This window comes from Candidatus Merdisoma sp. JLR.KK006, assembly GCF_036941035.1.
GTDB lineage: Bacteria > Bacillota > Clostridia > Lachnospirales > Lachnospiraceae > Laedolimicola.
This window is the reverse complement of record NZ_JAYMNS010000006.1, coordinates 1-115,343: the sequence shown is the minus strand read 5'-3', so window position 1 is coordinate 115,343 and position 115,343 is coordinate 1. Positions and strand designations below refer to the sequence as shown.

Annotated in this window: 100 protein-coding genes, 13 tRNA genes and 1 pseudogene (1 of these 114 running past the window's edge); 19 read left to right on the top strand and 95 right to left on the bottom strand. The window is 40.2% G+C overall.

The annotated features are described in order from the left end of the window. The 29 genes from VSQ61_RS07215 to VSQ61_RS07075 form a co-directional block, all read right to left on the bottom strand. A protein-coding gene (locus VSQ61_RS07215; protein ID WP_334343768.1) for an oligosaccharide flippase family protein crosses the window boundary here: on the bottom strand, positions 1 to 1,370 show its 5' portion. Its footprint begins 97 nt before the window's first position; only the first 1,370 of its 1,467 coding nucleotides appear in the window; its start codon is at positions 1,368 to 1,370; its stop codon lies beyond the left edge, outside the window. Positions 1,371 to 1,381: 11 nt separating this feature from the next. Further along, on the bottom strand, positions 1,382 to 2,719 hold the full coding sequence (locus VSQ61_RS07210; protein ID WP_334343767.1) for a surface carbohydrate biosynthesis protein: 1,338 nt from the start codon (positions 2,717 to 2,719) through the stop codon (positions 1,382 to 1,384). 19 nt (positions 2,720 to 2,738) lie between these two features. Next, positions 2,739 to 3,884: an EpsG family protein gene (locus VSQ61_RS07205; RefSeq protein ID WP_334343766.1), complete on the bottom strand. Its 1,146-nt coding sequence runs from the start codon at positions 3,882 to 3,884 to the stop codon at positions 2,739 to 2,741. Positions 3,885 to 3,913: 29 nt separating this feature from the next. Further along, positions 3,914 to 4,852: an ATP-grasp fold amidoligase family protein gene (locus VSQ61_RS07200; RefSeq protein ID WP_334343765.1), complete on the bottom strand. Its 939-nt coding sequence runs from the start codon at positions 4,850 to 4,852 to the stop codon at positions 3,914 to 3,916. 42 nt (positions 4,853 to 4,894) lie between these two features. Next, entirely contained in the window at positions 4,895 to 6,085 is a 1,191-nt protein-coding gene (locus VSQ61_RS07195) for a polysaccharide deacetylase family protein (RefSeq protein WP_334343764.1), read from the bottom strand. A 36-nt stretch (positions 6,086 to 6,121) separates the two neighbouring features. Beyond that, on the bottom strand, positions 6,122 to 7,204 hold the full coding sequence (locus tag VSQ61_RS07190; RefSeq protein WP_334343763.1) for a glycosyltransferase family 4 protein: 1,083 nt from the start codon (positions 7,202 to 7,204) through the stop codon (positions 6,122 to 6,124). Further along, a complete protein-coding gene (locus tag VSQ61_RS07185; protein WP_334343762.1) occupies positions 7,201 to 8,715 on the bottom strand; it encodes a BCCT family transporter in 1,515 nt (504 codons plus the stop codon). The genes VSQ61_RS07190 and VSQ61_RS07185 overlap by 4 nt, the downstream gene beginning before the upstream one ends. Positions 8,716 to 8,737: 22 nt before the next feature. Then, positions 8,738 to 9,919 (bottom strand): hypothetical protein, encoded by a 1,182-nt coding sequence (locus VSQ61_RS07180; protein WP_334343761.1) that lies wholly within the window; start codon positions 9,917 to 9,919, stop codon positions 8,738 to 8,740. 86 nt (positions 9,920 to 10,005) lie between these two features. Continuing rightward, positions 10,006 to 11,079: a glycosyltransferase family 4 protein gene (locus VSQ61_RS07175; protein WP_334343760.1), complete on the bottom strand. Its 1,074-nt coding sequence runs from the start codon at positions 11,077 to 11,079 to the stop codon at positions 10,006 to 10,008. 38 nt (positions 11,080 to 11,117) lie between these two features. Further along, entirely contained in the window at positions 11,118 to 12,455 is a 1,338-nt protein-coding gene (locus tag VSQ61_RS07170; protein WP_334343759.1) for a phenylacetate--CoA ligase family protein, read from the bottom strand. After that, positions 12,433 to 14,577, bottom strand: coding sequence for a bi-domain-containing oxidoreductase (locus VSQ61_RS07165; protein ID WP_334343757.1), 2,145 nt, complete (start codon positions 14,575 to 14,577; stop codon positions 12,433 to 12,435). Before VSQ61_RS07165 ends, VSQ61_RS07170 begins: the two co-directional genes overlap by 23 nt. A 39-nt stretch (positions 14,578 to 14,616) precedes the next feature. Then, positions 14,617 to 15,837 (bottom strand): nucleotide sugar dehydrogenase, encoded by a 1,221-nt coding sequence (locus VSQ61_RS07160; protein WP_334343756.1) that lies wholly within the window; start codon positions 15,835 to 15,837, stop codon positions 14,617 to 14,619. A gap of 128 nt (positions 15,838 to 15,965) precedes the next feature. Further along, entirely contained in the window at positions 15,966 to 17,687 is a 1,722-nt protein-coding gene (locus VSQ61_RS07155) for a heparinase II/III domain-containing protein (RefSeq protein ID WP_334343755.1), read from the bottom strand. After that, entirely contained in the window at positions 17,684 to 18,934 is a 1,251-nt protein-coding gene (locus VSQ61_RS07150; protein WP_334343754.1) for a glycosyltransferase family 4 protein, read from the bottom strand. Before VSQ61_RS07150 ends, VSQ61_RS07155 begins: the two co-directional genes overlap by 4 nt. Positions 18,935 to 18,963: 29 nt before the next feature. Beyond that, complete coding sequence (locus VSQ61_RS07145) at positions 18,964 to 20,649, bottom strand: sugar transferase (RefSeq protein ID WP_334343753.1); 1,686 nt, start codon at positions 20,647 to 20,649, stop codon at positions 18,964 to 18,966. Between the two features lie 197 nt (positions 20,650 to 20,846). Beyond that, complete coding sequence (loaP, locus tag VSQ61_RS07140) at positions 20,847 to 21,353, bottom strand: antiterminator LoaP (RefSeq protein WP_334343752.1); 507 nt, start codon at positions 21,351 to 21,353, stop codon at positions 20,847 to 20,849. Between the two features lie 419 nt (positions 21,354 to 21,772). Beyond that, the gene (locus VSQ61_RS07135) at positions 21,773 to 22,909 is read right to left on the bottom strand and encodes a hypothetical protein (RefSeq protein ID WP_334343751.1); all 1,137 of its coding nucleotides are present in this window, start codon (positions 22,907 to 22,909) and stop codon (positions 21,773 to 21,775) included. Between the two features lie 678 nt (positions 22,910 to 23,587). Further along, a complete protein-coding gene (locus VSQ61_RS07130) occupies positions 23,588 to 24,391 on the bottom strand; it encodes an SH3 domain-containing protein (protein WP_334343750.1) in 804 nt (267 codons plus the stop codon). Positions 24,392 to 24,397: 6 nt separating this feature from the next. Further along, positions 24,398 to 25,291: a hypothetical protein gene (locus VSQ61_RS07125; protein WP_334343749.1), complete on the bottom strand. Its 894-nt coding sequence runs from the start codon at positions 25,289 to 25,291 to the stop codon at positions 24,398 to 24,400. Then, a complete protein-coding gene (locus VSQ61_RS07120) occupies positions 25,288 to 26,730 on the bottom strand; it encodes a hypothetical protein (protein ID WP_334343748.1) in 1,443 nt (480 codons plus the stop codon). The genes VSQ61_RS07125 and VSQ61_RS07120 overlap by 4 nt, the downstream gene beginning before the upstream one ends. Then, the gene (locus VSQ61_RS07115) at positions 26,727 to 27,263 is read right to left on the bottom strand and encodes a TIR domain-containing protein (protein WP_334343747.1); all 537 of its coding nucleotides are present in this window, start codon (positions 27,261 to 27,263) and stop codon (positions 26,727 to 26,729) included. The genes VSQ61_RS07120 and VSQ61_RS07115 overlap by 4 nt, the downstream gene beginning before the upstream one ends. A gap of 359 nt (positions 27,264 to 27,622) precedes the next feature. After that, on the bottom strand, positions 27,623 to 30,598 hold the full coding sequence (lanM, locus tag VSQ61_RS07110; protein WP_334343746.1) for a type 2 lanthipeptide synthetase LanM: 2,976 nt from the start codon (positions 30,596 to 30,598) through the stop codon (positions 27,623 to 27,625). 221 nt (positions 30,599 to 30,819) lie between these two features. Then, the gene (locus tag VSQ61_RS07105) at positions 30,820 to 30,963 is read right to left on the bottom strand and encodes a hypothetical protein (protein ID WP_334343745.1); all 144 of its coding nucleotides are present in this window, start codon (positions 30,961 to 30,963) and stop codon (positions 30,820 to 30,822) included. A 13-nt stretch (positions 30,964 to 30,976) separates the two neighbouring features. Beyond that, the gene (locus VSQ61_RS07100; RefSeq protein WP_334343744.1) at positions 30,977 to 32,266 is read right to left on the bottom strand and encodes an ATP-binding protein; all 1,290 of its coding nucleotides are present in this window, start codon (positions 32,264 to 32,266) and stop codon (positions 30,977 to 30,979) included. A 6-nt stretch (positions 32,267 to 32,272) separates the two neighbouring features. Beyond that, positions 32,273 to 32,983: a LytR/AlgR family response regulator transcription factor gene (locus VSQ61_RS07095; protein WP_334343743.1), complete on the bottom strand. Its 711-nt coding sequence runs from the start codon at positions 32,981 to 32,983 to the stop codon at positions 32,273 to 32,275. 223 nt (positions 32,984 to 33,206) lie between these two features. Next, a complete protein-coding gene (locus VSQ61_RS07090) occupies positions 33,207 to 34,907 on the bottom strand; it encodes an AbiH family protein (RefSeq protein WP_334343742.1) in 1,701 nt (566 codons plus the stop codon). Continuing rightward, positions 34,891 to 35,658 carry an NTP transferase domain-containing protein gene (locus VSQ61_RS07085; RefSeq protein WP_334343741.1) on the bottom strand — a complete coding sequence of 256 codons (768 nt, stop codon included), beginning with the start codon at positions 35,656 to 35,658 and terminating at the stop codon, positions 34,891 to 34,893. Before VSQ61_RS07085 ends, VSQ61_RS07090 begins: the two co-directional genes overlap by 17 nt. A gap of 537 nt (positions 35,659 to 36,195) precedes the next feature. Beyond that, the gene (locus VSQ61_RS07080) at positions 36,196 to 36,405 is read right to left on the bottom strand and encodes a hypothetical protein (protein ID WP_334343740.1); all 210 of its coding nucleotides are present in this window, start codon (positions 36,403 to 36,405) and stop codon (positions 36,196 to 36,198) included. A 252-nt stretch (positions 36,406 to 36,657) separates the two neighbouring features. After that, complete coding sequence (locus VSQ61_RS07075) at positions 36,658 to 36,984, bottom strand: hypothetical protein (protein ID WP_334343739.1); 327 nt, start codon at positions 36,982 to 36,984, stop codon at positions 36,658 to 36,660. A 92-nt stretch (positions 36,985 to 37,076) separates the two neighbouring features. Between VSQ61_RS07075 and VSQ61_RS07070 the strand changes: the two genes are divergently transcribed. From VSQ61_RS07070 to VSQ61_RS07060, 3 genes are read left to right on the top strand one after another with little or no spacing between them, the layout of a single operon-like run. Beyond that, positions 37,077 to 37,529: a hypothetical protein gene (locus VSQ61_RS07070; protein ID WP_334343738.1), complete on the top strand. Its 453-nt coding sequence runs from the start codon at positions 37,077 to 37,079 to the stop codon at positions 37,527 to 37,529. Further along, positions 37,530 to 37,988, top strand: a complete 459-nt coding sequence (locus tag VSQ61_RS07065) for a hypothetical protein (protein ID WP_334343737.1) — start codon at positions 37,530 to 37,532, stop codon at positions 37,986 to 37,988. Beyond that, the gene (locus VSQ61_RS07060; protein WP_334343736.1) at positions 37,975 to 39,507 is read left to right on the top strand and encodes a hypothetical protein; all 1,533 of its coding nucleotides are present in this window, start codon (positions 37,975 to 37,977) and stop codon (positions 39,505 to 39,507) included. Before VSQ61_RS07065 ends, VSQ61_RS07060 begins: the two co-directional genes overlap by 14 nt. Positions 39,508 to 39,813: 306 nt before the next feature. Here the strand turns inward: VSQ61_RS07060 and wecB are convergent, their stop codons facing one another. The 21 genes from wecB to VSQ61_RS06955 form a co-directional block, all read right to left on the bottom strand. Next, the gene (wecB, locus tag VSQ61_RS07055; protein WP_334343735.1) at positions 39,814 to 40,926 is read right to left on the bottom strand and encodes a non-hydrolyzing UDP-N-acetylglucosamine 2-epimerase; all 1,113 of its coding nucleotides are present in this window, start codon (positions 40,924 to 40,926) and stop codon (positions 39,814 to 39,816) included. 56 nt (positions 40,927 to 40,982) lie between these two features. Then, positions 40,983 to 42,350, bottom strand: coding sequence for a nucleotide sugar dehydrogenase (locus VSQ61_RS07050; RefSeq protein WP_334343734.1), 1,368 nt, complete (start codon positions 42,348 to 42,350; stop codon positions 40,983 to 40,985). Positions 42,351 to 42,450: 100 nt separating this feature from the next. Next, entirely contained in the window at positions 42,451 to 43,902 is a 1,452-nt protein-coding gene (locus VSQ61_RS07045) for a phenylacetate--CoA ligase family protein (RefSeq protein ID WP_334343733.1), read from the bottom strand. 107 nt (positions 43,903 to 44,009) lie between these two features. Beyond that, a complete protein-coding gene (locus VSQ61_RS07040; RefSeq protein WP_334343732.1) occupies positions 44,010 to 45,203 on the bottom strand; it encodes a CapA family protein in 1,194 nt (397 codons plus the stop codon). Positions 45,204 to 45,207: 4 nt separating this feature from the next. Continuing rightward, the gene (gene murJ / locus VSQ61_RS07035) at positions 45,208 to 46,713 is read right to left on the bottom strand and encodes a murein biosynthesis integral membrane protein MurJ (RefSeq protein ID WP_334343731.1); all 1,506 of its coding nucleotides are present in this window, start codon (positions 46,711 to 46,713) and stop codon (positions 45,208 to 45,210) included. Between the two features lie 30 nt (positions 46,714 to 46,743). Further along, complete coding sequence (locus VSQ61_RS07030) at positions 46,744 to 48,738, bottom strand: heparinase II/III domain-containing protein (protein WP_334343730.1); 1,995 nt, start codon at positions 48,736 to 48,738, stop codon at positions 46,744 to 46,746. A gap of 27 nt (positions 48,739 to 48,765) precedes the next feature. Then, the gene (locus VSQ61_RS07025; RefSeq protein WP_334343729.1) at positions 48,766 to 49,893 is read right to left on the bottom strand and encodes a glycosyltransferase family 4 protein; all 1,128 of its coding nucleotides are present in this window, start codon (positions 49,891 to 49,893) and stop codon (positions 48,766 to 48,768) included. A gap of 2 nt (positions 49,894 to 49,895) precedes the next feature. Beyond that, entirely contained in the window at positions 49,896 to 51,104 is a 1,209-nt protein-coding gene (locus VSQ61_RS07020) for an O-antigen ligase family protein (RefSeq protein WP_334343728.1), read from the bottom strand. A gap of 2 nt (positions 51,105 to 51,106) precedes the next feature. After that, positions 51,107 to 52,060 carry a GNAT family N-acetyltransferase gene (locus VSQ61_RS07015; RefSeq protein WP_334343727.1) on the bottom strand — a complete coding sequence of 318 codons (954 nt, stop codon included), beginning with the start codon at positions 52,058 to 52,060 and terminating at the stop codon, positions 51,107 to 51,109. Between the two features lie 35 nt (positions 52,061 to 52,095). Then, positions 52,096 to 53,190, bottom strand: coding sequence for a DegT/DnrJ/EryC1/StrS family aminotransferase (locus VSQ61_RS07010; protein ID WP_334343726.1), 1,095 nt, complete (start codon positions 53,188 to 53,190; stop codon positions 52,096 to 52,098). A 62-nt stretch (positions 53,191 to 53,252) separates the two neighbouring features. After that, complete coding sequence (locus tag VSQ61_RS07005; protein WP_334343725.1) at positions 53,253 to 54,485, bottom strand: nucleotide sugar dehydrogenase; 1,233 nt, start codon at positions 54,483 to 54,485, stop codon at positions 53,253 to 53,255. Positions 54,486 to 54,524: 39 nt separating this feature from the next. Further along, positions 54,525 to 55,751: a glycosyltransferase family 4 protein gene (locus tag VSQ61_RS07000; RefSeq protein WP_334343724.1), complete on the bottom strand. Its 1,227-nt coding sequence runs from the start codon at positions 55,749 to 55,751 to the stop codon at positions 54,525 to 54,527. Beyond that, the gene (locus tag VSQ61_RS06995; protein ID WP_334343723.1) at positions 55,748 to 56,989 is read right to left on the bottom strand and encodes a glycosyltransferase family 4 protein; all 1,242 of its coding nucleotides are present in this window, start codon (positions 56,987 to 56,989) and stop codon (positions 55,748 to 55,750) included. Before VSQ61_RS06995 ends, VSQ61_RS07000 begins: the two co-directional genes overlap by 4 nt. Before the next feature lie 46 nt (positions 56,990 to 57,035). Beyond that, complete coding sequence (locus VSQ61_RS06990) at positions 57,036 to 58,085, bottom strand: lipid II:glycine glycyltransferase FemX (protein ID WP_334343722.1); 1,050 nt, start codon at positions 58,083 to 58,085, stop codon at positions 57,036 to 57,038. A 57-nt stretch (positions 58,086 to 58,142) separates the two neighbouring features. Continuing rightward, on the bottom strand, positions 58,143 to 59,417 hold the full coding sequence (locus tag VSQ61_RS06985; RefSeq protein WP_334343838.1) for an ATP-grasp domain-containing protein: 1,275 nt from the start codon (positions 59,415 to 59,417) through the stop codon (positions 58,143 to 58,145). 18 nt (positions 59,418 to 59,435) lie between these two features. Then, entirely contained in the window at positions 59,436 to 60,116 is a 681-nt protein-coding gene (locus tag VSQ61_RS06980; RefSeq protein ID WP_334343721.1) for a sugar transferase, read from the bottom strand. 30 nt (positions 60,117 to 60,146) lie between these two features. After that, positions 60,147 to 61,658, bottom strand: coding sequence for a BCCT family transporter (locus VSQ61_RS06975; RefSeq protein WP_334343720.1), 1,512 nt, complete (start codon positions 61,656 to 61,658; stop codon positions 60,147 to 60,149). 72 nt (positions 61,659 to 61,730) lie between these two features. Continuing rightward, complete coding sequence (locus VSQ61_RS06970) at positions 61,731 to 63,023, bottom strand: DegT/DnrJ/EryC1/StrS family aminotransferase (RefSeq protein ID WP_334343719.1); 1,293 nt, start codon at positions 63,021 to 63,023, stop codon at positions 61,731 to 61,733. A 62-nt stretch (positions 63,024 to 63,085) separates the two neighbouring features. Further along, positions 63,086 to 63,592 (bottom strand): antiterminator LoaP, encoded by a 507-nt coding sequence (gene loaP / locus VSQ61_RS06965; RefSeq protein ID WP_334343718.1) that lies wholly within the window; start codon positions 63,590 to 63,592, stop codon positions 63,086 to 63,088. Positions 63,593 to 63,900: 308 nt separating this feature from the next. Beyond that, a complete protein-coding gene (locus tag VSQ61_RS06960) occupies positions 63,901 to 65,400 on the bottom strand; it encodes a hypothetical protein (RefSeq protein ID WP_334343717.1) in 1,500 nt (499 codons plus the stop codon). 48 nt (positions 65,401 to 65,448) lie between these two features. After that, positions 65,449 to 67,317, bottom strand: a complete 1,869-nt coding sequence (locus tag VSQ61_RS06955) for a polysaccharide biosynthesis protein (protein WP_334343716.1) — start codon at positions 67,315 to 67,317, stop codon at positions 65,449 to 65,451. Positions 67,318 to 67,518: 201 nt separating this feature from the next. On the opposite strand from VSQ61_RS06955, the gene VSQ61_RS06950 reads away from it, so the two are divergent. Continuing rightward, positions 67,519 to 67,863: a sporulation initiation factor Spo0A C-terminal domain-containing protein gene (locus tag VSQ61_RS06950; protein WP_334343715.1), complete on the top strand. Its 345-nt coding sequence runs from the start codon at positions 67,519 to 67,521 to the stop codon at positions 67,861 to 67,863. Positions 67,864 to 67,879: 16 nt separating this feature from the next. Here VSQ61_RS06950 and VSQ61_RS06945 read toward each other — a convergent pair whose 3' ends face one another. Further along, a complete protein-coding gene (locus tag VSQ61_RS06945; protein WP_334343714.1) occupies positions 67,880 to 68,941 on the bottom strand; it encodes a hypothetical protein in 1,062 nt (353 codons plus the stop codon). Between the two features lie 20 nt (positions 68,942 to 68,961). Next, the gene (locus VSQ61_RS06940) at positions 68,962 to 70,071 is read right to left on the bottom strand and encodes an MBOAT family O-acyltransferase (RefSeq protein WP_334343713.1); all 1,110 of its coding nucleotides are present in this window, start codon (positions 70,069 to 70,071) and stop codon (positions 68,962 to 68,964) included. Between the two features lie 457 nt (positions 70,072 to 70,528). Here VSQ61_RS06940 and mnmL point away from each other — a divergent pair, with 457 nt between their 5' ends. Beyond that, positions 70,529 to 71,443 carry a tRNA modification radical SAM protein MnmL/YtqA gene (gene mnmL / locus VSQ61_RS06935; RefSeq protein ID WP_334343712.1) on the top strand — a complete coding sequence of 305 codons (915 nt, stop codon included), beginning with the start codon at positions 70,529 to 70,531 and terminating at the stop codon, positions 71,441 to 71,443. Positions 71,444 to 71,507: 64 nt separating this feature from the next. Continuing rightward, on the top strand, positions 71,508 to 72,020 hold the full coding sequence (locus VSQ61_RS06930) for a DUF4364 family protein (protein WP_334343711.1): 513 nt from the start codon (positions 71,508 to 71,510) through the stop codon (positions 72,018 to 72,020). On the opposite strand, the gene VSQ61_RS06925 is transcribed toward VSQ61_RS06930, so the two are convergent. The 9 genes from VSQ61_RS06925 to VSQ61_RS06885 all read right to left on the bottom strand — a co-directional run bounded on the left by VSQ61_RS06925 (position 71,995) and on the right by VSQ61_RS06885 (position 81,929). Next, complete coding sequence (locus tag VSQ61_RS06925) at positions 71,995 to 73,380, bottom strand: MATE family efflux transporter (RefSeq protein WP_334343710.1); 1,386 nt, start codon at positions 73,378 to 73,380, stop codon at positions 71,995 to 71,997. The genes VSQ61_RS06930 and VSQ61_RS06925 overlap by 26 nt on opposite strands. After that, positions 73,380 to 74,498, bottom strand: a complete 1,119-nt coding sequence (gene ytvI, locus VSQ61_RS06920) for a sporulation integral membrane protein YtvI (RefSeq protein WP_334343709.1) — start codon at positions 74,496 to 74,498, stop codon at positions 73,380 to 73,382. Before ytvI ends, VSQ61_RS06925 begins: the two co-directional genes overlap by 1 nt. Then, positions 74,499 to 75,107: a ribosome biogenesis GTP-binding protein YihA/YsxC gene (gene yihA / locus VSQ61_RS06915; RefSeq protein WP_334343708.1), complete on the bottom strand. Its 609-nt coding sequence runs from the start codon at positions 75,105 to 75,107 to the stop codon at positions 74,499 to 74,501. Further along, positions 75,097 to 77,418, bottom strand: a complete 2,322-nt coding sequence (lon, locus tag VSQ61_RS06910; protein WP_334343707.1) for an endopeptidase La — start codon at positions 77,416 to 77,418, stop codon at positions 75,097 to 75,099. The genes yihA and lon overlap by 11 nt, the downstream gene beginning before the upstream one ends. 145 nt (positions 77,419 to 77,563) lie before the next feature. After that, positions 77,564 to 78,823, bottom strand: a complete 1,260-nt coding sequence (gene clpX / locus VSQ61_RS06905; RefSeq protein WP_334343706.1) for an ATP-dependent Clp protease ATP-binding subunit ClpX — start codon at positions 78,821 to 78,823, stop codon at positions 77,564 to 77,566. 16 nt (positions 78,824 to 78,839) lie between these two features. Continuing rightward, positions 78,840 to 79,430 (bottom strand): ATP-dependent Clp endopeptidase proteolytic subunit ClpP, encoded by a 591-nt coding sequence (gene clpP, locus VSQ61_RS06900; RefSeq protein WP_334343837.1) that lies wholly within the window; start codon positions 79,428 to 79,430, stop codon positions 78,840 to 78,842. A gap of 37 nt (positions 79,431 to 79,467) precedes the next feature. Beyond that, the gene (gene tig / locus VSQ61_RS06895) at positions 79,468 to 80,754 is read right to left on the bottom strand and encodes a trigger factor (protein ID WP_334343705.1); all 1,287 of its coding nucleotides are present in this window, start codon (positions 80,752 to 80,754) and stop codon (positions 79,468 to 79,470) included. Positions 80,755 to 81,088: 334 nt separating this feature from the next. After that, positions 81,089 to 81,298: an alpha/beta-type small acid-soluble spore protein gene (locus VSQ61_RS06890; protein WP_334343704.1), complete on the bottom strand. Its 210-nt coding sequence runs from the start codon at positions 81,296 to 81,298 to the stop codon at positions 81,089 to 81,091. A 79-nt stretch (positions 81,299 to 81,377) separates the two neighbouring features. Further along, positions 81,378 to 81,929 carry a DJ-1 family glyoxalase III gene (locus tag VSQ61_RS06885; protein WP_334343703.1) on the bottom strand — a complete coding sequence of 184 codons (552 nt, stop codon included), beginning with the start codon at positions 81,927 to 81,929 and terminating at the stop codon, positions 81,378 to 81,380. A 187-nt stretch (positions 81,930 to 82,116) separates the two neighbouring features. Between VSQ61_RS06885 and VSQ61_RS06880 the strand changes: the two genes are divergently transcribed. Next, the gene (locus tag VSQ61_RS06880) at positions 82,117 to 82,569 is read left to right on the top strand and encodes a CYTH domain-containing protein (RefSeq protein ID WP_334343702.1); all 453 of its coding nucleotides are present in this window, start codon (positions 82,117 to 82,119) and stop codon (positions 82,567 to 82,569) included. 156 nt (positions 82,570 to 82,725) lie between these two features. Then, the gene (locus VSQ61_RS06875) at positions 82,726 to 83,139 is read left to right on the top strand and encodes a helix-turn-helix transcriptional regulator (RefSeq protein ID WP_334343701.1); all 414 of its coding nucleotides are present in this window, start codon (positions 82,726 to 82,728) and stop codon (positions 83,137 to 83,139) included. Positions 83,140 to 83,184: 45 nt separating this feature from the next. On the opposite strand, the gene VSQ61_RS06870 is transcribed toward VSQ61_RS06875, so the two are convergent. Further along, positions 83,185 to 84,450, bottom strand: a complete 1,266-nt coding sequence (locus VSQ61_RS06870) for a dihydroorotase (protein ID WP_334343700.1) — start codon at positions 84,448 to 84,450, stop codon at positions 83,185 to 83,187. Continuing rightward, positions 84,447 to 85,850, bottom strand: a complete 1,404-nt coding sequence (locus VSQ61_RS06865) for an ABC transporter substrate-binding protein (RefSeq protein WP_334343699.1) — start codon at positions 85,848 to 85,850, stop codon at positions 84,447 to 84,449. Before VSQ61_RS06865 ends, VSQ61_RS06870 begins: the two co-directional genes overlap by 4 nt. 229 nt (positions 85,851 to 86,079) lie before the next feature. On the opposite strand from VSQ61_RS06865, the gene VSQ61_RS06860 reads away from it, so the two are divergent. Continuing rightward, positions 86,080 to 86,994 (top strand): 2-oxo acid dehydrogenase subunit E2, encoded by a 915-nt coding sequence (locus tag VSQ61_RS06860; protein ID WP_334343698.1) that lies wholly within the window; start codon positions 86,080 to 86,082, stop codon positions 86,992 to 86,994. Between the two features lie 54 nt (positions 86,995 to 87,048). On the opposite strand, the gene VSQ61_RS06855 is transcribed toward VSQ61_RS06860, so the two are convergent. Then, positions 87,049 to 87,984, bottom strand: a complete 936-nt coding sequence (locus tag VSQ61_RS06855) for a glycosyltransferase (RefSeq protein WP_334343697.1) — start codon at positions 87,982 to 87,984, stop codon at positions 87,049 to 87,051. After that, positions 87,971 to 89,113 carry an FAD-dependent oxidoreductase gene (locus VSQ61_RS06850; RefSeq protein WP_334343696.1) on the bottom strand — a complete coding sequence of 381 codons (1,143 nt, stop codon included), beginning with the start codon at positions 89,111 to 89,113 and terminating at the stop codon, positions 87,971 to 87,973. Before VSQ61_RS06850 ends, VSQ61_RS06855 begins: the two co-directional genes overlap by 14 nt. A 206-nt stretch (positions 89,114 to 89,319) precedes the next feature. On the opposite strand from VSQ61_RS06850, the gene VSQ61_RS06845 reads away from it, so the two are divergent. Both VSQ61_RS06845 and VSQ61_RS06840 read left to right on the top strand, forming a co-directional pair. Beyond that, positions 89,320 to 90,147, top strand: coding sequence for a sugar phosphate isomerase/epimerase family protein (locus VSQ61_RS06845; protein WP_334343695.1), 828 nt, complete (start codon positions 89,320 to 89,322; stop codon positions 90,145 to 90,147). Positions 90,148 to 90,227: 80 nt separating this feature from the next. After that, entirely contained in the window at positions 90,228 to 91,019 is a 792-nt protein-coding gene (locus tag VSQ61_RS06840) for a glycosyltransferase family 2 protein (RefSeq protein ID WP_334343694.1), read from the top strand. 57 nt (positions 91,020 to 91,076) lie between these two features. Here the strand turns inward: VSQ61_RS06840 and VSQ61_RS06835 are convergent, their stop codons facing one another. From VSQ61_RS06835 to VSQ61_RS06795, 9 genes are all read right to left on the bottom strand, one after another. Beyond that, positions 91,077 to 91,994 carry a sugar nucleotide-binding protein gene (locus tag VSQ61_RS06835; protein WP_334343693.1) on the bottom strand — a complete coding sequence of 306 codons (918 nt, stop codon included), beginning with the start codon at positions 91,992 to 91,994 and terminating at the stop codon, positions 91,077 to 91,079. Between the two features lie 15 nt (positions 91,995 to 92,009). Further along, positions 92,010 to 93,974, bottom strand: a complete 1,965-nt coding sequence (locus VSQ61_RS06830; RefSeq protein WP_334343692.1) for a DUF6311 domain-containing protein — start codon at positions 93,972 to 93,974, stop codon at positions 92,010 to 92,012. Beyond that, a complete protein-coding gene (locus tag VSQ61_RS06825) occupies positions 93,955 to 95,127 on the bottom strand; it encodes a hypothetical protein (protein WP_334343691.1) in 1,173 nt (390 codons plus the stop codon). The genes VSQ61_RS06830 and VSQ61_RS06825 overlap by 20 nt, the downstream gene beginning before the upstream one ends. 208 nt (positions 95,128 to 95,335) lie before the next feature. Further along, positions 95,336 to 95,415 (bottom strand) — tRNA-Leu (locus VSQ61_RS06820). 54 nt (positions 95,416 to 95,469) lie between these two features. Further along, positions 95,470 to 95,542, bottom strand: a tRNA-Lys gene (locus tag VSQ61_RS06815). A gap of 37 nt (positions 95,543 to 95,579) precedes the next feature. Then, positions 95,580 to 95,651: transfer RNA gene (locus VSQ61_RS06810), tRNA-Gln, on the bottom strand. 16 nt (positions 95,652 to 95,667) lie between these two features. After that, positions 95,668 to 95,741 (bottom strand) — tRNA-His (locus VSQ61_RS06805). A gap of 22 nt (positions 95,742 to 95,763) precedes the next feature. Then, positions 95,764 to 95,837: transfer RNA gene (locus VSQ61_RS06800), tRNA-Arg, on the bottom strand. A gap of 700 nt (positions 95,838 to 96,537) precedes the next feature. After that, positions 96,538 to 96,741, bottom strand: a complete 204-nt coding sequence (locus VSQ61_RS06795) for a helix-turn-helix domain-containing protein (protein WP_334343690.1) — start codon at positions 96,739 to 96,741, stop codon at positions 96,538 to 96,540. Positions 96,742 to 96,883: 142 nt separating this feature from the next. On the opposite strand from VSQ61_RS06795, the gene VSQ61_RS06790 reads away from it, so the two are divergent. The 6 genes from VSQ61_RS06790 to VSQ61_RS06765 all read left to right on the top strand — a co-directional run bounded on the left by VSQ61_RS06790 (position 96,884) and on the right by VSQ61_RS06765 (position 100,958). Continuing rightward, complete coding sequence (locus tag VSQ61_RS06790; protein ID WP_334343689.1) at positions 96,884 to 97,549, top strand: SH3 domain-containing protein; 666 nt, start codon at positions 96,884 to 96,886, stop codon at positions 97,547 to 97,549. A 346-nt stretch (positions 97,550 to 97,895) separates the two neighbouring features. Then, on the top strand, positions 97,896 to 98,339 hold the full coding sequence (locus VSQ61_RS06785; protein ID WP_334343688.1) for a hypothetical protein: 444 nt from the start codon (positions 97,896 to 97,898) through the stop codon (positions 98,337 to 98,339). Between the two features lie 586 nt (positions 98,340 to 98,925). Further along, entirely contained in the window at positions 98,926 to 99,417 is a 492-nt protein-coding gene (locus tag VSQ61_RS06780) for a hypothetical protein (RefSeq protein ID WP_334343687.1), read from the top strand. A gap of 111 nt (positions 99,418 to 99,528) precedes the next feature. After that, entirely contained in the window at positions 99,529 to 99,912 is a 384-nt protein-coding gene (locus VSQ61_RS06775; RefSeq protein WP_334343686.1) for a hypothetical protein, read from the top strand. Between the two features lie 72 nt (positions 99,913 to 99,984). Further along, positions 99,985 to 100,437: a hypothetical protein gene (locus VSQ61_RS06770; RefSeq protein ID WP_334343685.1), complete on the top strand. Its 453-nt coding sequence runs from the start codon at positions 99,985 to 99,987 to the stop codon at positions 100,435 to 100,437. After that, positions 100,434 to 100,958, top strand: coding sequence for a hypothetical protein (locus VSQ61_RS06765; protein ID WP_334343684.1), 525 nt, complete (start codon positions 100,434 to 100,436; stop codon positions 100,956 to 100,958). Before VSQ61_RS06770 ends, VSQ61_RS06765 begins: the two co-directional genes overlap by 4 nt. Before the next feature lie 35 nt (positions 100,959 to 100,993). Here the strand turns inward: VSQ61_RS06765 and VSQ61_RS06760 are convergent, their stop codons facing one another. Continuing rightward, positions 100,994 to 102,049, bottom strand: coding sequence for a replication protein (locus VSQ61_RS06760; protein WP_334343683.1), 1,056 nt, complete (start codon positions 102,047 to 102,049; stop codon positions 100,994 to 100,996). 151 nt (positions 102,050 to 102,200) lie between these two features. On the opposite strand from VSQ61_RS06760, the gene VSQ61_RS06755 reads away from it, so the two are divergent. Together VSQ61_RS06755 and VSQ61_RS06750 are read left to right on the top strand one after the other, a co-directional pair. Continuing rightward, entirely contained in the window at positions 102,201 to 102,554 is a 354-nt protein-coding gene (locus tag VSQ61_RS06755) for a hypothetical protein (RefSeq protein WP_334343682.1), read from the top strand. A gap of 88 nt (positions 102,555 to 102,642) precedes the next feature. Then, positions 102,643 to 103,911: a tyrosine-type recombinase/integrase gene (locus tag VSQ61_RS06750; protein ID WP_334343681.1), complete on the top strand. Its 1,269-nt coding sequence runs from the start codon at positions 102,643 to 102,645 to the stop codon at positions 103,909 to 103,911. 93 nt (positions 103,912 to 104,004) lie between these two features. On the opposite strand, the gene VSQ61_RS06745 is transcribed toward VSQ61_RS06750, so the two are convergent. From VSQ61_RS06745 to VSQ61_RS06650, 20 genes and pseudogenes are all read right to left on the bottom strand, one after another. Continuing rightward, positions 104,005 to 104,075: transfer RNA gene (locus VSQ61_RS06745), tRNA-Gly, on the bottom strand. A gap of 5 nt (positions 104,076 to 104,080) precedes the next feature. Beyond that, positions 104,081 to 104,155, bottom strand: a tRNA-Pro gene (locus VSQ61_RS06740). A gap of 68 nt (positions 104,156 to 104,223) precedes the next feature. Beyond that, positions 104,224 to 104,709: a metallophosphoesterase family protein gene (locus tag VSQ61_RS06735; protein ID WP_334343680.1), complete on the bottom strand. Its 486-nt coding sequence runs from the start codon at positions 104,707 to 104,709 to the stop codon at positions 104,224 to 104,226. Beyond that, positions 104,706 to 105,308, bottom strand: coding sequence for an XTP/dITP diphosphatase (locus VSQ61_RS06730; protein ID WP_334343679.1), 603 nt, complete (start codon positions 105,306 to 105,308; stop codon positions 104,706 to 104,708). The genes VSQ61_RS06735 and VSQ61_RS06730 overlap by 4 nt, the downstream gene beginning before the upstream one ends. Beyond that, positions 105,305 to 106,687, bottom strand: coding sequence for a lectin like domain-containing protein (locus tag VSQ61_RS06725; RefSeq protein WP_334343678.1), 1,383 nt, complete (start codon positions 106,685 to 106,687; stop codon positions 105,305 to 105,307). Before VSQ61_RS06725 ends, VSQ61_RS06730 begins: the two co-directional genes overlap by 4 nt. Beyond that, positions 106,684 to 107,838: a THUMP domain-containing class I SAM-dependent RNA methyltransferase gene (locus tag VSQ61_RS06720; protein WP_334343677.1), complete on the bottom strand. Its 1,155-nt coding sequence runs from the start codon at positions 107,836 to 107,838 to the stop codon at positions 106,684 to 106,686. Before VSQ61_RS06720 ends, VSQ61_RS06725 begins: the two co-directional genes overlap by 4 nt. Before the next feature lie 144 nt (positions 107,839 to 107,982). Continuing rightward, positions 107,983 to 108,300: a rhodanese-like domain-containing protein gene (locus tag VSQ61_RS06715; protein ID WP_334343676.1), complete on the bottom strand. Its 318-nt coding sequence runs from the start codon at positions 108,298 to 108,300 to the stop codon at positions 107,983 to 107,985. Between the two features lie 131 nt (positions 108,301 to 108,431). Then, positions 108,432 to 108,584, bottom strand: a complete 153-nt coding sequence (locus tag VSQ61_RS06710; RefSeq protein WP_334343675.1) for a hypothetical protein — start codon at positions 108,582 to 108,584, stop codon at positions 108,432 to 108,434. Between the two features lie 151 nt (positions 108,585 to 108,735). Next, positions 108,736 to 109,212, bottom strand: coding sequence for a DUF1700 domain-containing protein (locus VSQ61_RS06705; protein WP_334343674.1), 477 nt, complete (start codon positions 109,210 to 109,212; stop codon positions 108,736 to 108,738). A 133-nt stretch (positions 109,213 to 109,345) separates the two neighbouring features. Next, positions 109,346 to 109,419 (bottom strand) — tRNA-Arg (locus VSQ61_RS06700). A gap of 163 nt (positions 109,420 to 109,582) precedes the next feature. Beyond that, positions 109,583 to 109,668 (bottom strand) — tRNA-Leu (locus tag VSQ61_RS06695). A 24-nt stretch (positions 109,669 to 109,692) separates the two neighbouring features. Further along, a tRNA-Val gene (locus VSQ61_RS06690) sits at positions 109,693 to 109,765 on the bottom strand. Positions 109,766 to 109,772: 7 nt separating this feature from the next. Further along, positions 109,773 to 109,846, bottom strand: a tRNA-Asp gene (locus VSQ61_RS06685). A 66-nt stretch (positions 109,847 to 109,912) separates the two neighbouring features. Continuing rightward, positions 109,913 to 109,986: transfer RNA gene (locus tag VSQ61_RS06680), tRNA-Ile, on the bottom strand. A gap of 14 nt (positions 109,987 to 110,000) precedes the next feature. Then, positions 110,001 to 110,072, bottom strand: a tRNA-Glu gene (locus VSQ61_RS06675). Between the two features lie 203 nt (positions 110,073 to 110,275). After that, positions 110,276 to 110,635 carry a PilZ domain-containing protein gene (locus tag VSQ61_RS06670; protein WP_334343673.1) on the bottom strand — a complete coding sequence of 120 codons (360 nt, stop codon included), beginning with the start codon at positions 110,633 to 110,635 and terminating at the stop codon, positions 110,276 to 110,278. Positions 110,636 to 110,745: 110 nt separating this feature from the next. After that, entirely contained in the window at positions 110,746 to 111,423 is a 678-nt protein-coding gene (locus VSQ61_RS06665; protein WP_334343672.1) for a GntR family transcriptional regulator, read from the bottom strand. 127 nt (positions 111,424 to 111,550) lie between these two features. Then, the gene (locus VSQ61_RS06660) at positions 111,551 to 112,864 is read right to left on the bottom strand and encodes a M18 family aminopeptidase (RefSeq protein WP_334343671.1); all 1,314 of its coding nucleotides are present in this window, start codon (positions 112,862 to 112,864) and stop codon (positions 111,551 to 111,553) included. A 260-nt stretch (positions 112,865 to 113,124) separates the two neighbouring features. After that, positions 113,125 to 114,561 (bottom strand): amino acid permease, encoded by a 1,437-nt coding sequence (locus tag VSQ61_RS06655; protein ID WP_334343670.1) that lies wholly within the window; start codon positions 114,559 to 114,561, stop codon positions 113,125 to 113,127. Positions 114,562 to 114,829: 268 nt separating this feature from the next. After that, a pseudogene (locus VSQ61_RS06650) lies at positions 114,830 to 115,276 on the bottom strand (family 1 glycosylhydrolase); the annotation flags it as partial. Positions 115,277 to 115,343: the final 67 nt, after the last annotated feature.

Below are 115,343 nucleotides of genomic sequence, written 5' to 3'. Positions count from 1 at the left end.
AATACAAATGTTAATCCAATAATGATTGCTATTTCACTTAAAAATGATGGAATGAGCATTAACAAAATAATTAATCCTGTTGCAATCACACTTTTTATAGGATTATTAATCGTTCTATAATACCTCTGACCAAATATGGTATTTGCAGCATAAAGGATAATTGCAGATAGAGCATTTGCATATGCAGCTCCTATAATTCCGAATAAAGGAATTAGTACCATACATCCCAAAATGTTAGATGCTGCCGATACAACATGTGTAAAAAGGACAATTTCATTTTTTTTAGCCAGAGCTATTCCTTTATCTGTTGTTTCCAGTACAAAGCTCAATACTGGCATTAATAATAATAAAGAAAAAAACTGCTTACTTTCATGATATTCTTTGCCAATCGCGATAAATACAATATCCCGCATTATAACCAAAACAGATGAAAACAAAATTGCAAATAATAAAACATAGTTATGCATGTCTGCAATTCTTTTCTTTTCAGATGCATGATTTTTATATACATATGCAGACCAATATGTTGCAAATCCACCTTTCAATGCCGTAAAGATAGAGCTAAACATTCCGCATGAAGAAAATACCCCCAGTTTATATGCCCCAAGAGCCTCTCTGATTATCTGCTGTCCGGCAAAAGAATTGAAATATGTCACAAAATATGTCGGAGCACTGAAAAGTGCAAAACGAAAGAAATCACCATAATGCTTTAGACTTAATGAAAAGCAAACTCTCCCTGATTCAGAAAAGGGAATCATTTCCTTTCTCTGAATAAATAAGTAAAAACACAGTACAACTGCTGTTCCTATACTAACAGCAGAAATTATAAATGTTGCTTCATTCATCAAAAGTGCCGCTACAATGATCAATACCCTTGATAAGCAGCTAATCATTATATTTTGAATATTATATTGTCTGACTTTGAATCCCATTCGAAAGTTAATATTCAAATATCTGAGCACAGCCTGGGAAAAGACATATATCGAAACCATACACATCAAAAGTCTGCTCTTAATTCCGAATATATACATTGAAATATCTTCATAATATATTCCAACGCATACTACTCCAAAAATAATGCAAATGCAGGTAGAAATGATTATTACTTTATAAAGTATCTGATTTTTTGTATTTTCCTTTGGTGGTTCATTATAAAAACGAATATATGCACCATCCATACCAAAGGTAACCAGATACATTAAAAAATTAGTTGCTGATAAAAAAATTGAAATCATGCCGTATACATCCGGCAGCAAAATTCTTGTTGTAATAATAACAGATAAAAAACCAATGATTAAATTTGCCCAGGTAGATATTGAATATTTTAAAATTCCGGCAAATAAGCTTTCTTGTTTTTCGTTATTCTCCATAATAACTATCTTTATCCTTCTTTATGCAGACTTTTGATAATAGAATAAAACCTCTTTTTATATTCTTTTATTTCTTTTGTGGAATGATATCCTTCATGTAAATAATATACAATTTCTTTAAATCCTTTCTTTCTTTGAAGCCAGACTGGAACGGGAATTTTAATGTGTTTGCATATATCAAAAAGCAGAAAATGTATATAATCTTTCAATATCATAACTGCACTTCCATAATTATGCATATCTATTCTGGATGTTCCATAATCAAACTTATGCTGCAGCTTTTTATTTTGAAGCACCTCTTCGCACAAATCTGCTACCCTCATAAATGCAAAAGTCCCTAAGGTATTTCTATCATCTCCATAAAAGTATTTCATTACATCATCTGAAATAGGAAAACTATTATTCTTATTTGAAAGAGATGCATTGAAAGAATCAAAATCCGTAATCGTTTTAGCATTGCACATAATTTCAACATCTTGATCGTTCGGAACTGCTTCCGGTCTCAAAATATAGCACATCCTATTTCCAAAATACGCATCAGCAATTGAAGTACTATACCAAGTATAAAAGCTGTCAGCACTCCTTATCCATTGTCTCATGCTATACTTATCAATACATCTAAAATTTGGAATCTGTTTTTCTAACTCCAGTAAATCCGGATCTTCACGCTCGGAAGGATGCCTTCTATATATAAAGATCATATCTTTATGTTTTTTTGCCGCCTGCATCAGCCAGTCAATTATGATGCCCTGGGCCTGAACTGACATGGATATTATCAAAGCAGATCCGGGTGAATTTATCTCATAGGCCTTGAGTTCTTCTTTTGTTTTCATCTTATAAGCAAATGTGGAAATAAATAATACCCACTTTTTTGACTCGTCCAGATTAAACTCTTTGGCTATATCACTTCTCTCAATAAAGCACGTATCAAACTCCCGCCGCAGTAAATCCATTGCAATATGTCCAACTACATGAACATTCTCTTCTGGAATACCATGAGATAGATATACATCCTTTTGCGCCTGTCCCCATGCTGTATGTTGTGCAAAAACAGCCTGTCCTTTTGGATTATGAATCCCGTTTCTTCCACTTTTCCGCAATACCTGCTCATATTGCATATCTATAATAGCATGATTATTACGCCAAAAATTCTTTCCAAAGCTGATTAACTGTTCATCATTATATAAATGCGGAACAATCACAAGCTTTGTTTGCGTAAAATATTTTTTTAATGAATAAATACATTGAATACTCACCGTATATCCCCTGTATTCCAATTCAGAAGCTAATAAACTGGCATTTTCCAGTTCCCTATTCCTATGTTCATACAAAATAAGTACATCTTTCATTGATTACATTTACCTCATATTAAATATTTAAGATATATGGGAAAACCTTTGATCCCTCCAAGAGCCCATGTATAGATTGAACAAAAAGTGCTGCAATATAGAGATTAATGAGCATCTTAATTAACGTTTTTTCTTTAAAGCCTTTTGGAATTTCAATATAAAACCGGGATAACATATACATTCGAATTGGTGCAAAATAATCATGTATTCTCCATCCACGTAAAAAAACCGTAAAATATAATAATGACAAGTCCACAGCAAGAATAATAACCGCCGTAGAACTGAATCCGCCTAAGCGCTTAAATCTAGGATACATAAGTACAGCAACAAAACATATTATATAAGTAGGAATATAACCTATAATAGAAACAGGCATATTAAACATCTCTGCATAAGATGAATACTTCGTTGACATAATAGTAGCAATAGCCAAATTCTTCCCTACAAAAAAAGACAGATTTACCAATGCTGCACACAAGAAAAGCTTCTGTCTGGTAAAAAATCGGGGATATTTATCCTCTATTCGGCATACTCCCCATACTAAAATAAATATAATAGATATTGTATGAAAGAAAACCGCTATTATAATAGAAACAAGAGACTTCGCCCAGCGTTTTTCTTTTATATCTATCAATGCAAACATACATATAGCGATACTCATCCATCCACGCATAACATTATAACTATGCAGGTATGAACAAAACAGCAGTATCAATGTTAAAAAGTTGGACTTCTTATCATAAGTATTGTATACAAAGGAAAATAACCCTACCACAATAAGTCCATAAGTAAATAAAAAATATAAATGATAATCTGCTGAAATCCTACGGAAAATAAGAGTGATTATATTAAAAAGACTTTCACTATAATTCCAAAATTTCAAAAAACGTTCTATTTTAAAATAGTCAAAAACAGAACCGTTAATTTCCTGAAAGAATGTCACATATGAATATGCATCTGTTCCGCCATATCCATTGTAGACATATCGAAAAACTGCAAAGAAAATAAATATACTTGCCAGAAAAAAATATCCTATATTAAATGAAGCAATGCTTTTTGATTTTGAATCAATTTTCAAGAAATAGTTTTTATTTATTGAGATCTTTACTCCAAAAACCAACACAAATGACAATACAATGTAAAATGCCAGTGTTACAAAATCCATACCTAATCTCCTGTTAATAAATAACATTTCTATTTTAAACTTTTAGGAAGCGTAATCCATGAACCAAATGTATAGTCCCAGCTTTCAGGTTCAAATGGCATTAAGCCGCTCCAATGTGAAAATGTAAATTCTCCGAAATAAACCTTTCCATTTACTTCATAAAAGTCTATCCTTACATGTGGAAATCCTTTTGATAGCTTTTCTGCCAGCCGCTTCATTTCTTCAAACGTCTTCGGACATGAAGGTGTAATTTCAGCATTCGGATGTCCATTAATTAAATCCAAGTGCTGAAATTCAGCATCAAAAAAATCAAACTTTGTTTCTTCATTTGCACTTTGTCGCTCAGTTGCTATGAAAAGAGCTTTTACAACACCGTCAAAAGCAAAAAATTTATAGTCTTTCAAATCATGTGTGGTGTTATCCTCCATATATTTTTCTGCAAGAATCCGACGTTTCACATTTTTATACGGCCACTCTCTTCCAAGTAAATATTTATCTTCTTTCAATCCAATATTTAAGCCTCTTTTTACTCTATCTATATCAAGTTTTGATTTGTCCTTGCATATATACATTCCAATACCAGAATTGTGATTGCACTTAAGGACAAACTGATTTGGCAGTAAAGTAAAATCTATTTCCTCCGGATCGTTCCATACTCCAAGCAGTGGAATAACATATTCATCACCTATTTTATCCGCAACATATTTTTTAACTTCAATTTTATCAACCAGCTCTGTATATAAAGGTTTTCGATCATAGAGCTTGAGCCACTGAATTTTTTCATTATATGTTTGAGGACTTTCTAAATTTAGTTCTCTTCCTATGGTTGCTTTAAATCTTCGTCTTAGATATTGCTCATCTGGCATGCGGCTATATCGCCCCATCTTATCCGCCATAAATAAAAAGCGATAATCCGGATCTATCAGAAGTTTTTTTCCGGCCTTTAAGTATTTATCCATTTTACGCATAATTTGTTCTTTCCTTATTGTTTACTATTAGTAAATCAAGTCTTACTCTTTGATAATTTCAAACTTTCCTTTTATTACAGGTAAATTCGTTATATGAAAATCATCTTTTTGAGATAACAGAAACTTTTCATCTCCTCGTCTTAAATACCATTTAAACTCAGGATCTAGATCGTAAATCTTTATCCAAATTTCCCTATCAAGTACATTTTTCAAAAGTTTTTCATCTATTTCCAATTGAATTGCGTCTCCTTGCACTTGTAGATCAACTGCAGAATATATCCGAAAGTAATCATTTATTTCTTTGCATGTTGCATACCATATATCATACTTTTTTACATAATCTAATATATATTGTATATTTTTAATATCATCTATAATATTCGGGGACTGCCTTTCTTTATCTTCCCGAATCGGAGATGTATGTGATTGAATTGATAATATCTGTCCTCTGGATACAAGCAAATCAATGATAGATTCCAGTGTTATTTGATATTTAACGCAATAATACAAAGCTTTCATATACTTTCTTGTTAAAAGATACCGTATCTTTTTAAGTGAAAATAAGCTTCCATCAATTGTGGATGGAATGTCCACTGTCTCACCAAAAAAGCCTAGCTCTAAAGATTCCTCTCCTCTATCTAAACCTTTTATTATATCTGCATCCCAATGTCTGCACCAATAATCAAAATGACTTTTTATAATAGATTCGTCAGAAAATCTGTTTCGTGCATAGCCACAGTATTTTCCTCCCCAAAATTTCTGTCCTGTTACTTTTTGATATAATTTCTGTCCTTTTTGTATTGTCTGCACTGCTTCTGATATATCAGAAAAAGTATCCCACTCTTGAATAAATCCATTTTCTGTGATTTCCCCATGAGTGAAGCCATGGTATGACAATTCAAATCTTTCATCATTTGCTACTTCATTAACAAATTTTATAAATTCGTCATTGGCATCTACTGGTAAGGTTATGTTTTTTTTACCGTTACGAATAAAATCTTCCCTTCTCCCTACTACGAGAAAGCATGTCATCTTAGCATAAGGATATTTTTCAAAAATATTTCTTTGAACAAAATCATACCAGGAATTCTTTTTTTTACATCTCCCTCCCCAATCAGCTCCTATATAAGCACCATCTTTCTTATCTATCATATACTTATTAGCAAGATCATCCATCATAATAACTAATGGTGCCTGTTTTCCATACTTCCATTTACATTTATCGATTTTCATCTGTGCAGTTCCTTATATATTTTATTTTTTCTTCTCTTAAATGCTTTCCAAAAAATTCTGCCATTCTGAATATATTTTTTGAGGGTTAAATATTTTCGCACGATCTTTCATTTTTACACTGATTTCTTTACGTCTATCTTGAGAAAGCTTTAATATCTTAAGCATCCCTTCTGCCAATGCTTTTTCATCAGAACAGGGGACCAAAAATTCGGAAAGCTGCTGTGAAAATAACATTTCCGGTCCTCCTATGGGACAATTCGTTGATATAGATGGAATTCCTACTGCCATGGCTTCCATCAAAGCATTTGGCATGCCTTCAAAATCAGATGGGAGAACAAATAAAGAGGCTCTGGTAAGTATGTCCTCTACATTTGTCACCTCTCCTGCAAAGATTACTCTATTTTCTATTCCTAATTCGACACTCATCTGCTTCAATGTATCTCTCAATGCCCCGTCTCCATACAGTATCAAATTATATTCCGCAATACTGCTGCATATTTCAGCAAACGCCTTTAATAATAACGCATGATTTTTTTGCTTTTCCAGCCTCCCCACACAGATTATTGTTTTTTCGTTTCCCTGCCACCTGGCCTTGAAAAAACTTTCATTTACAGGATTATTTATAACCTTTGAATGTAGATTAATTTTTCTGGTAAAATAAGCGCCTACCTTATCTGTTTGAAATACATATCCATCAGCAAGAGAATATATACCATTCATAAGGCATCGCCATACTCCCTTGCCATATTCCTTATAAGGATCATTGCGCACAGATACTACCTTTTTACACGGCAATCCTATCGTACTTAAAAGCATTCGAATGTTCGGAAGTCCCATAAAAGAAAGCACAATATCCGGATTATGCTCTATCATACATTTTCGCAGTTTTTTTATCCTGCGCCAATTTTTAACTATGGCATTCCCATACTCTTCCCCTATTACAATACGATTTATCTCTTTGTCTATTGGATATTCGGCATTATTCTCCCGGTTTATCACATCTGTCACTAGAAGAACCTCATATTTTTCCTCAAAAAAGTAATTGACAAGGTTTGCCATAACCCTTTCTGCTCCGCCAGGCCGCAAAACACTCCCTATATAAAACACAATTTTTTTCATTGCTTATTCCAATATTCTTCTTCCTTTTTAAGCATTTTTATGGTTGATGCAATTACAATAAACATAACAACAGCCAGCGGAAGTCCCACTAGAATTGCTAATACCTGTACAGCATTAAATCCTCCTACCTGTAACAATACAAATGTAATCAAACATGCCATACCAGCCCCAAAAATTCTTACCCATCTTGGTGCCCTGTCTTCTGCTGATATGTGTATTGTTGTTGTTTCTGCCGCAACAAAGGAACTGGAATCTACAGTCGTTGCCATAAATACAAATACCAAAATTGCCACAAGAATCATCATCATTTTAGAGGCAGGCATATTCTCCAAAATATAAAGAATAGCTGCCGGTTGTCCCTCTTGATTCAAAACTGTTGCAATATCTATACCGCTCTGCTGAAGTTTAATCGCATAGTTTCCCAATGTAGACATAGCCACCCAACATCCCAGACTACAAAACACCATCTGCCCAATAGCAACCTCTCGTAACGTTCTGCCCTTGGAAATCCTGGCATTAAATACTCCCATAAGCGGCATATACACAATCAGCCATGCCCAATACCATACAGTCCAGCTTCCAACAAAAACACCATCTCCATAAGGATCTGTATAAGTTGCCATACGTACAAAATTCTGAATATAAAGGCCAAGCGTATTAATTTCTGCTTGGAATAGTTTTAATATTCCTCCCAAAAATCCCACAAATATCATAAATGCAAATGCCAATGAAACATTGATATTACTAAGATTTTTAATGCCTTTTGAAAGACCAAGATATGTGCTTGTTCCAAAAATCAATACCCATATAAGCAAAATTATTGCTTGAATATTTGTTACATACTGATCTGATATTCCAAAAATATTTTGAAAAAGAAGGGTCAGCAACGGCATTCCAAGTCCCATAGAGGTAACAGGTGCAACAACTGCGCCAAAAATACCCAAAATATCAACAGCAATACCTGCCAAACCTTTGCTGTGCCTGCCAAGCACTGATTCACAGGCATTTCCAAGCGAAAGGCTATTCCTTCCTTTATTGTAAAGCATATATCCAATTGCTACAGATGCAGGAACATAAAGTGTCCATGCATTAAATCCCCAATGATAATGAGAATACATTTCCGCATATTCATATGCTTGTACAGAAAAAGGCGATATTTGAAATGGAGGTGCAGATGAATAATAAATTGTTTCTATAAATCCAAATACAATTAATCCAGCACTGCAACTTGTAGTAAACATCATTGCAATCCAAGAAATTCTCCCAAACTCTGGTTTGCAATCATGGCCGCCAAGCCTAATCTTACCTTTTGGACTCGCAATTAGCCATATAGAAAAAACAAAAGCAACCAAATTTGCCAGGACAAAAAACCACCCAAATTTTTTGGACATAAACGAATAAACTGAGTCAACTGTATTTTGAACACCTGTAATATTTATACTGACACTCAATAGAACTGCAAAAATAATTATTACAGTTGCTCCAAATCTTACTTTATCTATCTTTTTCATAGAACTCTTAACTCCCACATATTCATCTCACCATACCTGGAATACCCAGCTTTGCAAATAGCGGCTTTGCATCGCCTTTCGCATAATATTGATAGCTGGAGGACGATATAATTTCAGTTATGGCTTGACGCAATGACATTTTTTTGTTTAGAACTAACCGAATATTTGCAAACGTCAATACAGAATAGAAGCTACTCTTCCCTGCTTTTATATATAGTTCCGGCTTTTCTCCTGTCAGCTCTGCAGCATATTCTGGTGCAATATAACGTCCTGAGGGTGTTTCATTATAGCTTAAATCGCAGGTTCTATAGTTCATCTCATTTAAATAAAATTTTCCGTTGTTTAAATAAAATGCCTCGCCGACAAAGCATCCCTGGAACTTTATACTCTTTATAAATTCGCATACTTTGTGTACAAATTCTTTTTCAATACAGTCTTCAAGTTTTAAATATTGAATATACATATAATCATTTGTGCCAATACTGCTTTTATGCAAATATCTGCATATTCCCGGAACTACAGTCTTTGTGCCTGCCGCATATCCATGTATTGAAAACTCGTATTGATAATCCAGGTATTCCTGTAATAAAATATCTTTGTAATCGAGTGCCTTAAATTTATTTAATGCATTTAAGAGTTCGTTTTTTGTATGGCATATTTCAATGTCTGACTTTTTTCCATGCGCACTTTCTCTTGGCTTCAGTATACAAGGCAAGGGATATTTTGATATGTCTATAGGTTGAGTTGAACTTGAAATATCAATAATAAATGTTTCCGCAACATCAAGCTGTCCCATTTCTTTTATTTTCTTATATGTGTTATATTTATCCAGATAATAATGTATACCTTCGTCACTGCCATTGATATTGGAAACAAAAAATTTATCTGAAAGTTCCTCTGTATGTCTGTCAAGCATCTCACATGCAACGTCGCTTGTTGTTATAATAATAGGTTTACACTTTTCATTCCCAAGGTATTTTAATAAGAACTGTATGACTTCTGTTTCAATGGAATCAGAAGGCGGAAACACTTTATATCTTTTCGTATATTTACTTGCAAGAACTACTCTTGTATTAGATTTCTGCTCTTTACTATCTCTTTCTATCAACAATACAAAAGGAATTTGGCCGCATTCTCCAAATTCCCTTACAATTCCCAGACCATTGCGGCCTCCATCTCCAACAATAATTACATCATTAATCAAATTTAACCTCTTTCCTTACAATAAAACGGCTTTCATATTTCCTACTGCATTTAAATGATATTATCTTATCTCCAGCCTTATTGTTTTTATAGTATATTCTGATATATAGTGTAAATTCTCTTCATTACACTGCTTCTTGAATAAAATTTTTTTACTTTTTGAATATTCCATTCTCCCATAATAGCTCTGGTCTGAAAAGATTCCATATGTTTAATTGCATTTATAATCCCCAAACTATCTTCTTTTTGTATAATGCATCCTCCCTTTTCTTCAATCATATCTCGATTTGCCCCTACATCTGTCGTTATTATGGGGATCCCTCGAGCCATAGCTTCTAATAGTGCCCGAGAAAATCCTTCCGTATAGGATGGAAGTATAAAAATATCAGCTTTATCTAATAATTCTTTTACTTTATCTAATGATACAGCTCCCAGTAACAATACATTTTCTTTACTTTTTTTTAAAATTTCTTCTTTTGAATAGTCTTCTGTAACAGGGCCAGCTAAAAGAAACTTTATATTTGGATAATTGTATGCTGTTTGCAACAACTCATCAATTCCTTTTGTCTTTCTTACATGCCCAATATATATTATAGTATTGATTTTTTCATTGTAAGTTCTCTGCCCGACTATAAAGTCATCTTTAATAAAATTAGGAACAACTTCATAATCACCTTTTTGTAAATGTTCTAAATAATTTAAGGAACTTGAGTTCAAAACTAATACTGTAGATGAAAGTTTCACCATATTCTTAAAAAATAACTTTTTCACCCTTCCAGTTCTCATTTGATCTGGTATATTACAATGACAATGAAGTACACATGGTTTTTTATGCAGTTTTATGAAAAAAATGCTAATCAAATCACGAATAACTCCAGTCTGAGAACATGCCGTATTTAAGTGAACAATATCCGGAGAAAATGTCTTAAGCTCTTTATTAATTTTATGCCATATATCAAAACATCTTTTAGCTTCATCGTATATGTTCCATGAATCACTCGCAGTTAATGCTCTTTTTCCTACCATCGATTCATTAACTATTTTCGTTTTATATCCCTTTTTTCTACAATACTGTAAATATTCCTCTGTCCAAGTTGCAATCCCGCCAACCGGAGGCGGAACTGCTGAAATAAGAAGCACTTTTATATCGTCTTTCTCCATAGGCCTCTCCTAGTATATTTAACATAACTTTATCTGTTTTACGTAACAATCAACCGAAACTTCCCATTCTTCCCTTTCTCCAAACTTTCAGGATAAACAAACTTATATTTCATACTTTCCCCTACAACATCCTTCAGCCTTCGCAAAAGCACCTGTTCATCTGCCTGTGTATACCCTTCCAGCCTTATCACCCTTATCTCCAGCTCATCCTTCGACCTTTGAACGACCTGTGCCTCCGCCATGTGACTCACCTTCGCAAATATCTCCTCATCAAACTCAACAGCAGTCACTTTTGTTCCCTGGTTTGTTGTGACAAACTCACTGTCTCTTCCATGCAGTGATTTTACGATTCTAAACTTACCGTCCTGCTTATCCGAAAGTTCCGCATAATCTCCTGTGCCGTATCTGATCAGAGGCATACGATAATAATGAAGCGGAGTCCCTACAATCGAACAATCCGTTTCATTTTCTATAAATTCCACATAACAAAAATCCTCATCTACACGAATTGTTCCATCCAGGCCTTGTGAAAAATTAGCCGATCCTTCTGTCAAACCGTAATGCTGATAAACCTTAGTTCCGAAAGCTTCCTCCAGTAATTTCTTCTGCGTATCATACATATTTTCCGCACCGATTGTTACATATTTCATCGGAATCTTAATCCCGCTTTTCACAAGCCAATAAGCCATATCCGCCAGCTTTGAAGTGTAACCATGAAGCCATTTAACCTTCATCAGCCCCTCTGCATAATCCCTCACCGTTTTTTCATTCAGATGATAAGGACTAAAAAAAAGTCTGTGCTCTGCATGATCATACCTCCAATAAGGCGGCTTCTTCTGGCTAATAGGCACAACAAGCTTACTGGCAAATTCCCCACACCATTCGCCTCTTGCTATTCCAAGATTGTTGCGATATCTCCACCATACCGCCCATTGCTCTGACTGCTCATTTAGTGTGGTGTAGTAAGTCAGCGATTTGCCTGTCGTACCCCCTGTAAGGTGTATAAATGTTTTCGACGGCAACTTCGCCGTTGAAATAAACTCTTGAATATGATCCTTTAATACATCTTTTGTGATAATCGGCAAAACCGCCAGTTCATCTGCATGCTGGAATTTGTAGGGATTAAAGCCACATTCGTCAAATTCCTTTTTGTAATAAGGAACTGTCTCATAAGCATGTACAACCAGCTTCCGCAAACGCTTATCCTGATATACTTTTACCTGCTCCAGACTATATCTTCCTGTCTTTTTATACTGCTCCAGCTTCTTCTCAAAATAAGCGCTATAGCGCTTTCTTCTGGTTAATTCTCCCTGTACTGTACAGGCAAGATTCTGTCCTGCTATCGGAAATTTGTTATATACTTTCATTGCATCCATTTTTATATTTCTCCAATTCTTTGATTAACAACTTGTGACTTACAAATACATCTCTGATGATCCTGTTCTTCCTCTTCCCGTTCACCACATCAAAGATATACCGATACTCATCCCCAATTCCCTTATCTTGCTTAAGCTTCGTTTCCTTCTTCTTACTGCTCCCATACTTTGAAAGCCCCACATAATTATCCATCACATACACAGAGCCATTGCTAAACACCCGCAGTTGCTCCTTTGGGTACTTCTTACTGCCCATGGAAGTATAAAGAACCGTCCCCACAGCGCCGGAAGCAAAGCGGAGGCTGATAATCGCATTATCCTTTTTGGGATAAGCCGGATTTGCCGCAAAAGACAAATTCACTTCCACCAGTTCACTCCCATCCAGACTCTGAATGGTATCTATAAAATGCACAGCCTCCCCGATAATTCGCCCGCCTCCTTTGCTCTCATCCTGAGTCCAGTGCTCTGGCGGAATATACCCGGCATTGGCAATATAGTCATACACTGCCGGGATTTTATCGGTCTGGAGCTCTTTTTTAATCTCTTTGATCAAAGGTGCATGCCTCCGGTTCAACCCACAGAACAATTCTCCGGTGCTCTTCCTATAAGCCCCCTCAATCCGTTCCAGTTCCTCCAAAGTCAGACACAGCGGCTTTTCTACATAGACATTCTTACCGGCTGACAACGCCTCTACAATAAATTTTGCATGACTGTTATGCTGGGTAGAAATAGCAATTAAATCAATATCTGCATCCTCCAGCAGCTTCCGATAATCATTGGTGGTATAATCAAAAGGAAATACCTCATTTGCCTGTGCAGAAGCAATTCCTCCAGTAGTAGCCAGCCCCTTAAAATGATACAGACCGCCTGCCCGCATCACCGGAAGCATGGTAGTCCTGGCAAACAATCCTGCACCTATTAAGCCAAGGTTAAGCTGTTTCTTATCTGCAATCCTTTTATTTACAGCTTCCTCATTCTTTACCACACTGTCCCATTTTGCCGCATTTTCCTCATATTTTAAAACAACGCCAATATACTTTTCCTGCCTCGGATTTTTCGTAATCATTTCATAGGCCGTTGCCGCATCCGAAAACGGAAGTGTATGAGTAATCAAATCAGTTATAGTCAGCCGCTTTGTGGCAAGCAGACGCAGAAATTCTTCTACATTCCGCCCCTCTGTAAACCTCACATATCCAATAGGATAATCAACTCCGTCCTCCTCATAGCTGCTGTCGTACCGCCCCGGTCCATAGGATCTGGCTATCTTAAAGCTAAGCTCTTTTTGATAAAACGGCCTGCGGTCAAGCTCCATCCTGGTCACGCCAATCATACAGATCGTCCCGCGGTCCCTGGTGATTTCTTCTGCCAGATCAATTGGTGCATTGGAATCCGCTGCCGCTGTGATAATCACTTTATCCACGCCTCTGCCCTGTGTCAGAGAACGTGCCAGCTCTGCTGCATGATCATCTGTAGAATTGACAAATGCCTTCAATCTGGTATCCGGCAATGTCTTATCTGCCACATCAAATCCAATCACATCACATCCATACGCATCCAGAATTCTCGCCGTGATATGTCCAAGCAGGCCTAATCCCACAACCGCAACACTCTCACCCGGAACAACTTCTGCCTGGTGGATGCCCTCTAAAGCAATGCCGCCCAATGCGGAAAATGCCGCCTGTCTCAGATCCTCTACTTCATCCGGGACCTTAACCACCAGATTTTTCCCAACTCGGTTCACTTCGCTGTGATAGGCCTGTCCTACAGCCGCAACCGTATCTCCTACGGCAACCTCTGTCACACCTTTTCCAATCTCCACAATCCTGCCTACAGCCGTATAGCCCATAGGCATCGGATCCTTTAATCTTCCAAAGGCTGCTTCTACTGTTGTGAGAATGCCGTCCGTAGACATTTTCTCCGTAACCTTTTTCACCTGATCCGGCCGTTCCATGGCTTTCTGAATCAGATTCTTTCCGCCGAAGGATGTAAGGGAGCGCTCGGTTCCTGCGCTGACCACCGAATATAATGTTTCAATAATAACCGTATTTTCTTTTACTGTAGGCGCCGGTGTTTCTGCAACATTCACGGAGCCGTCGCTGACCGATAAAAATAGCTGTTTCAAAGTTCTAATCCTCTCCATAAAAGCTTCGTAAAATACAATTTATAACTGATAAACCTTATCAAGCCCACAGATATGCCGCGTATCCAACACAACCTTCCCTCTAAGCTTATCCATATTCTCCTTAATCTCCTTGTGCCCCACCATAACAACCACCATATCCACCCCATCCAGAAATTCTTCCAGACTGTGATACTGGTTCGGCACCATATCTTCCGAAATCAACGGGTCATAAACCTTAAGCCCCGAAGCCAGATGCCGTTCCTGAGATTCCAGAAGCTGCAACGTCGGAGATTCCCGCATATCATCCACATCCTCCTTATAAGTCAGCCCATACAGTCCAACCCGTGCTGCATCTGTGATTCCATTTTCCTTCATAATCTCATAGATACGGTTCAGCACAAAATCCGGCATCCCGTCATTGGTCTTCATGGATTCGTCAATAACCTTTGCCAGGCTTGGGTAATCTCCCACCAGAAACCACGGATCCACGGAGATACAATGACCTCCCACACCCGGCCCCGGCTGTAAAATATTCACTCTGGGGTGCATATTGCAGATGCGGATAATCTCATACACATCCATGTTGTCATGCCGGCATATTTTTGCCAGCTCATTTGCAAATGCAATGTTGACCGCACGGTATGTATTTTCCACCACCTTTGTCATCTCCGCTGTCCGGATATCTGTTACCACAATTTCACCCTGACAGAAGGAAGCGTAGATGGATTTTATTTTCTCTCCTATTACCTTGTCATCTGCTCCGATGGTACGGTTATTATGAATCAATTCATAAACCATATTTCCCGGAATAATCCGCTCCGGCGCATGGACAAGATGTACATCCGCACCCATCACCTTCCCGGCCTCTTCCATTGCCGGCCTCACAAATTTGTCCAGTGTCCCGGGGGAAACAGTGGATTCAATGACGATAACAGCCCCTTTCGGAGCTTTCTTTAATACATCCTTCACCGCCACCGCTACATAGCAGGCATCAACCTTTTTGGAAAACTTATCATAAGGCGTGGGAACCGAAACAATATAGGTGTCCGTCACCTGGTACTCTGTTGTAAATCGAATACCAGACTCCACAGCATTTTTAAACAGCTCGTCCAAACCGTCCTCTTTAAAGGTGGTGTGCCCTGCATTCAGCGTTTCCACCAGCCTTTCGTTGTAATCCGTGCCGATAACCTCTATTCCATGGGATGCCAGCATCAAGGCCGTAGGCAGTCCAATATATCCCAATCCGATTACATTAACCATTTGTTTCTCACTCTCCTGTCACTTTCTTAAAACCGCCCCCTGCGGACAAGGGAATACTCACCTTGTTCACGGAGAACAACCACCGCATGAAATCCTGCCCTGGAATTTCGGATGCATCTGGTGGATGCTTATCTATCAGCAAACGTATGAAGGCTTATTTCTATTTCAAGCTTCAGCTGAACCCTGCCTTCAAATTGCGCCCGGATCTCCAGAACCTCTTTTTTTTGATATTCCCCGAAATCCTCCGCATAATTTGTCATCGTTCCTTCTTTGTGAATCAGATAGTCGCACTTCGCAGGAAGCTTAATAACAGCCCGAACCGCTTCCCCCTCCAGAACCGCTATCTTCTTCCCATCCCGTTTATAGCAATATCCCGGCGCAAGATGAAGAAAAACTCTGGCCATATGCCTTTCCTTATCACAGGCTCCGATATCATCCCTTATCACAAGAACATTTTCATTTTCCTTCTTCCACCTCAGGCTTCTTCGGAAGAAATCTCCCCGGAAGCTTTGGAACCGGCCTGTCAGCATGCCGCCTCCTGCCTCCCCCTTCACCTTTCTTATCCGTCTCGCCGCCCTGTGCTCTCCCCACAGCTCCGACTGCTCCCGGTCATCAATCATGACCGTATTGTGAGCCGCCGTACTGCGGAAAAAGGAGCGAAGCCCTCCCTGGTACTGTCCCGTACCGGAGTTGACAAATAAGGGCTTTCCACAGACACTTAATTCAAAGCTAAGACAGTCATTATGGGCATGTCCGCCCATGTAAGATGGGCCGATCTCACCGCAGTCAAAAAGAAGTGTCGTATCTCCGTGGACAAGTTTATAGTAACCGGAGACCTCAAAGCCTTCGTATGGGCAGACTGCTGCGCTGTTTGTACAATATCTCGTTACAGCCTGAAGCAAGGCATCCCTGTTCTTGCTCACATTATTTCCGGCATCATTAAAAAGAGGCGTTCTCTCAAACCCCTCTTCCAGCTTCCTCATTGCTGATGCCATCATCAAAATTGCAGGAACAAGCTTTTCTGCATCCGCCCTGTGCCCTGTGCTGTTTAATGCCGCATGCACACGCAGAATATCTTCCAGAATTATTTTGTGATACATAAGGCTTCTTTCAAAATGAAGCCCGTCGCTTAGAATCTGTTCCTCTATCTCCTTTAGTAACAGGTCAAAATATTTATGATAGATATCTGTCTCTTGAAACAGGAGACTGGATATCACGACAGCTTTTAAATTTTCAAAATAGTGATTTGCAAGAAGCGCCTTCTCCTGCATCCCTATGAGATATTTGTATTGCTGATAAAGAGACGTCATCATTTCTGACTCTAGCTTTGTATTTCGAAGCTTTTCTCTCAACAACTCCATACAAATCAACAGATTGGGAATCCGCATGGATATGGTATAGGGCTCAAAGCTGTCATTGGAGGATTGCTTTAACCATCCCTCCATGAACTCCTTCCATTTTAAAAAATAGGCCTCTTCTCCTGTATCACTGTATTTCACTGCCAATGGAATCAAAAATTCCAGGTAATGAAGATTGTAGTTCCATAAATGAGAAGCATTCAGAACCCTCCATTCCTTTTCTATCCTGTGAGACTCGTGAAGAAGTTCAACCTCATTGCACAGCAGCTTGTCCTTAGGAAATCTCTGCAAATAATCGGGATCACAGTCTAGTTCCGGAATAAGAAGATTCATCTCACTCCAATTCTTCGGCCTCTGCAGTGCTTTTACGCTGTCCAGATATTTCCTTCTCCTGCCCCTGCATATCCGATTTTCTATCTGATGTCTTATCTGGACCGGTTTCAGATTTTTTACCGTATTCCAGTACAGCCATGTCTTTTCTATCCCGTTCATCCGAACAATACCTCAAGCATTCGATCTGTCAGAACCTCCACACTATGATTCGCCTTGATATATTCCCGGCCTCTGATGCCGTACTGCTGCCGCTCCGTTTCCGGCAAATGATACAGATACGCAATCTTCCGAGCCAAATCCTCTGCGTCATAGGGCTCGAACATCATTCCGCCTCCGCTCACGGCTACCTCGTCATCCTTATACAGAAAGCCATATAGGGTACATGCGCCCGAATACAGATATTCATTTACCTTATTCTTTGAAACGCCGTATTTGTAAACCTCTTTGTGCCCCTCCACCTCCAAATGCGCCATGCAGATATGAGAGTGGGAAATCAGCGCCGGCACGGCTTCCTTGGGGATCCTGCCATATACCAGGGCATTGTGAAGATGATTTTCTCTGATATATTTCTCCATTCCTTCCTTCTCCTGACCGGATCCTACAAAGACCATTTTGACAGGCAGCCCCTTTGACTCCAATATTTTAAGCGCCTCCAGCATCACATAGACGCCCTCGTAAGTCATGTAATAGCCTGCAAAGGAACACACAAAGGAATCTCTGATAAATTCCTGCACCTCCTTCGGCAGCAATTCTGTCTTTTCACGGTTTTCATCAAACCTTAAGCAATCCATAGGCTGCCCTATTAAGTACACCATGCTACGCGGAATCCCTAATTCTCCACAAATGTATTTATCTCCATGAAACATGGAATAAATAATGCGATCCGCATGCTTAAATGCCCATTTCTGAATCATGCCAAAAAATATCACCATGGGATCCATAGCCTTTTTGTCGCCGCTGACTACCCAGATTCTCGGCCAGAAGTCCCGAACCTCCGCAACAAAACGGGCCTTGTATTTCCTGGCTGCCCGGTATGCCGCAATCCAGGCCAGAGGATGCACAGAACAGCCGGTCACAACGTCCGGCTTTCCATAGCGTCTTGCAATAATGCCTTCATATTTCATAACTTTATTCATAAAATCAAGCATATTTTTGGCGCGTCCAAGTCCGCCGTTGGATTCATAACTGCTTGTTTTTAAATAAATATAGTGAACATGCTCTGCCAGCTCGCTGACCTTTACCGGTTTTTCCGAAATATAACTGTGTGTAAAATGGCAGAAGCCTGATGCAATGACAACTACATGGTATCCCCGCCGTCCCAACTCCTTTGCAAAATCGTATTGGCGGGAAATTCCTCCGTATATTGGTTCCGATGAATAATGATCAATAATCCATATGGTCTGCAATTTTTGTTATGCTCCTTTTTTACCAACTACTATGCTTCCGTCTCCACTATGGATGTCCGCAAATCCTTGACACAATAATCCATTCCTTTATAGACAGACAGTTTCCGGGCATAGGTACTGTTTCCAAACGCCTTATTCACCAGTCCGCCCGCTTTTCCCGGGATACGAGAAGCAACTGCTACTGCCGGATTGAACAGCCTTGTCACCCGGATCGGATGCCACACAGCATCTGCAATATGCTCCGCCATTTCGGATGTACTTGTGTACTCTTCATTCTGTGGAAAATAAATTCCTCCCTCTCCGCTCAGCATAAGCAGACACAGGAATTCACAGAGATTGTCTATATAAAGCATGGAACGCTGATTTTTAACAGCCGGGAACACCGGAAGGTTCTTGGCCAGCTTTGCCAGAGTGGGATAGTTCCCCTTACTTCCCGGTCCGTAGATCATGGGAGGACGCAGCACTGCCACGCAGAAATTCTCATCCTGCAGCTGCCTTACACCCCGGTCCGCCTGCCATTTGCTGTCCCCGTAAAAATTCGCAGGAGCCGGAACCGTATGCTCATCGATCATTTTCTCTTTGCCGAAAGGCAACGCCTCACCATAAACAATCATGGAGCTCATAAATACAAACTGCCTTACACCTGCGTCCCTGGCACGTCTTGCCGCCTCTATTGCCAGATCCGTATTCACCGCATAATATTTCTGCTTTGTAGCCTCATCCACATTTCCCACATCCGCATGTGCGATTCCGGCAACATGGAATACAGTGTCATAGGAACCAAAATCGGCCTCCCTCCAACTGTTGTCCATGGTATCTACTGTATCTATCAGGAAATTCCCGCCATAATATTTTCTGGCATAGGACTCAAAGGATTCCCCTATATAGCTGTTTGCTCCGATAATTAAGATGCGTTTGCATAGCGTTCTGTCTATACAAAATTCTTTTTTATAGCCATAATCTTCAAATTCCCGGATTACTCCATCTTTTACTCCTGCACTTTTATGCAGCTTTCCTGTCCCTCCTTCTACAATGCCATCGCTGTCAAGAACAGATTTTATTGTGCCCAGGAAACACCTCACATCAAAAAACAGGGCCTTTATTCCGCCCTGCTTTAAATGTCTCACATATTCTCCATCCAGTTTTGCCTTCTGGAATATCTCCAGCTCATCCCGGCCATTAATCTGCGCCCAGCCGGTTAAGCCGGGAAGTACTCCGTTGGCCCCGTACTTATCTCGCTCTGTCACAAGATCTTCCTGATTCCACAGAGCAGGCCGTGGGCCTATGATGCTCATTTTCCCTCTGAAAATGTCCCAGATCTGCGGAAGCTCATCCAGGCTGGTTTTTCTCAGCACCCTTCCCACTCTCGTAATATACTGCTCCGGATCGCTCAGCTGGTGCGTTGGTACATCATGGGGGGTGGACATCTTCATACTCCGGAACTTGTGGAGGCAGAAGAACCTTTTGTCCTTGCCTACACGCTTCTGAGTAAAAAATACTGCCCCGGGATCATCTATAAAAATTGCAATAGATATGGCGGCAAAAATGGGAGATAAGATTACAAGACCTGCGAATGCAAGGCTTTTATCTAGGATTGGTTTAAATGTCTGCTCGTAAATCGTTGCGGAAGAAAAGGGCAGTTCTGTTCTGTCAATATATGGATTGCCGGCATCTATCTCTCTGCCCTCCGTCTTTTTCTTTGCAGCTGCCCTCATAAGGAAATATACTCCGCTTAAGACTATTGCTGCACCTATTATTCTTTTCGTTATTCTACTGTTTCTTTCCTTCATTTTGCAACTGCCCCACATAAAAATAGGCCGCAGATAATTCCACGGCTTACTTAATTATGATTTTATTTATATAACTGTTCAGTACCTTAACAGTTACAATACAATAAAGCTGTTGAAGCTTATTACATCTTTGCTATGATTTCCAAGCCCACTTTTACATCCAGGATCCTGCCAAACATAGGAATCTCCAGCTTGGCCTCCCGTCTATGGCGGTCTATTTTTTTTATATACCCTTCCTTACCCTTCAGCGGGCCATCCAATATAGTCACCTGTTCCTGTTCTACAAAACCGATTGACATTTGTACCAGTTGATCTTTTCCGCCAAATTCCAGCAAAAATTGAATCTCAGTCTCAGTAAGTGAAATAATCTGATCCCCTGTTTTTAAAAGCTTTGTCAATCCTATGACCTGTTTCAGTTTCCGATAGAGCTGTTCTGGATCTTCACTAATCAGAAATACATACCCAGGAAACAAAAGCTTCTGTTCCTTATGCCAGGCACCTTTATAGCGCTTCATTTCCTCAAAGCAGGGAAGAAAGCTTTTTTCCAGAATCTCTTCAGGAATCACAGTCTGACATTGCTGTATAATCTCCTTCTCTGTTCCGGTTCTGACTTGTATCACGTACCACATATGACTTTTACCCTTTTCTTTATCTATGCATTCTCAAAAACCTATTGTACCAAAATTTCGGTACATTCGGCATAAATCAGCCGCAAAAATACGTCTTAAAGAATTTCCAAAATATTTTACCATGTAAAAAAGGGTAAGCTTCGCCATATCAGCATAAAAAATGCTGACGCAAATACACATGATAACCTCTCACCCTTTAAAACGCGGCAATGCGACGATTTTAAAGCTTAAGATTTTGTCTTTTTATAAATATTCTATACCGAAGCTCTTCTGCAAAAGCTTTCGCAGAAGGTCCTCCGCTGCCAGGCTTCTGCAAAGAACCGAAGTACCTTTGCCCTAATCCTTTTTCGCGAAGGCTTTCATCCATTACGGATATCGGCCCGCCTCAAGACCACCTATCTATCACAACTCTGTTATGATTAAAACAGAAGCTGTTTTCCTTGTTGATTTAGCTTGTATTCCAAAATCTTCAGAAACCTGGACGGTGCTGTATTCATTCTGTAGGATGAATCTATCTTCACTTCATCCGCCTTTACTGAACCTGTTTCTTCTATATAAAAGCATGTTCCGCTGGAACTGATTTTTCCGGCAAGCCTGTATTGGGCCTGCTTCTGTATTGCGGTCTGCTTCCGGCACAGTTCCTGATACTGCTGCCTTGCCTTTAGATAATTTCTGGAATAAACCCAATGCGCACTTCCTTTTTTGATCCGTCCGTTGGGATGATAGTTCTCCGGATTCATACTTCTTCGGCTGCGCTCCATATACTGGCTGAGCTTCCGCTTCCTGAATTCCAGCCCTTGGTTTTTAATGGGAAGGATATATACGGAAGTGTTGTTCTGTGATACAAGGGACAGCTTTTGCGGACCGATATCCAGCCCTACGGTTCCTGATGCTTCCGGTCTTCCTTTTACCGGTACTCTTCCTTTGAGAACAATCTCCAGAAAGTATCTGTCTTTTCCCCGAATCACTATTCTCTTGATTCTGCAGTAACGAATTTCCTGCTTTAATGCCTGCTCCTCATACCATGTGAGCTTTCTTTTGTCCACAGGAATGTTCAGGCCCTTCCACACAAGGCTGTCCTCCCGAAATTTGATGGAGGAACGGTTTGTTTTTCCTGAAAGGGTCTTTAATTGCCCCTTTTTCTTTGGATACACCTGATTGGCTGTACCCTTCACCAACCCGTCTATGGCCTGCCAGACCTCACTGGCCAAGTTCTGGGCAATAGGGCTGTCGGTGTGCTCCTTGAAATGCTGACGATACTGGGTTGCTTCTCTGCAGATGTCATAGCTCCGGAGCTGGTACTTTTCTACGAGGGCATCCCGCTCCTGCAGAAGTTTCTTTCGTTCTTCCTTTTCGGCTGTATGGAGCAGCTTTTCCTGGTTTGTCCTGTATGCTTTGGTTTGAGCCATCTGCTTATACTGCTTTATTGCTTTGTCAAGTAATGCGTTATAAATCTGACGGTTAATCTCAAACCGCTTTTCCAGAATGTCCTGCTGCCATAGCTCTGGCTTTAGGGGCAGGGTCAGTACAAAATATTGGTTCTGGGGATCTGACATGATTCTTCACCTCAGATGTGGAAGTGTGTTTTGGGGTGAAATTTCGTAGAGTACCTTACTCTACGAAATTTTTGCCCTGTTTTTTACAATTAAAGGAATAAAATAGAATATTTTTATTGAAAAATAGACAAACTTTAGAGTAAAATATGAATTATCACAAGAAACTCATACAAAAAATACAGCAGACACGAAAAAATATTTACGTTTGGATTTAAATGTGCTATGATGTTAAAGAAAAATGGCAGAAGAATGATTCTCCTGCCATCGTAGAGTAAGGTACTCTACGAAATATCAACAATTTTCTTTTATCTAGTCCCCTCTTTTCCTACCAGTTCAATAATAATTTAGTTATTGATAATATTTAATATATTTCTTTCCATAATTCTTCTATTCTGCAGAAACAACTACCTTTTTAGATTTAAAAATATATAACAGGCAACTCATCAAAACAGAAAACAAATCTATTCCAAAGGAAAAACAAAAAGAAAATGTTAATAAAACTTTATATGAGTGTTTTGGCTTTTTTCCAAACAACAAGTTAATAGCTCGTTCAAAATCATTCAGCCACCATTTTAAAATTTTAGAAAAACTAAATATCTATCTCCATAAGTCTATCAGTAGGCCAATTTAGCAATTTATTATAAAAGTAAGCCACAATTAATAAACTATATAAAAAAATTAATTTTCCTGTTTTTTAACATGAAACATTATATTTTCATACTCTTCTGGTAAAAGATATAGCATCCGGCTCCAACCCTCTATTCCATCAGATGTAACAATTTTCACCCAAGGTTCCACCTTGTCATTTTCACCCTTTGAAAATGTCAATTGTCCGTTCCAAATAACCTGATCACCGTTATAAAGCCGTCCCAATTTTTCTTCCGCATCTATAGACGGACTATTTCTTATTAGAAGAGCACTTTTCACACCTGAAACATTAAGTATTATCTCAGAATATTCCGCATTTATTGTATCCTCCGTTTCCACAAATTCCCCATTATTCATAACTACATCCGCCTCTGATTCGTACCATCCCTGTTCCTCAAACCATCCAACTAAAACTTCTTCACACAAAAGATATCGGCTTTGGCAGAAGCCAAGGAAATGGATATTTGTTCCAAATAATGAAGGAATACCAATAAGTACAACGCAAAGCAAATAAATAAACACTGCTATTCCCCTATATGCCTTTTTCGGTCTGTGCCACGCCTGGTACCAATTCGATAATTTCGTATTAACTTTCTTTCCTCCTGCTGAAAGCATATTGCTTGTTTTATAAAAATCAGCACCCATTCTTCCATGCACGTATGCCACCAATGTCTCAACTAATTCATAAAAAAGTTGAAAAACTTTTCTTAGTACAAAAGGCGCTAGAGATGCTCCCCACATTATACACCGTCCCAAAATGAACCATATTAATAATGGAAATGCCAATACCAAGGCTGCACGTTCACAAATAGATAATGATAATATCTCCACCATAATCAGTTATTCCTCTTCTTCGTAAAAATCATCAAACTCAGAATCATTTCCTTCTTGGTACTCTGAATATGCATCTTCCTGTTCTGGCAGTCCATTTAGCCCAGATCTTCTCAATGCCGTTTTTATAGAATCTCTTGCATATTTATCGGTAATTAATCCGTCTTCTCTCAATTTATTTAACTGATTCATCTTTGTCTCAAAGTTAGAATTGTTATACTCCTGAATTTTAACAATTGCTTCCATCTCAGACAGTCTGCCTTCTGCCACCTCTGTCATAACTGCTTCTTCAAAAATAACTGAAAATCCCTTTGACAATTCTCTTGCATTCTTTTTCAAGCTGGCATCTAATTGCTGCTTACTATACCTTTCTACATATTCCTGCGCCTGTTCTCCTGGCTGTGCATCAACTACTGATATTGTATAGCTAAACCCTGTAGCTGCATCAATAGTATTATAAGAAGAGAGTTTTCTAGTTAATTCATTATCCATTCCATCATAGCTCAAAATACTATAGCGCCGTGTAACTTTTTTAACATCAAGCAAAAACAGATTATTAAAGTATGCATCCACATCAAGATTTCTGTTTTCATAAAAGCGAATTGGATCATCCACTTGTATCACAGCCTTCACATATACATCAAAAGAATATGCTGCTTCCTTACTTGGTGAAGTAAATGTAAGTTCTTTCATATAGGGAAGCGTAGATATTTCAATAAGCATATTATATTTTCCCTTCCTAATTTGCTTTGTTGTGGTATGCTCTGTAACCAGAATATCATCATTACTACCTTCCGTAAGTACAAAGGCAGAGCCTCGCTTCCTAAAATTAGGGATCTGAGGAAACAGTCCACTCTCATATCTTTCTTCTTTTAAAATAAGCTTATTTTCAAATTCATTCATGTTAATCCAACTCTCCTTTTATTATCATATGCAATATACAAGCGTTTATAGATTTGTTCCGAAACAGAATTCTGACAGTTTTTCAGAAAAGAAAGCACATCCTGTTGATACTCTAAATCAGATAATGCCATATTATAAAAATATGCCGAAATATGATTAAGTACATCTTCAGAACAAGTATAAGAAGATATTTCTTTTAAATATGCCTCCAATAAAATATACAACTGTTTGCGTAAATAATATTCTGACATTACTTTTTTTACAATCTCAGAAAGGAACTTTTGTTGTTTTTTTGCATCACATGCTACAAGAGGCAATTCAACTAAAATCGAATTAACTTTATAGTAGCAACGTCTAATCAAATTAATATACTGTCTGGCCAATTCCGTCTTTCCATTCCTGCTCTTTATTTCACTATTCGTTTTTGCAAATATTTCTGCAATCATCGTCCTAAAATATTTGGAGGAAAAAAGAAGTTCTCTTAGAAACATCCACTCATTGTTTTGAATATACGATAAATTTCTCTTAATTGCTCTTTTCAAATCCTCCTCATAAGGAAACTCTTCATTATCTTTCACTAGAAATAAACATGTCATACTCGCTGCTTTCCAAAACCATCTGCTATCCGATTTCACCCATTGAGAAAGAATTTCTTTTATATCTCTCCTGCATTCGGTATCTTGATATAATACATATGCCAATGTTCCCAACAATTCAGCATTACCTGGATTTGAATACATCCGTGGAAAAATTCTACTCTTTGCATCTGCAATATCAAGCGAAATAACCCTTGCAAAAGCCATAGCTATCTGATAAGCATCAAACGCTGTTCTGCACATGTATTTATCACTCAATTCAAGGAGCCAGCAAACAACCGAATTACGCAGTGTCGGGAACTGTTCCAAGATATTATTCAATGCCTGAACAGAATTTTCTCCAAGACTTACACATTTTTGACCATCCTCTGTAATAAACTGATGTCCTCCAATCACATTTAATATTGTATTCAATGATAAGTAAGGGTCCTGATTTGTCCTCTCTCTTGATTCGTTATCCCCGTTAGGTGTTATTGGAAGGCATCCTAAAAGTCCTGATTTCAATTCAGGAAGTTCACTCACTGCCATCGCCTCAAAAACACAAAGAATCAATGCTAAAGCCAAATATTCACTGTCTCGAAACCTTTCTACAAATTCGGCACATTCTTCCCGTTCCCTCAAGTCAAACTCCTTTTTACGCTTTTGTTTCTCTACTTCCTCCATAATTTTTCTATAGCCCCAGTTTAAGTCCCCATTCATGCTATTAATAAAAATCTGTGTTTGGGCAGTATTATTTTCTGCACAAAATTCTTTTTCAGAACGTTTTTGTTGTGTCAGCTCTTCCAAGCTTTCCGTTTCTTCTGATTTTAAAATATCCTCACTCTTTTCATCTTCAGTATTCATAGCTCTATATGTCCTTTTAGTTCATTAATAAAAACCTGCTTTTGCGCTCTATTACCTACTATTCTGACATTACTTTCCTGTTTTCCACATCTCATAGCACCTTCTTCATTATTACTTTTGTTTGACTTTATTTTTTCTGCCAAATGTACTGCAATTTCAACCACATTATTTGATCTAAAATAGTTCTGATTTTTTGGATTAAACATATATGTTGGCAAAACAGTTCCATCCAAATAAACAGGTATAACACTTCCTCTATCTCCATGCTTTGCAAAAGCTATACTCGCTTCTTCCATAGGCACTTCTCTCCCTAAATAAAATTCTGAAACAAATAGCGCCACATACTTAGCTTTTAATGCAAAAATTTCATAGAATACTTCTCGTTGACTTCTTCCGCTTAAGATCCTTTGACATTCTGGAGATGGTGCAAAAAAAACTGTTATTTCTTCTGCTCTTAGATAATGATATACTTTTTCAACCAAATCCTGATTTTCTGTTGCAAAAGATAATGCAATATCATATTGGTATTTCATTTTTGATAATCCCCCTTTTGTCATATAAGTTTAACAATTAAAAATAGAACTAACATGCACGCACTAAAATATTTATTCATTTTTATAAATTATAGCATCTTTCAACACCCTAAAATTCACTTATCCCTCATTTGTCTATTTTTGACCTCGAAAATTTTTGCTACAAAGAAAAATAGTATTTCTCTTGTTCCTTACATCATAAATTGCTTAAAATTCAGCTAAAAAGGAAAGAAGAGATTCTCTCCTTCCCCAATTATCTCATAAAGCAATATAATCCTAAATCTTAATTCTGCCCCTACAACTCTTCTTTTTTATTAAAAAATAATCCTTATTCAATATTTCACCTTTATCCAATTCCTTTAACTTAACAACCCATAATCCTCATCACATAATGTCACACCAACCCCCGTGATCCCAGTCATCAAAGAAACCTGATAATACTCTTGCGGAAGCATTCCCTCCCCTTTCTCCCACATCCGCAAAATCCGATTCAGCAGCCTTTCCTGTTTCTCTTCCAGTATCTCATCTCGATATTCCTTAAGATAATGCCCAATAATCCAACACATTCCAGCCAGTCCATGACACAAACAAACCGACTCCGTCTCCGGACACAAGCGTAGCGCCTCAACACACCGCCCCATATCCCTCTGAACCTCAGCGCAATCCCGAAATTCCTTCAAATGCTTTAGCTTCATCCTGGACAAAAGAATCCCCGCCGCCCCATGACACCATGCATTAAGATCCTTTCTCCCCGAATCCTCCTTCCGCAAATCCCTCCAATTTCCAGCTTCCTCCGAATACAAACTATCTTCATACGCAAGAAGCTCACTGATTCTTTCCTGATAGCAACATTCCCCTGTAATCTCCAGCAAATAAGAATATGCCAGAATATGACCACTATTGCCATGAGCCATTCCGGACAAAGCCTTCCCCTCCATTGCACCAGGGAATCCATACCCCATCTTTTGCCGCTCAGCCCGTTCCCATAAACACTCTCCCTGCTCTACCGCAGCTTTCAAAAACCGTTCTTCTCCCGTTTCCCGAAAAAGCTTCAGTAGCACAACAATCGCCCCAGACAGACCAGACAATAAATCAGAGGTCTTTTCTGCTTCCATTTTCTTAAATAATATCTCGCTGTGCATTTTGGCATAGTCTAAATAGATCTGTCTTTGAGTAATCTTATAAAGCAGCAAGTATGTATAAACTACAGAACCCTCCCCAATAAAAGCTCCCGTATGAGAAGATTCTGACTTTTTCTCATCCTTCAAAAGGCTTTTTGTATAGCTAAAAAGCTTTTTTGTCACCATCTTATAGATTCTTTCAAAAGCTGCTTCGGGATACCTCTTTAATACCATTGCAAAAAAAACAGCCACGCCGCCAATCCCGTCATATAAATAAATGCCATGCGGTACAAAGCTCCAGCTTTTTTCATCAAAAAACCTCAGTCCGCTCCAATTAATATCCTCATCTGCTCCATAAATAACAGCCATACGGCAAACAGTATCCGCTATCTGCCAGAGTAGATCTTCTCTTGAAATGACCGTCTCTCGCTCATCTGTCCGTTCAGCATCCCATTGATCCCTTTTTTGCTCTCTCAGCAATGCCAGAGATAATCTTATAAACCGTAGCTGCTCCTTCTTATCCTTCCATCCTAATTCCTTTACCTTTTTACTCCAAGCTTCATAGGGAGAGCCGGTAAAATATTCCGGATACCTTCCTCCGTTCCCATCCATCAAAGCCCTTCCCTTTGCATAAAAAATAGGAATATCCATGTAAGCTAAGGCGCAACGCTCATAAGCATGAACTGAAGGGCACAAATTTTGCTTATCAAGCACATACAAAAACAGCTCTCTTTTCTCTTTACTTTTCAAAAACTCCGGAAATAAAGACATATTTAAAATCATGCTGTACTGCTGTGTATGCCGAAGCAGACATCTGCCTTCATATGCAAATAATCGCTCAAGGATTTCTGTCATTTTCTGCTTCTGCTCCAGCATGCAATCATAGGCCTCTGCAAATCCTTTGCAAATCCATTCCTCAAAATCCGCCGGATTCATTTCCCTATTTTGAAATACCGGAAGGCTGCCGCTGAGCTTGATTTCTACAGGTCGATACTCAATATGAATCTCTGAGCTTTTGGGCTGACAGACCATAGGCAGACGAAAAGGCGTCATTTCTCTGCTGTTTTTATGAAGTGCATTTACTATCACTCCCGCCTCCTGATTTCCCCAAGCTACAACAGGAAGAAGTCCTGTACAAAGTACGGAGCCGCTGATTTCTTCTCTTATCATCTGCTCTGCATTATGCACCTCTTTCTGCTGCCTGCATCCGGGAAATGTCTCCAAATCCAAAAGCATCGGATACTCTCCTGATGCTAAAAGGTTTTCTCCATGAATATCCGTTGCTCCCATTATGTAACAAAGGAACAAAAGGATTCCTGTTCTCTCAAAATACCGCTCCACTTCTTCTATGCTGTCGCAACCGGTCTTCTCTATATATTCCTCCCATCCATAAGCATCCCTATTTATAATATGAAACTTTTTTTCTGTCAGGCCGCACCAAGCCAAGAATTCTGCATGTATTTGTTCAAACAAATTCTCTTTTTGCAGGTTGTGAGGTTTATAGATAAGTGTAACTCCATTGTCCAGAAGAATTTTGACAATGGTCCTGCCGCCTCTGTGGCAGTCCGATAGGTTGGTATCCATGCGAATAATATTTTGAAAATCATGTCCAGAGCAAAGCTGCTCTATCAAAACTTCTTTATCTCTTTGTAATGCCACCTCAACTTCCCACATAATTCCTATGGTTTGGTAGATTTGCAGGAATAGCAGTCTCTTCATTTCCAAATAATTTTCGCAAAGGTTATCTATATAAGCAGGATTACCCATAAATCTTTTTTGATAATCCTCGTATTCTTCTTCGCTGTTTTTGCCACTCAAAAGCCCTTTTTCTTTGCAGTCATGAATATCCTGAATCAGAACCTTTATGGGTATCTTTTCGATTCTTTTGTATAGGTTCTCTGTAATATTTTTCCAATCGTTTTTAAAAAAACATCTACTTTGTGTACTCCAATAAAAAAAAGCGGTTTTTATAAATATACAGTAGAATTGGGAGAATGAGCCTTCCTGCAAGATCTCGCTCTCCCCTTGCACTGCTTCTGTAAGTGCTTTTCTATAATAAGGTTCTATTAAAGGAAGAACAGGGGCTTCTTCTGCTACGTTTCCTTTTGTTGTGTGTCTATCTGCTTCGTTATCTAATAAACGATTACAGATTTCTGTACCTAAAACTTTTTGCCAAAAAGCAGTGTTTTCTTTTATCACGTTTTTATAACTCATACATTCTCCTCTATGATGTAAAGATTCTACTTTAAGAAAAATCTCAGCAAAATTTTATTTCCTCTTGATTTCTTTATCCTACAGGCAAACCCCTCCCTTCACAACACTAAACCAAATAGTATTATGAAAGGAGGGGCTTAATTCACTACAATATCCTAAAAAACACCTACATTTCTTTACCAATTAATAATTGCTTATACTAGAAATCGACAGATGTTTTCTTACGGATTACAGCATAATAAAGTATAAAGTGATCCATAATCATAAGTTATTGAGTAAGTTCCCTCTTCTGGTATTACACTAACTCTCTCTGCTTCTTCCAATTCACTCAAAAGGTTACCAATAGCTTCATTCTCGTTTTTCATAGTCAAATACCTCCTAAATTAAAATATCAACTTCAAAATGCTCATCATCGTATTGAAAGCTAATGTTACCATTATATTTTTCTACAATACGTTTTACACTTTCCACCCCCAATCCATGAGCATAATTATCCTCTTTGGTTGTTACAAATCTATCATCCTTCAAAACTGGCATCTGCACACTATTATTATATAAACACAACAAAAAAATTTCGTTTCGATTACAAATCCTTAAAAAAACTTTTCTTTTATTTATTTCACACTTTTGTGATGCTTCAATGGCATTATCAAGTAAGTTCCCGAGTATTACTCCTAATTCAGCATCTTTAAAGGGTACCTCATACAAATCTACTTCCAACTCAAAGTCAATTTTTTTATCATCCATTTCAAGTTTTTTAGAATTTATAACAAAATCAAGAAAAGAAAATCCCGTCCATATCTTTCGTTCCATTGCTATCAGGTTATCCGTAAATTCACAAACTTGTGCTAACGCTTCCTCTGCTTTTCCACTTTCCAAGCAATTTCTAAGATAAATCATTATATGCTTTATGTCATGCAGTTGTTGATTATTTTGATTATAATAAGTTTGTAATTTATCATTTTGATTCTGCAAATTGCTCTGTATTGTATCTAATATTATATTTTCACTTTTTATTTCTCGATAAAGAATATTTAACATTAAATAAAGCATTAACAAAACTGCACATATAATAAAAATCAGATGTAATACAAAATCGATAAATGTAAAACCTTCTTTTCCTAAATACATGCTATATGTCAACATACACCATTCTATACCAAAAACAGTTATTAAAAGTTTCTTATACCTGAATAACAATATTTTTAGTAATTTTATAATATCTTTTCGTTTTTTAATCAACAAAAATATTAAAATTTCTATTAGAAAACACCATAATATCTCTGCAAAATTTCGAACTTCCCTATTTACTTGGCTTAAAACTTTATGCTGTAGCAACCCTATCAAAATTAATATTGGCATCTTCAAAAGCGAAATCATAATACTATAAAAGCTTTCCCACACCAATATAGCACTCAAAGAACATTTAAAGCATAAAATATAAGAAAGTGTGCATAAAATAATATTTGAAGGTATAGCAACATTAGATATATAGGATTTCCAAGCATTATCTACAACTAAAAGGGCTACTGCTAAAAATACGCTCCCTCCTAATAATCTCATTGCTTTAGACTGAAACCTTGGCTCAGGATATATTTTATGAATAATCCAAATTCCCAAAAACATTTCTATAAAATGAACAAAGCTGTAACACAAAAACAACAGCATCCACCATCACCGCCAGTATTCCAAAATTTCCCGTTTCACCTGCACCAATCTCGGCTTGCTGACAGGCAGTCTGCTCCCATCTCGCAGTAAAATCTGCTGTTCCTTCAACGACATAATGTGCAGGACATTGACTACGTAACTCCTGTCAATCTTTATAAAGTAATCGCTGCAACCTAAGTCTTCCATCATCTCTGCCAGAGTCTTTCTTACTCTGCTTTTTCCCCTCTTATGGACAATCAGCACATATTTTTCTTCCTTTTTCAGGTAATAGATTTCCTGGTGCGGAATTCGTTCAAATTGATAGCCCTTTTCAACCTTATAGACTTCATCCTCTACTTTCTCCAATTGTGCAATCAACGCCGCCAAGGCCTTCGGCAATTGCTCTTCCAACATACTCTTTGGTATGTAGCGATAAGCGTTTACCTCAAAGGCCTCCACTGCATATTCAACATAATTCGTAATATAAATGATAATAGGTCCCCAGCATTCCTTCCGAATTTGTCTGGCAACCTCCAGACCAGACATCTCCGGCATCTCCACATCCAGCAAATAGATATCAAAATATTCTTTTTCCTGCAAATCGGAAAGCAATTCCTTCGCCTGAGTATATTTCTTGAATCTGTACGGAACGCCTAAGTTCTGCATGCTCTGCGTGATCAAATCGCGAATCTTCTTTACATACTCTTCTTGATCATCTAATACTGCTATCTTCAGCATAAAATCTTCTTCAACTTTCCTCCCTGTCTCCAAGGATAGATTTTATCTTTCGTATTAAAACTCTCTCGTTCTTATTGAGATACCATCATAATTATAACATACTATTTCCGCTTTTGACTATTTGTCCTCGAATTGAATGTTTTTGACCCCGAATACGTATTATACCAGAAATGCAGACACATTTTGTCTTAAAATATCAACACAACTCATCAACTATGTCATATTATAAAGACCCAAAATCAAAAATATTTGCATTTACCTCCACATAAATTTGATCTTTTATCTGTTCCCACTCATAAATCATTTTGATATTATCTCTGAATTTCTTCTTCATCTTATCTTTACATATATTTGAATACTTTCTATTTCCAGACCTCTCACTATCTCTTGCAAAAATAATCAGCTTTCTGGAATCATCGCCTTGGAGCCACTTAGCAATGCATTGCCACCACATCTTATCTGTTTCCCCAATGGACATCCCATAAATGCAGATTATACTGCTTCCTGCAATAATATCACGTGCTTTCTCTATTCTCGTATTCCCGCAAATCCGATTTATCTCTTCCTTTATTAGACGCTGCTTGTTTGTGGCATTGCTGCTAAACTCTCTATTTGCAATCTGCTCTTCATCATCAACTCCCAATACCATATCATCAGTTAATGTCCCATGAATATGCAGTACCTCTTCGCCCTCTCCCGGAAAAAGCTGAATCAGGAAGCGCTCAGTGGCAGTCCTTAGGTATTGATCCAGCGCATCCGTATAATTAAACGATATAAAAGAATACTCTATGGGAGCATTTGTATCAAAGAAAATCCTCACTATTTGTTTCCTTAAAATCTCTGAGAGTGTCTCATGGAACTTTGTTAATGAGTTTTGCATTTTATACGCTATATCTCTTCGCTTTCGCTCCCCCTTTAAGGAGACTCTTTTCATCTGTTCTTCCAGATAAAACGCAAGATCATTTTCTAAGGTCTCTTCACTTTTCCAAAACTCTTCCTCATATTCCGGCAGCACCTTTCCTGTAAACTTTCCTAAATCTGACTCTAAGTCTGACCAGTTTTCAATATTTCCCTTTATTTCCTTCGCCAGCATGTCATCATCATGTTCATGTTTTTTTATGTAAAAATCGTAAAAATCCCTATATCTTGTATCCAATCCGATATTTAAATCAAATCCATTTCCAATCAAAAATGTGATTCTTTTTCTTTGCCTGTACGCCTGTTCAGCTTCTTGAGAATCTCCTTGCAAAGGTATATCTCCCCCAATATACTCATCTAATGATGTCTTGATACTTGGGGCTCTATTCTTCTGAGCCTTTGTAAACATTCTCTCTCGGGCTGCTTCATATTCATATTCTATTTCCTTCCTGATTCTCCCATAAAATGCATCACCCGCTTCACATGCTCTGGGATGAATATTGGGAAACTTGCCATGAAATGTCTCCTGTGTATCCATAGGCCTCCCATGTTCATTTTTTTGTATAAATGTTTCCGTTGATGTGCAAAGCTCATGAATTACCATAGTTACAAATTGATTATTCTTTTTAATATAAACCTCTTTAGAAGAACAATTAAACAGTGAACCGGCTATACATCCTGCATAATTGGGATCAATTGTTGTCGATGTCACCAGCAGTCCCTTAAGGGCATAAGAACCGCGTGAATGCAGCGTCGCCATATATCGGGATGACAGATACAAAAACTCCTTACTGATCACCAAATACCTATGCCCGGGTAAAAGAGTGTATCTATTATTGTCATTCGGGCATGTTTCCGGTATCCTGCCTGTATCAGCATCACGAATAAAGCCAATCGTAAGATCGTACCCTGCGCCTGTAATACTTTTCTCACGCATATTAAGAATTATGATTCCTTCATCCTCTTCCATTACTTTTCGAAGATCAACATCACTCAATACCGGCATTCCAGTCACCCCACTTCTCCAATAATTCTTCTGTTAACATCACTGCCTCCGACGTATCTATATCCCACATATCATTAATGGGCATTTCATACACTGTATGATTTTGAATATACTCTTCTAAAAAAGAAGAAAATTTATAATTTTGCTCCGATAAATATCTGTCCATGAGCGAAAACGGATTACTCAGCCAAAGATACACCATTCCGCCATATTTTTTTCTTTGAGCTGCGCTCGCTTCATCAACAATACCATTTTTTTTGTATCTGACAACTCTTCCTTGTTCTGTGAGGAACGCTTTCTCAGAAAGAATCGACGGCTCACTTACCGTCTGAATAATCAAATCTGCATCTTTGGCAATATTTCTTTTCCCCAAATCCAACATATTGACAAAATCGCTCTTACCCGCAACAATATCCTCAAAAGTCATTAAAAACGGGGGGGAAATATAATCTTTTACCCTCGAAAAGGTTAATAAGGTTCCCTTTTGTACATCTTCTTCAATAAATTCTAGGTATTTGGCATAGCAGGCAGAATAGTCAAGAAGTTTTAAAACATCTGCAGTTACAGAATGATAGACAATATATATCTTTTCAATTCCTCCCTCTATCAGCATGTCAATCACATATGAAATTAACGGTTTTTTGTTAATTGGTGTCATTGGCTTCGACGGGAAACGCTCTTTTCGCTTCATACGTCTTCCATAACCACTTGCAAGGATAACCGCATTCCTCACTTCAGGATTATGAGTCATTGGCCAAGCCTGCCTTTCTTCTGAGTTAATACTTTTGAATGTATTATTATTTATTGTACCACATCCATTTAAAGTGCTGTCAATGGCATCGGATTATCATAATTAGAAATTTGGAAAGAATCAAATTCAGAGCAGTTTTATCTTTTGTATAAAGCCGTTCACTTTTCCTGGTCTGAATCTGATACTTTCTTTAAGAATTATACCATACTATTTGCATTTTTGACTACTCATCCTCGAATTGACTGTTTTTGACCTCAAATATCCCATATTCTTTCGAAACCAAAACTTTATATCGCTATATAATAACATAATTTTCTATTTGCATCTTATTTGAAAGATATTTATCCCTGTTCTATCACTATTTTTCCATCAATACCAACCTGCGTCCCATGGCTTCCAGCAGTAAACTCTATTTCTTATAGGTATCACATATCGGCTGGATATTATTGTAAATATTGATATAGTCATGGATTCCTGTGTACAAAAGCAGGCAGCACTCCTCTTACCGGACCTGCTGCCTGCTCTCTCCATTCATACTTACCCTCGATGGGCTCTTTCACAACAATAATAGCATCCATCTGCATCCGGATAGCCATTTTTCTTTGCAAAGGCTACTGCATCAATTTCATCTGCGTGCCAGCCAAGATCATGTTGATTCTGATAGGATGGCTTATACGTACATGTGGTAGTATGAACCTCATTCCAATGACCATCCGTCTTTTCCTTATTAATAATGGGGTACGGCATTTGTAGCACCTCCCTTCTTTTCTGTCGTTGAAGAAAGTATACTACATTCAAATTTCATATTGGTGTGCTGCCAGCACAATCTTTATCCGCCAATGAGTACAAGAATGAAAACCAACATAACCAAAAAGAGAGCCGGCCACAAAAAATATCCTGCCCAGCGAAGATATTTTCTCTTCATCAATGGCAGATGCCTTTGCAAATTAAAATAATTTGCATAAAATGCAATGGTCAGCAGGACCCATGCCAAGAAAGTCAAGCGATTCGCCCACAGGTAAAACCCAGTAATAGCACTGCCCTCTGAATTCGTAAATTCCATGGAAATTCCCATCCATAAAATAAGTAAATAGCTAATCCCGCCAAGCAGCATCTTCCAGCTCGCTCCTGTTCTGAAACCAGGAGGGAGTAACGGTTATTACAGTCTTTCAGGTACTCATACACTTCCCTGCAGTAGATTTCCTGCTCTTTCTTTACAAATATCCGGTTATTTTCTACATGCTGAACAAGACATACATTTTTATGTGTGCTGATATCTGCTATTTTTTTGTAATAAGACAGCCTGCATTGTTCTTCCAATGTCATATTACCATGTCTCCTCTTGTCTTTCCGTTAAAAATCATTTATGATGATTATATCATTTATTACCAGCATTATCCATGGAAAGGAGATTTTCTATGAAATCAGAAAACGAAACTCGTACTACTATTTTGTTTGAGGAATTAGAGGATATCTCTCTGGGACATAAATCATATCAGAACTTTTTAAATGAAAGGAAAGTAGAAAAAACATTTACTTCCTTAAGAGATTTTATAAATAGTTATCTTTCACAACATCCGGATATTACACCTTCTGTTATTATTAAAAATTCAAATTTAAGTAAAAATTATGTATATCCAATTTGTAATGGAACAAAAAATCCTTCCAAATACAAATTAACCGCTTTCTGTATTGGGGCGCATATGAACCTGAAGGAAACTCAAAAAGCGCTTTCCCTGGCAGGGTGTTCTGCACTTCATCCTAAGATTCCTGCTGATGCCGGGATTATTGTTTGTATTAACACGAAATGCAAGAGTGTGGCAGATGTCAATTTGTTTTTGGACAAAAATGGGGTGGAAACTCCCTTTTAGATGGAACTGAGAACTACTGACAAGAAAAATATAAATATATTGGAACAAATGTCGGAGGAAAAAATGCAAGAAAAAATTACTCTTATTTTTGAAACAGCCGATGATAAAAATAGCTTTCTGGAGTCTCACCAGAATTCAGAGCAGATAAGAACTGTTACAATGGAACAGACTAAATTTTTTATCAGAAATAAAAAAATACTAAATAATGAAATCAACAATATAATAACCTTATTAATCACCGGGGGAACTTTAAACGCCATTATTGCCGCTGTTAAAAAAATTATAATCCAATACATACAAAAAGGGAATACCGTAATCTCAATACAAAAGGGCAACTGCAAATTAAAGATAGAATGTGACAATAAAAGCAGCAAACTAAAAGTTGAGGATATAATAACAGATGAACTTATCAGAGAATTGTTTGTTTCTGAAGATGCGCAACAAGATGAAACTGAATAGTGTATTCGGCTCCTTTGATACTATTACAAAATTCATAGAAATTAAGGATTTCGACCTTTTTGACACAAATGCCATAGAAACTAATGTTGAATCATGGTTAAATTACTATACATATTATCATGAAAAAATGCATTATTACCAATTTACTTCTACATCATTGGGACTTTTTATTACATGTTTAGAAGATCTAAAACTTGACTCCATTATACCTTTTATTAATGAATTAGATTTTGTTCCCCCATTTATTGACTGTGTTGAAGAACATGAAAAAGAATTTAATCAAAAAATATACTTAATGAGAGATAAGTTAGGAATCAGTAAGTACCAAACCAAAGAGTTAGATTACATAAAAGTACTATTTGATTCTTTATCCGAAGCAGAATTACTAATGTGGATTATGGAAGGGGGATTTTCCGAAAAGGAACTGGAATTGATAACTAAAAATACGCCTTTCACAAATTATGGAATAAGAAAAATATATAGTTTTATATCTGAATATTATAAGCTTGCCGGGAAGGATTTATTCACATTCTATTCCTCTTTCTTGAAAGACTTTGAAAAAAGTAAAATTCAAATTCCAAGTCCTCAGTTTTATTTTGTAGAATTAGACAATGGAGTGTCTTTTGGATATAATCACATTTTAGAAGCCCAGGCAAGATATTGTGAATTGAAAAAGCTGATATCTAATGTGCGAAGATTTGGCGATAACAATATTCATAAATCAGTAAAAAACATATTAACTAAGCAAGACTATTATCAAGAAGCATATAACATATTTAAGTCAATAGTAGTTAATATCGAACGCTGTGACCAATATTTCATAATTTTTGTTTTTTGCCTTATATGTGATTATGCAATAAATATTCCAATTCCCCAGATACCGCAGCTTGAGGAAAGCTATGCATCTTTATTAGACCTTACTATAATGCTGCCTGCTGTAAGGTTTTTTCATATATGTTTTGCTGTAAATGAAGTTATCATTAAATGCGATACATGCATGAAACTTCAAAAAAATGATATTTTTAATCCAAGAGCACTAAGTGACTGGAATAAGGCAATTGATATAATTTATGAAGGAATCAATAAGAAAACTGGCTATTCTTCACCAATTACAAAAGCAAAAGCATTTATTGAAAATGAATATAAATTTACGGATCATTTATCTTTCGATTATGACAATATTGTTTTCATGGAGGCCTGCAAAACAAGACTGCAATATCCTTTGTTTTTTATAAATCCTGAACTTTTCAGACTCATAGACAGAAAAACATATATTGAGTTAACCAATAAACATCAAGCTCCAATAATGCAGTTAAATAAGGAAATACGCTGTTATCATGAGAATACAGATGATGAAATGATTCAGGGATTTTGGTTTAAATGTATTATATCCAGATATGCTTCGAAACTATTTTGGGGAACAGAATGCAATCCAGATTTGGCACAGTTTTTTGATTCTAATAAAGAAGTATTTGAGAAAGCAATTTTTGATAAGTATGGGAAAGTGAAGCCTTTTTAAAATATATAGTTCGGTTTCCTTTCCCTGAATTCTATATCCTTTGTGTCTTCTTTCATTAATGTGGTTGTAATTATAATGTTGTTTGGGAATGCAAGGGCATCTTCCTACATGCAATTCCATACTTGAATTTCCTCTCATGTTGATCAAACAACTTGTTAACACAATAAACTAGAGGCCGTCATTGATTTTACTGCCTCATCGCCAATGATAGAACAAAACATATCTTGTACTGTTTCAAAAATTCTGGCTCCCACACCCTTTAAGGAAATAGAAGTCACCAGAAACTTTCCATATACTCCCAAAAAATTACACAATATTATAATATTCTTCACATTCAAGAATATCTGCAATCCTAACACTCGCCTTCCCATCCCCGTAAGGATTTGAAGCATGAGCCATAGCGTCATAAGCCGCTTTATTATCAAGAAGTTCTGTAAACGAAGAATATATAACTTCTTCATCTGTGCCAACAAGCTTCAACGTCCCAGCCTCTATTCCCTCTGGCCTTTCTGTTGTATCACGCATAACCAGAACCGGCTTGCCCAATGAAGGCGCTTCCTCCTGAATTCCTCCAGAATCAGTAAGAATAAGGTAAGAATGTTTCATAAAATTATGAAAATCAAGCACATCCAAAGGCTCAATCAAATGAATCCGATCATCTGTGCCAAATATAGAATGGGCGATATCACGAACAACCGGATTCAAATGAATGGGATAAACCGCTTTCACATCCTCATGTTCATCCAAAACCCTTTTTATTGCCCTGAACATATTTTGCATAGGCTGTCCCAGGTTCTCACGTCTGTGGGCAGTGATTAATATCAGCCTGGAATCACCGCACCACTCCAATTCCGGATGGGCGTAATCCTCCCGAACAGTTGTCTGCAATGCATCTATAGCTGTATTACCTGTGATAAAAATTGTATTTTCTTTTTTTCCTTCATGAATAAGATTTTCACAACTAAGCTTAGTTGGCGCAAAATTATATTTTGAAATAATAGACACAGCCTGGCGGTTAAATTCTTCCGGATACGGAGATGCAATATTGTATGTCCGCAGTCCTGCCTCCACATGACCTACAGGTATCTGCAAATAAAAACAGGCCAGTGCTGTGGCAAAGGTTGTACTTGTATCTCCATGAACCAACACCACATCAGGCCTCTCATTTTCCAGAATCTCTTTGATTTTCATCAAAATTTCAGTTGTTATGTCAAATAACGTCTGCTTGTCCTTCATAATAGAAAGATCGTAATCTGGCTGCACATTAAATGCGGCCAAAACCTGTTCCAGCATTGTTCTATGCTGCCCTGTGACGCAGACTAGAGTTTTTATGCCCTTTCTGGATTGTAATTCTTTTACAAGCGGGCACATTTTAATCGCTTCGGGTCTTGTCCCGAATACGAGCATTATGGTCTTCAATGCTTCTTCAACTCCTTACCTAAAAATTTCCATCTTTTATCCATTCAGCTTTTGGCTTATAAACGCCAATATTTTAAGCCGCTTTTCTCTAGTTCTTCGATCTCATACAATCCCTTCACATCTATTAATACCTTTTCTTCATCTGCAGAATATTTAAATAGTTTCTTTATCTGAGCTAAACTCAATTCCCTAAACTCATTATGAGCAACTGCCACAATCACACAATCTACACCTTTAACATTTGATAATTCTGTAAGTTCTACACCATATTCCTTTTTTGCGTCTAGCTTAGACGCCCATGGATCCACAATATCTGGTTTTATTCCATAATTATTTAAACATCTAATAATATCATTAACTTTACTATTTCTTGTATCTGGACAATTCTCTTTAAATGTCAGTCCAAGTATCACCACATGACTCTTTTTTGGGGCCTGTCCAGCTTCGATCATCTTCTTCACTGCCGCCTCTGCAACATAGATCCCCATAGAATCATTAATAATACGTCCATTCAAAATAATCTGGCTATGATATCCCAGCTTTTCAGCTTCATAAGTAAAATAATAGGGATCCACTCCAATACAGTGTCCCCCTACAAGTCCTGGACGAAATCCCAAAGCATTCCACTTGGTATTCATGCCATCTACGACTTCATTTGTATCAATTCCCATACGATCAAATACCATCGCCAATTCATTCATAAAAGCAATGTTAATATCGCGCTGTGAATTTTCTACTACCTTAATTGCCTCTGCAGTTTTGATTGAACTAACCGGAAATGTCCCAGCTTCAATGATAAGGTCATATACATCTTTAATCACTACGAGACTTTCTTCATCCATACCAGAAACAATTTTTCGGATATACGGAAGCGTATGCACCTTGTCACCCGGATTAATTCGCTCAGGACTATAGCCAACTCTGAAATCAGTACCACACTTTAATCCGCTTTCTTGCTCCAATATAGGTATACATACATCTTCTGTTACCCCCGGGTATACTGTGGATTCATAAACAATAATAGTCCCCTTTGTCAGATTTCTTCCAATAATTCTGCTTGCACCTTCAACTGGTGACAAGTTCGGAGTGTGATCCATATTCACTGGTGTTGGTACAGCAACAATAATGAATTTTGCATCCGAAAGTCTTTTTTCGTCAGATGTAAATTCCATTGTTGTTTCTTTTATTGCTATATCCCCTACTTCATTTGTAGGATCCTTGCCTTCTTGATATATTGCAATTTTTTCTTGGTTATTATCAAAGCCAATTACATTAAGCCCCTTCTTTGCAAAGGCCACTGCTATAGGCATTCCCACATACCCCAGTCCAACCAGAGCAAGGCTTTCAGCCCGATTGATAAGTCTATCACAAAATGAAGAATCTTTTTCATCTTTTTGGCTCTTTAATACATCAAACTTTTTCATTGCCAATACCTCCAAGTATCATAATCCCAAAAAAAACGTGGTTTGTTTAGGCTTTGGGACATCTATAAAATTACTCTTCCCTCATCCATGTTCTTTTCTTTCATACTAATTCCTCATCTTTTATGTTTTGGATGATAAATCTTTGTTTTCCACGCATAGTTTTTCCAATCTCTTGCACATACTCAAATTTTACTTCTATGGAATTATCAAATTTATTTTGAAGTTCCTTTAATATATTTTCTTCATCCATTGAAGTATAATCATCATTTTTAACGATTCTTATAGAGCATTCTCCAGGTACATCTTGAACAAATTGATAATTCTCAACATTTTTAAATATGTCAGTATGCATGTTAAGCGCTGTCATTGAAATTTTATTACCTGTTTTTCCAATAAACATCTCTTGAGTCCAACGACCTACAATATTATTTAACAGTGTATAATGCCTCCCACATCTACAAGTTGTTTTCTCTGAATAGGAAGAAAAATCTCCTGTTCTGTACCGAATTAAAGGCATAGCTTTATTATCAAAACCTGTACAAACTATTTCACCTATTTTATTTGGCTCTTTAATTACTTTTCCCTCTTCATCCACAAGTTCAATATAACCATATTCACTCTGTATATGATATTTCTCAGAACATTCACATTGTCCAGCCAGCGCTGCCCCTTCACTGTGTCCATAAAATGTAAAACATTTGGCATTCATATATTTTTCAATAGTTTCTTTCTGTCCTGCATAAATATTCTCAGACGTTAATAATAATGCTTTTAAAGAATTATCATATTTTATCCCTTTTCGTTTTATATAATCACATAATATCAATACAGATGAGGGATATGTGTGTAAGAATTCAGCTCTCCACTCCGTAATTTTTCTAAGTATCTTACCAATATTTTCATCATTCATATGATATGCATCAAATATCAGCTCTCTGTTTTTCCTATCGTATTCCCATAACTTCCCATTTTCCAGCGTCTGATTTCTTAGCTGGGCAACTCGAGAGGAAAATCTGTCATATCCTATACGTCCCCAGACAGCATCTACAAAGGGCAGTTCCCTTCCTACATATGCATTTTTTGTAATATAAAGCCTTAACTGCTTTCCTGTTGTACCACCGGTTGTATGAACTTTCAGCTTTGACAAAGGAAATTGTTTGCTGACCAGACTTTCTTCATTAGCAAGAACTATATCCTTATCAATCAACGGCAATTTTTCCAACTCTGAAAGTTCTGTAAAACATTCCGGCTCAAACCCATTCTTCATAAATTCTTCTTTATAAAATGGTACATATTCTCTTGCATACATTAATGTCTCTTTCAATTTTTTTATTTGATATGCTTCAAGCTGTTCTTTATTCCACCATTGAGAATCATTTAACAGTTTTGTATATTCTCTATATTTCTTCCCATATTTTATAGTAGGTGGAATCATCCCCCATGTGATTTCCATCGTTTTTTTTCCAATATGGGGAACATGTGTATATATTTTTCGTGCCTTATCATAAAAATCAATTTCTTTTTCGGCCTCTTGTGAATTTTGCTTTTTCATACCTTCAATTTACTCCAATTTTGCACCTTTATTGTATTGCTCACACTTTTTTAAATCTATTAAGCAAATAAATATAATCTCTATTTTCCTTTTATTCTATTGTATTTTTATTCCTCTTTTAGCAATAACAATATACTTTCACGTATAGATTCACATCTTAAATAATTTAATAAGCGCCTATTTCTCTTCATTTGAAATAGACATCGTAAGATTCTATTTCTTAAAACTTTATTTAGTCCAAGTATCAACCTATTATTAATCCCCATGATTCCCCTTAATAGAAGAATATCTGACTGCTGTTTTGAAAAACTTATATATTCTTTTTTCAGAAAATCATCTTCCTTTATATTTTCCGTTCTTTCAATAAAACCATCTATTATTTCATTTTTTAATTTATCCTCTCTCACAAAGGCAATTTTATTATTTTCTTTTTGTATTGGATAAACTCTTACTTGTTTTGTATTATTGCAAAAAAGAATTTCTACCAATATTCCTGTTTGCCATTCCTCTCTATCATTATAGTCAAATAAAAAATTTCCTTGACCGTAAATAATACATCCTTGTTTATAATTCTCATAGCATCCAATGCAATGGCTATGTTGACAAACAACAAGGTCTGCTCCACAATCAACAAATTTATTACATATTTTTTTTAATTGGGGACTGGGATATCGATAATTTTCTCTTCCGCCATGAAAAAGTACAATTTGATAATCACAATCATTACTACTTGTCCTTACATCATCAAAAGAATTCAAAGGATCATATCCATTTGAACCCCCTCTTTTTTCTGTGGCACAGCAAAATTCATTTTCCGCACAGGCATACACACCAATCTTTACACCATTTATATTATAAAAAAAAGGCTTTTTTGCATCCACAGATGATAGCCCAAATCCAACATTTTTAATATCATTTTCATAAAGTATTTTTTTCGTACTTTTAATGCCATCCTCTTTATAATCAAAAATATGATTATTTGCACCAGATAAAATCAACGGTTTTAAATAATTAAAAATACTAATGCTTTCCTCATAAGTTTTTAAATTAGGACTTCCCGCCTTTGGCAGTTTCACTTCTGCATTTGTAATTGGGACTTCTAAATTAAATATCCTCAAATCTGCTTCTAATAATTTATCTGCTAAAAGCTTACCCATTAATCCCTCAATATCTCCTCTTTCAAATAACTCTTTATTAGATATTGTCGGAACAAAATCACCTCCAATCAGAATACATGTGGGAGCAGATATTTTGTTATCTAAATCATCTCTGAAAATTTCATACCCTTTTAAATCACCCATTCTTCTACTCCTTTTTCATTTTTATTCCATTTTTTTTAATTAGAAAATAAATAATTGGACCAGCAAAAACGATATATACAATAGTTGAAATAATCCCTATTAGAAAAAGACGTACAAATGCATTGCTATTTTCTAATAATACTTTCCCCTTTACTGAGCATATAATAATAAAGCTTATCCCTAACCCCCATAGAGGAATATACGGCACTAAACACGATATCTTTAAATATAAATTATGTCTTTTTGATGTTAAATAATTTAAACATGCACACAATATCATTGACAGACTACTTGCCAAAGTAACTCCAAATATCCCATAATGTGGACACAATAATATACTAAGAATAATATTTAATATTATTGCAATTGCATTATTAAACATAGGATGCTTAGTATCACAGTAGCTGTATTGGAATTTGCAAAATAATTCTACGAAGATCGTAGGAATAATTGATATGCCATATCCTATTAGTGCATATGACGAATTGAGCACTGCCCTCTCGTCAAATGCCCCCCTGCCAAATACTATACTAACAATATCAACAGCATTCATCATGGTAAGAACGCTAATTGGAAGAAATATGGTAATCATTATTACACTGATTTGTAAATACATATCTGCAACAGTCTTATTTTTACCAGTTGCAATCAATTCAGCAATATAAGTATACACTACTGTAGAGATAGACGATGCCAAAGTCGTAATAAATCCAATAAGAACCGCTCCATAACCTAATGCTGTTAAAGCTCCCTGTTCTATTCCGGAAGTAAGAATCTTATCTACCTGCTGATTGATATACACAACTGCATAGCCAAACAGCATTGGCAGAATCATTTGCAGCAGCCTGTGAATATTTTTATCCTTAAATGGATTATCCCAATCTAATTTACAATATTTTCTGCTAGAAAATCCCAAATAAACAACATTATAAATAGAATATATATATACTCCTGCTACCAATATATTAATTCCATATTTTTTTCCCAGTGCCAGGCTTAAAGCAATAATAATAACACTTTGATGAATCCCTACCATTTCTCCTGGCACAAATTTTTTATTTGCCCGAAGTAATACACAATAAATAGCTATTAATACGCTCAAAAAAAGATTTGGAGCGAATAATCTCATATCTTTTACAAATTGCCTGTATACCTCCCCTTTATACGTTGGTGCCATAATCCCGCAAATAACAGAAGCAAAACAAACGTTCAGTATAACAAATATTCCTGCTATTAAAAGAAAAATTTTTATAACATTTGAAACAAATCTTTTTTTACCTTTTTCATCTGAAGCAAAGGCAATATAAATTGGAACAAATGCAGCCAACAATGATTGCGTTATTAAATTTGACAAATTATCAATGATTCCATTTGCAAAAAAAACAATATCTGTTTCTTGCGTTGCACCAAACTGGTTAGCCAAAACTGTCTGCCTTATAAATCCAAACAGCTTTGAAAGCAATATAATGCCCCCAACTGAAAAGATACCTTTTACTATTTTCTTATACATCTATCAGTTTCCCTATTCCTTTGCTTATGACTATTCTGTTATATGAGTCATAATATTAATCCTTTGATTTTTTATCTCTGTTCTCATTCCATATCCCAAAGAACAATCCTTGATATCTGCTTCTTTTCTCAGTTCAAAATCCTCATTGCTGAAATCCTCAACAACCAGCTTGTCACAATGCAATGTAAAGCGCCTCAGATGAGTTACATTTTTAGACATAGCCGTCACAATAATCCTGTTTTCAGAAACAAAACATTCGCCAGCCACCTCTGCCCTGCTGGAAAACATATCAAGTATTTCTACCCACTTATTCCTATAAATCGGAACATTGTGAGCTTTATCGGAACGAAACCGGTCTCTCCACTCTCTGTGTCCGGTATAAACATAGCTTCCAGGGTCCGTAAAATATTCATTTTCTCCAATTGATAATTCAAAGTGAAGTACATCATTATGAACATGACCTAAGCGCATCTTTTTATATTCCGGTACTGATCTGACTGCCAAAAAAAAATCATCCAGCTTTACAATTACCAGTCCAAAATATTCGAACACAATAATTTTTTTACAACTAAAGTCATATTTTTTTGCAAACCGAATAACCGTTTCTTTTCTAAATAAAAAATTGTCTGGTACAAGGTCTCTTATTTCTCCATTCTGAATTTTAAAGTCTGTATCATCCAAAGAAATTTTTAATGTTTTTTCTCCAATCACAGATTTATAAAATCCAAATGCTATTTTGTCAGCTGTATTTGTCAATCCAAAAAGAGCCTCAAACATGGCTATACATGATTCTACAGACAGCTCTTCTTGAAGAAAAAACAAATTCTTTCCATCATTATAGTTTTTCCAATTTACATTATATTTAAATAACTCTCTCTCATTTACATACTGCCCTTTTGGATTTAATCGAACAACATGTCCACTGTCATTGTCCCCTATTTGAAGGATTCTTCCATTGGGCTTTCTTATCATATGTAAGAATTTATACATGCCAATCAACTTTTTATGCAAAGCTTTTGGTACTCTTTTTCCCGACTTCTGTATCATCAGCAGCCCTAATATAACAATTTCAGATGATAGCCTGTGATATGCTGTAGAACACTCAATATTGCTGCCGTCTTCCAAAAACTGTTTATCTATTTCCTTAAAAAATTCTCTCCTTGCAAATGCCAAACATCGCTCTGCCTCTTTTCCCTGTAAATATGAACACAAAAAAAGCAGACCGCACAGATCTGCAAGATAATGATTCCCATTCTTTCCATTCCTCAAATCAACCTCTAAACGATTGAGAATCACTTCCCGATGCTTCCACATTAAAGCAATAAAGCTTTCTTTAAAACTGACGCTCATCTGCCCTTCTTCATCAATCTGTGTAAAAATATCAAATGCAATTAGGAGGTTCACTGCCCGGATTGCAATTTCCATAGCACATGTATACTGAATGCTCTTTCCAACAGGTATTTTTTCAAAATCCTCCACTTCAAATATAAATTCATCAATAATAGGCCTACGTTCTCCTCTGCTCCATAAAGCTAACAACGCCAATTGAGGCCAGTGATACATCCTAGCTAACTCCCAAGGGACCTTAATATCTGCCCCTTTTTCAAGCTTATCAAAAAAATCAGCAGTTAAAGTGTCCTGATTAAAACAATATCCTGTGCGCATATCCCGGCACCATGCAATTTCCGTTCTAAAATCCGCTCTGATTTCAGAATCAATTACAATCCCCTCAAACCCCCATGGTTTTTCCTCATAGGTCCATTTTACCCATCCAGTTCCTAAAATATAAAAACGGTGTTGTCTATAGTATTGCCTCCACAAATCTTCTATAACTATTTTGCTGCTGTCCATGCAGGAAAGAGTTCCTATGTCAATGAGATTTTTAAAACCAGCCTTGTTTGTCTTTTTATAATGAAAATAGCTTAAGCTGGATAGACCAATTCTGTTTGCCACACTGAATAAAAATTTTCTATGATAATATCTATTGGCAAAACTGTGAATATAACTGACCAAATAGGTGTTCATAATCCTCATTATCTTCTATAAGCTTCCTTACCGATTAATTTTTTGAATCTTCTCATAAATCTTCTTTACCTGCAAAGCATTTGTGTCCCAGGTATGAAAGAAATTTCGTGAATCCATTTTTGCCTTCTGCCCCAGTTCTCCCCTTAGCTGTCTGTCTGCTAAAAGTTTCTTTAGTACAAAAATGAAATCTTCTATATCACCCGATTTAAAGAGTCCCGCATTTTTCTCATTTAATATTTCTCTCAGCCCATTATCTTTTCCAGCCAAAATACATTTTGAGAACTCCATAGCCTCAACTGCTTTCAGAGGAATAGCTGTGTCTGTACTCAAATCCCTTAAACGGGGAATTAAAATGATATCAACCAATTCATACAAGTTACATATTTGTTCCTTCTCTATACTTCCAGATAAAAAAATCTGCTCCTTATATCTGCTTTTTTGAATAAGTTCTTTTGTCTGAACAAAATCCGGCCCATCTCCAATCATAACAAGATATAAGTCCGGACATTCCTGAAATATTTTCTCTATATTCTGTGCAAGAAACAGAACTCCCTGCCATGCATAAAATGTTCCAAAATATGCGGCTATACAATAATTATTTTTTTTCTCTGACAAATCCTCATAAAGCTTAAAATTTTTGTTCTCCTTAAAACTGACCTCGGATATACCATTACTTATTGAAGTGATCTTCTTCTTATCTACTCTCATCTTCTCTGCTAAATACTGTTTTGCGGAATCCGCCAGTACAATCACAGCATCACTTTTTCTCAGTAAATAATAGGATATCAATTCTTTAAAACGTTTCATCCTATATAAAGAATGCATCTCTGTGACAATTTTTAGGTGTCTCCATGGACACATAAATTTTATCATGAATGCAACAAACATAAATCGATAATTATGGGCGTGCAATATTTCAATACCATTTTTAAATATTATGTTTCTGGCAGTAACAATCATCTCCATGAGAGATCTGCACCGATAGATTTTGATTCCTCCTATACATTCTCTCAGTTTATACTCCTTTCCGCCCAAATTTATCAAATATATCTCATCGTTCGAATTTCTTTTATATGCCTCTACCATATTAGCATTCCTGACAACAGAACCGCCAATCCGAGGCTTGTAATCATGCATAATATGCAATATTTTCATTCCTATGTTCCCTCTCTAATTTTTCTTTTATAGTCTCTGTATTTATTATTTGAAATTGCTATCCATATCCAGAAATTAATCTGTTTCCATAAAGTACCACTTATCATCAATGTTGATAAAGAAACACACATAAATATTATTTCTAATTGTTGCTTGGAATCTGTACTCATACACTTTGATTTCAAAGCTTTAAATGCTTTAAAAACAATGGAAACCACTATCAATCCACCTAAAATAATTCCAAGCTGGTACAATAATTCTAAAAACACATTATGTGGATAGTTGAATCCTAATGCCTGATCCCTGTTAATTCCACGTATGATAAAAGGATTTGATACTATTTCTTGTAAAAAAAATTCATACAGTTCATCCCGGCCTGACATATAACCAATATTATGGTTAGCAATCATAATCAGCGTTCTGCTGTCAATGCCAATACTATATAGCAAATTATATAAAAGAGTAAATAATGAGCCTGAAAAGAACACAAAAATTAAGCCTACTAAAAATCCTAATATAATTCTCACATCTCTCTTTTTTTCGTGATTTATCTTTATAAATGCAATCATTGCAAATGACAATATCCCTACCAAAGGCCCTCTTGAACCAAGGCTCATAATTGCAATAAGCATTACAATTATATATAACCCATATTTAAAATTTGGCTTCCGTACAAATTCCAACATTAAAAAAATCATTGGCACAAGACAAGCATAACCAAATCCCATGGAATAATAGCCTAAAGAAAACTGTCCCCCTAACCTTGGTATTGCAATTTTAAGTATCAAAACAATTATAGTCAGGATTGCAATGATTTCTGATATTTTCAAGAGTTTCTGTTTTAAAAGTTGAAAGTCACGAACCATTGCAAAAAAAATCATTGGTAATAAGCAATTCACTAAAAAATAGACTGCTGTGTTTTTAAAAACTATATTATTCGACGGGAAAAATATAGTATTTATAAAAATAACTGCTACCGTTATTAAACAATAAATCAAAGTTTTCTTTTTAAACCGTCTAAAAATCACATCAATGCATGAAAAGAATCCTAATCCCAACACTATTTTCATCATCATTGATACGAACGCATGAGGAATTCCCAACGGCTCTTCAAACCCTGGCGATATATTAACTATATACAAACTGAGAAACAGCATCCCCAATAAATTGCATATTCTCTCTTCATCATTTAATCGAAATGAAACTTTCATTTTCATGCTCCCCGATCATTCTGTGCTTCTTTTATATATCTGTCAAATTCTGCCCTATTTCTGATATAGTCCTCTGCCCTATAATGCTCAGAAGCTGCTACGCACAACACAGAATCTTTCTCCATCCAAAGCATTTCTCTCCAGACCGGATGCTCAATCACTACCCCAATAGATGGATCGCTGAGCGTAATCTCCTCTCGACCATTCCCTTCGTCCAGTATAAGATGAATCTTTCCATATGGACAAAATAAAATCTGTTTCAGCTCTTTATGAGCATGAAACCCCCTGCGTACTCCTTCTGGAACCTTAGAGATATAATAAATCCTTTTTATATCAAAATTGATTTCATCTCCTACCTCAAAAAAAGACAATTCCCCAGCACCCACTGTAGGAATTGTCTTAATCGATATAATTTTGCAGCCTGCTATCTTTTTACGTCTATAAATCTCATTGTGATAATCATCTCCTGCAAGGACCGAATACCATTTTAAATTGTCAACACTCTTATATCTTCTTAGTATATCTTTAGGGATATCCAGAGATTCATGAAAATGGTGCTTGTCATAAAAATGAACTGCCCGTTTATTTTTACGGGATACACACCAGTAAACGCTTGTCAGCTTTAATTTTGAAAATGCAATATCCAGAATTTCTGTCATTCCATACCAGGAATATCCTCTGGTCATTGCATCTTTATGAACTACAATGGCAAACTCTGCATTACCTTTGTCATAATCAATCTCCTTAAGACTGACTGTACCCATATATTCATCTGTATCAGACACTATGGCTTTGTGCATATTAATATGGGTATCCCTGCTTTGAAGAATAAATCTTTGCGCATCCTCCAATGTAAATACGGAAAAATTTGTTTTCAAATCTTCTGTCACACTTTTATCATGCATCCACTCTAAAATGCGCGGTGCATCCCTCATCTCTAACTCTCTTAGTCTCACCTGTTATTCTCCATAACGAATCTTTCTTTTCTACCTTATTCAAACTGATTTATCTTATCAATCACATAACTGACTTCTTCCTTTGTTATGCCAACATATATAGGAAGGCTGAGTTCTGAAGATGCATAATGCTCTGCTGTTGAAATATCCCCTGCCTGATATCCCAATTCCTGATAACATTTTGCTAAATGACAGGGAACTGGATAATGAATCTGTGTATAAATCCCATTCTTTTCTAAAAAGTTATAAAGCCGGTTTCTCTCTTCACACAAAATCGGAAATATATGAAAAACATGCTCTGCTTCTGGCTTGATTTTGGGCAGAACAATGTTTGTATTATGTATTCCTTCCAAATACGCAGCAGCAATTTTTCTTCTTTCACTGTTTCCCTCATTCACGTATTTTAATGCCACTCCTAAAACAGCAGCTTGTATCTCATCCATTCGGGAGTTCAGACCCAAAATTTCATGCTGATATTTCACACGGCTGCCGTAATTGCGAAGCATTTTAATTCGTTCAGCCAGCACATTATCATTGGTGAGTACAGCTCCAGCATCTCCCAATGCTCCAACGGGTTTTGTAGGATAAAAGCTAAAACATCCAGCATCTCCAAATGTACCTGTCAGTTTTCCTTTATATACAGCTCCATGTGCCTGTGCGCAGTCTTCTATCACATAAAGATTATGTTCCTTTGCGATTGCAAGAATTTTATCCATCTCACAAGGCTGTCCATACAGATGCACAGCCATAATCGCTTTTGTTTTGCAAGTAATTGCTTTTTCCAATAAATTTGAATCAATTCCAAAAAACACATCCGCATCAACAAATACGGGTACCGCGCCTGTTTCTGAAACTGCTAGAGCTGTAGCAATATAAGTATTGGCCTGTACAATTACTTCATCGCCTTTTCCAATCTCCATAGCCTCCAGGGCAAGCCTGAGTGCATCAAGCCCATTACCTACACCAACACAACAATCCATTCCATGAAATGCGGCAAAATCAGCTTCAAATTTTTCCAGCTCATTCCCAAGTATATACCATCCGGAACGCATAGCTCTCAGTGCAGCCTCTTCGTATTCATTCTGGTATTTTTTGTACTGTCTCCCCAGTACAGAGTAGTCAACATTCATATCATTCCCATTTCCTATGAAACACCTTATTTTACCGTTTTTCTTCTGCTTTCAGGTGTACTTTACAATGTTCTCAACTTCCATCCCCGCCCCAGACTGCCAATCACATTTCTTGTGTCTAAAATAATTTTATCTTTCAAGTCCATGCAATTTTTCTTTATTTCATCATGGGCAACCATTATAACTACCATATCTATATCATTTAAGAATCCAGATAAATCATGGTACTGATTTTCCACAATATCCGCTTCTATCATTGGATCATATACTTTTAATCCATCCGCTAAATGTCTCTTTTGGGAAGCCAGTAACTGCAATGTAGGCGATTCCCGCATATCATCCACATTTTCCTTATAAGTAAGTCCATACAGCCCCACTCTGGATATGTCTGTCAATTTTTCTTCCTTCATAATCTCATAAATACGATTTAATACAAAATCCGGCATTCCATCATTTGTTTTCATAGATTCATTTATTACATTGGCTAAAGAAGGATAATCCCCCACAAGAAACCAGGGGTCGACACTAATGCAATGTCCACCAACACCCGGCCCCGGCTGAAGGATATTGACTCTTGGATGCATATTGCAAATTCTAATAATCTCATATACATCAATCCCGTCATGTCTGCAAATTTTTGCAAGCTCATTTGCAAAGGCTATATTAACTGCACGATAGGTATTTTCCACAACCTTTGTCATCTCAGCACTTCGTATATCAGTCACAACGATCTCTCCTCGGCAGAAAGAAGCATAATATGATTTGATTTTTTTCCCGATTTCTTTCTCGTCTGCACCAATCGTCCGATTATTATGAATCAACTCATAAATCATATTTCCAGGAATAATTCTTTCTGGTGCATGTACAAGATAAATATCCTCGCCCGTTTCCAGTCCTGCCTCTTTTATCACCGGTCTTATAAATTTATCCATTGTCCCTGGCGAAACAGTTGATTCTACAACAACGGATGCTCCTTTCGGCGCAACTTTTATCACATTTTTTACTGCTTCCACCACATAGCTGGTATCCACCCTTTTGCTGAATTTATCATAAGGAGTAGGCACCGAAATAATATAGGTTTCTGCGGTCTGATATTCTGTTGTAAAAACAATACCACTTTTCACAGCAGAATTAAAAAGAGCATCCAACCCTTCTTCCTTAAAGGTTGTATGCCCCGCTCTCAGCATATCTACCAATTCATGATTATAATCTGTACCAACAACCTTCAGACCATGGGAAGCCATCATCAGTGCTGTCGGCAAACCAATGTACCCTAATCCAATTACATTTATCATTTCCAATATAACCTCTCTTCTGTCCTATTAAACACTCTGCTAATTTCTCTCTATCACATCATTCAGATACCGCTGGGCCACAGCTCTCTCCGAATATTGCATTGCCGTATCAATGGCTCTTTGTCCAATGAGATTTCGCTGTTTGGCATCCAGCCCTATAATTTGTTCATAAATATTTTCCAGCATTTGTGCATCACCGGTCGCACAGAGAAACCCATTTATACCATCCTCTATAATTCCATCAAAGCCGCCTCCCTTGGAGGCTATCACAATGCACCCCTGCAGCATAGCCTCCAAATAGACCATCCCAAATGTTTCTCCTTGACTGATCATGGTAAAAATCTGGACATTCTTCATTTCATTCAAAACTTCCTTTCTTGGCTGTCTTCCTGTAAAACAAACAGAATCTGTAAGATTCAGCTTCAGCACTAACTCTCGTAGCTCTTCTTCTTCTGATCCTCCCCCAATTATTTTCAAGGATAACTCTATTTCTCTATGTTTTTCCCTTAGTCTGGAGTATGCTTTAATCACTGCGTCCACATGCTTCTTTTGAACCAGACCGCCTGCATATAAAAACCGAATACCATCTTTATAGTCCTGTTTGGAACAGATCTTGTCATTGACTTCTACTGCATCATTGGGAACTCCTGAATAACAGATAAAAGGTGTTTTCTGCAAGCCTAATTGTTCTTTTATAGAAACTGCTTCCAATACAGATCTTGCCCCAACAGCTCTGATTCCCTCAATGTTTTCTCTGATCCGATATTTTTTTATATTTTTAGCCGAACAATCATTGTGAAATACAATGGATGACATAGCATAATATATTTTACTCAGTCTGCTTACCAATTCTGTACTAGGATTGCTAAAATGACCCGCCACTAAGTCTGGAACAAAATTTATCTCTTCCAATATTTTTCCTATGGCACGACACTGTCTAGACATAGTATGCTTTGTATAAGCCTGGGAAGGAATCCATTTTCGCATAGGTTGACGGTATATATCAATTCCATATTCTTGCCTGTGAAAAGTCTTTGTAGATGACCAAGTGGGAACTAAAATATATGTCCGTTTCCTTATCTCATTCTTTAAAAACTCTGGCATCATATAATAAATAAATGGAAATCTGCTTGGACAATGTACTACAACAACCCTATGTCCTATCTCAACCCATTCTTTGGCAAAATATTCAACTGTCCTTGTTGCCTCATACCCTTTCCCATCATCTGGCTCTGGATAAATCTGTGTCACTAGCAAAATATTCATGAAAAATTTCCTTCTATCTGATCAATTAAAACTTTTACCAGATTCTTGTAATCATATTCCTCTGCTGTCAAACGACAATTTACACAATATCGCCTATATTCTTTCTGATCCATTTTACTAAATTTAATAATACCTTCAGCAACTGCTTGAGGTGAATTTTCAGTTACAATACCACATTTTCGGCTTTCTACCAGTTCATAATTGGGACGAATCATAGATAAAACCGGTTTTCCACTGGCAAAATACATAAAAAGCTTATTGGGACTAAGACCAAATCTACAGATAGGAACATTCATAAAATTAAATAAATTCAAATCGCAACGTGACAATACATTGGGAGCATACTGAACATCAAGTCCTCCTTTAAACTTTATATTGGACAGCTTTAATCTATCAGCTTTCTCTTCCAATCTCTTGCGATAGTCTCCATCTCCATAAACAAGAATTATAATGTTTTCTTTTCCCTGCTCTTGCAATATCTTTGCTGCTTCTACAATCAAATCAACATTATTTGCTCTACGTATAGAACCAAGATAAACAGCCTTAAATTTTTCTGAATCCAAATCTGCATCATCAAGAACAAATTCTTTTTGATTTTTGTCTACTGTTTCAAGATCTACACCATTATTAAGTGCCCCTATCTTATTAATATCTATATCGCCACCATTATCGATGTCCCATCCCTTTTCTTTAACATAATCTTTTCCACCGTCCATAGAGAATATAAGATTATCTGCTTCTCTATATGCTCTATGCTCCATGTCAAATAATATCTTTGCTAAAATACTATTTCTCTTTAAAAATCCTACATCTAAAAAATCTTCCGGCCATAAATCAAGAATATCATAAATGATTTTGGTCCCATACCTTTTTTTCCATTTAAGAAATTCGTTTCCAAATAGTCCTGCAAAATCACTGACAATTATATCTGGTCTTGGTAGTTTATTACGCAAATTCCAAATTTTCTTTTGAAATTGGACGGAAACTGCTACTCTTTTTATTTGACTATCATAGTTCGAAATTCGTATAACAATAAATTTCGCCCCATCAAACTCTACTTTTTTAAAGTCAGATTTATCTTTAATAAAATTGTCATTGACACCATGAATTTTGCTTCCACAAAGAATGTAAACTTTGTATCCCTGTTTTTCCAAATGCTGACTTAGTACAATTTGCCTCACTCTTTTTTGTGTCGGAACTGCATATTGATTAACAATCCATATAACTTTTTGTTTCATTTTAATCTCCATTTTTTAAGTTTATAAATAAATTAATCAATTCACTTCAAGCTCGATATTTTGGAAAATACCCTGTTTCTAAATCAAAATGCTCATCATTTTGCATCCGTAAATCAACCAACCGCTTATATGCATCTTCATCAAAAATTTTCCTACCAATATGAAATTCTACATCCTTCCCCTTATTAAAACCTTTTTTAAATTGATATAAACCATCACGTTTCGCACCTACACCACCGCCTATATGAAGTGTCTTATATCCATTTTTCTGTGCCCATAAAGCTGCTTCATAGATTAATAAATTTGTAGCTGCCATTTTCTGAAATTTACTATTCGACGCTGATAGATGATAATGCATTTGGCCATTGCAAAATAAAAAAATGGTCATAGCAGCAATTTCGCCGTCTATGACAGAATAAAACCACATCGCATTATCTTTTAAATCTTCCATAATGGATTCATAAAATTCTTTATTAAAATAATAATAGTCCTCCGCATTATCCTTATCCATCGTAGCCTTATATATATCCATAAATGGCGTAATAATCTCTGGAGCTCTGCACCAATATACTTTCATTCCTTCTCTCTGGGCTTTTCGAATTTTGGTGCGATTTCTGTTTGCTATATTCTTCCAGATAATTTCCTCACTAATTGTATCCATATAAACTGTGTTCCCCAATTGGACTTCATCATATATTACATCCAATCCCATCCAATTTCTTAATATTGGATGAAACCGAACAAATTCTGAAACAATATGCTCTGCATGGCAAAATTCTTCATATTCTTTTTTTAATTCCTTAATATCTTTACCTTCTACCAAAAAACCGCCATATCCATATGGTGTTGATATATCAAACAGCTCTCCTTCTCCAATTTTGCCTAAGAAATTAGAAAATTTTGATATATCACGTTTCATTACAACATTCATTGCTCTCGTTGTACCATTTTCAAAATATATAAGAACAGCTTTTCCATCACCATTAATTTCAAATGCTTTGACATATCCGGATAAGTAATAAATATCGTATCTTTCAAAAGAATACACGATGTTATCCCATGCGCTTGCTTCTGATAGTGTAAATACTTTAATCATTTTAATCTAATCTCCATTCTGCTACTGTCTAAACAAATCATATTGAAAAGAAACTATTTAAGCATTTCTCTGCTGTAATCCAATATTATAAATTTGTTTTAAATAGTCGAAATCTGTATAACGAATTAGCACATCTTCACCTTTTTCATCAATCACACTCAGTTTTTTATTGATAATGTCCAAGGTTTTGCACATATTTTCACAGTTATCCTCGCAAAAAACTATAACACCAACTGTACTATGTTCAGCAAAATGGTCGCCTTTTTGTGACAATGTATAATACTTTATATCTAGTACTTGTAATAGTTCTTCAATCCCTCTAATTTCTGCTAAAATCCCTTCCTGTTTTGTCCATAAAGAATACGAGCAGCCACATTTTATAAATGCATGCTTTTGTTCTTCTGGTAATTCTTCTATAGAATGTTTTTTACCCAAAGCATAGTCAACAATCCAAGAAACAGAATTGTAATTGAACAGTTTTTCATACTGTATAAAGGGAAAATCTCCAGGAAGCCGGTATCCCATTTCAATAATATAAAACCTATCATCCTCATCAAGCATAACCTGTACCCAGGCAATCCCTTCTTTACAGCCCACTTCTTTTAGAACTTCAATAATCTGGGGATTTATTTCATTTATAAAACGTTCCACATTATCCGAAACTGTTGTCGTCAGAGAATATAAATTCTTCAACTCACCTGTTTGCGCATACATACCATTTAATGCAACAAGTCGTATTTCACCATTTGCAATTGCATAATAGCTATACCACTCTTTTCCAAATAACATCTTCTCTACTACAATTTTATCGCTCTTCGATAAAGTACGTGCATAATGATATGCTTCTATCAGTTCCTGTTTATTATAACAATAACTCACTCCTCTGTTTGCACTCAAATCAACAGGTTTAACAACTACAGGAAAAGCAACTCTATCCAATTCCTCCTCATTCAACGCTTCTGATAAATAGTAATCTGTCGCAACAGGCGCTCCAATTCTTTTGCAGAGTTCTTTAAACGCAGCCTTGTCCCTAGAATATTTCCATGCGGAAGGAGTGCAATAGCATGGCAATCCCAAGCGTTCACACAATGCCATTGTCATTTCTAAATTGAACTCACTAATTCCGCATAATACCGCAGAAATATTTTCTTTTCTGCATTTATTTTCAATTTTGTCAAGGTCACAAGTATTTATCATCCAATATTCATCTGCTACCTGTTTTGCTACCGACTTCTCCAAAGGCTGCGGATCTGTTACAATTGTATAAACTCCTTGACTTTTTGCATATAATACCATTTCTTTGCTAAGGTAACTGGTCCCAAGCATAAGCATTTTTTTCACGATTTCTTTCTATCCTTTCCCTGTTCTTCTCTCTTCATCTAAAGGACTGTATATTTGGCACCATTGCCCATTGTATAAAGTCCATAATTTTCCATTCTCATCCTTCTTGATTTTTCCCGATTCTAAGTCTCCAACTCCCTCTCGAATCATCACTGTTTTGATTGTTCTAATCAATATCCCCAGATCCCGTTTCAATGAAATTGTTCTGATATATTCCAGATCATAGGCAAAGCGCTCTTCCCAAGATTGAAAATTACGCCCGTTGATTTGGGCCAAACCAGTAAGTCCTGGCCGTACATCATGACGATGATGCTCCTCTTCTGTATAAAAAGGCAAGTATTGAACCAGTAATGGTCTTGGTCCGATAATTGCCATTTCACCCTTTAAGATATTAAATAATTCTGGTAATTCATCCAAACTTGTACTTCTCAAAAAATGGCCGTAATTTGTAAGTCTTTTTTCATCTGGAAGCAGTTTTCCATCCAGATCTCTTTTATTGGTCATTGTCCTAAACTTTACCAATTTAAACACTTTTTCATCTCTCCCGATTCTCTCCTGCCAGAAAAAAGGACTTCCTTTCATTTTAAATGAACCAATAATTGTAAAAAATATTAGCAATGGAAATAAAATAATAAGCATACAAAGAGCAATTACAAAATCAAACATTCTTTTAAAAAACTTTGCATACATACTTAAAAAGACTCCTTAATCATTTGATCTCTAATCTTTCTTTCCATAATCCTCTTTCAACATCTTCCATACTGCAAATATCACTAAATATGTCACGAGTGCTAAAGGAAGTCCTGTCATATAACATAAAGAGCGGACCGCTTTCACACCACCAATCTGCAGCAAAACAAATGCGACCAGCGCTGCCGCTCCTGCCCACATAATGCGCAACCAACGAGGAGCCTGATTTTCTTCATTATTTTGCTGCATTGTCATCTCTGCTGCTGCAAATGCACTTGAATCCATTGTAGTTGCTAAAAATACGAAAGATATAATTAGAAGCAGAACCATTAAAAGTTTAGAAGCTGGCATTGTTTCCAGTATGGCCAGAATGGCACCGGCCTCATCACCTGTTTCTAAAAATGACGCAATATTTAATCTTCCATTTACCTGCAGGCTCATCCCATAATTCCCAAAGGTGGCCATAGCTACCCAGCAGCCAAGTGTACAAAGAACAAGCTGCCCAAAAGCAATTTCTTTCAACCGCCGCCCTTTAGAAATTTTTGCATTAAATACCCCCATTAGCGGCATATACACAAAATAGCAGGCCCAATACCCTATCGTCCACCCTTTTACAAAGCTGCCGTTTCCATAAGGATCTGTATAAGTACTCATTCTTAGATAATTATTCAGAAAAAGCCCTATTGTGTTTATTTCTGCCGAAAGTACCTTAAAAACACCTGTTGCAATGCAAAAAACAATCATAAATAAAAATGCCATGATTATATTTGTGTTACTGAGTTTTTTAATGCCATGCTGCAGGCCCAGATATACACTTGTACCGAATATCGCAATCCAGATAAGAAGAATTACAATCTGAATCAACATTCTGTATGTGTCAGAGATTCCAAAAATATTCTCAATAAGCACAACTAGTAACGGCATACCTGTCCCAATGGAAATTACCGGAGCTATCACTGCCCCCAGCACTGAAAGCAGATCTATAATAAATCGAACTATTTTCCCACTTTTTTTTGTCGTCGCAGCCTGTAGCGCTTCACTCAATGTTCCGCTTTTTGCATGACGATTATAAAGTGCATAGCCAATTGCTGCTGTTACAGGAACATAAATACACCATGCGTTTGGTCCCCAGTGAAAATGTGCATACATCTGACCATATTCAAACGCCTGGGTTGTTAATGGCTCTATCTGAAAAGGGGCTTGGGCCGCACAATAAATGGGCTCTAAAAATCCATATACAACAAGCCATGCACCACAGCTTGTTGTAAACATCATGCCAGCCCAGGAAAAAGTACTAAAAACAGGTTTGCAATTGTTTCCTCCCAAACGGATATTTCTATATGGTCCAAACATAAGCCAGAATGAGAAAACCAGGCAGCATACATTTGTTAATACAAACAGCCAACCAAACTGACTGATACAAAAATCATAGGTAGTATCTACCATCTCTTGCACAAATGATAAATTAGTTACTACCAAAGTTAATACAATGCCAAGTATTATAATTGATGTAAAAAGGAGCTTATTATTTATTTTTTTCATATAACCAGTAAGCTCCTTTATTTATCAATTTTTTATATATATTTTCACCTTTCAAAAATTCACATTGCGCTTTTAAAAACAATTTTTTATTATCTCCATCACAATTTCCTGTTGTTCTTCTGTCATTTTGTTATCCGAAGGCAGACAAAGCCCTCTGCGGAAGATATCTGCCCCCACATCTGCAACTTCTGCTTCCCTAATATAGGCATTACTCTTTGCTCGGCCATTGCCACTTGCTGTAACAAATCCATGGCTTCGGTAAACAGGCTGCATATGCATAGGCTTCCAGATGGGCCTGCCTTCCGCATTTAGATTACTCAGTGCCTCCAGTATCTCATCCGGACAGGATTTTCCTCTCTCGCTCTTATAGAAAAATCTTTTTTCTGATCTCACGCTCTCACACATAGCCTCGTTGTCTATCAATAAACAGCTCAGCCAGAAATTCGGCTGACTGACAAACGCATCAAAGGGATTCATCTTTACAGGGAGTTCTTTAAACCCTTCCCTGTATCTCTCATAAATCCTCTTTTTCTGCTCGATATGTTCCGAAAGATATCCAAACTGTCCTCTGACGACCCCTGCAATCACATTACTCATGCGGTAGTTATAACCCAACTCCTCATGCTGGTACCAAGGTGCCGCTTCCCTGCTCTGGGTACTCCATTTCCGTGCTTTGTTCGCATCTTCCCTAAAATGGCACAAAAGCATCCCCCCAGATGAACCTGTAATAATCTTATTTCCATTAAAACTTACAACACTATAGTCACCAAACACACCAGTTTGTCTGCCATGATACGTTGCTCCAAGAGACTCAGCTGCATCTTCTATCAAGAGTGCCTTATGAGCATCACAGATTGCCCGAATTTTTTCCACCTTTCCAGGCGTTCCATAAAGATGTGCCATTACCACAAGCTTTACGTCCGGATATAGTTCAAAAGCTTGCTCAAGCGCTTCAGGTGACATATTCCAAGTATCATATTCTGTATCAATAAATACTGGCTCACCACCTTCATAAACAACAGGATTCACTGTGGCATCAAAAGTCATATCCGAGCAGAACACCCGACGACCATAGAGGCTTCCCCCTCTGCCCAAACCATCTGGCGTCGATACACCCGAACTGCTCCCATACAATCTCTCTGCTGCCAGCTTTACTGCCAGATGAAGGGCTGCCGTGCCGCTGCTTAACGCCACACCATGTTCAATACCGATATATCCGCTGAGCAAGCGCTCCAATTCGTTGATATTCTCCCCCACTGTACTCATCCAGTTAGTTTCATAGGCCTCAAGCATGTATTTCTTCTCATCCCCATGCATTGTTGGCGAGGACAGCCACACCTTTTCCGGAAATCTCTCAATTACCATACAAATTCCATCCCTCTATCTTTTTATCCCAAACTGCAAAAAGGAAGGCCATACCTTCCTCATTACATCTTCCCCACAATCTCCAACCCCACCTGCGCATTCAACACCCGCCCAAACATGGGAATCTCCAGATAAGCCTTCCGCTTATGGCGGTCAATCTTTCGAATAGTCCCCTCCAAGCCTTGCAGAGGTCCCTTCTTCACAACAACTTTGCTTCCCACAATATACCCTTCCGAGAACCTGACCACCCGTTCCTTACCGGAAAGCAATTCCACAATCTCAATATCCTCCTTGGTCATAGGCGTCCACTTCTCCCCAACCCCAAGGATCTTAGTCAGCTCTGGAATATGCTTCAAGGACTGATACAATTCCTCCACTTGATCACTGATGACAAAAATATAGCCTGGAAACAAAATGGCCTGCTCCTGCCGCCACTGTCCCAGGTACTTTCGCCTGTGTTCATATCTGGGAGAAAAACACTCCTTCAGATATTTCTGCACTCCATATTTTTTTATCATCGCCAGGATTTGTTCCTCTTTTCCTGTTGCAACCTGTATTACATACCACATATGCGTACTCTTTCCTTATTGATCCGGCTGCCTTTGTACCCTTGACCTCTGTACCTGCAGCCTTTCATCCTAAAAATGAGTATGCTTCGCCACTTCGCACTTTCGTCCGAATTAGATCTTCTGCACTGCTATATCCACCCTCCTTCAAAACGCGGCGAAGCGACGATTTTGAATTACAGGCTTATAAATATTCTATAGTTAATTTGTATTTAAAAAATAAAATAACTTTAGAACTCACTGGTTTAAAGCTTCCATTTTGGATTGACCTGCAAAAGCAGGCCAATCCTCCAGTTTACAAATCTGCTCCCTTAAACCACAATCGTACCCAGTACCGGAATATCTCTTCCGGAAGCCAGCTCTCGTTCCTTCTTAATCAGCTTGGAATAGGAAACTCCCTTCCGCTCCAGAAATACAACTGCATCATAACCATCCAGTTCTTCTAAAGCAGATGCATCAAATACAATCTGCCTATAATCAGAAAAAGCAATCTCCTGCACATGCTCTTTCAGGCAGCTGCAGAACTCTGCAACATCTTCCTTGGCTATTGTACCAGTAAGCATGATTTTTTTCAAGCCCTCTTTTTGAGCAGCTGCTCCCTTCAGGCTGGCGGCCGCAATCCGCATCTGCTCTTCCCTGGAAATATTAGCATAGGCTCCTTCTTCCAAGTGATAAAGCCAGGTATCAATAAAGCCAAAGACTTTCTTCTTTCCTGTTGGAGCCTTAATTTCACCCAAAAGCTGCATTCCAAACTCTTCCCTAAATGCTTCCGTACTCTGGAACTTTCCGCTCATCAGATAGATAAGAATCAGCAAAAAGCCTGCCAGAAATGCGCCCAGCACCAATCCTACAACCGCAAACTTCACAGCCGCAGATACCGGATTTGCCAAAACGATCTCTTCCGTAACTGTGATCATCTCTCCTTCTTCATCAATCACTGTTTGAAGCCCTTTTCGCAAAGTCTGCAGGTTTGTCAGCAATGTTGTATAAGAACTTATGATATCTGTCTGATACTTCTGAATATCATCACTGGCCATTTCTGACTGTGTGGATGCTAAAGGCTTCAGCTCATGTCCTACCACCTCTGCCTGAAGTTCTTTACTATAATCCATAATTGCTTTTTCAATCTTATCCAGATATTCCTCACAAATAGCTTCCTCAGAAGCTATAGCCTGTACCTGAAAGATTACCTGATCCGGCATTGCAACCTGCATCTGAATAGTTCCCTGCTCTGTCTGAGAGTTTATAACACTTGCAGAACGATAGTTCTCCTTTCCATCACATGCAAATGTAATCAAGTATTGCAGTTCTGCTTTGGAAATGTCTGCATCAATGCCATAAAGCTGTTCAGCAAGCCTTCCGTCACTGACATAAGCCTCATATGCTCCAATTAAGTTTTCCCATGAATTCGCACCTTGTCCCTCTGCAACCTTTAGATAAAAACTTACAGTCCCTCTCTGAAGCTGCCGGGAATCCAACTGCATAATCACAGAATCTCTCAGATAAGCTTCCTGCTTTTCCAGTTCCTGCTCACTATTTGCAATAATCTGTTCATAATACACAACATTCGGATTTTTTACCGGACCCTCTTCTTCTACATCTGCTGCCTCTTCATCCGCATTTTCTTTCTCAAGAAGCGCCTGCTGCTGTCTTACCTGATTGCCTTTTACTGTGGACATGTACTTATACCCGCCTGCTGCCACTGCAACAACTATCATAGAAAGTACAACCCATCTCCATTTTTTCAGGCAGTAAAACATTAATTCCACCAAGCTGATTTCTTTCTCATAAGTTTCTGAATACTCATTCATTGGATATCATTTCCCCTTTTCCTTGTTTTTATCGCTTATGCCGCAAATTCAGTTGTTCTTTATCACATAAGTCGGCACAATCTCCTGAACTTTCTTTCGAATCCCGGCAGAGTCTTCATTTGCGATTTTCTGCAGCTCTTCCAACTGTTTTAAGAATCTCTTTTCATCCATCTCAATAGGTTTCCCTATATGAATCAACCTGTTTTCCGTTTCCTGAAGCCCTTCTTCACTCATCAGAAGCTCTTCATACAATTTTTCCCCCGGACGAAGACCTGTAAACTCTATGTCAATGTCCTCATATGGACGGAATCCTGACAGGCGGATGAGATTTTTCGCAAGATCCACAATTTTCACCGGCTCACCCATATCCAATACGAAGATTTCTCCCCCTTTTGCCAGGGCCCCCGCCTGAAGCACAAGGGATACTGCCTCTGGGATCGTCATAAAGTACCGGATAATATCCGGATGAGTTACTGTTACAGGTCCTCCCTGCTCAATCTGCTTCTTAAACAAAGGAATAACGCTGCCGTTGCTTCCCAGCACATTTCCAAATCTTACTGCCACAAAGTCCGTCTTGGAGCAATTGTTCATTGTCTGAATAATCATTTCACAGATTCGCTTGGATGCTCCCATAATATTGGTAGGGTTCACAGCTTTGTCTGTAGAGATCAGTACAAATCTCTTTGTTCCATATTTATCTGCAGCCTTTGCTGTCTTATAAGTTCCAAACACATTATTTTTAATCGCCTCATTGGGGCTGTCTTCCATTAGAGGTACGTGCTTATGAGCTGCTGCATGGTATACGATATCCGGCTGGTATGTTTTGAATATACTTTCTATTCTGTGGGTATTCCGCACAGACGCAATCAGAACAACCAGATCCAGCTTCGGATAATTATACTTCAGCTCCTGCTGAATCTCATAGGCATTGTTCTCATAGATGTCCACGATAATCAAACGTCTGGGAGCGTGTGCTGCTATCTGCCTGCATAATTCACTTCCAATGGATCCGCCGCCGCCTGTTACCAGGACTACTTTATCAGAAACATATTCCATGATCTTGTCCAACTGAATCTTGATAGGCTCTCTCCCAAGCAGATCTTCAATCTCTACCTTCCGAAGCTTGGATACACTTACCTCTCCTTTGATCATCTGGTACAAACCTGGCAGCACCTTCAGTTTACAATTTGTCTCCTGACAAATATTCAGCACTTCCTTCACCTCTGCCTGAGATACAGAGGGCATGGCAACAATAATTTCGTCAATCTTCAATTCATAAGCCAGACGGCAGATATCCTCCCGGCCGCCCATGATCTTAATGCCGCGAATATACTTTCCATGCTTTGCCGCATTATCGTCAATCACACAGCAGACGCACTGATCCAGATAACGGCTGTTCTGCAGCTCCTTGATAATCATAGCCCCGGCTTCCCCGCCGCCGATAATCATAGTCCGCTTTCTGGAATCCTGCCGTTCTCCCATACGACGTTCCTGAAGCATACGAAGAATCCGATACATAAAGCGGACAGTTCCAATTCCAAGAATAAGCAGCACATATTTCATCAGATAGTAGCTCACTGGCATCCGCATTCCCCAGATGGACATCCCTACTATCTGTGCCAGTATGCTTCCGGAGCAAGCCCCAATCACATTGAGCAGCTCCGTTGTGCTTGCAAAACGCCAAACACTCCGATACAGCCGAAACAGCACAAACAGCACTATGGTAACTATCAGATTTATCGGCAAATATCTAATCTCACAGTCTACATATCCCATTTCCATATTGCTGAAACGGAAATCATACCGAATATATAGAGCCAGAAAGCCGGACAATGTAATCAGTAAAATATCAACAAGCACTAAAAGCGCTATCCGATTCCTCGGCGCATTTTTCTCTACAAAGCTTTCCAAATTCATGTAAATCCCTCTTTTGCATTTTTGCATATACGGACATATTATACACCAGTATTTTGTATCTGGCAAACTTTATTTCTTCCTGCCAAAAAAATTTCTTTTAAAAATTATAATTTTTTTCAAAAAACCTTACGATTTCCCCGTTCTCATTCGTATTCATTTATGCAACTCAAGCAAAAACTATATAAAAGGAGTATTTACAACATGACAAAGAAAATCCAAGCCGTTCTATATTCGGCAGGTGTTTTTCGGCACTACTACGGATACAATTACTTTCAGGATGCTGTCCTTCTGGCCGTAGAGAATCCGGAACGCCTTCAGAGTATCCGAAAAGAAATCTATCTTCCCATTGCAAAGGAATATCACACGACCATCACCAATGTGGAACGAAATCTCCGCACGGTACGTGATGCTCTCATCAAGAATGGCGGCATAGAGACCTTGGAGTCTCTTATGGGATGTTCCATGTGGTATGGCAAAAAGCCTTATCCCAAGGATCTTATCAGCATCTTTGCCGATTATCTGAGTGAGCAGTCAAAGACCTCGTAGTTACGAGGCCTTTGGGCTAAAACAGCTCCTCATAATCAAACGCTGTATAAAATTCAGAAATCCTATCATAGTATTCCCGATAGTTCTCTTTTGTAAGTAAATGCTCCTTCTGACTCATCCACTGTAAAATCCGGGAATTAATCTCCTCACTGTAATGAAGCTCGTCCTTATAATTGTCCAAATCACAAATCATTTCAAAAAGATCTGAAAAAGCAAAAAGATAGATATTGTCATACTCCAGCAAAATCTGTGCAGCTTCTTCCTCTATGGCAAGCTGCTTTTTCAATGTCCCTGTCTGATTCAGATTATCCCAGTAATAGATACTGTAGGGAGTAAAAAACAGATAAAAGTCAATCTCCGGATGAGCCTCTGCCAAATCCGTCACATTCTGCGTCAGATTGTCCCGAAGCATCTGAAAGTCCGAATCCGTCACATCCTGTTCTTCACTCACCTTGTCTACTCTATGATATACCGCATCCATTGCATCCTTTCCAAAAGAAAAAGCGTACATCCAATTGCCATAGGCATCAAAATCTGTTGTCTTCTGTCCGGAACGTGTATAGCCCAGAACTCCCTTTGTATTATTAAGCAGTACCTCTTTGTTCAGTACATAGTATACATCATTATACAGAAAATCATCATATAAATAAGCAGGATAGGAATCCTTGTCATACCCTGTTTCTTCCGGGTCCTCCAACAGCCAAAGCTTGTCAAGCCCCCGCACAACAAGGCGAATGCCCGGATTGGCCTCTACAGCCTTTTCCAGATTGTCATTAATTTCCTTATACATAGCCCCCGGAAACGGCACCTTAACAGAATGCACACCAAACAATTCATCCAATTCCGATGCCTTAAAATTCATTGTCATGGAGGTCCCTGTAATCACTGCATCATAATCAAAATGCTTCACAATCCCGTCATTCTGATACCGTTCATTATTTAAAGGATAAGAAAGAAACTTAAGAGGTTTATGATAATGAAAAAAAGGATCAATGCCTGCAACAATTGCTCCAACTCCAATAAGGCAGATACTCACAAGCGCCAGCAAAGAAATTCCCCATTTCTTATTTTCTTCCATTAATGGCATTCTCCTCCCCTCTAAAAATTAAAATATAAAAACGTACTAATCCCCGAAAAAGAACAAATACACCAAACCAGCAGCACAGCCGTCACCAGAAGCCGGCCAAGGGTTGGCTCAAATCTCTGCATCTTTTCATGGGCATTCCTCATTCCAAACAGCAGGAACAATGCCGCTGCCGTAAATGCAATCAAAAAGAACTCCGGACAAATCCCGGTAAACGGAATAAGGCTGTCCACAAGCTGGCACTCCGGAAGGTAAAAAGCCGCTGTCAAACTGCTGTCTGCCCTTCCAAAGTCAAAATCCAGCATCCTCCCAAGGAAAATCCCCGCATCTTTAATGCTGTCCGCCCGAAACAATACCCAAGTAACATTAAGGAACACAAAGGTTGCTGTCCACTGAAGGGCCCTGGGAATCTTCTCAAGCGCTCCTTTGCAAAGCCTGTTTATCACGGAACACACGCCATGGCATGCCCCCCACAGCACAAAAGTCCAATTGGCCCCATGCCACAAACCGCTTATCAGAAAGACAATCATTACATTTAAGCAAGTTCTGGCCTTCCCCTTTCTGCTGCCTCCAAGGGGAATATAAATATATTTTGTAAAAAACCGGGTCAAAGTCATATGCCAGCGATCCCAAAACTCCGTAATCGTCACTGCCCGGTAAGGTGAATTAAAATTCAAAGGCAGCTCCAGATTCATCATTTTTCCAAGTCCAACGGCCATATCACAATATCCGCTGAAATCAAAATAAATCTGAATGGTATAAAACAGCATCACCAAAAAAGCATTTGTGCTGTTAAGCTCCCTAATATTCGAAAATCCCCAGTTTACTCCATTTCCAAAGGTATCAGCAACCAACACCTTCTTCCCAAGCCCCAGTGCAAAAAGATACATGCCCCTCACAAAATTATCCCATCGAAAAGCTTTTCTCTTCTCATCCAAAAACTGCGGAATCAATTCATCGTGAGTTACAATGGGGCCGGCAATCAGCTGCGGAAAAAAGGTCACAAAACAGGCATAATCAAGGAACCGATAGAAAGGCACCTCCCCCTTATATGCATCAATCACAAAAGAAAGCTGCTGAAAGGTAAAAAAACTAATCCCCAAAGGCAGCAGAATCGGTTCCAAAGTAAAGTCCTTCTTAAAAAAAACATTTATATTTTCCAAAAAGAAATTGAAATACTTAAAATAAAACAAAATGCCCACATTCAGCAAAAGAGCCGCTGCCAAAAACCATTTCCGCCTATTTCTTCCAGAACTTCTGCATAAAAGCATATAGAAAAAATAGTTGCACAAAATACTGGCAGCAATAATAAAAAGGTACTCCACATGAAAATACCCGTAAAACCATAAGGACATTAGCAATAGAAACAACTGCCCAAGCCTTTGCTTCCTAAAATGATTGCACCCAAAGTACCCCAGAATGCAAATAGGCAAAAAAAGCAGTACAAATACATATGAATTAAAAAGCATTTTGTTCTCCCAAGTCTGTTTCTCTTGAATATCTTACCATCAATCCCTCTAAAAAGAAACTCCCCTTCAGAAATAATTGAAATTCTCTCCTGCCTGTGCTAAATTAAATACCATGAGACCTTACAATAGCCTAAATGAATCCTTACAGCAGCGCTTCGGCGAAAAACTATATAAGCTCACCCTGAACATCGGCTGTACCTGCCCAAACAGGGATGGAAAACTTGGAACTCATGGCTGTATCTTCTGCAGCGCAGGCGGTTCCGGCGAGTTCGCAGGCGATTCCCGCCATTCTGTCACCGAACAGATCGAAGCAGGCATTCAGTCTCTTGCGGGCAAGCGCCCTGCAAACCGCTACATTGCCTACTTCCAAGCCTACACCAACACCTACGCTCCCATAGACTATCTCCAAAAAGTCTACACGGAAGCCTTAGAGCACCCAAAAATTGCAGCCCTGTCCATAGCCACCCGTCCGGACTGCCTGCCGCCGGAGGTCTTAGATCTGCTGGCAGATCTAAACCGCCAAAAGCCCGTCTGGGTAGAATTGGGCCTCCAGACCATCCATGAGGAAACCGCCGCTTTCATCCGAAGGGGCTATCCTCTCCCTGTCTTCCACCAGGCCGTAGAAGACCTGTATGCCCGGGACCTGGAAATCATTGTTCACATTATCCTGGGCCTTCCGGGAGAAACAAAAGAAATGATGCTGGACACCATCCGCCACCTGAACACCTTAAATATTAATGGCATAAAACTCCAGCTCCTGCATATATTAAAACATACCGACCTGGCCGACTGCTATGCCCGGACAAGCTTCCACGTCCTCACCCTGGAAGAATACACTGACCTTGTCATCTCCTGCCTGGAAGTCTGCCGCCCAGATCTCATCATCCACCGCCTAACCGGCGACGGCCCAAAAGATCTCCTGATAGCCCCCGCCTGGAGCACCGCCAAGCGTCAAGTACTAAACACCATACATAAAGAACTAAAAGCCCGCAACAGCTTCCAAGGAAAGTGTTACCCTACAGCCTAACTCCACCACACCGCCCTTTCGGAATCTTTTCCCGTCCACATTAACCCATCAAAGGAGCCCAAAAATGTCCGAAACTCAAACTCTGTATAAACTGATTATCCTATATATTCTGAACCGCGTCACCTTTCCTCTAAGCAACGCCCAGCTCTCCGAATTCATACTGGACAAGGAATACACTGACTATTTCACCCTCCAGCAATCCCTTTTCGAGCTGGCCGAGTCCAATCTCATCTCCTTAGAGACAGTACGCAACACCACCCTCTACCATATTACGGAAGAAGGCCGCACCACCCTCACCTATTTTGAAACAAAAATATCCTCCGCCATTCGGGAGGATATTGATACCTTTCTCTCAGAACACAAATATAAGCTGCGCAATGAGCGTTCCACCCCTGCCGCCTACTATCAGACGAGCACCGGTGAATTTGCCGCCCACTGCCGGGTTTTAGAAAAGGATTCTACCCTTATTGATCTGACCCTCACTGTTCCTTTGGAAGCACAGGCCAAAGCCATCTGCGGCCACTGGAGGGACAAGAGCAAAGAAATCTATGCTACACTGATGCAGTCTCTTCTGTAAGTGCAAGAGGCTGTATTTTCTTTTTATAAATTCTTCGAAACAGTATGGTGCTCATAACCAGCGCAACAATCTCCGCAATCGGAAATGCCCACCAAACTGCAATGAGTCCGCCGACCCTGGCAAGCACAAATGCAACCGGAAGAATCACCACAAGCTGCCTTGCCACAGACACCATCAGGCTGTAAACACCATTTCCCAAAGCCTGAAATACCGAACCCACCACAATGCCATACCCGGCAAAGGTGAAGCTCAAGGATATAATCCGCAGAGCCGGGATTCCAATAGCCAGCATCTCATCTGAAGCCTCAAAAATCCCAAGGAGCTGCCCCGTAAATATGTGGAAGATCCCAAGTCCCACCAGCATAATAGCCACAGCCGCCCCAATACTGAGCCAAGCTGTATGCATAATCCTTTTCTTGTTCCGTGCTCCATAATTGTAAGCAATAATCGGCACCATTCCATTATTTAATCCAAACACAGGCATAAAGATAAAGCTCTGAAGCTTAAAGTAAACGCCGAACACCGAAACTGCTGTGGAGGTAAATGCCATCAAAATCTTATTAATTCCAAATACCATCACCGATCCAATAGACTGCATAATAATCGAGGGAACTCCCACCTGGTAGATCCGCTTAATAGTAGCCTTGTCCGGCCGAAAGCCCTTCATATTAATATTAATCTCCTTATTTTTCCGGAGATTAAACACAACTCCCAGAAGCATTCCGCAAATCTGCCCAACCACAGTCGCCACCGCCGCTCCCAGTACCTCCAGCCGGGGAAATCCAAGCAATCCAAAGATCAATATTGGATCCAGAATAATATTGATAATCGCTCCCAATCCCTGTGTATACATATTATAAATTGTCAGCCCTGTAGACTGTAAAAGCCGTTCACTGATAACTGCCAAAAACAGTCCAAAGGCAAAAACCGTAACTACAAATACATACTGAGTACCGTAAGATACAATCTCCGGATCATCTGTCTGAATCAGATAAAACTGCCGGGAGCCCAGAACTCCCAATACGGCAAACACTATATAGCTCACAATCCCCAGAAACAGACCATTTTTCGCCGCCAGATTTGCCTGCTCAAACTGCTTTTCACCCAGAGATCTGGAAAGCAGCGCATTGATGCCTACACCCGTTCCCACAGACACGGCAATCATAAGATTCTGCACCGGGAAAGCCATAGATACGGCTGTCAGGGCATCCTCATTGAGCTGAGCCACAAAAGCGCTGTCCACCACATTGTACAGCGCCTGCACCAGCATAGAAATAATCATAGGCATAGACATGGTAAACAGTAATTTCGGAATGGGCATATAGCCCATCTTATTCTCTTTTTGTACTTCTTCTGTCATCATTCTCTCCTTCTAAACTCTCGCAGTCCCTCCGTCAGCTCCTTTATATCCGCAATCACATCCGCAAAAGCCCCGGCCTGATACAGGCTTACCAGAATCATTCCAATGGGCACTGCGATAATCATGCCGAAAATGCTGCTGACTTTATAACCAATAAACATGAAAAACAGGGTCGGCAATGGCTCCAGCCCAATGCTGTCCCCCACAATCTTCGGCTGTATAAGCTGGCGAACCAGCTGGCTCACCAGATAAATAATAATCAATCCCACTGCAAACTGATAGTCCGCACTCAAGATCTTTAAAACAGCCCATGGAATCAGCGCTGTTCCTGTGCCGAAAAAGGGAAGAAAATCTAAAACCGCAATCAGAACAGCCAGTAAAACTGCATAGTGGATTTTCAAAATCAAAAAACCCACAAGCAAAATCAAAGCTACCACACCCATAATTTTAAACTGGGCTTTAAAATAGCCCCCTATAGCTCTCCGAAACTTTTCTGTAATAAAATGCCACTTTACCCAAATCCACTCTGGAATCCGTTCTCTCATAGCCTGAACAATCCGATCCCGCTCTGCAATAAAAAAATAGGCAGAAAGGATAGAAAAAATCACATGAATCAATGCATTGGGAATATTCCTTGCAACTGTACCTGCGGCTGCCACTGTAGGCTTTCCAATTGCACTGACCAAATCGCCTAAGGATTCCGTCAGAGAATCTGTCAGACTGGCTGCGCCTTCCCGCAGCTGAGGCGGCACCCGGGCAGATACCCCCTGCATATTCTCTCTGATTTCCTCCAATTCCTCCAAAAAGGATCCATAAATATTCGGAAGCACTTCCAAAAAGCTGTATAATTCCCGGGCTATAGCCGACAATGCGAAATATCCCCCTGTAACTACCAATGCAATCGCTGTAATAATGATCAGCATAGAACTGTGCCGGCGCACCATCTTAAGCCGCCGTTCCATAAGGCGCACCAGAGGATTTGCCAGCAGTGCAATAATCCACCCAACTACAAAGGGCATAAAAAATACCAGCAGTCTGGGCGTCAGAACAAACAGCAGTACAACACCAACCACATATAAAAGAATATTTACCATACAGCGCAGATATCTTCCGGGCATTTACTCCACCTCCGGTTCCTCCTGATCTGCCAGCAGCATTTCCACCTGCTCCCAGATCTCATCTCTCCCCTGTTTTGTAAGAGCAGAAAAAGGCAAAATTGCCGTCCCCGGCTTTACATGCAATCCGGTACGTACCATTTTTAAATGCTTCTCCACCTGACTTCTGTTTATCTTATCCAGCTTTGTGGCTATGATAATGGGATCATATCCATGATAGACAATCCACTCGTACATACGTTTATCATTGGCCGAAGGCTCATGGCGGATGTCAATAAGAAGAAACACCGCCCGCAGCTGCCCAGAACCATGAAGATACCGCTCAATAAGCTTTCCCCACTGCTCCTTTACCTCCTGAGCCACCTTTGCATAGCCATAACCCGGCAGATCCACCAGATACATGGTATTGTTAATGTTATAAAAATTAATAGTTTGAGTCTTACCCGGCTGTGCAGAAGTCCTTGCCAGAGCCTTTCGGTTCATCAATGCGTTAATCAGGGAAGACTTCCCCACATTGGATTTCCCGGCAAAGGCAATCTCCGGCATGGCATTCTCCGGCAGCTTGCTGGTAATACCGCACACGGTCTCCAAGCTTACATTCTTAATGATCATGGAAGGCTGCCTCCAATACTTCTTTCATTTGTTCCACATATACAATCTGGATTCCTTTTCGAATCTCTCCTGATATTTCTTCTACATCTCTCTTATTCCTGGACGGTACCAGCACAGTCTTGATCCCGGCGCTTTTGGCCGCCAGAATCTTCTCCTTCAAGCCTCCAATGGGCAATACCCGTCCCCGAAGGGTAATCTCTCCGGTCATAGCTACACTGGCATACACGGGAATCTCTGTGATGGCCGAAAGCATGGCTGTTGCCATAGTGATTCCGGCTGACGGGCCATCCTTTGGCACAGCCCCCTCCGGAATATGGATATGAATATCATGCTCCTGAAAAAATTCTTTGTCAATCCCATAGCTGCTGCTCACGGAACGGATATAGCTCAAACCTGTCCGGGCAGACTCCTTCATTACATCTCCCATCATGCCCGTAAGGGAAATCTCACCCTTTCCAGGCATAATATTCACCTCAATCTGAAGGGTGTCGCCTCCAACGCTCGTCCATGCAAGCCCTCGGACAATTCCAATCTCATCTGTCTCATTTGCCATATCAAATACATACCTTGGCTTTCCCAGATAACGGCTCAGATTGTTTTCTGTCAGGCGGACTTTACTTTTGTCCTGTTCCAGAATCTCTCTGGCCGCTTTCCGGCAGACCTCTCCCAGCTTGCGCTCCAGCTGACGCACGCCTGCTTCTCTGGTATAACTGTGAATCAGTGTTTCCAGCGCTCCGCAGCTTATGGCAAGCTGGCCTTCCTTCAAGCCGTTCTTCTCCATCTGCTTTTCAATCAAATGCTCCCTTGCGATATGTACTTTCTCATTTTCTGTATAGCTGCTGACTTCGATTAGCTCCATTCGATCTAAAAGAGGCCGGGGAATAGTCTGAGCATCATTGGCTGTAGCGATAAAAAGTACCTCTGACAGATCCAGGGGAATCTCCACATAATGATCCTGAAACCGGTTGTTCTGCTCTGAATCCAATACCTCCAATAAAGCAGATGAGGTATCTCCCTTATAATCACTGCTTACTTTGTCAATCTCGTCCAACAGCATCAGAGGATTCTTCACACCTGCCTGACGCATGCCGGCAGCGATTCTTCCTGGCATAGCTCCTACATAGGTTCTCCTGTGTCCCCGGATCTCCGCCTCGTCCCGGACACCGCCCAGGCAGATGCGCACATATTTCTTGTTAAGTGCTCTGGCAACCGAACGGGCGATGGAGGTCTTTCCCGTTCCGGGCGGCCCCACCAGACAAAGGATAGGGCTGCTGCCCTTCTTTGTCAGGGTGCGCACTGCTAAAAATTCCAGCACACGCTCCTTTACCTTTTCCAGTCCATAGTGATCTGCATTTAAGATTTCCTCTGCACGTTTCAGATCCACACTGTCCCGGGAGGACTTTTCCCATGGCATTTCCAGCAAAGTTTCAATATAGCCCCGAATCACGGCACTTTCAGAAGAATTATTGCCGATGTTTTTAAATCGGTTAATTTCTTTTCCTATCTTCTCCTTAACTTCTTTGGGCGCACGTAGCTTTTCCAGAGCATCACGGAAGTGATCCGCATCTGTTCCAGAGGTATCCTCCCCCAACTCTTCACGAATCACCTTCAGCTGCTCACGAAGCAGGTATTCCCTCTGGTTCTTGTCTACCTTCGCCTTAATCTTCTCCTGAAGCTCCCTTTTAAAGCGCATGATTCCAATTTCTTTATTCATCAATGTGCCAAGGAGTTCAAATCGCTCAGACAGGCTGACAGTCTCCAAAAGTCTCTGCTTCTCTTCATAATGGAGCGGCAAATGTATCATCAGCTGCCGCATCAGTCTGGAAAGATCCTCCCTCTCCCCAATCTGCCGCTCTAATTCCTTTCCGGCTTTGCCGCTCTCCTGACAATAGGAATGAAAAGTCTCCTTTAAACTTCTTATCATAGCTTCCCGAATATCAGGCTGCAGGCTTTCCGGATCCTCTTCCTCAAAGCGGACCACTTCCGCCTCCGGATAATCTCCATCCAGCTCCAGATGGGACATCTCGCCCCGTTCTATCCCCTCGGCTAAGATGCGCAGAATGTTATGCGGAAGCTTAATGACCTGCTTTACCGAAGCGATAGTTCCAATCCGGTAGAGATCATCTGCTCCCGGATTCTCAGTCTGTGTATTCTTCTGGGTCACCAAAAACAATCTCTGCTCTCGAAGCATGGCTTGTTCAATGGCTTTCACAGAGCGTTCTCTGCTCACATCAAAGTGGATGACCATGTCAGGAAGAATTGTCATTCCCCGAAGGGCAACCACTGGTAAAATCTGAATCAATTCACTCACGTCGCACTCTCCTATTTTTATTCCAGTTCCTCAGTATCCGGACAGTACACACCCTTGCAGCACCCTTTATGACCGTTGAGCCATGATTCTGCAAATCCATCTGTGTACAATTCAGGTGTTGCTGTTTATACAAAGAGATTCCAGGCTATGCCCGGAATCTCATTTCATTGCCAGTAGTTACAGGACTTCCCGTTCCGTCTACGACTTCTTTGGTAATCACGCAATTGGTAACACTCTCGTCTGATGGAACTTCATACATGGTATCCATCATAATATGCTCCATAATTGCCCGTAAGCCTCTTGCGCCCGTCTTCCTTGTTACCGTCTCTGCGGCGATGGCCTCAATAGCCTCCTTTTCAAAGGATAACTTTACTCCATCCAATTCCAGCATTTTCTTATACTGCTTCACGATGGAATTTTTCGGCTCTACAAGAATGCGTACCATGTCCTCCTTTGTCAAAGCATCCAGTGCCACCGTTACCGGCACACGCCCTACGAACTCCGGTATCATACCGAATTTCACCAGATCCTCCGGCAATACCTGCCGAAGCAGCTTACCCACATTTTCTTCTTCGTTGGGCTTCGACAGCTCTGCATTGAAGCCAATGGATCTCCGATCCATTCTCCGCTCAATCACCTTGTCAAGTCCCTCAAAAGCACCGCCGCAAATGAACAAAATGTTGGTCGTATCAATCTGTATAAACTCCTGATGGGGATGCTTCCTGCCTCCCTGAGGCGGCACAGAAGCAATGGTTCCCTCCAGAATCTTAAGGAGCGCCTGCTGAACGCCCTCTCCGGACACATCCCTGGTAATGGATGGATTCTCTGACTTTCTGGTAATTTTATCAATCTCATCAATATAAATGATTCCGTGCTGTGCACGCTCTATGTCATAATCTGCTGCCTGAATGATTTTCAGAAGAATGTTCTCCACATCCTCGCCCACATAGCCGGCTTCTGTAAGTGATGTGGCATCTGCAATGGCAAAGGGTACATTCAAAAGCCTTGCCAGCGTCTGTGCCAATAAAGTCTTACCCGACCCAGTAGGCCCAAGCATCAGAATATTGCTTTTCTGCAGCTCTACATTCAGCTCCTTATCCCTGACTGCCAAAATCCTTTTGTAATGATTATAAACCGCTACAGATAGAACCTTTTTTGCTTCCTCCTGGCCAATCACATATTCATCCAGAAATGCTTTAATCTCTTTAGGCTTCAGGAGATTGATCTCCTCATCCCCCAGCTCCTGCTCATCCAGCTCCAATTCCTCCTCGATAAGCTCGGAACAGAGTTCAATACACTCATCGCAGATGTAGGTTCCGCTGGGTCCGGAAATCATCTTTCTTACCTGCTCCCCCGACTTTCCGCAAAAAGAGCATCTTACATTATTATCATTGTTTCTAGGCATAGTTGTTCTCGCCCCTTTACTTCCGATTTGCGATCACGCTGTCAATCAAGCCATACTTCATAGCCTCCTCAGCGCTCATGTAGTTATCACGCTCTGTATCCACCTCAATTACTTCCAGAGGCTGACCCGTATTGGCAGCAAGAATCTCATTCAGCTTTTTCTTTGTACGCAGGATGTGATCCGCCACAATCTTAATATCTGTAGCCTGGCCCTTAGCTCCGCCGGAAGGCTGATGAATCATAATCTCTGCATTTGGAAGCGCCATACGCTTGCCCTTTGTGCCGCCTGCCAGAAGAAATGCACCCATGCTGGCTGCCATTCCCATACAAATGGTAGACACATCACACTTGATATACTGCATGGTGTCATAGATGGCCATGCCTGCAGTTACCGAGCCGCCTGGGCTGTTAATATACAGATTGATATCCTTTCCCGGATCCTCTGACTCCAAAAACAAAAGCTGTGCCGTCACCAGACTGGCAGTTACATCATTGACTTCCTCTCCCAGAATAATGATTCGATCCTTCAGAAGTCTGGAGTATATGTCATAAGAACGCTCGCCCCTGCTGGTCTGCTCAACTACATAAGGTACCAAACTCATATTCATCATTTCCTCCTCATTTCTTTCCTAAACGCAGCACGTCTTATTTCTCAACTGCTGCCTCTGTCACCAGCTCTATAGCTTTCTGGATAGACAGATCCTCTCTCATATTCTTCTTCTCTTCCTCGCTGATAAGCTCCCGAAGCTTATCAAGTTCCATCTTGTAGGCTTCCGCCATACGAGTCATCTCTGCCTCAATGGCCTCGTCTCCAATCTCTATGTTCTCGGCCGCCGCAACAGCCTCCAGAACCAGACGGCTCTCAATGCGCTTCTTTGCCTGAGGTTTCATCTGATTGGTCATAGACTCTATGGTAGCTCCTGTATACTGCATATACTGGTCCATGGACATTCCCTGCATCTGCATTCTCTGAGCGAAATCATCCACCAGATACTCGGCCTGTGTCTCGATCATCGCATCCGGGATCTCCATAACGGCGCCCTCAATAATCTTCTCAATGACGGCATCCTCTTTCTTCGCCTTGGCATCTGCAGCTTTGCGCTCCTCTATCTTTTTCTTAAGATCTGCACGGTACTCTTCCATCGTATCGAACTCAGATACATCCATTGCAAACTCATCATCTGCTTCCGGAAGTTCTTTTACCTTGATCTCCTTTACAGTACACTTAAAAACAGCGGCCTTTCCTGCCAGATCCTTTGCATGATACTCTTCCGGGAAGGTTACATTGACCTCAACCTCTTTTCCAAGCTCAGCACCTACAAGCTGCTCTTCAAAACCCGGAATAAACGCACCGGAACCGATAGTCAGACGATAGTCGGTTCCCTTACCTCCTTCAAAAGCTGTTCCGTCCACAAAGCCCTCGAAATCAATCACAGTCATATCCCCGTCCTGAACACTGCGATCCTCTACTGTGATAGTTCTGGAATTGTTCTCACGTTCCTTATCTACTTCTGCCGTAATCTCTTCTTCTGTGGCTGTGGTATCAGCCTTTTCTACTTCAATGCCCTTATATTCCCCCAAAGTCACCTCCGGCTTTACGGCAACCTCGGCTGTAAAGATAAACGGCTGTCCTTTTTCAATCTGAACAATATCAATAGTCGGACGCGACACGAGCTTAAGCTCACACTCATCGGCCGCTGCCGCATAGGCGTCAGGAATCAACACATTGGCTGCATCTTCGTAAAAAATCTCCGGTCCGTACATTTTCTCTATCATCTGGCGCGGTACCTTGCCCTTGCGGAAGCCCGGAACATTGATCTTGTTTTTATTCTTCAGGTATGCTTTCTGAAGAGCCTGCTCCAATTCTTCAGCAGACGCCTCAATAGTAAGCTTAGCCATATTCTTCTCCAGTTTTTCCACTTGTAAACTCATTTTTTATCTCCTCCTTAAATTGTATCTTTACATAACAGATTACTGTTCGCACCCATGGTGTTCACAGTAGCGAATCCGGCTTGTTACACCTCTATAAATCTTCACACACTTACAGTCATTGTAGTAGTATAACACAAGCTTTGTGAGAAAATCAAGTCTCATAATGCACAATTATAGCGGCTTAATCCGCTGTTTATATTATATTTCACCCATACAATAAAACGGCGGCTTTGATTACTCGAAGCCTGTTTTGAATCAATCCTTTTTATGTCATCTGAAAACAGCCCCCTGCACATCAATTTTGATACACAAGGGGCTGCTCTCTTTTTTTCTTTTATTTACCGCTCATCTGCTGTTCCTGCTTCATGATCATTTTCTTAACCATTTCGCCTCCGATGGAACCTGCCTGAGCAGAAGTCAAATCACCGTTGTAGCCTTCCTTTAAAGGCACACCCAGCTCGCTGGCTACTTCCTCTTTGAAGCGGTTCATAGCTGCCTTCGCTTCCGGAACTGCCATCTGGTTTGTCTTAGACTGTTCTGCCATCTTTATCACCTCCATGCACCTATTGTGTGCAAAGCCTCTAAAAGGCATACTGGAAATGAAAGGAAGTGCAATTCTTCTTTTAATGGCCGTAAATGATGCTTTTTCGAATTTCTTCTGATTTTTCTTTTCCAAACAATTGTTCAATCAGAGAAAGGGCAAAGGGAATTGCCGTTCCCACACCTCGGCTGGTAATCAGGTTACCGTCTGTCACCACGCGCTCTGTCAGATATTCAGCCTCGACCAGCCCCTCTTCACAGCCAGGATAGCAGGTAGCTTTCTTTCCCTTCAAAAGCCCCATATCTCCGAATACGGCAGGCGCTGCGCAGATGGCCGCAAGAAGCTTCCCTTTTTTGTCGGCATCCGCAAGAAGGCTGCGAAGCTTTTGACAAGCCTTCAAATTGTTGGTGCCCGGCTGCCCTCCCGGCAGAATCAGCAGATCCTGATCCTCAAAATCCATGTCTTCAAATAATGTGTCTGCCTCTACGGTAATCTGATGCGAACCTGTAACCGCCTTTTCTGCCTGAACTGATACAATAGTTACCTGTGCTCCTGCCCGGCGCAGCAGATCGATAGGCGTCAGCGCCTCCACCTCTTCAAAACCAGGCGCAAGAAAAATACTTACTTTTTTCATTTTATATATCCTCCATTCCAATTTCATTCCAGTTCTGCATTCGCCGTCTGTTACATGGGCTCCTGCTGTTTTTTGAATACAGTTTATCAAATATCCGAAAGAATATCCAGACATTTCGCAAATCTTCTGTGGATGCCTTCCGCCTGCTGCGTTATAATAGATGAAAAAAGAAAGGAACTCTTTGAATATGGAAATTGAACGCAAATTTTTAATACCCAGGCTTCCGGAAGATCTGGATGCATATCCTTTTCAGCTTTTGGAACAAGCCTATCTATGTACAAACCCGGTAGTCCGTGTCCGACGAAGTGATAATACTTATACCCTGACCTATAAATCAAAAGGGCTTATGAGCCGGGAAGAATATAATCTGCCCTTAACCTCCGACAGCTATGAGCATTTAAAGCAGAAAGCAGACGGCAATGTGATTCGCAAAAAGCGCTTCCGCATCCCCCTTCCTGACAAACTGACCATTGAGCTGGATCTCTTTGATGCTCCCTTTGAAGGTCTGGTTCTGGCAGAAGTGGAGTTTACTTCCGAAGAACAGGCTCATGCCTTTCTTCCCCCAGACTGGTTCGGAGAAGAAGTTACCTGGTCTGCCGAATATCACAACAGTACCCTAAGCCAGCGTCCGATTTCCTGATATTTATAGCTGCCTTATGATGTTTTCTATGAGACTTTCAATATTATCATTTTAAAATGACACATGTAATTTATTATGCTATATTTCCTCCCATTTTGTATAAAAGCTTGGGCAAGCTGATATAATATACCCATCATTTCGGGAGGGAACAATGGGATGCGTGAAATAAGAATTGCAATCAACATGCGTGCACTGCGTATTGCAAATGAATATCCTCAAAAATATATCAGCGAACTTATTCACGTTGCACGCCAAACCTATTCCTTATATGAAAACGGAAAGGGACTCCCGGATCTGGAAGCTGTCTGTTATCTGGCTGATTTTTATGGCGTATCGGTAGATATGCTGCTTTATGCGGATCTGTCTGCCAAGCAGATTGCAGATTCCACTGCCAATGAGCATTTCGCTATTGCACCAGAAACCAGCGCAATTCCTTTGAATGGTGCCGAGGCACGTATGTTAATCAATTATAAATCCCTTCCTTCGGAAGTTCAAAAGGAAGTTCGGGAATTTGTCCGTTTCAAAAAGAAATGGGTAGAATCACAGCAGGTATCCGATAACGAAAAGTAACTCCAAGTGCATCTCTTTTACACTTGGAGTTATCTTTTGTACATGTTACCCTTTATATACAATCTCTCCGCCGCAAATGGTGTAGCGGACCTTTCCCTGCAAGGTTCTTCCCCGAAAAGGAGAGTTCACTGCTTTGGATGCAAATTCTTCCACTGTCCAAAGCTCTTTTTCATCAAAGATCACCAGATCGGCAGGCGCTCCCGGCACTATTCCCGGATAGTCGAATCCATACAGGAGAGCCGGGTTTCGGCTCATCTTTTCCATAAGCTGCATCAGTGTCAAATGCCCTGGCTTAACAAGCTCTGTAATTCCAAGAGCCAATGCTGTCTCCAGACCAATGATTCCGCTGGGAGCCTCTGTAAGAGGTCTGGCTTTCTCTTCCTCACTGTGGGGCGCATGATCGGTGGCTATAATATCTATCGTTCCGTCTCTTAAGCCTGCAATAATGGCCTGACGATCTTCCTCTGTCCGCAGAGGCGGATTCATCTTTCCGCAGGTTCCCCAGGTAAGCACAGCCTCCTCCGTCAATGTAAAATGGTGTGGAGTTGCCTCTGCTGTCACACATACCCCTCTTGCCTTGGCCTGCCGAACTGCTTCTACCGCTTTCGCCGCACTGATATGCTGAATGTTCACCTTTGCCCCTGTCTCTCCGGCCAGAAGGCAATCCCTCTTAACAAGGCGTATCTCCGCCATGGCAGGTGAGCCGCCGATTCCAAGCTTCTTTGATACTTCCCCCTGGTTAATTCCGTTATTTTCAATCAGCGTCGGATCCTCTTCGTGAAGACTGATGGGAACGTCCAGGAGGGCCGCCGTCTCCATGGCCTGTCTCAAAAGCTCCCTGTCCAATATCGGAATGCCGTCATCTGTAAACCCGGCTGCCCCAAGGGCATGAAGGCTTTCCATATCTGTCAGTTCCTTTCCCTTCATCCCTTTTGTTACACAAGCACAGCTTTTCACATGAATTCCGGTCTTTTTCCCTTTTTCCAACACTTCAGACAGTATCTCCGGAGAGTCTATTACCGGCTTTGTATTTGCCATACAGACTACTGTCGTAAAACCTCCTCTGGCTGCTGCACGGGCCCCTGTCTCAATATCCTCTTTATAGGTCAGTCCCGGATCCCGAAAATGAACATGTATATCCACCAATCCCGGAGCCGCCACCAGGCCGGTCCCTTCCAGAATCTGGCTACAGTCCTCTTCTGAAATCATCTTATCTGTAGATACAATCTTTCCGTCTGCAATGACCAGATTAAGCTTCTCATCTCTCCCGTTTGCCGGATCCAGCACACGCACGCCGCGAATCCCTATCATTCTTCTTCCCCTTTTGGTTCCAATGTCTTATTGGCATATTCTACGAAGCTGTCTGTTGACTCCTTAACGCTGTATTCTCCATTCAGAATCTCTGCCAGCATCTGATACCAATATACTCTCATTTCCTCAAAGCCTTCTACATGGTTGTAGTAAGTTCCGCTGTAAGGGAGAAGGGCCTCATAAAGCAGCGCTTCCTCATTGCCGCCGTACACATCTCCCATGGATGTGCGGACCGGGAAGCCTCCGCTTCGCACCACATTTTCCGCCGCTTTACTTTCATCATTACACAAAAAGTCCACCAGATAACGGGATGCCTCTTCTTGCTTCTCATCTTCCGTCTTAAAAATACAGAAGCCTTTCAGCATATACTCAAGCTCCGGTACACCGTCTTCGGAAGGATAGGGCATCACAACTACCTCCACGCCATTTTCCTGGAGTGCCTGGGCATTGGCCAATGCCTGGGGAAGACTCCAGAGCAGGCAGAAGGAATTGTCGCCATTCACAAAGGAGGATACGGCATCTGCTCCCGTAGATCCGGATCCATTCAGAACCCATCCCTTATCCATCCACTCCTTTACCTTGGTTAATGCCTGCTGATTTGCCTCACTATTCATGGTATAAGCTGTCCCATCCTCATTCATCAGGCTTCCGTCATAGAGATTTGTAAGGAAGGAACGGCTGGCATAGTCTCCGGCGATGCCTGAGCAGTAAAGGATTCCTCCGTTAAACTGAGAATTGCCAAGCCTCTCCAATACCTGTTCAAAGGCTTCCGTGGTCCAGGTGCAGGCCCCTTCCCGGTTCATCAGTTCAATAGCACCGGATCCTTCAATCATAGAACGGTTAAAAGCCATCACATAATTAGACGCACTAAACGGATACATTACATAAGCTCCCTCGTTTCTGCAGGCGCTTAAGATCCCTTCGCTGACCACATCTGCAGCCATTTCCTCCGTAAACATAGAGGTCAAATCCGTCAAAACCCCTTCCTTCGCATAGATACCAATGCGGCCCGGCTCATCCAGCAGAACATTGGGCAGTTCCAATCCCTCGCCGTCAATCAATGCCTGGACCTCATCCGGACCCTGAGTATAATCCAGCATCTTAAGTTCTACCCGAATGTTGGGATATTTCTTATTAAACTCCTGAATCAATGTCTGTTCATAAGCGCCTTCCTCCTGACCCTCATCCTGGACAAACACCGGGTAAGTCCACCAGGAGATGCTTGCTTCCAGATCTGAGACCACCTCTATGGTTTCTTCCGGTTCTCCCGCTTCTTCCGGCTCCTCTGCCACTTCTATCTCTATCTCATCGCCCTCTGGCTCTTTGCCTTTACAGGCGCTCATTCCAAAAACTAGTATTCCGCTCATGGTAAGCGCAAGTACCTTCTTCCACACAGTCATTCCAAAGCCTCCTGACTCTTTATCTTGATTCACAATCCCGCTCAGCCTCAAAAGGGGATTCTAGGAACAGCATTCCATCTCACAATTGTAAATAATAATGACTTTTATCACTATATCATAAACTGGTATATCTTTTCAATAGCGGCTTTCCTGTTGACAAGCATTTCCTGTTTAGTATAAAATTGTTTTAGAGTTATGCAGAGTTAAAATCAGGAGGGAGCACTATTAGATGAAACCATTAGAAGGCAGAAAGCGCCGTTTCGGTGATCGGAATGACGGCTTTCTTGTGCGGAATCTGGATCCTATGGGGAAACTGATTCCATATATAATGAGAAGCAAATCAGACAGCTGGGTACTGTTTGAGGATCGAATTGATATTACCCATACACAGGAATTTTTACATACTATGCGCAAGAGCCAGATTCCTGGTCTTACCCTATATCACATTGTCTTTGCAGCAATCGTGCGTACCTATTCCCAGGTTCCTGAATTAAACCGTTTTATTCAGAGAAATAATATTTATGCCCGGAATGAAATGAAGGGTTCTATGGTAGTTATGAAGGGAATGCAGAGGGACAGTGAGCGCACTACCATTATGCCCCGTTTTGAGATGGATGCCACTTTGCCGGAGGTGGTCAAAGAAATCGAAGTATTGGCCAATCCCATTGACCGTACCAAAAAGGTTGCCGAGGATGAGAATCGAAATGATTTTGACAAGCTGGAGCTGGCTCTGGCCCTGATTCCCGGATGGCTGATCCGCTTTGTCTTTTCCCTTTTGAAATTTCTGGATCGTTATGGTTTAATTCCCAGGAAAATCACAGGCTTAAGTCCCTTCCATTCCAGCTTCTTTATCACAAATATGGGCTCTATCGGAATGCAGCCGGTGTATCACCATATCTACGAATTCGGTACAATCTCTATCTTTGGAGCCATAGGGAGCAAGGAAACGGTTCATGAGTTAGATCGGAAAGGAAACCTGCGTCGTAAGACTTATCTGAATATGAAGTTTGTAGTGGATGAGCGCATCTGCGACGGTTTTATCTATGCCATTGGCTTTAAGCATATCAAGAGCGGCATTTCGAAACCGGAACAGTTGATGGAACGACCCAAAGAAGTGATTCATGACAAAATAGACCGGAGATAACACTTAAAAATCAGGGCAGACATTTGTTTTGCAAATTCTGTCCTGATTTTTCTGTTATTTAAGCTTTTCTATTCCCTCAATTGCATATTGCTGCTTTGTAAATACCAAGTCAATCAAAATGGACAGGTATTTAATGATAATGGCAAAAATAGCAAAAACCCCAAAAAAGGCCAATGACAGAAACAGCATCGTTGTAGTCCATCCTTCTACCGGCTTAGCACCCACAAAGATCACTATTGTATAGAGACCGATAAACAGAGCTGCCAGCATCATCATTCCTGCCAGCAGACTGGATACCTGATATCCCAAATTGGTAAACAGAATCAAGCTGTTAAACGCCATATCCCGACGCATCTCCTTTTCCTCCGGCAGCATAACACCTTTTCGTTCCTGAGGTTTATAGGTCAAGGTTTTTATCTGCAGCCCGCAATTTGCATAGACCGCCTTTCGATAGGGAATAGACTGGCACATGGAATGCACCCGGTTCACCGCTCGTCTGGACAGGATCCGAAAAGTTTCTGTCCTCAGCATCGCCCTTTTGCCTGCCGCACGGTTGTAGACCTGGTAAAACAGCCTCGAAGTCCATCTCTCAGCCCGTTCCGGCGCAGCGCTTACAATGTCAAAGCCTTCCAGGGATGTTCGATAGATCTGCATCAGCAATTCATCCGGAAAATCACAGGAAACCTTATCAAACTCAAGCACGAAATCGCCTATGGCCAAATCCATGCCTGCATTCATAGACAGCTCCACCCCCTGATAGTAGCTCATATGAAGAATACTTACACTGGCTTCCTCAAGGCTCTTCGCAAATTCTGCAATTACCTGAACACTCTTGTCCGTGCTGCGATCATCCACGCAGATAATCTCATAGTTTTCAAAGTTCTCTCTCAAAATTGTATTTATTTTTCTCAGAAAATCGGCCAGATATAACTCCTGGTTGTGCACATAGAGCACAGCCGACACAAAATTTTTTTCCTTATTTTCCATCATACATCAGTACCTCATCCAAATCATACACTGTATTGATTTTGCCCGACAGAACACTGACAAAGGCCGGAGCCTCACTCATCCGGCGCACCACAGTAGGTCTGGAATCATCAAGCTCAGAATTTTTCAGAATTGGCTTCATAGAAAACAATGAGTGGGAATAGGTAAATCCATATTCCTCCTTCATGTATTTCTCCGCCATATGAGACATATACGGCCATGCGCTGACCGGCCGTGCCGAACAGGTATTACAATTCCCAAGCTGATTGGGGCTGCAGTATTCTTTGCTGTTCTCCTGACACGGAAAGGTTGGAAGGCTGTCGTAACTGGTCATATGGGGCGTAAAGGTTACTGAAGTCAGAGAATGACAGCCTGTCTTTCCAAAGGGCATTATGGAAAAGAAGGGCCCGTCCATCACCGTAAGTCCCACCGGCCTCAATGTCTCTGAAGGGGTACACAATATTATTTCACAAAGCTCATACTTGATTCGAAACGGCTCTCCTTTAAGCCCTTCTACCTTCTTAAGCACTTGATTGGCAGATGCATAAGAAGCATTCAGAAGGAAATCCGTATATACGGAAGCCCTGTCTTCCATTTCTACTATAAAGCCTGATCCATCCGAAATAACCTTATGGATATGCACTCCGCAGCAAAGCTCCGCCTCCGGATACTTCTTAAGCTGTTCCAGAAAATAGTCTTTTAATATCTGTGCATCGTAAGTGTATTCTGTAGTCAGAAAGGCTCCGTCACACATTCCCGGCCGGAAATACCGTTCCGGATTGATCTCCTCACATCGAATATCCGCCGCCTGACAAAACTTTTGGAACTGTTTGGCATCTGTCCAGGAAAACTGGGCCGATGTAGCATAAACCTGGGAAAATTCCTTTAATATGCAAAAGCCGTAATCTCGGTTAAACCGTTCAAAATACCCTGCTGACTTTAATGCCGTAGACAGAGAACGGGGGTAATGATAGCCCATATGAACACGTGCCTGATTCACATAGGTTGCACGTCCAAAGACCTGGCTGTCCCATTCCAGCACCAATACTCTCTGCCCCCGCTTTGCGCAAAAGAGCGCCGCATAAAGACCATATAATCCTGCACCTATGATCACTTTCTCGTATTTCTCCATATTTTCCTCTGTCCTATCTGCGAATAACGCTGCAATTCACACCTTTATCAGCTTTAACATTATTTTGAATAATAATCCATTTAAGCATACCATTTGAATGTTGAATATTCAACGAAAAAATGGTAGTATGTGTATAATTTCTACTCCTAATGAACGCAAACCGTTCATTTTGAGCGGAAAGCATTACATGAAAAGGAGTTCTTTCCATGAATTTGTCTATTTCTAATATTGCCTGGGATTCAAAGCAAGATACATTTCTTTATTCTGCCATGCAAAGTCTTGGCTATGCAGGATTGGAAATTGCTCCCACACGCATCTTCCCTGAGCGCCCCTACGAACACTTAGAGGAAGCCCGTGAATTTGCATATCAGTTAAAGGAAAACTATGGACTTTCCGTCTGCTCTATGCAATCCATCTGGTACGGACGCACAGAGTCCCTTTTCGGCACTTCCAAAGACAGAAGGAAGCTGTTGGACTACAGTAAACAGGCCATTGATTTTGCCAGTGCTATGGGATGCCCTAATCTGGTATTTGGCTGTCCAAAAAATCGGCAGCGGCCTGAGCATGCAGCCATAGAGCCTGTTCTTGAATTTTTTCAGGAAACAGCCGTTTATGCCGCCAGACACCATACTGTTTTTTCCATAGAAGCCAATCCTCCTCTCTACCATACAAACTTTATCAACACTACCGATCAGGCATGTTCCCTGGTTCGGCACATGCGCTCATCCCTTTCCGATCCTGCTGCCCGCAAGGGAATCGCTGTTAATCTGGATCTTGGAACAATTCTGGAAAATCAAGAGCCGCTGGAGGATTTTCCCTCATGGCTTCCTCTGATTGGGCACATCCATATCAGTGAACCCGGGCTTACCTGTCTCACAAAAGACCACACGGATGTCTACAGCAGGCTGATAGAGTTTATCCGGAATGCATGGCAGGAAAAAAACTGGCAGGGATACCTGTCCATTGAAATGGGACGTTTGGATTCTCAGGAAAAGCTTTTGGAAATCATGACCTGGATCCGCAGCCTGTTCTAATTTCTGTCACTTGAACATTCTCACGAATCTGAGAACAGTAAGTTCTTGAGAGTAATTCACTTTTGAAAAGAGGTATTCTTATGATTTATGAAAAGCAGCATGGCGTTCCCCGCTTTCAAGCTGCAGAGTTTTCTCCAAAGCAGTCTGACTATTGTGTCTGTATCCCGATTATTAATGAAAATGGCAGGATTCAAAAAGAGTTGAAACGGGCAAAAAGATACGGCATTCCGAAGCTTACAGATATTATCCTCTGTGACGGCGGCTCCACTGACGGTTCTACTGACGAAGGTCTTCTTCGCTCTCTCGGGGTAAATACACTTCTGGTCAAGGAGGATGCCGGAAAGCAGGGTGCACAGCTTCGTATGGGGCTGTGGTGGGCTCTTGAGCGCGGCTACAAGGGAATTCTAACCATAGACGGTAACAACAAAGACAGCATTGAAGATATTCCCCGGTTTTTGGAGAAATTGGAGCAGGGCTATGATTTTGTACAGGGGTCTCGCTTTATCAAAGGCGGACGTGCCGTCCGTACCCCCCTGATCCGGCATATTTCCGTCGTACTGCTCCACGCCCCTGTCATCTCTCTTACTGCCCGCAGACGTTTTACAGATACCACCAATGCCTTCCGCGCCTATTCACGCACCTACCTGAAGCATCCTAAGGTGCAGCCCTTTCGGGATATCTTTATGGGATATGAATTGCTTGCTTACCTGTCCGTACGTGCCTCACAGCTTGGGCTGCGTACCTGCGAAGTTCCGGTAACACGGGCCTATCCCAAGGGGCAGAAGACGCCTACAAAAATCAGTTTTTTTAAAGGAAACTCCGATTTATTAAAAATATTATTTAAAAATATGGCAGGGGCTTACAATCCGTAAGCTCCTGCCATATTTAAACTTTCCGTACTCCTGCTTTGCTGCCTTTTAACATCTCCTTTATCTGTACACAAATCTTTTTATATCTTTCATAACAAAATCCTTTTTCAGCAGATAACCCCCTTCTCCCCCCAACATTTGGGCATAAAGACTTCGATAGTCATAGTGTGCGGGAGTCTGAGCAATCTCATTTACAAAGCTCTCTCCGGTCAGACTGTAATAAAGCTCACCTGTCTCTATTGGTTCCGTAGCCAGGTTCACTACGGGGAGTTCAAGCTCCAATGCTTTCTTCAGATGCTCCCACAGCATAGACAAGGGATAAAACTGAAATACACTGCGGCTGTCTGTAAAATTCAGTGCAGAAAAGCCAGCCGAGCGAAACCAATTCTTTAGTTCCTCTTCCTCTCCGGCCGCAAGAGGCCGGCATTTATAGAAGCCATTGTCCTGTTTTTCATAATAAGAATCCAAAAAGCTGCCCCCTGCCTGCAGCTCCAGATACTTTTCTTCTCTCAGCATGGAAGGAATCATATGAATAAAGTCGTAAATAAAATTCTTTTTAATATTCTTTCCATACAGTCCGGGAAGCCTGAGAATCAGCGCATCCTGATACGCTTCACGTACCCATTGCTCCAGCAGGCAGCGATGCCTGCCATAAGGCTGCAGACCCTCTGTATCAATTGCAGCGTTTTCATCTACTAAGACCGGCGTTTTATATACATCAATCGTAGATATCAAGACAAGCTTCCTTGGACAAATCTTTTGTATATTGGAAAATGCCTCCTTTACCGTCTGCAGATCCCTCTCCGGCTCCTGATTTGCCAAAAATTTCTCTGCCCTGACACCGGCATAAATCAACAGATCCGGCCTGGTGCCATAAGCCTGCTCAATATTTTTTGAATGATAAAGATCTGTAAACTCATATGCGGATAACAAATTAGACCCTACAAATCCTGTATATCCTACTAAAGCTGTTTTCATATGCTGCTCCCTTCTCTAATCTGTGTAAACAATCTCTATCTCTGCCGCATGCTCCCACTCTTCCAAATCTACATTTCCCTCACATTTTATATAAAAGTAGTCCCGAATATTTTCATTGGAATATCGTTCAATTCCTGCTATCTTCACTGTCTCATCACCCAGCTTCAGCCCCTCTGCCTGAGACAGCTCCCATTCCAGAACCTCTGTAGCCGGAAGCAGAATTTCATCTTCCTCAGCCTTTCTTAAGTATAACCAATCTGTACTGCCTTCCTCGATGGCAGCAAACTTCCCTGGTTTCCGGGAAAAAACAGCTTCCTTCACTGCCAAATCCGCCCTTTGCTCTCCAAAGGCTATATATCCTCCCAGATCGTATGCTGCCAAATCCTCGTTCAGATTCCAGGAAAGCTGTTCTGCCAAAACAGAGTCTCTGACCAGATACAGAACTCCTTCTTCCATTTTCTGTCCCTGATAAAGCTGGAGAGTCATTTCTCTGCAGCGTTCTTTGGCCTTCTCAAAATCTCCCCGATTAGCCGGAAGAATATTGGATTTTACCTGATGTTTCATAAAAAGTGCCGCCAGACTGTAGTCATGGTGATAATTAAGCAGTTCCGTCCGGTCATATGCATCCAACACCTGACTCCAATCCTCTGACAGGAAAAAATCTGCTCTATAGCTTCCTGCCTCCATATGATTCTCATCAATGGAGCCATGCTTTTGGTTTAATGCCGGCAGCAAGTCAAAAACCTGAACAACTAAAAGAGCTGACAAAGCTGCCATTCCCGCCCTGCCCCGAAACCGGATTGCTGTAAGACAAGCCAAAAGGAACAAAAGCTCATAGACCGGCCAGAACATCCGGCCGCTGGCACGGAAAACGGAACAAAGCCGCTGAACCATTTCCGGCAGGGGAATAGTAAAAAGTGTTGTTCCGTTAAATGTAATTACATTGCTCCATGCAAACAGCACACAAAAAATCGAAAACAGAATCAAGCCTATATAGCTCTTGCAAAATTTTCCGAACCTCTTTTCCCGTTTCAGGCTTATCATCATTTTCCCGATCCCTAATACTCCAAAAAGCAGCACACCAAGTCCCAGATAATTAAAGCCGTCATAATTGCCTGCCTTCTGCTCCAGTATGGGCAGAACAGAAGACCAGCCATCCACTCCCAGACTCTTGGGATTCCAAAGAGCATTCAGATTCATGGAGTAATATCCAAACCCTTCAGCAGTCCCTGATACTCCGTTTCCAAACACCCCAATTACATATCCTGCCAAAAAAAGCACAAAGAGATTTCCCGCCAGAAAAGCTGCTGTCTCTTTCCATTCTGCCCATCTTCTCTGCACCAGACGCTCCAGCGCCCACGCCGCCAAAATTCCGCATATCATAGGTACAAAATAAGGATGCAGTCCTACCCCAAGAACCTGTAAGGGCAAAAATCCCCATGGCAACTTTCCGCTTTTTCGAGATCGAAAGTAAAAATACAGCGCCGTCAAAATCAGCCATTGAGAAGCCAGAGCTGTATGGCGAAAAGCACGCTCAATAAGAATGGGAGAAAACACAAACAAAACTACGGATCCATAAATTCCCCATTGCTTTTCTGTAAAGAGCTCCATAAGGCAGCCTGCACATAGCCCCTGCATCATAAAGCAAAACAGCACATACAAGCCAAAAAACTGAAAAGTCTCAGGAAGAATTCCGGACAAGCATTTAAAAGCTATAGACACAAGGGGAATGGAATCTGTAAAAGAGATCACAACTCCCTCCGGATATCCCAGATTTCCTGCCAGCCCCAGGGGAAAGCTCCAGTCGGACGCCCGAAAAGCCATCCATCCGGCATAGTGCTGAATAATATCATCCTCCACATATCCGTTCAGAATCCACCAGTCAAAAGTTACATGAAGAGCATCCGTCCCATAAATTACCAGAAAAGCTGCTGCACCCATGAGCGCATAAATCAAATATTTACTTCTTTTCCTTAGCATATTTCACCGCCTGCTCCACCCAGCATTTTATTATCTGTGCCGTAGACGCAAATCCTATCATGGTAAACGGAAGACAAAAAATTACATAATCAATGTGAGGATGATGTACAGCATGTCCCTTTGCTAATACCAGCCAGGATACCGGCCCAAGCAGAGATACAATCATTACCAGAATCAGTCCGAATGTTTTCCGCTCATCTGGTTCCATCCGGAACCGTAAGCCTGTAATTTTCCGACGATTTTTCTCCTGAATCAACATGAGCACCAGCATGACAGCGGCAGGTACAAAAAACAGAGGAATCAAAAAGCTCAAATGCCAGTTTCCAAAAAGCGGTACATCCCAATCTCCCATCCAGTACATTTTAAACACATCTAAAAGCGGTACATCAAATGCCTTCAGCACATCTGAATCAAAGCTATTCAGCGTCACATAGCCAGTGCGCCGGGCACTGATAAAAACCATATAATCTACCGCATCCTTCCACCCCCGCAGCCCTGCCATTAAAGCCAGGTTAACAAAAAGCGCTCCTGCAAAGCCTATTATTGCCCCTGCTCCCGCAATAAAAGCTCGCTTTAAATACATCCTCCATCCCCATGCCTGCTTTATTGCATAATAGATGAGCGGCAGCTCCAATGCTACCATAACGCAACTGATAAATTCATAGCCGCAGGCGCTGCGCAGAAAAATGGTCAGACAAGATAACAGGAAAAGCCATCCGTTTTTCATTCTGCTATGGCGTTCCTCCCACATCATCAGTATCAGAAGTACAATCATGGGCAAAATCATGGTCCAGGTTACCCAGTAAATGTTTCTTGTACTATATCCGGTCCAATTTGTAAAAAGCAGGGTTGCATAGACAATTCCGGCAGTCCAAAAACCAAATTCCCGGTACAGCCAATACAAGAGGATGAAAAACAGAACGGAGAATATCACCACATTAAGGCCACACATCACATCCTTGGGAATTGGATCTGTGAAGCTTGCGTGAGGAGCTGCCAGCTTATCTACTGCAGAAAAAAGCATGCCTGCAAAGCCTATCTGCTGCTGATACTCCACCATCATACCATTATAATTGCCAATCCCATTGATTCTGGCATCTATAATCTTGTCAACAACCCATTCTTCGGAGTCTAACTGCCACTTAGACCACATGAAATCATACTGCTACAGCCCCCACCGGTCGCAAAACAGATGCTCAGCAAGAAACAGAAATGCCCCCAAAATCAAAACTGCCAACAGAATCTTTCTTGTCTTTCCTTCTATCCGCATACACTTTTCCTTCATTTTCTGTTAATGAACATACTTATTCAGAAAAGAGCCTTCCGTCTTACAGAAGGCTCTTTCCAATTTCTTTTCCAGATGCGGATAACAGGACTCGAACCTGCACGGTCGCCCACTGGAACCTAAATCCAGCGCGTCTGCCAATTCCGCCATATCCGCTTGTACAAAAAAATTGAGACCGCAAGTCAACCACCGTTGCTTACGGCCTCTCCATGAAGCATCGGGGATTCGAACCCCGGACAACTTGATTAAAAGTCAAGTGCTCTACCGACTGAGCTAATGCTCCATATATTCGGGATACAGGACTGTCTTGCATGCCCTGACTGGGCTAGCTGGATTTGAACCAGCGAGTGCAGGAGTCAAAGTCCTGTGCCTTACCGCTTGGCGATAGCCCAAAATTGCTTTCGCAAGGGTGGATAAAGGGATTCGAACCCTTGGCCTCCAGAGCCACAATCTGGCGCGCTAACCAACTGCGCTATACCCACCATAATGCCAAGTACTGGCGCATGTGCTCGAAGGGATTCGAACCCCCGACCCACGGCTTAGAAGGCCGTTGCTCTATCCAGCTGAGCTACGAACACAAACAGAGCATCACATCTACTAAGCTCAAAAATATCTCGCTAAGTGCGGAGCACAAGCGGGTGATGGGAATCGAACCCCAGCCCACTCAAATAAACTTAGGTAGAAAGGCGCTTTTAGCATCCTCCATGCCAGTGTAATCACAAGTGTAATCAACCAGCACTCCACCTTAGCTACATCCTTTCGTGACGCTTGATTATACTATCATAAAAAATTAGTTCTGTCAATCATTTTTATCTAATATTTATATATTTATATAACATAGATAAAGATGGATAAAGATTTATAAAATCAATATCTTTATCTAAAAAAACAGTGTGTCAAGGTGCCAGACTTGGGGGTGGAGATTTTTTATCCATTCTTTTCGGGATAAAAAATACAACCCGGACACCTTTACACAACGGACGGAGCCACAACATAATAGGGAAGGGGATATGTCCAGAAGCATTTTACTGGCATATCCCTTGATTGTGCTTTTAATATTTGATGTAAAAATTTTCAATACTTAAATATATAGCAAAAGGTTTTAGAAGCACTCTCCCAACTTGCGAAAACAGGGAAAATTATCTGTATCGCATCTTTTCCGTGATATAGACAATTTTTCCGTCACCTGCCAGAATGTGGATTCGTTCCAAAATTGAGCGAGCCATAGCGAGCATGTTTCAATTTTGGCGGCAGAAACCCAGAGCCGCCGCACGCAAGCTATTCATCAGTTGGAAATCTTACAATATCGTTAGGGGTACAGTCCAAAGCATGGCACAATTTTTCAAGCGTCAACATGGTGATGTTGTTGTTTTTCCGCAGGGTATCTAATACCCTGTTGTCCAACACTTTATCTTTTATCAGCTTATATTGTGTGATTTCTTTCCTTTTCATGGTCTCCCATAACGGGCTGTAATCAATCATAAGTAGCAACTGCCTTTCTCGCATCCTACTACTATTATGAATGAACAGCCAGAAAATGAATATTGCACATATATGTGCTATATGCTACAATAAATATTGTAGTAAAATAGATTTGTAGAACAAATGAAAGGAAAATCGTGATATGAAAAACAAAATAATTACTATCATTTTATCTTTAATGATTGCTAGTATGCTAATTTCTGGTTGTGGAAAAAAAGAGGAGCCTGTTATAGCTGAAGCAGTAGAAATACAAGAACCAGAAGAAACAGAAATACCAGAACCAGAGCCTATAGTTGAACCAGAACCGGAGCCGGAACCAGAGCCAGAGCCTATAGCTGAGCCGGAACCGGAACCAGAGCCAGATTTAGGTTACACAATAATTCCAATGGATGAAGTTACAATGTATGCTACGACTAATTGTAATCTCCGAGGAGGTCCCGGAACAGACTATGACAAAGTAGGGAGTTTATCCTATGCACAAGAGATAGTATGTAATGGAAAAGTAGCTGATGGAGACAAGGAGTGGTTAGTCCTCAAAACCGAGGATGGCAGTACCCAAATGGTCAGTGCCAAGCTAGTCTCCCGAACCAAGCCCCAACCCCAGCAATCCACCAACACCAATAACAGTGGAGGCAACGGTAGCACTACCCAACCCCCAGCCTCAAATGGAGGTTCTAGCGGAGGCCAGCCCTCTGGTGGAAGTGACCCAGGCAGCGTAGGTTTTGGTGAGCAAGGTGGAATGTTCTCAGACCTCCCCGTATCCGGTGGAGCGGGCTCTGGCAGTGGTATAGAAGTAGAATTCGAGTAATATTGAGCTGATAGCACATACTAGACGAAGTATCACTTGAGTAAACATGTAATACAAGGAGAACAACATGAAACATAAGAAATTATTTACATTAGTATTATTCATAACAACAAGTCTGTTCTTGTTAGCAGGTTGTGGAGAGTTGCAGTTCGAATAAAAGTAAATCCTACAACCTATGTAGATCTACATAACCCATTAACAAGGTTGATACTGATACATTGTATCAACCTTTTTTTGTGCCAAAAATCAAGCACTTAGAAATATAAAACATATTGTTAGATTTATTTGTGGATGATATACTAAATGCAATTATAGATAAAATACAAAGAGACGAGGTTACAGATTAATGAATAATTCTTTTGCGAAAAAATGTAGGGATAATAATATTGACTGTAGCAAAGCATATAAATTCAGAGCCAAACATTCCGACTTAACAGATGAACAAATTATAGAGTATTATAGAAACAAAAAAACTATAGATTATGCTTCTATCAGATTAGGGGAAAGAAATATATCTCTAAACGGTTTAGAAATGGAATTAGTAAAATACATAAACTCCCATGATATAGATGTTCAATTTGAAGATGGAACAATAGTATATCATAAAAACTATACAAATTTTAAAAAAGGATATATACCACATCCAAAGTATAAAAATTGTCAATACGTAGGAGCATTTAAAAACAAAAAGTATTTCTTATGCACATGCAGAAAATGCAAAGGTAAACATGTGATATGTATAGATGAAATGAGAGACTTTGAGTGTACACGAGGTAATCATACAAAATAAAACACTTTGAATGTACAAACTAAAAAGATTGCCAAAGTGTGGGCGAGAAGCAAAGCAACGCAGTGAGCAGGGCGAACGAAGTGCGGAGCGTCACGAGCCTACACTGGCAATCCAGAGCGAAGCGGCTTTAGGGGAGGACTGCAAGTATTACCAGTCCTCCTTATATTTTTGTATCTATACCCCCCTCCCTCCCCATCTATCAACCTTTCTGCCAGATACACCTAGCCCCCATATCCTGTATCTGTATTCCCTAATTGTAACTTCATAAATCAGAAAAAGGATATTCCTATCTGCTTAGGAGCATCCTTTTTTCGTTAAAAAATAGACAATCTGTAATTTTCCTGCTTAAATGGGGGTATACATTCATTTTAAAATCTGTATGCATTACTTATGCACAATTTGTAAATAAGTGCTTTTTAATGAGTTCTTTTGATTTTTCTATCTCTATGCATCCCAAACCCTAAAAATTTTTCAATAAATTCGTAAATTTTTCTGTATGCATTTCCCCAGTGAACAGACGTGTTTGCAGACCTACTTGGTATGAGTTTGTATCTTTAAAAAATTTCAAGAAAAGGAGATACAAACTATGAAAAAACAAGATTTGAAAAATGTAACTGTCAACACTGATTCTACCATGAATCAGACCGCCTTGTCAAATCCAATAATTGGATACCATACGCTGGACTTATTAGAGGGATTGAAGCAATCATACTGGGATACTGTCAATCGAATACAAGAAGTTAAAGACATGACCAGAATTTGGGATGAGCAAAGGAAGGAGAAATTAAAAAACCTAAATGAGCGCAAAGCCCGTATCGAATTTGAGTTTGATGAATGGTCTGCGCTGGTAAAAGAATGGGTTTCTGAATTTCCCGAAAAAGATGCATTGTGCGGTGACATTATTGTAGAATATTATTGCGACATAAATAATTATGTTGTAGGTAAAGAACCACTAAAAGGCGCTTTAAAATTGCAAGATATTTTAGATGAAGTTTTATGCGAGAAAACAGCCAAAAACAAAAGCGCAAGTAATTTCAAAGCCAGAATACGTACAATCGCTTTGAATCTAATTGAATAAAAAAGTAAAAACAAGCAGGATATCCCCCACAACGGATATCCTGTTTGCTTCATCAAATGATAACTTTTCGTTTGCTACAATCAAATCAAGGGGTGCAAGAAAGGAGCACTTATGAAGTTGAAAAACTTAAGGTTGACATTAGCGAATGTCAACACAACCGCAGGCAAAAAAGACATGGAGGTTGTAGAAACCTCTGTGAACCGTGTCCGCCTTGATGAGGGCACATGGGGAAAGGATATTGATTCCTATAGTTTGCACTGCTGTGCAAATCATGGGGATATTATCAAGATCAAGGTCGGAAAGGAACATGCGGCAAAAGTCACCGCCCTAAACGATGCCCTTTCAGATGATGTGACAGTAACTGTTACATTTTCTGGGCTTAAGCTAAAGGCCTTTGCCATGAAGGGGAAGAGCAACAGTGACTATCCAATAAGTGGAGTTTCCGGCTCTGCACTGGACTTTGAGTATAAAGTCCAAAACGAAGTAGATTTTTAAGTAACTATTAACCCGATGATGGGGGATACTGCACCCCCCTCCCCCATCATTATAGTAGAAAGGAAAAACGCTATGAAAAGCAACGCAAAAAAATTAACTAAAGATAAAATAGAGTATCTGCATATTCTACATGCAGGCTGGAGTACAGCCTCGTACTATTCCAGATTGTTCGGAATATATCCGTGGGAATCCCCTACAGAGATACCAGTAAATCTGATAGAAAAAGATGGGATAACTATATTGCGTTTTGCGTTCCATTCTTTTGATATACTGCCAGAAAAATATTCCTTAGAAGAAACAAGGGAAATTATGCAACAGTATCTTCAATACTGCATCCTCCCCAGCGACAAGATACTCCGTCCATATATGGGCGGCTCTACAATTTATGATATTGTAGAACCTCTGTATATAGACAGGGTAGAGGAATCTAAGGGCATATGGCGCATTGACATTGTATATGTCGATAATCCGCTTGCGTTTCAATATGTTCAAAGCCAAAAATGGCAAGGAGGATATATTTTATGAGTAATGAATCATTAAAAATCTATCTACAAAAGATAAAAGAATTTTTGCTCCCACTGCTTATTTGCTTGAAAGACTGGTGCAAACAGGCACACCAGAAATATCTGAAAAAAGAGAAAATAAGAATCAAAACGGAACGTGAGTTAAAGATTCTTATGAATCAGAAAAAATTACGGGAGGAATTGTTTGACGTGTTCAGCACATCAAGCTATCCAAAATTGATAGCGGTGCGGACATTACAAAATATCCGTCCAGTATCGTATGAGATACAAAAGAATGAAATTTTATATTATTATACTATAGATAAAGAGCAATCCGAAAAAATCGCGCTGACTATATGCAAATCCATATGTGATAATATGAACAATGACATTGTTACATATGGTCAGTTTCTGATGGAGAATTACTTTCCAGAGGAATTGTTGATAATGTATCCTAACTTGTGGTACGGGGTAAAGGTCTTAAAAGTGACAGACCAGGAGACCAACGTAAAATTAACAGTGGTTTCCAACAGACCGTTATAGCAAGGTAAAAGCACCTTTTTACAGGTGCTTTTTTCTTATAAGTCAAAAGGCATTTCCTCCTGCCTGTATTCCTCCGCTTCTTCAAATGGTGTCTCTATTCCATCTGTCAGCGGCTGGAATCCCTCGCCCCTGTGCATATAATCATCCACGGATTTATATTCTATTATATTATCTTTTGTGATATGATGGTATACCTTTTGTATGCGGCGCAAAAATGCCCTCCATGTGGCTGGGGAATCTTCCTGCACATTGGGATACTGTTCCTCAAGTGGGATATTGCTAATAAAGGCCACCTTTGTAAAACAGGCTACTTTATCCGCATATCTCGCACGCAGGCTACAATTCGGGTAGCCCTCGCACCATGTAAGAAGTTCTGATATTAGAATCTGGCTTCGATACTCTTCAAAGATGATCACATCCTGTCCCCTGTACCCGTCCCATACCGCATTGCCATTATAATTTGTGATTCGGTATACATTTTCATATCCGTACTTTTCCATCCATGTTCTTGTCTTGTTAGTGTTCGTTTCCCCGAATACGTAAAAACATTCTATCTCCCTCCACCTATTTTTAAATTCTTCCTCCCTAAGTGCCTGTCTCGTCCTCTCTATATGGTTGAGGTATTTCAGATAGTCGGGATTCTGACGCAGTATTTCAGAATTGGACATACCGTTTTCTATCATATCAAAAAGGATAGACAAATCGCTCCGCTTTCCCTTGTGCCCTTTCGGCAGTTCTCCCCACTCTTCAAAGGTATCTACAAGATTGGTCTCTTTCTTTTCGGTATCTTCCCATTTTCCCTCTTTCCTTATGTAGTCCCTATTCTCCTGTGGCGTACCCTGTGCTTTCTCAATATGCGCCGCAGGAAATTTATTTTTCAATGTAGAAAATTTTATGGGATTCCTTGTCTTGATGTAGATATGGGTATGTTCTGTGCCCTGTTCCCCTACCTCATCACACATACACCAATATACCATTGACGGGATGGCTTTTAAAACTTCCTTAATCTTATCATGCCCCATATCCTTATCTTTCGGGTTGTTAATGGTAATCTGCCAGCCCCTGGCCTGTCTGTCCTTGTCTCCGCCCAATACTGCACCCTCCTTTAAGGTTTTATTTTTATCGTACATTCCGAAAAATCATCAAATAATGAAATTCTGTGATTTAAGATTTTACTATCATCCAATGGAGGGGGATGGTTATAAAACAAAAGAAAGCAAAAATTTTAAGGAGGGAAACAATATGATTATATCACACGGGAAAAAACTTTCAGCTATAGAGGTAGGAACGGCTGGACTATCCCACGATAAGAGCACCACGTTGCTTTGTAGCGGCGCAGAAAAGAGGAAACCATATAGATTTTCTAGGATTGTCCTTCATGTGCTGATAGGACAAAGTATACTCACTCTCCATGTGAATGATTTATCACCAGAGGTTGAGGAACGTTATAAAGAGCTTCGCAGGCGGTTGCGTGAACAGCATATAGTGCCTGTTCATGTGCCGAGCATATTAATATCGGCATATAGCCATGAAACTCTGCATGGCCTAAAATTAAGCTGTGATTCATTCCAGCTTATATCTGACAAAGAAGCATAAAGCAACAAAGGGATTCCCTACAAAAGATATCCGTAAACATACAGCACTACCCTTTTGGAATCCCAGTCTTAAAAGATTGGGAGGACATATGAAGAGAAACTATAATGATGATTTATTGTCTTTTCTGCTAGAATATAGTAAAATATCTATAGAGGATGCCAAAAGTGAAATCGAGAAAATGACTAATAGAAAATATTTAGAACAACACTCTTTTGACATTTGGCAAGGTACGGACACTCGTTGGCGTACATATCTCCCCGACGATACAAAGAAGAATAAAAGGAGGCTCATTGCAAAAAGTACAAAAGAAAAGATTGAAGCTGAAATAATCGCTTATTACAAAGGATTGGCCGAAAACGTTTCACTAAAAAAAATTACTCTGCGTACATTCTACCAGACATGGCTTGACTATAAAAAATTAAAAACCACATCTTCCATGTACATACGGCGTATACACAGTGATTGGGAAAATTATTATCTTAATGATGCAATCATTGACATTCCCCTTGTAAAACTGGATTATGATACTCTGGAAGAATGGGCATTGAAAAAGATTAGAGAAAATCAGCTTACAAAAAAATCTTATTATAATCTTTCAATTATTTTAAGAGGGTCTCTTGACCTGGCTTGCCAGAAAGGCATTATTACAGAAAATCCTTTCCAAAAAGTTAAGATTGATTATAAGCTGTTTTTCCGAAAAAGAAAGCCGGATGACGCAACACAGGTATTTTTAACAAACGAACAGCCAGAGATTGAAAGAGAAGCTTATGAAGATTTCCAGCAGACAGAAAATGTTGCCTGTCTAGCTATACCGCTACTCTTTCAGACAGGTTTACGGTTAGGTGAAATTGTTGCTATTAAAAGCACCGATATTTCTGGAAATTATCTTCATGTCCAGCGTATGGAGATAAGAACTACCAAACAATTACCAGATGGCTCTTGGGCTACACAACGTTTTGAAATTGTGGAACATACCAAGAGTGAAGCCGGTAACAGAAATGTTTACCTTACCAGTACTGCAAAGAAAATCATTCAGCAGATCGAATTGTGTAATCAAGAGCATGGTTACAAAGATAATGATTTTCTTTTCTTAAATGCCGACGGCCGGATTCATTCCAAAAGTATAGATACTCGTATCAGAAAATACTGCCGCCATATTGGCATAGCAGAAAAGGGCTGTCACAAGGCAAGAAAAACGAATATAAGTTTACTTATTGATGGCCGTGTTAATATTAACCGTATTAGGGAACAAGTCGGACATGCATCAGAACGTACTACTTACAATAATTATTGCTTCAATCGTATGACAAATTCTGAAACAGAGAATCTTTTTGAAAAAGCACTGGTTAATAAATAGCGTCTGAAAAGTGTAATCAAGTGTAATCAAAACTTTTCAAGGCAAAAAATAAAGGAAGCCTTGATTTTACTGGCTTCCTTAACAAATAAAAAGAGCGGGTGATGGGAATCGAACCCACGTGTCCAGCTTGGAAGGCTGGTGTTCTACCATTGAACTACACCCGCATCAGTCGGGGTGACAGGATTCGAACCTGCGACCTCCTGGTCCCAAACCAGGCGCTCTAGCCAAGCTGAGCCACACCCCGAAACTGCTCACCACTACATCCCTTCGTGACGCATGTTATATTGTACTATACGATTTTTTAAATGTCAATCATTTTTTTATATAATTAATTGTAAAATGTGCTTCTCCATTCCGATCCACATCCATAATCATATAACTGGGCTTGCGGCCCTCCTGCCGGGGATAAGACAAGCTTCCCGGATTCAGAACCACAATCCCGTCATTCTGCTCCAAATAAGGCCGGTGGGTATGACCAAACATAACAATATCAAAGCCTCTGGCTTTGGCATCCTCCTTGATCATATGGGTTCCCATAGTAATATAGTAATAATGTCCATGAGTCAGCAGCACACGATATTTCCCGATAAGAAACTCATCTTCCTTAGGCAAATCACAAAAAAAATCATTATTTCCGGCCACCATATGAACGGGACAGTCTGTTATTTTGTGAATATATTCTTCACTGCCCTCCACATCTCCGCAGTGAATCAGCATATCAATAGGCTTCACCTGCTCCAATAAGTGCTTCAATGTTGCATCTCGTCCATGAGTGTCACTGACAATCAATATCTTCATCCTATTCCTTCCCTCTTAAGCTTTTCTTTTATGGCCCGGAGGGCTTTCCCCCTGTGGCTCAGTTCATTCTTTTTCTCCATAGTCATTTCAGCCGTAGAGCAGCCATACTCCGGCAGCCAGAAAATCGGATCGTACCCAAAGCCGCCTTCTCCCCGCTCCTCATATCCTATGATTCCCTCTATGCTTCCTCTGGCCGTCAAGATCCTCCCATTCGGAAATGCCGCTGCTATGACACACACAAAACGAGCTGTTCGCCGTTCCGCCGGCACCCCTTCCAGGCGATCTATCAAATTTTGATTTTTTATCCGGTAAGAAGTATCCTCACCTAAATAACGGGCAGAATACACTCCCGGCTCTCCATTCAGGTAATCAATCTCCAATCCTGAATCGTCCGCCAATACAAGAGTCCCTGTCTCCCGCATAACTGCCCCGGCCTTTATAATTGCATTTTCCTCAAAGGTCTTTCCGTCCTCCTGAATCTCTATCTCAATTCCGGCATCCTTCAGAGAAAGAATCTCCATTCCCAAATCCGCCAGAATCAACCGGATTTCCTTCATCTTTCCCTGGTTTCCTGTCGCAAAAATGATCGAATTCTTCATTCGTTCTCTCCCTCATCCCTATCCGCATATACCTTTAAGCAAAGGTTGCTGTTCTGTTCTTCCTCCACTCGCTCCCAGTGCCTGTTATCAGAACTGATATACCCCTCTCCATCACCCAGATATACGGCCTTACCTAACTCCTCAGAAGCATATTCCACCGCAATGGGACACACAGCCTCCGGCGTCATAATCTCCACCACTGCTGCAAATTTTTCTCCTTCCTTCACGAATACAGGCATTTCCAGATTGATGGTATAAAAACCCGGATATTGAAGATAGCCTGCCTGTACATATTCTACGTCTGCAAGCTCCTCTTTCCCTGTATAATTCGTCTTAACCGCCAGATGGTATTCCGTATCATTGCCAGTCGCATAGATACCAATAGCCTGAATCTTCTGATCACCAGTGGCTGTATAGACATTTGCAAAACTGGCTATTTCCGTATTATACCCCACTTGTCCGCACCAGCCGCAGAGATCGGATTGATAAAGCACCTCATAGTTATCTTCATATTCCACCTTTGTGAATGCAACGTTATATTTTCCAATATTTGAGTCATAATAGGATACATAGAAAATGCCGCCGTCTCCAAAACCAGTTCCCCAGCTATTTTGGCAGATAAACGCACCGTTTCCCGGCGCCTGCACAATAAAATTTTCTGCCGGATATTCATCATCCCAGCCAATAATCACTACATCATGATTGGGAAGCTCATCTCCTTCATAATAATAGCTGAAATTATCCCTGTTAAAATAATCTGATGGCTCTCTGGGATCAGAAAAGTCCACATAAAGTGAGCTTTCCACTCCTCCATGGAGATATATGGTCTGCTTCACTGCCTCATAATCCTTATCTGCAGGCATACGTACCTCTTGTACATGCCGTACTGCACTAAGCCCTATTGGAGAAATATTATCTCCATAGGGATCGTCCTGCTCGTATACAGGCCCCTGCCAGGCAGTCAGATAGGCGACCGACATAACATAAGAACCGCCCTCGTCAGTCCCCATTCCAAAACTGTTATGAAATGTCAGATGATCCCTCGAAAAGTCCAGCTCTTCATCCGGAAGCAGCGAGCTTTCAAGGGCCGTTAATGAGGCAAAGGCCCAACAGGTCTCAAAACGCTCCTGATCCCGAACCTTTGGGGCACGCCCCTCCTGCCGGTAGTCAAAATATGACGGAAGCTTTACCTCCTCCTTTGTCCTGTCAATCGCCAATTCCTTGGTTTCCTGTATCGCTTCCTCCGGAAGCAGGATTTTTACTGCTGCCCTGACCGCCTTTTCTTCCTCGTCCTCATGCAGCATTACTTTTTGGACTCCGGCCGCACATACTACCGTCAGCACCAGGATCAAAAATCCCTGTCTCAATAAATTTCTCATAAGCCCTGCCGTTTTCTAGGGGGCTTGGGCCCCAAATATTGATAAAAATATGTCTTTAGCATTCCATTGTATATTTTGCGATTCTTATCTGCTTTTCTGCCTATATATCGTTCCGCTTCCTCGTAACCTGTAATCAGATAAGCGGACCAGCTATCCAGCCGCACCATAGCCTCCCCTATCTCCCTATACAGCCCCGGCAAAACGGACTTTTCCTCCAGCCGCTCTCCATAAGGAGGATTTGCAATGAGAAATCCGTATTTTTTCGGATGGTTCAACTCGCTCACCGGTCTGGCCTGAAAATGAATCATATGCTCCACACCTGCATCCTTTGCATTTTCTCTGGCTGCCTTTACCATAGCCGGATCAATATCGTAGCCCTGTATATCTGTGTCTACCGTATCATCCAGCAAGTCATTCGCCTCTGTTACGGCCTCATACCAATACTTTTTTGCAATTAGATTCGTCCAAGATTCTGCTGTAAAACTCCGATTCATTCCGGGGGCCATATGAGCAGCTATCATAGCAGCCTCAATAGGAAAGGTTCCGCAGCCGCAGAACGGATCTACCAAAATCCGGTCTCCCTTCCAGGGCGTCAGCATCAGCAGTGCCGCTGCCAAAGTCTCTGTAATAGGGGCCTTGCTGGAGCGTATCCGATATCCCCGTTTATGTAAAGAGAGGCCTGATGTATCAATTCCTACTACCGCTTCGTCCTTTAAAAAGGTAATGCGCAAAGGATACTCTGCCCCATCCTCCGGGAACCAGCTTATATGATACCGAGCCTTTAAGCGCTCCACCACTGCCTTTTTCACAATAGATTGAATATCAGAAGGACTGAACAGCTTACTCTTCACAGATGCTGCCTTTGCCACCCAGAACTTTGCATCTGCAGGAAGATAATTCTCCCATGGAAGAGCTTTTATCTGCTCAAACAGTTCATCAAAGGTCTCTGCACGAAATCTTCCTACCTTCAGAAGCACTCTCTCCGCTGTCCGCAGAAAAATATTAGCCTGGCAGATCCCTTCCGCATCTCCAAGAAAGGTCACTCTGCCGTCCTCCACCAGACTGACCTCATAACCCAGGTCCTGTATCTCCCTTTTCAATACTGCCTCCAATCCAAAGTGGCAGGGGGCAATCAACTCAAATACTTCCATGCGGTCTCCATTCTATCAATACTGCGGTAAGGTAACAGCAACAACTATAGTTTATCATAATATGCGTTTTTCCTGCTGTCAATCTTTATCTTATGGAAAAGGAAACCGCAAAAAGACCGCAAGCCATGAAGCCTGCGGCCAGTTTTACTGCTTTCCTGTATAGCTTTCACTGTTTCTGCCTTCATAAGCCTGAATGCCGCCAATCATGGTTTTTACCCGATAGCCCTTTTCACTCAGCTCTCTGGCTGCCATCAAGCTTGTTCCGCCCCGCTCACAATAAAGTATCAAAGTCTGATTGCGCAGAAATCGGATTTTCTCTTGCAATTGTGCATAAGGGATACAGACTGCTCCTTTCAGATGAAGCTTTCTGAACTCCCTGGGCTCTCTCAGATCAATTACCACGTAACCGTCCCGGAACAGATAGGAGTCGATTTCCCGTGGGGAGATTGTTTCAAATTCCATATCTTCACCTTTTATTCTATTGTAATATAGAATATCTTATGCATCTTTTTTGCAAAAGTTCCATGAAGGGTGTATCCCCTGATCTAAAAAACGGGCTCCAAAAGGAGCCCGCTTCTTCTCATCACCGCCGCTTAATAATTGCAGTTCTGTGAATCGCTTGCATTCTTGCCGGAATTCTTAGAGCTGCTATTCTTGGAGCCGGAAGAATTCTTGCTGGAATTGTTCGCATTGTTTGCGTTGTTTGCGTTGTTTGCATTGCTGCTGTTGTTTGCATTGTTTGCCATAATTGTTTCCTCCTAATAATTTTAATAGGCTTTACACTCTTATTATGGCTGCAATACAGAAAATTATTTTTCCATTTTTTTCTAATTACATCAAATAGATGCTTTCAGAAGAACACATACTGCATCATCACAAGCCTGACAGCAACAGGCATCATCGATTTCCAAAAAAGAACCGCAGAATCCACACAATCAAAAGAACCGGAAGCAAAATCGGAAGAAGCCATGAAAGAATTCCGCCAACAATTGTAAAAATCACGGTCAGAACCAGTATCACAATTATAAATATCAGAAGACGTCCGTACCAAGTGTTCAAATTTAACTGCCTATATTTCAAATCCACGCCGCCGTTGTCATTAAACTCTGCATGAAAGCCTTTCTCTGGCTCTTCCCGGGTATAAGCGCTTTCATAAGTCTCTCTGCTTCCCTGCTGTTTATTTGTATCAATAATAGTTTTCGCAATCAGGCGGGGATCCCCAAGAGATTCCAAAACCTCCCGTTCGCTTTTTCCGCCTGCAATCTCTTGGGAAATATAAGAGTCATAGTAACGTACATTATCCTCTACTGCTGCAGCCGGAACTTCTCCACTCAGCACTGCCCGTAATGTACTTACAAATTCATTTCTATCCATGTCATCTCCTCTGCCTTCCGCTCAATCTGTCCTTGCTGTTTTGTATTGATTTTACGCTGTTTCCCTTCTTCTGTCAATGGGCGAAAAAAAGCAGGAATACCTCTTCTAAGGCTTCCTGCATCCTTAATATGAACGTGGGCGAGAGGATTCGAACCCCCGACCTTTTGGTCCGTAGCCAAACGCTCTATCCAGCTGAGCTACGCCCACATCTTTATTGAAATCTCAGTCAAGCATCTCTGCTTTTCAACTGCCTGATTATCATAGCACAAAGCAGAAAAGAAATCAACCTTTTTTTATAAATTTTCTCTCAATATACTTGAATATGAAAAAAGAAATGCTGTAAACACAGCATCTCCTCTGTTCTATTAAATGCCGGCAACCGGAATCGAACCGGTACGGGAGATTAGTCCCGCAGGATTTTAAGTCCTGTGCGTCTGCCAGTTCCGCCATGCCGGCATTTTTACAGATTTCTCTGTAAAATGGGACCTATAGGGCTCGAACCTATGACCCTCTGCTTGTAAGGCAGATGCTCTCCCAGCTGAGCTAAGATCCCTTATAAACGACCCGAATGGGACTCGAACCCACGACCTCCGCCGTGACAGGGCGGCGCTCTAACCAACTGAGCCATCGGGCCAGATGAAGTTTTTATTTCCATGCCTCTTGGAGACTGACGGACTTCATCCGTCAAGGCATTAAAAAGTGGACCCACGGGGACTCGAACCCAGGACCGACCGGTTATGAGCCGGTTGCTCTAACCAACTGAGCTATGGGTCCAAGTAATATATCAATGACTCCTACGGGAATCGAACCCGTGTTACCGCCGTGAAAGGGCGATGTCTTAACCGCTTGACCAAGGAGCCCTATTTTTCTGCCCCTTGGGGCATGTCCCTTCTGCATATCAGCTTAGCGACATCTTAGATGTTACCACAGATTCTTCGTTTTGGCAAGGGTTTTTTTGCCTGTAATTCAGGTTTTCTGTCTGCGCATATTTGTGCCATTACCATACCAGTCCCACGCCAATCAGCGGAGTGATTGGCGTGGAATATTTTACTTTTTCATTTGACTATTGCTTTTCTTTCCCTTCCTCTATACGGGTTAATAAATCATACACTTCTATCCGTGCAGCATTCATCTCCGGCAGTCCAATGAAAATGGTTCCGCACTTGTAGTGCTCGTCCTCAGTCTCTTCGATTCGAACCACCTTCAAGAATGCATGGATCTCATCATCATTCCAAATCTTCAAAAGCGCTTCATATACTGCTCCAATGGCCAAAGGAGTGCTGCAGATAAATCCTACGCCTGTCTTTGATACATCCAGAACCTCAATCTCCACTTCCTCTGGTTTATCCGATTCATCATTCAAATTTTTAATTAATAGCCGAGCTGACAAACTCATACGTCTGCTGTTTCTCTTTTCCTGCATTTTCTGTTTACTCCTTTCACGGCAATTCTTTTCTTTTATTTTAGTTTATTTCTCTCTTTTTGTAAAGTAACTCCATTGCCGAAACAGAGATATTTTCTCTCAGCGGATACTTAAATCCCCCAAAAACAAAACTCTTCCTCCTTGATCCCTTCCTTTTCTATAAACCTGGCGACAGAATCCATGTAATGATGAGAAATCGCCCTGCAGATCACCTCCGCCTTTGAAGTCTTACAGGCTTCTAAAAGCTCTTTATGAATGGAATACTGCCTCTTGGCAATCTCCCTTTCATCAAAATTTCCTATATAGAATTCAACCACGCTTCCATAATCCAGATCCGTCCATACTTTGGAAAGCCTTTCCGACTGCGCCCTGTCCACGATTATCTTATGAAACATGTGATCGCATGAACTGATATCCCCATAACCCATAGCCTGGTTATCCATCCTGGCCAAGATCTCTTCCATTTTTGCAATATCCTTCTCTTCCATCCTGCCGCCGCCCAGTTTTACTGCCAGCGCCTCGTAGGTGGAACGGAGAAGATAGATCTCATAGAGATCCTTTATGGTAACCTTTTTTACAGAGCATCCTACATTCCTTGTATATTCAATGATCCCCTCCTGCTCAAGCTGTCTTAACGCCTCTCTTATGGGTCCGCGGCTCACGCCGAGCTCCTCGGAAAGCTCCTTTTCGATAATCCGGACTCCCGGCTCTAACTCCCGCTTTAATATCTTCTCCCGAATGGCATCCACCACATTCTCCCGCAGCGTCCGGTATATTAATTTACTCATGGCTTTAACATTTCCCTTTCTTTGGCAGTACCGTAACGCAATCAAACGAACCTGCCCGTATGTCTACCTGATTTGTTATTTTGGGGAACAAAGACATTTTACCACAGTACAGGAAAAAGGGAAATATTTATGCCGAAAAAATACTTCCGTTACTTTCATAAAAATGCGTGGAGAAGAACTGCTTCATGGCCTTTATCATATAACAAGTATCCTTTACTCCCGCCGTCTCGTATGCGGAATGCATGGCAAGCTGGGGCAGGCCGATATCTACGGCTTTCAGGGAAACCTTTGCAGAGGAAATATTGCCAAGGGTACTTCCCCCTGCCTCGTCGGAACGATTCGCAAAAAACTGAACCGGAACCTCCGCTTTTTCACAAATATCCCGGAACAATGCAATACTCACTGCATCACTGGTATATTTCTGTCCCGCATGAGACTTTACAACAATTCCCTCGTTCATATACACACAGTTTTCCACGTCCGTTTTCTCCGGATGGTTGGGATGCACCGCATGAGCATTGTCCGCACTCAGCATAAAGCTTCCTGCCACCGCCCGGTAATAATCCTCCTCCGACTTTCCAAGACCCATATTAATACGCCTGAGAATATCATACAAAAAGGTGGAGCCTGCGCCCTGCTTCGTTCCGGATCCTACCTCCTCGTTGTCAAAGCATGCATACACATTGACGCTTTTCTCCTGATGCCCCTGTAAAAATCCCTTTAATGATGCATATGCACACTGCAGATCATCCAGATGCTGGCAGGAGATAAACTCCTCCTGCGCACCCCATACTGAGGCCTCTTCCCGATTATACAGGTAAATATCACTTCCATAGACAGCTTCCTCTGAAACGCCTGCCGCCTCTGCGATCAGCTTCTTGAAATCACCCTTTTTACTTCCCTCTCCGCCAAATAATGGAAGCATATCTATCTGCTTGTTATATGCATAACCGTCATTAACCGCCCGATTCATGTGAATGGCCATGCTCGGTATCATTACCAGATCACGATCAATATTTATAAGCTTTGTGGTAAAATGATCTCCTTCCTTCACAATCACCCTGCCTGCCACGGAAAGAGGCCTGTCAAACCATGTGGCACAAAGCATTCCTCCGTATCCCTCCGTATTTAGCTGCAAATACTTTTTCTTTACCTCAATTTCCGCATTTTCCTTTACCTTGAAGGTAGGAAAATCACTGTGAGACGCCGCAATATTGAAGCTGTAATCCATAAGCTCGCTTCCAATGCCAAATGCGATAATACTTGAATCATTCCTCGTTACATAATATTTTCCGCCGGTTTTAAGCTCCCATTGCTCATTCTCTTTCAATCGCTCATAGCCATTGCTTTCAAGCTCTTTGCCAATCCTCTCTACCGCATGAAATGCCGTTGGGCACTCCTTTAAAAAGCCAGTCATCTCCTGAGATATTTTTTTGAACATGGTTTCAACTCCTTAATATTTTCATTATTATTTCCCCCAGCTGCAGGCATAAGAGTTTTTTACAATTTAAGGAGCTGTCGGAAAATAAGACAGAAGACTTTTCTAATCCCCAGCGTCCGGCTGTTTGTGTACAGACTGTCTGATATGTACGGATATTGCTTTTTAATGTCCGTACAGAGCAGACAGAATGTACACAAACCGTCCGAATACAGGGTATAGAAATGGCTGATGTCTTATTTCCCGACAGCCCCTCCTGCCTGTTAATTTGCCGAATTTTTTTCTCTTTCTCTTTTTGCAAGATATGGCATAATCATACCTAATGCGGTCAGCACAATGGGAGTGATAATATTCAATGCCATTGTAAAGACATCTGTTGAATACATACCCAGAATACAGCATGCCGCAGTCAGCACGAAGCACCAGGCTCCAAAGAACTTGGCAACTCCCTGATTTTTTACAAACCGGTACTCTGCCGGTATGGTGTTGTATGCTTTTCTAAGCGCCAGATAAGCAACAAATACCCACAAATAACGAAGGGGCATACACACGGAATTCAGCTTTGTAAGCTGTGCCAGCACAGCCGCTGCTCCCGGTACGAATGACTGAATCAAAATAATACTTCCTGATAAAGCAATAATCAGCTTAATTCCATTTACATAAGCTCCGTGCTCATTCCTCTTAAGCATTGCGCTGGGAACGAACTCTTTGGAATCCTCGTTGTCAAGAAGCATACGAAGAGGCGCGTCAATGCTGACTACCAACACCGCAAACTGTCCAATCATATTGCAGAGGGCATACAGTACCAGCAGGATATCTCCCAGTCCATAATACTGTCCAAGCTTCTGGAATGCCCAGTAGGAACCATTGGATACGTAAGAGTTAAAGGACTCCGTACTGCCGTTAATAACCGTCGGGTCAAACATCATTCCCATAGATATGGTTCCCAGAATCGCACATACTACAACCATAATTGCAAGAGCAATCATGCCCTTCGGAAATCCCTTTGCCGGATTCTCAACCTTATTAACGTATGGAGAAATCTTTTCACAGCCGCCTACCGCAAACACAAGGATTGACAGAGACGTAAAGTATCCCACATTAAACTGGGGAATCAGGTTCTTGATGCTAAAGTCCATAGCAACATATCCGCCGTTGGGATTAATGGCCGGAGCCGCAAACATCAGCAGAATATATAAAATGGACATAACAAACATACTGGTTCCTGCAATGGAAGCCAGCTTCTTAAGAGGATTCAGTCCACGGCTTGCCACCCAGCAGAAGAATAAAAATACCACCAGCGTCGCCAGCTGTACAGCGATTGTAGGAAATGTATCATATGTTTCCGCATTACGGAATACGGCCCAGCTAAGAGCCTTAAGGCCGCCGCTGCCCTTGCTTGCAATGTATGTAATGTGACATGCCCAGTAGGTCCACCCTGCATAGTAAGCAAGCTTCGGCCCCATGGTATTGTGAATCCATGAGCTGACACCGCCGCCGGAGGTCTTAAAGGCTGAGCCAAGCTCTCCAACCATCAGCGTGTAAGGTACAAAATAAAGGGCAAACATCAAAATCCAACTGAAAATTACCTGAATTCCATTAAAGTATACAAAACCGTTTAATACATTTCCGAATCCCCATACACCTGAAAACGCAATAAACGCCAGGGTATACCAGGTCATCTTTTTTGAATCGTTCATCTTACTCCCTCCAATGCAATATTTTCGTTTTTTGCCGGCAATCATAATTGTAGATTGTCAACAACTTATAAATAAATATAACATATATGCCTGCTATTTTCAACAAGGGATTTGTTTTGGATATATGTTTTTTATGGATTAGTTACAATATCAGATGTAAAAGTGGATACTGCAGAATAACTCCCCATTCGTTGTTCTACAGTATCCCCTTGTCTATAAGTTCCTATTTACTCTAAATCCTCCCCATTCGAAGCAATCACCTCTCTACCTCTCTGTCGTACCAGCCATTATATTTTTCGACCAGTCCGTAGGGAATCTCATAATGTGAGATCGTAACCAGCGGCTCAATATCATATTTCTTTAATTCATCAAATACCTTATCATAAAAGGCAAGCCCGGCTTCATTGGGCGCTTCCTCCGTTCCCGCAGGAAAGATCCGGGTCCAATTAACAGACATCCGGAATACCCGAAAGCCCATTTCAGCCGCAAGCGCAATATCTTCCTTATAGTGATGATAAAAATCCGCAGCTTCACGGCTTGGATACAGCACATCCTCTTCAAAAGCCGCGGTAACTCTTTTGGGCGTTGTGCGTGAACCATTGGTACACATATCGGAAATCGAGGGACCCTTTCCATCAACATCCCACGCTCCCTCATACTGATTGGCGGCAGTAGCCCCGCCCCACAAAAAATCTTTCCTTAACAAACTGTGCATCTGTTTCCTTTCTTTGTAAAATTTATAGCCACTCTCCTTTATGGGGAATGGCTATGTACTACTAGTA

Excerpts from the sequence above, each read along its gene's own strand:
- VSQ61_RS06950 (WP_334343715.1), top strand. The coding sequence starts at position 67,519 with ATGACAAAGAAAATCCAAGCCGTTCTATATTCGGCAGGTGTTTTTCGG.
- VSQ61_RS06855 (WP_334343697.1), bottom strand. The coding sequence starts at position 87,984 with ATGATGGAAAATAAGGAAAAAAATTTTGTGTCGGCTGTGCTCTATGTG.
- VSQ61_RS07050 (WP_334343734.1), bottom strand. The coding sequence starts at position 42,350 with ATGAAAAAGTTTGATGTATTAAAGAGCCAAAAAGATGAAAAAGATTCT.
- VSQ61_RS06655 (WP_334343670.1), bottom strand. The coding sequence starts at position 114,561 with ATGAACGATTCAAAAAAGATGACCTGGTATACCCTGGCGTTTATTGCG.
- VSQ61_RS07060 (WP_334343736.1), top strand. The coding sequence starts at position 37,975 with ATGAAACTGAATAGTGTATTCGGCTCCTTTGATACTATTACAAAATTC.
- clpX (WP_334343706.1), bottom strand. The coding sequence starts at position 78,823 with ATGCCTAGAAACAATGATAATAATGTAAGATGCTCTTTTTGCGGAAAG.
- VSQ61_RS06670 (WP_334343673.1), bottom strand. The coding sequence starts at position 110,635 with ATGCAGGAAAAGAGAAACAGCAGACGTATGAGTTTGTCAGCTCGGCTA.
- VSQ61_RS06790 (WP_334343689.1), top strand. The coding sequence starts at position 96,884 with ATGAAAAACAAAATAATTACTATCATTTTATCTTTAATGATTGCTAGT.
- VSQ61_RS06755 (WP_334343682.1), top strand. The coding sequence starts at position 102,201 with ATGATTATATCACACGGGAAAAAACTTTCAGCTATAGAGGTAGGAACG.
- ytvI (WP_334343709.1), bottom strand. The coding sequence starts at position 74,498 with ATGCCCGGAAGATATCTGCGCTGTATGGTAAATATTCTTTTATATGTG.
- VSQ61_RS06925 (WP_334343710.1), bottom strand. The coding sequence starts at position 73,380 with ATGACAGAAGAAGTACAAAAAGAGAATAAGATGGGCTATATGCCCATT.
- VSQ61_RS06830 (WP_334343692.1), bottom strand. The coding sequence starts at position 93,974 with ATGCTAAGGAAAAGAAGTAAATATTTGATTTATGCGCTCATGGGTGCA.
- VSQ61_RS07185 (WP_334343762.1), bottom strand. The coding sequence starts at position 8,715 with ATGAAAAAGATAGATAAAGTAAGATTTGGAGCAACTGTAATAATTATT.
- VSQ61_RS06960 (WP_334343717.1), bottom strand. The coding sequence starts at position 65,400 with ATGAATGAGTATTCAGAAACTTATGAGAAAGAAATCAGCTTGGTGGAA.
- VSQ61_RS06885 (WP_334343703.1), bottom strand. The coding sequence starts at position 81,929 with ATGAAAAAAGTAAGTATTTTTCTTGCGCCTGGTTTTGAAGAGGTGGAG.
- VSQ61_RS06850 (WP_334343696.1), bottom strand. The coding sequence starts at position 89,113 with ATGGAGAAATACGAGAAAGTGATCATAGGTGCAGGATTATATGGTCTT.
- VSQ61_RS06795 (WP_334343690.1), bottom strand. The coding sequence starts at position 96,741 with ATGATTGATTACAGCCCGTTATGGGAGACCATGAAAAGGAAAGAAATC.
- VSQ61_RS07205 (WP_334343766.1), bottom strand. The coding sequence starts at position 3,884 with ATGGATTTTGTAACACTGGCATTTTACATTGTATTGTCATTTGTGTTG.
- VSQ61_RS06995 (WP_334343723.1), bottom strand. The coding sequence starts at position 56,989 with ATGAAACAAAAAGTTATATGGATTGTTAATCAATATGCAGTTCCGACA.
- VSQ61_RS07080 (WP_334343740.1), bottom strand. The coding sequence starts at position 36,405 with ATGCCGTACCCCATTATTAATAAGGAAAAGACGGATGGTCATTGGAAT.
- VSQ61_RS07040 (WP_334343732.1), bottom strand. The coding sequence starts at position 45,203 with ATGGGTGATTTAAAAGGGTATGAAATTTTCAGAGATGATTTAGATAAC.
- VSQ61_RS06660 (WP_334343671.1), bottom strand. The coding sequence starts at position 112,864 with ATGTTCAAAAAAATATCTCAGGAGATGACTGGCTTTTTAAAGGAGTGC.
- lanM (WP_334343746.1), bottom strand. The coding sequence starts at position 30,598 with ATGAGTTATAAAAACGTGATAAAAGAAAACACTGCTTTTTGGCAAAAA.
- VSQ61_RS07190 (WP_334343763.1), bottom strand. The coding sequence starts at position 7,204 with ATGAAAAAAATTGTGTTTTATATAGGGAGTGTTTTGCGGCCTGGCGGA.
- VSQ61_RS06825 (WP_334343691.1), bottom strand. The coding sequence starts at position 95,127 with ATGTGGTCTAAGTGGCAGTTAGACTCCGAAGAATGGGTTGTTGACAAG.
- VSQ61_RS07145 (WP_334343753.1), bottom strand. The coding sequence starts at position 20,649 with ATGAGGGCAGCTGCAAAGAAAAAGACGGAGGGCAGAGAGATAGATGCC.
- VSQ61_RS07210 (WP_334343767.1), bottom strand. The coding sequence starts at position 2,719 with ATGAAAGATGTACTTATTTTGTATGAACATAGGAATAGGGAACTGGAA.
- VSQ61_RS06840 (WP_334343694.1), top strand. The coding sequence starts at position 90,228 with ATGATTTATGAAAAGCAGCATGGCGTTCCCCGCTTTCAAGCTGCAGAG.
- VSQ61_RS07175 (WP_334343760.1), bottom strand. The coding sequence starts at position 11,079 with ATGGAGAAAGACGATATAAAAGTGCTTCTTATTTCAGCAGTTCCGCCT.
- clpP (WP_334343837.1), bottom strand. The coding sequence starts at position 79,430 with ATGAATATGAGTTTGGTACCTTATGTAGTTGAGCAGACCAGCAGGGGC.
- VSQ61_RS06725 (WP_334343678.1), bottom strand. The coding sequence starts at position 106,687 with ATGAGAAATTTATTGAGACAGGGATTTTTGATCCTGGTGCTGACGGTA.
- VSQ61_RS06720 (WP_334343677.1), bottom strand. The coding sequence starts at position 107,838 with ATGGAAGTATTTGAGTTGATTGCCCCCTGCCACTTTGGATTGGAGGCA.
- VSQ61_RS06730 (WP_334343679.1), bottom strand. The coding sequence starts at position 105,308 with ATGAAGAATTCGATCATTTTTGCGACAGGAAACCAGGGAAAGATGAAG.
- VSQ61_RS07010 (WP_334343726.1), bottom strand. The coding sequence starts at position 53,190 with ATGAATGTTGACTACTCTGTACTGGGGAGACAGTACAAAAAATACCAG.
- mnmL (WP_334343712.1), top strand. The coding sequence starts at position 70,529 with ATGAGACCTTACAATAGCCTAAATGAATCCTTACAGCAGCGCTTCGGC.
- VSQ61_RS06775 (WP_334343686.1), top strand. The coding sequence starts at position 99,529 with ATGAAGTTGAAAAACTTAAGGTTGACATTAGCGAATGTCAACACAACC.
- VSQ61_RS07030 (WP_334343730.1), bottom strand. The coding sequence starts at position 48,738 with ATGAACACCTATTTGGTCAGTTATATTCACAGTTTTGCCAATAGATAT.
- loaP (WP_334343718.1), bottom strand. The coding sequence starts at position 63,592 with ATGTGGTATGTAATACAGGTTGCAACAGGAAAAGAGGAACAAATCCTG.
- VSQ61_RS06870 (WP_334343700.1), bottom strand. The coding sequence starts at position 84,450 with ATGATAGGGATTCGCGGCGTGCGTGTGCTGGATCCGGCAAACGGGAGA.
- VSQ61_RS07135 (WP_334343751.1), bottom strand. The coding sequence starts at position 22,909 with ATGTCAGATCCCCAGAACCAATATTTTGTACTGACCCTGCCCCTAAAG.
- VSQ61_RS07090 (WP_334343742.1), bottom strand. The coding sequence starts at position 34,907 with ATGCCGGTATTGAGTGATGTTGATCTTCGAAAAGTAATGGAAGAGGAT.
- VSQ61_RS07115 (WP_334343747.1), bottom strand. The coding sequence starts at position 27,263 with ATGAAATACCAATATGATATTGCATTATCTTTTGCAACAGAAAATCAG.
- VSQ61_RS06980 (WP_334343721.1), bottom strand. The coding sequence starts at position 60,116 with ATGTATGCAAAGTTTTTTAAAAGAATGTTTGATTTTGTAATTGCTCTT.
- tig (WP_334343705.1), bottom strand. The coding sequence starts at position 80,754 with ATGAGTTTACAAGTGGAAAAACTGGAGAAGAATATGGCTAAGCTTACT.
- VSQ61_RS06765 (WP_334343684.1), top strand. The coding sequence starts at position 100,434 with ATGAGTAATGAATCATTAAAAATCTATCTACAAAAGATAAAAGAATTT.
- VSQ61_RS07085 (WP_334343741.1), bottom strand. The coding sequence starts at position 35,658 with ATGACTCATAATCCTGAAGTGAGGAATGCGGTTATCCTTGCAAGTGGT.
- VSQ61_RS07070 (WP_334343738.1), top strand. The coding sequence starts at position 37,077 with ATGAAATCAGAAAACGAAACTCGTACTACTATTTTGTTTGAGGAATTA.
- VSQ61_RS06890 (WP_334343704.1), bottom strand. The coding sequence starts at position 81,298 with ATGGCAGAACAGTCTAAGACAAACCAGATGGCAGTTCCGGAAGCGAAG.
- VSQ61_RS07125 (WP_334343749.1), bottom strand. The coding sequence starts at position 25,291 with ATGAATGAATTTGAAAATAAGCTTATTTTAAAAGAAGAAAGATATGAG.
- VSQ61_RS07000 (WP_334343724.1), bottom strand. The coding sequence starts at position 55,751 with ATGAATATTTTGCTAGTGACACAGATTTATCCAGAGCCAGATGATGGG.
- VSQ61_RS07065 (WP_334343737.1), top strand. The coding sequence starts at position 37,530 with ATGGAACTGAGAACTACTGACAAGAAAAATATAAATATATTGGAACAA.
- VSQ61_RS07155 (WP_334343755.1), bottom strand. The coding sequence starts at position 17,687 with ATGAACGGGATAGAAAAGACATGGCTGTACTGGAATACGGTAAAAAAT.
- VSQ61_RS07160 (WP_334343756.1), bottom strand. The coding sequence starts at position 15,837 with ATGGTTAATGTAATCGGATTGGGATATATTGGACTGCCTACGGCCTTG.
- VSQ61_RS07045 (WP_334343733.1), bottom strand. The coding sequence starts at position 43,902 with ATGAAAAAGCAAAATTCACAAGAGGCCGAAAAAGAAATTGATTTTTAT.
- VSQ61_RS07130 (WP_334343750.1), bottom strand. The coding sequence starts at position 24,391 with ATGGTGGAGATATTATCATTATCTATTTGTGAACGTGCAGCCTTGGTA.
- VSQ61_RS06750 (WP_334343681.1), top strand. The coding sequence starts at position 102,643 with ATGAAGAGAAACTATAATGATGATTTATTGTCTTTTCTGCTAGAATAT.
- VSQ61_RS06780 (WP_334343687.1), top strand. The coding sequence starts at position 98,926 with ATGAAAAAACAAGATTTGAAAAATGTAACTGTCAACACTGATTCTACC.
- VSQ61_RS07200 (WP_334343765.1), bottom strand. The coding sequence starts at position 4,852 with ATGCGTAAAATGGATAAATACTTAAAGGCCGGAAAAAAACTTCTGATA.
- VSQ61_RS06735 (WP_334343680.1), bottom strand. The coding sequence starts at position 104,709 with ATGAAGATATTGATTGTCAGTGACACTCATGGACGAGATGCAACATTG.
- VSQ61_RS07025 (WP_334343729.1), bottom strand. The coding sequence starts at position 49,893 with ATGAAAATATTGCATATTATGCATGATTACAAGCCTCGGATTGGCGGT.
- VSQ61_RS07100 (WP_334343744.1), bottom strand. The coding sequence starts at position 32,266 with ATGCTGTTGTTTTTGTGTTACAGCTTTGTTCATTTTATAGAAATGTTT.
- VSQ61_RS06865 (WP_334343699.1), bottom strand. The coding sequence starts at position 85,850 with ATGACTGTGTGGAAGAAGGTACTTGCGCTTACCATGAGCGGAATACTA.
- VSQ61_RS07195 (WP_334343764.1), bottom strand. The coding sequence starts at position 6,085 with ATGAAAATCGATAAATGTAAATGGAAGTATGGAAAACAGGCACCATTA.
- VSQ61_RS06945 (WP_334343714.1), bottom strand. The coding sequence starts at position 68,941 with ATGGAAGAAAATAAGAAATGGGGAATTTCTTTGCTGGCGCTTGTGAGT.
- VSQ61_RS06880 (WP_334343702.1), top strand. The coding sequence starts at position 82,117 with ATGGAAATTGAACGCAAATTTTTAATACCCAGGCTTCCGGAAGATCTG.
- VSQ61_RS07170 (WP_334343759.1), bottom strand. The coding sequence starts at position 12,455 with ATGGATGCAATGAAAGTATATAACAAATTTCCGATAGCAGGACAGAAT.
- loaP (WP_334343752.1), bottom strand. The coding sequence starts at position 21,353 with ATGTGGTACGTGATACAAGTCAGAACCGGAACAGAGAAGGAGATTATA.
- VSQ61_RS06875 (WP_334343701.1), top strand. The coding sequence starts at position 82,726 with ATGCGTGAAATAAGAATTGCAATCAACATGCGTGCACTGCGTATTGCA.
- VSQ61_RS06955 (WP_334343716.1), bottom strand. The coding sequence starts at position 67,317 with ATGAATTTGGAAAGCTTTGTAGAGAAAAATGCGCCGAGGAATCGGATA.
- VSQ61_RS06845 (WP_334343695.1), top strand. The coding sequence starts at position 89,320 with ATGAATTTGTCTATTTCTAATATTGCCTGGGATTCAAAGCAAGATACA.
- VSQ61_RS06970 (WP_334343719.1), bottom strand. The coding sequence starts at position 63,023 with ATGGTAATTGAGAGATTTCCGGAAAAGGTGTGGCTGTCCTCGCCAACA.
- VSQ61_RS06705 (WP_334343674.1), bottom strand. The coding sequence starts at position 109,212 with ATGGATAGAAATGAATTTGTAAGTACATTACGGGCAGTGCTGAGTGGA.
- VSQ61_RS07095 (WP_334343743.1), bottom strand. The coding sequence starts at position 32,983 with ATGCTGAAGATAGCAGTATTAGATGATCAAGAAGAGTATGTAAAGAAG.
- VSQ61_RS06860 (WP_334343698.1), top strand. The coding sequence starts at position 86,080 with ATGAAACCATTAGAAGGCAGAAAGCGCCGTTTCGGTGATCGGAATGAC.
- VSQ61_RS06975 (WP_334343720.1), bottom strand. The coding sequence starts at position 61,658 with ATGAAAAAAATAAATAATAAGCTCCTTTTTACATCAATTATAATACTT.
- VSQ61_RS06835 (WP_334343693.1), bottom strand. The coding sequence starts at position 91,994 with ATGAAAACAGCTTTAGTAGGATATACAGGATTTGTAGGGTCTAATTTG.
- yihA (WP_334343708.1), bottom strand. The coding sequence starts at position 75,107 with ATGATCATTAAGAATGTAAGCTTGGAGACCGTGTGCGGTATTACCAGC.
- VSQ61_RS06665 (WP_334343672.1), bottom strand. The coding sequence starts at position 111,423 with ATGAGTAAATTAATATACCGGACGCTGCGGGAGAATGTGGTGGATGCC.
- VSQ61_RS06785 (WP_334343688.1), top strand. The coding sequence starts at position 97,896 with ATGAATAATTCTTTTGCGAAAAAATGTAGGGATAATAATATTGACTGT.
- VSQ61_RS07005 (WP_334343725.1), bottom strand. The coding sequence starts at position 54,485 with ATGATAAATGTAATTGGATTAGGGTACATTGGTTTGCCGACAGCACTG.
- VSQ61_RS06715 (WP_334343676.1), bottom strand. The coding sequence starts at position 108,300 with ATGGAATTTGAAACAATCTCCCCACGGGAAATCGACTCCTATCTGTTC.
- VSQ61_RS07105 (WP_334343745.1), bottom strand. The coding sequence starts at position 30,963 with ATGAAAAACGAGAATGAAGCTATTGGTAACCTTTTGAGTGAATTGGAA.
- VSQ61_RS07120 (WP_334343748.1), bottom strand. The coding sequence starts at position 26,730 with ATGAATACTGAAGATGAAAAGAGTGAGGATATTTTAAAATCAGAAGAA.
- VSQ61_RS06770 (WP_334343685.1), top strand. The coding sequence starts at position 99,985 with ATGAAAAGCAACGCAAAAAAATTAACTAAAGATAAAATAGAGTATCTG.
- VSQ61_RS06930 (WP_334343711.1), top strand. The coding sequence starts at position 71,508 with ATGTCCGAAACTCAAACTCTGTATAAACTGATTATCCTATATATTCTG.
- VSQ61_RS06985 (WP_334343838.1), bottom strand. The coding sequence starts at position 59,417 with ATGCTTATGCTTGGGACCAGTTACCTTAGCAAAGAAATGGTATTATAT.
- murJ (WP_334343731.1), bottom strand. The coding sequence starts at position 46,713 with ATGTATAAGAAAATAGTAAAAGGTATCTTTTCAGTTGGGGGCATTATA.
- VSQ61_RS07020 (WP_334343728.1), bottom strand. The coding sequence starts at position 51,104 with ATGAAAGTTTCATTTCGATTAAATGATGAAGAGAGAATATGCAATTTA.
- VSQ61_RS06990 (WP_334343722.1), bottom strand. The coding sequence starts at position 58,085 with ATGATTAAAGTATTTACACTATCAGAAGCAAGCGCATGGGATAACATC.
- VSQ61_RS06710 (WP_334343675.1), bottom strand. The coding sequence starts at position 108,584 with ATGGCAAACAATGCAAACAACAGCAGCAATGCAAACAACGCAAACAAC.
- VSQ61_RS07075 (WP_334343739.1), bottom strand. The coding sequence starts at position 36,984 with ATGACATTGGAAGAACAATGCAGGCTGTCTTATTACAAAAAAATAGCA.